Origin of the sequence: Mesorhizobium sp. LNHC229A00 (assembly GCF_000502415.1) — a bacterium.
Taxonomy (GTDB): domain Bacteria; phylum Pseudomonadota; class Alphaproteobacteria; order Rhizobiales; family Rhizobiaceae; genus Mesorhizobium.
Genome location: NZ_AYWQ01000009.1, coordinates 55,367 through 165,904 on the forward strand (window position 1 = coordinate 55,367; position 110,538 = coordinate 165,904).

The window sequence follows — 110,538 nt, forward strand, 5'->3', positions numbered from 1 at the left end:
AATGGATTTGGTTCGCGGGAATTCAAGCAGCCATGGAAAACGAACCCTTGATCGACGATGACCTGAAAACCGAGCTTTCGGTCCTCTACAAGGGCGGCGATCGCCACTATCACAACCTCGCCCATATCGAGGCGATGCTGGCACTGGCCCGCGATTATCGAACGCTTCTAGACGACCGCGAAGCCGTCGAAGCGGCGATCTGGTTCCACGACGCCGTTTACGACAGCAGGGCCAAGGACAATGAAGCGCAAAGTGCCGCCCTTGCCGAGCAAAAGCTCGCCGGCCGCATCGATGCCGGTCGCCTGAGCCGCGTCAGCGCAATGATCCTCGCCACCGCCACGCACCAGTTGCCGCTGTTCGACGACGTTGCGGCGACGCGCGACGCCAGCTTGTTCCTCGACATGGATCTTTCGATCCTGGGTGCCGCACCGGATGCATTCGACGCTTATGAACGCGCGGTTCGCCGCGAATATGGCTGGGTGGAAGAGCCGATGTGGCGTGCCGGCCGCGGCGCGGTGCTGAAAAGCTTCCTTGCCCGCCCGCATATTTTTCACACGCAGGAGTTCCGGCAGCGCTTCGAGCCGCAGGCAAGGCTGAACATGGCGCGATCGCTGCAGGCCTTGACCTGATGTATCGATTTCGCCACCCGAGACGCTTCGTCCCCGAACGCCGGAGCCTCAGAGCGGATTTTCGGCGTAGAACTCCAGCACGCGCTGCTTGAAGGTCTTGTCCCCGACGGCCAGCATATGGTCCCTGCCCTCGATGTGGAAGGCCTTGGCGTTCGGCATCAGCGCCGCAAGCTCGTCCGGCGATCCGCCGATGTCGTCGGTGGTACCGACGGCGATCAGCGTCGGCTGGGCGATGCGGGCAATATCCTGCTCGTCAAGCAGTTCCCGTGAGGTGACGATGCAGGCGGCAAGCGCCCGGCGGTCACTGCGGGTCTGGTCGGCGAAGGCACGAAAAGAGCGACCGCGCGGATGGGTGGTCGCGGCCGGATCCTCGGCCAGAAGGGCGGCAGCGATTGGATCCCAATCGCCTACCCCATCGATCATGCCGATGCCGAGGCCACCAAAGACCAGCGTCGCCACCTTGTCCGGGTCGGAAAGCGCCAGGAACGCCGCGATGCGCGCGCCCATCGAATAACCCATGACATGGGCGCGCTCGATGCCGAGATGACCGAGCAGGGCTGCCGCGTCCGAAGCCATTTTCGCCGGTGTATAATCGGCCTCCTCATAGCTCTTGGATGACGAGCCATGGCCGCGATTGTCGAAGGCGATGGCGCGGTAGCCGGCATCGTTGAGCGTCTTGAACCAGCCGGGCGACACCCAGTTGACGTAGTGGCTCGAGGCGAAGCCGTGGATCATGAGTACGGGATCACCCTCGCCCGATGCCGGCTGGCGGTCGAGGAAGGCTAGATCGAACCCGTCATGAGAGAAAAACTGCATCGGCTACACCACCATTGGCACTCAGCCGCCGCCATTTGGCGCATCACCGTTGTCCGCCGGCGGCGCGCTCGGACCGACGACCGTGCCGATGGCCGGATGGCTCAACAGATTGCCATATTCGATGCCGTTCCTGGCGGCCATGCCGGCCTTGAGTTCAAGTACGAAACGCACGGGCACGCCGGGTGAAATGACGGCCTCGGACTGCGGTACGCCCTGCTTCACCGCACGAATCTTGCCGTCCTGACCAATAAAGATCAGGTCAAGCGGCAGCGGCGTGTTCTTCATCCAGAAGCCGACCTGTTGCTGGATCGGAAAGACGAACAGCATGCCATGGTCGTCCGCCATATCCTGGCGATACATCAGTCCGGCCTCCCGCTCCGCGTCGGTGTCGGCGACTTCAATGGAAAACGAGCGATCTCCGTTTTTCGTCGCCACAACCAGCGGCGCGGGATCGACGGGAAGGATCATCGCCCGGCCATCGGCCGCGCTGGGTACCTGGAAATAGAAAAACGCGGCAGCGGCGACCATGACGGCAGCCACGGCGCACATCACGCCCGCCGTCAGCCCGTTCCTGTGTGTCATATGAAATCCTCGGCCGGATCGCCCTAGTGCGAGACCGGCAAGGTGCCCATATCGGGGTGAATTTCGGCGGCCATAAGGCCTTTGTCACCGCGGCCGAAACGGACAAGCACGACTTGCCCCGGCCGAAGCTCGGTGATGCCGTAGCGGCGCAAGGTCTCCATGTGGACAAAAATGTCCTCGGTGCCCTCGCCGCGCGTCAGGAAGCCAAACCCCTTCGTGCGGTTAAACCATTTGACCAAAGCCCGTTCGAGCCCGCTCTCCGGCGTCACGGAGACGTGGGTGCGCTGTTCCTGCATTTCAGCGGGATGGACGGCGGTGGTGAGATCCATGGAAAGCACACGGAAAGCCTGCAGCCCGCGCTCACCTTGCTTGACCAGGCAGACCACGCGCGCGCCTTCAAGGGCAGTCTGGAAGCCGTCCCGTCGAAGGCAAGTCACATGGAGGAGGATATCGCCTGAAACACCGTCATCGGGGAGGATGAAGCCATAGCCCTTGGCCACATCGAACCACTTGATGGCGCCGGCAATCTCGGCCAGGTCGGCATCGCTGCCTTCGTCGCGCGTCAAAGCGTCGCCAAGGGTATTGGCCCGCCCCGTCAAAGAGGCCTTTTCCCCCATAAGAATGCCCCCTTTATTCAAGAACACCGCAACTGATTCTTGATACCAGATTAACACCGCGGCTTCCGGTGTGTGCAAGAGCTGACGTGCCTTTTTTCACGGTTCATTGCGGGAATACCGGATTTGTTCTTTGCCGGCACCGCTTGCGCCTCACGATTGCCCTTTGACCGGGCCGACCCTATGTTGCGCCGCAACTCAACAGATCGAGGAAAACACATGCGCTATCTGCACACCATGGTCCGCATCGCCGATGTCGATGCCTCGCTCGATTTCTACTGCAACAAGCTCGGCCTGAAGGAAGTTCGCCGCTATGAAAACGAGCAGGGCCGCTTCACGCTGATCTTCTTGGCGGCTTCGGAAGACGAGCAGAGCGGCATCGACGAGAAGGCGCCGCTGGTCGAACTCACCTACAATTGGGATCCGGAAGATTACAAGGGCGGGCGCAATTTCGGTCACCTCGCCTATGAGGTCGACGATATCTACGCTACTTGCCAGCATCTGATGGACAATGGCGTCACCATCAACCGGCCGCCACGCGACGGCAACATGGCTTTTATCAAGTCGCCGGACGGCATCTCCATCGAGCTTCTGCAGAAAGGCCCGGCCAAGGCCAAGGCAGAGCCGTGGGCATCGATGGCGAATACCGGAAGCTGGTAATCGGTCACCCTTTTCGAGTGGCCGGCGGCCACTCGATGGTGTTTGGTGAGGTTGTGCCTATCTATGCAGCTATGGCGCCTGCCCTGAAGAGTGGCGCCGCCTCGTCATCAGATTGAGCTTCGGAGAACCCTTCATGCCGACCAGCCATGCCAATGTCGCCACGGCCCATGCAAGCCGCTATCTGCAACAGCTGTGCAAGCATTGGGCGCACAAGTTTCCCGTCGAGTTCGACCCCAACCACGGCATCATCGACCTTTCACTCGGCCGTACGGTCATGGACGCCGACGGGGCAGCGCTGCACATCACGGTATCGACCAACGAGCCCGCTTCGATCGAGCGCCTCGAAAGCGTCGTTGCCGACCACATCAAGCGCTTTGCGTTCCGCGAAGAACTGGCCTTCGACTGGAAACGCGCCGAGGTGGCGTAGTTCGTTCATGCGTGTCGCCGCCGCGCATTTCCGGCGAGACGCATGGATCAATCGCTGCCGGACTTGCCCGCCATCTCCAGCAGCGCCAGCACCGAACGCCAATTGCGTGCCGTGCCCGGCACTTTCAACGTGCGCGGAATGAGGTTGGCGAACACCGATTTGCCGAGCCCGTCCGGCGCGCTGAGGTAGAGCACATCGCCCTTGACCTCGAAACGCTCGGGACCGGTGCACTTTTCCGCCAACCGCGCCACCTCGTCGGCGGTCGGCTCACGCTCCAGCGCATAGGCGTGGAGCTTTGTGTGATCGGCGGCAGCTTCCGGATACGGATTTTCGCGCACGAGCCTTTCGAACCATTCGAAATCGCGCACCATGATGCGCGAATGGAAACCCCATTTTGTCTCGAAGGCTGCCTCGATCCGTTTGGTCAGCGCGGCCGCGTCACCCTTGTCGGCCCGGAACACGACATTGCCGCTCTGAACATAGGTGGCGACATCGGAAAAGCCGAGATCCTCGAAGAAGGCCCGCAACTCCGCCATCTTGACGATGCGATTGCCGCCGACATTGATGCCGGAAAACAGGGCGATGAAGATCTTTCCGCTCATATGATGAACCCGGCCAATGTCTCGTTTTCGGTGATGTCCTGATACTGGACGCCCCCGGCCTCGAAATTTGCCTCGAGGAGATCGAAATTGCGCCGATCCTTGGTTTCGATACCGATCAGCACCGAGCCGAAATTGCGCGCCGACTTCTTCAGATATTCGAAGCGGGCGATGTCGTCATCCGGACCCAGCATGTCGAGGAAGTCACGCAGCGCGCCCGGCCGCTGCGGAAAGCGGATGATGAAGTATTTCTTCAGGCCCTCGAAGCGCAGCGCCCGTTCCTTGACGTCCGGCAGCCGCTCGAAATCGAAATTGCCCCCGGACACCACGGCGACGATGGTCTTGCCCCTGATCTCCTTCCTGGAAAAATCCTTCAGCGCGTCGATCGCCAGCGCGCCGGCGGGTTCCAGGACCACGCCTTCGATGTTGAGCATCTCGATCATGGTCGCGCAGAGCCGGTTTTCCGGGATGAGCCGCACGCTGTCGGCGGCAAACTCCTTGAGATATCGCAAAGGTTCGCGGCCGATCTCGGCGACCGCCGCGCCGTCGACGAAGTTGTCGACCTTGGCGAGCTTCAGCCGTTTTCCCGCAGCTAGGCTCTCGCGCAGGCTCGGCGCGCCAGCCGGCTCGCAGAAGACGAAACGCGCCTCGCGGCCCTGATCGGCGAAATAGTGCGTCACCCCGGCTGCGAGCCCGCCGCCACCCACCGGCAGCATGACGATGTCGGGCACGCGCCCGCCCGGCATCTGGTCCACGATCTCATAGGCGACCGTCGCCTGGCCCTCGATGATATCCTTGTGATCGAAGGGCGGCACCACGTGGGCACCGGATCTTTCGGTGAATTCGAAGGCGGCGCGGTAGCAGTCGTCGAAGAAATCGCCGACCAGCCTGATCTCGACGAAATCGCCGCCAAACAGCCTGGTCTTGTCGATCTTCTGCTGGGGCGTCGTCACCGGCATGAACACCACGCCTTTCTTGCCGAAATGGCGGCAGACGAAGGCGAAGCCCTGCGCGTGGTTGCCGGCGGACGCACACACAAACAGCTCGGCCTGGTTGCCTTCGCCAAGCGCCTTGCGGAAGAAGTTGAAGGCGCCACGGATCTTGTAGGAGCGCACGGGGCTCAAATCCTCGCGCTTCAGCAGCACGCGCGCGCCGGTCTTTTTCGACAGATAGTCATTTTCCTGCAGCGGCGTTTCCGGGAAGATCTGGCGGATCGCGGAGGCGGCGACGGCGACGCGCGAGGAAAAGCTGGTCATGGCAAGATCATCCCGGGATCGCCCGCGGGCGAGTTAGACGACAACCCTATTACACATCCGGCCCGGCAAGACCATTGCCCCGTCAGGCCTGTAACCGCAACGGCGGCTTCCGGAAATACTAGCAAGCACTTGGGGATGTTTGTTCATGCTTCTCCGTCGCGCGGGGCCGCGCATTGATGGACGCCGAAGTTCGACACCCGGCCGAGTTGCAGGTGCCGGTCTTGCGCGACGTTGTGGCGTTGCTGCCCGCTTTGGCTTTCGGGCAACACTGCGCCTGCCGTCGCGCGGCGCCGACCGCATTTTGGCTGGACACGACTTACTTCCGCCGCACTTCGCCTGCTGGGGAGATATCGCGGAGGGTGGATGGCCCTTTTTGGGCTCGAGTGGAATTTTTGACGTGCATTTGAAGACGATTTGCATTCTTGCGCTGACGCTGCTGATGGCGGGCTGCGGCGGCCGCAAAACCGAGGAACTGCTCGGCAGCGCGGTCATGTCCGCGCCGGTGACGGAAATCGCGGGCAACCACTCGATCTTCATTGCCACGACCCGCAAGCCCTCCGACGATCCAAACAAGGTTTTCGACGGCGAACGCTCGGCGACGCTGAACTACGCCCGGGTCAACGTCACCGTTCCCGGTCTCCACCAGACGGGCCAGATCGAGCGGCGCTCGCGCGGCAAATCGAACGATCCGGCCAAGTATTTCATGGCTTCCGAAGTCGTCGGCTACGACACGCAGCCGAAATTCGCCAGCGCGATCAGCGCCGACATTGCGGCACGCGGCGGCCGCGTCATGGTCTTCGTCCACGGCTACAACACCGGCTTCGACGATGCCGTCTATCGCTTGACCCAGATCGTCCACGATTCCGGTTATCCGGGAACGCCGGTGCTGTTCTCGTGGGCCTCGGGAGCCAAGACCACCGACTATGTCTATGACAAGGAAAGTGCCAGTGCCGCCCGGGACCAGCTCGAAGTGACGTTGCGCATGCTGGCGCAGAGCGGCGCGCGGCGCATCGACATCGTCGCCCATTCGATGGGAACCTGGGTGACGATGGAGACACTGCGTCAGCTCGCCATCACCGGCGACCGCGACCTCGGCGGTAAGCTCGGCGATGTGGTGCTCGCCTCTCCCGACATCGACGTCGATGTGTTCAAGAGCCAGATGCGCCGCTATGGCAAGCCCGACAAGCCGTTCATCCTGCTGTTGTCGGATGACGATCGCGCGCTGAGACTGTCCGGCCTGATCGCCGGCTCGCGCCCACGCGTCGGCGACTACAAGGATGCCGCCGACCTTGCCTCCTATGGCGTGACGGTCGTCGATCTCTCCAAGGTCAAGGGCAGCGACAGCTTCAACCACACGAAATTCGCCGACAATCCGGCACTGGTGAAGATGATCGGCCAGCGGCTGCGCGAGGACGATGGTTTCGCCAGCGACCGGGACGTGACCGACCGCATCAGCCTGCTTGGACAGTAAATGCGGCGCAGCGGATTTCGCCGTGCCTGTTCAGCATCGCCGAACGATTGGCCCACTTTGAACTGGACCGCGCCCGCCTCTGGCCTTATCGGAGTATCGATCGACGTCATGCGTTTGACGTCCCCCTATGCGGGAGCCGACGCGTGGCCTTGCGCTTGAAGAGTTTAGGTGTCGTCGCGGTCGCGCTGCTGGTCGCTGGCTGCGCCGGAAACACGCATGATCTGCTCAACAAGACGACGGTCACCGTACCGGCATCCGACATTGCGGCCACCCATGAGATATTTGTCGCCACCACCCGCCAGAAAGCGGTGAAGGACCCGCGACAGGTCTTCGACGGTGACCGTTCCCTGACCACCAGTTTCGCGCGGGTCGATGTCACGGTTCCGAAGAGCCATCAGGTCGGTAACATCGAGCGCGCCAAGGGTTCCGCCAACAGCAATCCGACCAAGGATTTTGCGGCCACGGATGTCACCTTCTACGAAGGCGCGCCGCAATTCGCCAAGGCGGTCGGCGCCGACATCGCCATGCGCGGCGACCGGGCGCTGGTTTTCGTGCATGGCTTCAACAATGGTTTCGACGACGGCATCTACCGGCTGACGCAGATCGCCCACGACACCAAATATCCGGGCACGCCGGTGCTGTTCTCATGGGCGTCGAGCGCCAAGACGACGGGCTACATCTACGACAAGGACAGTTCCACCGCCGCCCGTGACGATCTCGAGGCAACACTCAGGATGCTCGCCAAGACGCGCGTCAAGAGCATCGACATCATCGCCCATTCGATGGGAACCTGGCTGACGATGGAGGCGCTGCGCCAACTTGCCATTACCGGCGACCGCGATCTCGGCGGCAAGCTGGGTTATGTCATCCTTGCCTCACCGGACATTGATGTCGACGTGTTCAAGAAGCAGATGATCCGTTATGGCAAACCCGACAAGCCGTTCGCCGTGCTGCTTTCGGGCGACGACCGGGCGCTCAAATTGTCCTCGTTCATCTCCGGCGACAAACCGCGCGTCGGCGACTATGGCGATGCGGCCGATCTCGCCTCCTATGGCGTGTCGGTGGTCGATCTGACCAAAACGAAAGGCGGTGACGGCGGCCTCAACCACGCGAAGTTCGCCGACAACCCGTTCCTAGTGCAATTGCTGGGCGACCGGCTGCGCACGCCGGCCGGGCTCGCCGCGGACGAGAATCCGGCACAGCTCGCCAATATCGGCCAGGGCCTGGGAAAGGTCGTCGGCTCCGCCGCAGAAGTCATCATCACGACGCCGTTCAAGGTGCTGACCATCGCCACCGGCGGCTGAGCAGCCACGAGCGGACGACTGGTCTCAGACGAACAGATCGACTTTCTGGAACGTCGTCACGTCGATCAGCCCGACGTCGGAAATCCTGAGCTCGGGAATGACGACCAGCGCCAGCAGCGAGTGCTGCATGTAGGCGTTGTTCAGAGAACAGCCCATCTCGCGCATCGCCTCGGTCAGTTTCTCAGCCTTGGCGGCGACGATCTCGGCCCGCTCGTCGGACATCAGCCCGGCGATCGGCATTTCGACCAGCGCCAGTTCCTTGCCCCTGGAGAACAGCACGACGCCGCCGCCGACTTCACCCAGCCGGTTCACGGCCAGCGCCATGTCCTGCTTGTTGGTGCCAACACAAATGATGTGATGGGCGTCATGGGCGACGCTGGAGGCCATGGCGCAGTCGGCCATGTAACCGAAACCGGAGACGAAGGCATTGGTGACGCCACCCGTGCCCCTGTGTCGCTCGACCAGCGCGATCTGGCAGACATCGTTGCGGCGATCCATCGCGACCAGCCCATCCTCGACCGGCAGATCGGCCTCCAGCGCCCGCGTGGGTGCCTGGTTCTCGATGACGCCGATCACCCGCACCCGCACTTCGTTGGCGCCCTTGGGTGCCGCGATATCGAAATCATCGGCCTTGAGTTTCTTGCCCAAATTGACGGTGTTCTTCGCCGTCTCCGGATAGTCGTAGGCCGGGATATCGATGTCGAGCTTGCCGCCCTTGGCTAGCCTGACGCCGCGCGCATAGACCTCGTCGATGCTCATTGCGGTGAGATCGGAAACGACCAGCAGGTCGGCCAACCGCCCCGGCGCGATCGAACCGATCTCGCGTTCCAGTTTGAAATGCTGAGCGGTGTTGAGCGTTGCCATCTGGATCGCGGTCACCGGCTTCAGCCCCTGTTGGATGGCGTGGCGCACCACTCGGTCCATGTGGCCTTCCTGGACAAGCGTGCCGGAGTGGCTGTCGTCGGTGCACAGGATGAAATTGCGCGGATCGATGCCGCTCTCCGTCACCGCCTTGATCTGGGAAGCAACGTCATACCAGGCCGAGCCCAGCCGCAGCATCGCCTTCATGCCCTGGCGCACGCGGGCGATGGCGTCCTCGGCACGNTCATACCAGGCCGAGCCCAGCCGCAGCATCGCCTTCATGCCCTGGCGCACGCGGGCGATGGCGTCCTCGGCACGTGTGCCTTCGTGATCGTCCTCGGGTCCGCCGGCGACATAGCCGTGGAACGGCAAGCCAAGGTCGCGCGAGGCATAGTGGCCGCCAACCGTCTTGCCTGCACGAACCGTCGCGGCGATCTCGCCCGACATGACAGGATCATTGGCGGCGACGCCTGGAAAATTCATCACCTCGCCAAGTCCGATGATGTTGTCCCAAGTCATTGCCTCGGCAACGTCGGCAACGGTCAGCTCGGCGCCGGCATGCTCCAGCCCCGGTGCCGACGGCACGCAGGACGGCATCTGAACATGCACGTTAATGGGCAGGGCCACAGCCTCGTCATGCATCAGCCGCACGCCTGGCAGGCCCAGCACATTGGCGATCTCGTGCGGATCGATGAACATCGAGGTGGTGCCGTGCGGGATGACGGCGCGGCAGAATTCGGTGACCGTCACCATGCCGCTCTCGACATGCATGTGCGCGTCGCATAGGCCGGGCACGAGGTAGCGCCCGCCGGCGTCGGCCACCTTGGTGCCCTGCCCGATCGTGTGGCTGGCATTCGGCCCGCAATAGGCGAAGCGGCCGCCTGATATGGCGATGTCGGTGCCGGCGATGATCTCGCCCGAATGGACGTTCACCCAGCGCCCATTGCGGATCACCAGATCGGCGGGTTTGCGGCCCATCGCGACGTCGACCAGATCGGTCGCCATTTCGGTCCACGGTTTGGGTTTTGTCGCGCGGACAAGCGGCTTCCTGATCATCAAAGGCTCCTGTTTGTCCGACTGTGCCAAGCCGACGGCGTTTTGGCCAGCGAGGAAGAATGGATTTGCCTGGAGATTGCCGGATTACTCGGATTTCACGTCGACTTCGACCTTGGCGTCGCCGGCTGAAATCCGCTCGGCGATACGCTCGACCTCGCCCGGCTTGAATGTGCCGCTGACCATGATCTCGCCGCCGCGTATCGGCTCCACGATGCGCGGCGACATCATCACGGCGCCGTCGATGCTGAGATCGACAATCTTGCCGACATTTGCCCCCGTAAACCTGGCAAAGGCTTTGCCGCTGTCGGGAGTGAGTTTCAGGCTAAGCATGGCCTGCCCCGAGACAGAATCGGGAACGGCCACGGCTCTGGCAATGATGAGCGTCAATGGTTCGGCCACCGCGGTCTGACCGACCAGCACCGTCGCGACGGCCGCGACCAAGCGGAACAAGATGCGCATGGAGGATCCTCTCACGATGGCGGTCTGTTTCGCACGAGGCGCGCGCCACCGCAATCGCGGCGGGACGCTACCCGCCAACGCCTCGAGACCCGCGAGGACGCTAAACACCTTTGCAGAAATCCGATTCCGTTTTGCCGCAAATCCGGTTAGGCTCCGAGCAAGATCTTTGACTCTTCTCGGTGAGTTCGATGCATCGCCTGATGGTCGCGAGTGCCGGTCTTCTTGCCCTGTCCGTGCCGGCATTTGCCGCCGACGCGACATTCGATGTGCCGATGACCGCGCCTGGGTTCGACTGGACCGGCTACTATGCGGGCCTGCAGGCAGGATATGGCTGGGGCCGCTCCGAGATCACCACGACGGAAGGCGCGCCATTTTCCATCACGCCGGACGTCGACGGCGGGTTCGTCGGCGGCCATGTCGCAGGCCTCTGGCAGTTCGATCAGGCAGTGCTGGGCGCCGAGGCGGACCTCAACTATTCCTCGGTCGACGGCACGGCGCAATCGGGCCTGGGAGATACATTCGGCGCCGACATCAAGTGGTTCGGGTCGGTCAACGCCAAGGCCGGCTTCGCCATGGACCGCCTGCTGGTCTATGGCATCGGCGGCATCGCCTTTGCCGGCATCGAGACGTCGCAGAGCTCGGGGCCAGGGTTTGACAACACCGGCACAAATGTCGGCTGGACCGTCGGCGCAGGAGTCGACTACGCGCTGACCGACAAGTTCGTCGTCGGCGCGCAATATCGCTACTATGACTTCGGCTCAGAGAACCACGAGGCGCCAGCCCCCTTCAACGATCGCGATCAGAGCGTGAAACTGAACACGGTCGGCATCAATCTCAGCTACAAATTCTGAACGTAGTTCCCGGATGACTTCTGAACGTAGTCCTTGGGTGACGTTTATGGCCCTGGCTTACAACGGCCGCGGTTATCTGCTGGAAGGGGACGGCCGGCGCCCCCAAGTGGGCGGGGGGATGGGTTGGCCTGAGAGGCGCCGGCCTTAGGCGGATCAGATCCGCCACGCAGATATTTACCGATGTCCGCGGCGCGGATAATTCCGCGATCGCGCCAGTATCGTTATGCCACCTCCTCTGGGTTGCGCGTTCGGCCACAGTAGGACACGACTTGACGGGCTGTGGCATCTGAAGACGGCTGGCCTGCGGACGTGGTGGAATTGGGAAGACGCAAGGGACTTAAAAATGTCCCACGCGTCCACTGCAACGTTTTGAGTTGTTTACCTTGGCAGCCTACCTTGCCTCTGCACTTCCTGAGTTGCGACGGTTTTCAACCTCAGTTTTTGCCGTGCCAACTCTAGACATCCTAGATTGCCGTCGTGCCGTGATGCGTTCGATCTCATGGGTAGCATGGTGCGGGCGGCGGGACTTGAACCCGCATGGCCGAGGCCTCCGGATTTTAAGTCCGGTGTGTATACCAATTTCACCACGCCCGCAGTGCCCGCACATGTACGCGTGGTACGGGATTTTGCAAAGAGCATGGGGGCGTGCTGGCGCACTTGATTGTCCGGGTCATTGAGCGGGAGGCCTCGCCGAAAAACAGACTTAAAGTCCCCGATCTCTGATCGTGCGGGTTCGGTTCCCGTTGTCCGCGCCAGAAAGGTCTTCAAATTTGTTTGGATTTTCTCTGTTGAACCGCAGCAACGTCATTTAGCCGGCGTGGCCACTGCGGATCACTGCTGTAACTCGGACAGCGCCCTCTCCATCGGGGCCATTGAAATCTGGATCGGGCCGGAAAAAGCCACGTCCATGTCGAAGATCAGGTAGATCGCCCCAGCAACCAAAGCCGCCGATGCCGCGTAGGTCGAAATGGTGATCGTATTGCGTGGCGCCCTGAAGCCGAAGCTGGCGAAGATCAGCACCAGCCAGGTAACCAGGAGCGTGATCAGAGGCACCGGGATCGTGCCCTCCGACTGCTCGATCAGCACCCAGCGCAACTCCAGCACTTTCTGCAAATGCTGGCGGGCGTCCTGCACAACGAAGCCATGCGCATCGTCGGCCGGCGCCAGCGCACTCAGCCGGGTGCCGACTTCCGCCAGCAACTGCTCAGAGAGTCGGTTGGCGGCGATCAGCGTCTCGCCGGTGGGCGAAGAATCGCCCGCCACGCGCTGCACATAGACGACCAGCGGCTGGCGTACCGTGTCGGTTTGCGGGCCATATTGGCGCAAGGTCCTGTCGAGAAGAATCAATTCGGTCGCATAGGCGTGCACGTTGCGGTCGATCGATTCGAAGGTGTTCCTGGCCGAGTTGATCATCAGGCCGAGCATCAGCGAGGTCATGACCCCGAACAGGTTCGCGGCGTGCCGAACCACGGTGTTCGTGTCGTCGTCACGATGTTTGGCCGGCAATTTTGGCCATATCGCCGTGCTGGCGAGCGCGGCCACCGTCAGGCATAGGAAGATTACCATTGCGATGAAAGCTTCGCGCATGCCGCTCATTCCGATTGGCAATGGAGGTCGTCAGTTGATGACCGCCATTACGATTCCGGCGCGTCCTTGCGCCCTGCCGAACGCCTGCCGCAGGCGCGGGTTGACGCGCACCGCATCGCGGCCGGCCGAGATGGTTCTGTCGACCTGTTCGGGCGTCAGCCTAAGCCGGGTCGGAATAGCGTTCAGCGCGGTCAGATCGGCCGGGGGCAGATCGCCAAACGAGACCAATTCCACCGCCATCCTCACGTCGCGGCAGTCCCAGCCGGCAAGGCTGCCGCGGTAGCGCGCCACCGTGACTGTCGGGAGGCCGCAGCGATACCTGACCAGCTTCTGGCGCCACAGCCGGAACGCCAACTTCAGGGCATCGAATTCATCACGCACCGAGGACGATATCGAGGTTCCCGTGGTAGCATCGATCATGTCGACCAGACCTGGGCCCTGCTTGACCTCGACCCACTTCGGTTCGGTCCGTCGCCCGGCGTCCGCCACGATCATGATCAGGGTGCGCATCCTGATCGCCGCTTGTGGCGACAGCGGACTGTGGGCGTCCTCTGCGGTGTCGATCGATTCGGCGAAGCCGACCACGGCGATATTGTCGGTCAGACCGCCATCTAGGAGCTTGATATAGTTGACGCGGTCGTTGTTCTGATAGGAGTCCATGGCCCGGGCCGCCGCTTTGACCCGCACCGGCGCTTCAGAATCCTGCAGCCCATGCTTGATCCAGGCCGGCTGCTTGTAGTTGCATTTGGTTTGCGGCGTGGTCGTCGAGATGACCATAGGGGCGAATACCAGCGGAAACGCGGCTGAGGCCGCCACTGCATCAGCGATGCGCAGCCTGTCGAGATCGCTGCAAATCGCCGCGAACCGGTCATATGTGAAGCCGAAGGCGGTTGCGTTGTAGATATCGGAAGCATGGATCCAGACAAGCGGCGCTCCGGGGCGCTTGAAGGCGCTATAGGTGGCGCCGTCGAAAAGGTTTCTATTCAGCCAGGCGGCAAAGGTGCCGCGGTCGTTGACGCCACCACGCCAAAGCCGCGCCAGATTGGCCGGCGCGAGCCTTGCCGTATGCAACGAACTCTCGGCATTCTGGATCAGGAAGCGCTCTCGCAGGTCACGGTAGCCGTGGCCCTTGTAGCCGAGATAAGCAGCCGTCACTGCCCCGCCCGAAACACCACCGACGACACGCACATCATCGATCAGCGTATGGGCACGCCGGCCACTGTCGATGGTCACGTCGTCGAGCGCCCTCAGCACGCCATAAGCGAAGGCGGCGGCGCGCGTCCCGCCACCGGAGAACGACAGAGCGACCACGGTCGAGCCGTCGTCGGCAGCATCCGGGATGAACGCCGGCGAGCCCGGCCCGACCTGTGTCAAATGGGTGTTGATCGGCTCGACATCGTTTGTCGCGCAACCGCTCAATAATGAGCCTGCCAAAGCCAGCCAAGCCAGACGCCGACGCATCGAGGCCCCCAGAGCCTTCGATCTCGACGACGGGTGTGTCATTCGACGTAAGTCACCGCACCCGTTGGTAAATCATAGATTGCCGCGACTATCTTCAGCTTCCCCGCCTTGATGAGGCCGGCCAGCACCTTGCTCGAGGCGGCCAGGCGCCTCGCGGTCCTCCGCGCGCTTTCCTTGGCGGTGTTGTCGACGAAATCACCCGCTTCGCTCCGCACTGCTATCGCCGCGGGCAGGATCGGTTCGATCATGGGGCCGATCGCACCAGGATAGGTCGCGTTCTTGGTCACCACGTCGCACGCCGCCTTGACGGCGCCGCAGTTTGTGTGCGCCAGAACGACGATCAAGGGCGAACCAAGCACCGCTGCCCCGTACTCGACCGTACCGAGCGTGGCAGTGTCGACGAGGTTGCCAGCATTCCGGGCGACGAACAGTTCTCCAACGCCGTGACCGCCGAAGATCAGTTCAGGCGGAACGCGACTGTCGGCGCAACTGATGATCGTGGCCCAGGGCGCCTGGTGTGCGGCGACAGCATTCCGCTGCGCGGCAAGGTCTATCGAGCAGAGTTCCGGGTGACTGACGTAGCTTTCGTTGCCGGATTTCAGTGCGGCGAGCGCTTCATCGGGGCTCAGCGAGGTCACGGCACCTTGGGCCGCGCGCGCCGACCATGTGGCGCCACCAACGCCGAACGCAACGAGCCCCGCGGCGACTTTGAGGAAATCTCTCCGGTCGACCGCTGTACCATCACAGGTGCTGCACATTCTTAATTCCCCGCCCTAGTCCCCAAGGCATAATATGCGCTTGCTCTAATATGTAGGCAAGCGATTGGTGACAAAGTCAGGATTTATGCGATGAGGCCGGGATGCGATACAACGAAAGCCACCCCAACGCAGTGCTGGGTGTGCGCTCATATCAATCGGCTTACCGCCTATTAGGTGACCTTAAGCGAGAAATTGCTGTGGATCTGGATGCCCAGTCGCTCGCCTTTTCTCCAGCGCACTTCCGCTCGATAATTCGCACCGTCCAAAGGCACGCGCAGCCGGAAGGTATTTGGCACTTCAACCCCCGCAGCGACACGCAGCTCGGCGCCGTGCTCATGCTGGTTTCTGACGGCGCAGCCTATTTCGCCATTCTGCGTGATTATGAACGCCTCCTTCAAAACCACCTCGCGTAAGTGCGTCCGACGCTCTACTAGAGGTTCAGAAGGTTTATCGGTCATGGCAAGCCGCCTCCGATGAGCGAAATGCTACCAGACCAAGGTCTGCAGCTCAGGACGCAAAGGTCTGATTTTTTCGCTTAATTCCTGTATCTGTCCCTTTGTACGCTCGGCACATTAGTAAATCGTGAAATATATACTCTATGGTCGTCGCCAAAATTGTCACCTGACGGTGAGACAGAAACGGCCGAAAATGGGATGGGGAAGCCAGGTATGTTCATCGATTTCTACGAAATGCTGGAAATCAGTCCGAATGCCAATTCGGAAACAATAGAACGCATTTTTCGTCATTTTGCCATGCGCTACCACCCCGACAACCAAGTCACCGGCAACGAGTCACGCTTCAGCGATATTCTTGAGGCTCACAACACGCTCAAGGATCCGGTCAAGCGTGCGCAGTACGACATTCAGTACAAGGCCCATTTGAACCACCGGGCCGAGCTGACCGATGAGGCGAGCAATACAAAGGGCTTCGATCGAGATTCCGTCATTCAAGCTAAAGTGCTGTCACTGCTGTATGTAAAACGCCGACAGGACGTCAACCATCCCGGTATTGGCGACGAAGAACTCGAACGAATGTCAGGCTGTCCGCAAGAGCACCTCGAGTTTCACCTCTGGTATCTGAAAGCGAAGGACTGGATAGCCAGGACGGAAAACGGCACGTTCGCCATCACCGTCGAAGGCGTCGATCGCGTTAATTCCGAACATCATCGTGACGCGGCCACCACCCGACTGTTGGGTCACGCGAGCTGAATTGAGATCGCTCGGTCTCTGATCAAGCCGTCACTGGGTTCAGCTTCAAATGCTGGATCAGGATGATGGTCTTGGCGTCGACAATGCGGCCATCGGCGATGCCGGCCAGCGCTTCGTCGAGCGGCATTTCCAGGACCTCGATGTCCTCGCCCTCCTCCGGAGCGCCGCCGCCGGCCGAGATGCGGTCGGCGGGCGAGTAGCGCGCGACGAAGAACCAGAGCCGCTCGGTGACGCTGCCTGGGCTCATATAGGGCGAGAACAGCCGCTCGATGTCCTTCAACCGGTAACCCAGTTCTTCCTCGGCTTCCTTGCGGATGGCGGTTTCCGGATCGTTTTCGTCCAGCAGGCCGGCGCAGGCCTCGATCAGCGGCTCGCGGTGGCCGGTGACGTAAGCGGGATAGCGGAATTGTCGCACCAGAAGCACGGTCGAGCGCTGCGGGTCATAGGGCAGGATCACCGCGCCGTCGCCGCGATCATAGGTCTGGCGGACCTGCGTCTCCCATTGGCCGTCGCGCCGGCGATAGTCGAGCACGGTCTTTTTCAGGACCGCCCAGTCGTCGGAGAGAACCTCTTCCGAGCGGATACGAACGCGGTCTTCCATATGACACCTCGATGCTGGCTGGCGGACGCAGGCGTAGCCGCGAACCGGAACAGGCGCAATCGGGCCAGCGATTGGTCCAGCGCGCTTCACCGTCTCGTGTGTGGTATGGACGGGTGCCGTCGCCTAGATAGCGCATTCCCCTTCTCGGAGTTTTCCATGACGACATCGCTTTTCCAGCCGATCACCCTTGATGGGCTCACCTTCCCCAACCGCATCGCCGTGGCGCCGATGTGCCAGTATTCCGCCGAGGACGGCTCGGCCAGCGACTGGCATCTCTACCACTGGATGAACCTTGCCATGTCCGGTGCCGGCATGGTCACGGTGGAGATGACCGATGTCGAGCGGCGCGGACGCATCAGCCATGGCTGTCTCGGCCTCTACTCCGAAGACAATGAAGCCGCCGCGCGACGCGCGCTGGATGCGGCCAAGCGCGTGGCCGCACCCGGCACCAAATTCGGCACGCAGCTGGCGCATGCCGGCCGCAAGGCCTCGAACCGCAAACCCTGGGAAGGCGGCGGCCCGTTGCAGCCAAACGAGGATCCCTGGCAGACCGTCTCGGCCTCGGCCATCGCCTACGACACCGGCTGGAACGTGCCGCGCGCCCTGGACGACGAGGAAATCCTGCAGCTCGTCGAGCGGTTCGCGGACGCCGCAAGGCGGGCCGACCGTGCCGGCTTCGACTTCATCGAACTGCATGCGGCGCATGGCTACCTCATCTTCCAGTTCCTGTCGCCGCTGTCCAACCAGCGCACGGATCGCTGGGGTGGCTCGCTGGAAAACCGGATGCGTCTCGTCGTCGAGATCGCCAGGGCGGTGAAGAAAGCCGCACCGAAACTGATGCTCGGCGCACGGCTGTCGGTGAAGGACTGGGTCGATGGCGGCTTTGACGTCGCGGACGCGGTCGAGGTGGCGAAAGCGCTGAAGGCCGAAGGCGTCGCCTATCTCTGCTGCTCGAGCGGCGGCAATTCGCCATTGCAGAAATTGCCCACCGGCCCCGGCTATCAGGTGCATCTGGCCGAAGCCGTGCGCAAGGGCGCGGGCATCCCGACCCGGGCGGTCGGCCTGATCGACGACCCGAAACAGGCCGAGGCTGTTATCGCGGAGGGTCGCGCCGACATGGTGGCCCTGGCGCGAGCCTTCCTCGCCGATCCGCGCTGGGGATGGCGTGCGGCCGCCACGTTCAGCGAAAAGATTCATCCGGCGCCGCAACTCGCCCGCTCGGTGACGACGATGGAACATTGGATGAAGGCCGCCGGCTGATCGCCCATTCTCCCGGTACCGGCGCGCTGCCCAAGGGCGTCGCGACCTTTGGGCGCAGGCCGAAGGCCACTTTTGCAACCAAATTGGCTGCTTTGCGTTGCGGCCATGATGATGGACAACAAACCCTTTGAAACGCCGGTCGTGGTCGAGCTTGGCCATGTCGGCAAATATCGCCATATCCGCTCGACCCAGGAGGCGGCCGAGTGCCTGATGACGGTGTGGCCGCTCAATCGCGGGCCTCGTCATCGTGATGCCCTCGACACTTGCCTCAAAGTGCTGGAAGGTTATCGTTCGACAGCGGAGGCGCGCCGGGCACTGATCGAGGCCGCCAGGGAATCGGAAGTGCTGGTGCCCGACGACAAGCTGCCCGACGACCGGCTGCCCGACGACCGGCTGCCCGACGACCGGCTGCCCGATGACCGGCTGCATTGAGCAGGCGGACCTTTAACTGGAGGTTTAGATGGCGAAGCTGACTTACAAGATCGTCGAGCATGACGGTGGCTGGGCCTACAAGGTCGGTGCGACCTTCTCGGAGACATTTCCCACCCATCAGGATGCATTGCGCGCCGCCGAGATCGCTTCGGCCGAACAACAGGTGGCGGGTTCCACAGATGGCATCCAGTACGAGGACGCCGAGGGCAAATGGCACGAGGAACTGGCCGACGGTCGCGATCGGCCTCAGACTGAAATCTCGGATTGATCCAGCCCTCCGCCAGCCGCGGACGCCAGGAGAGACGGCGTCCCGCGGCAGGCAATACGCGGCTGGCCTATTTATTTACCGCAATACTGATCGTTGACGTTGCCCTGCGCGTTCGCATCAGGGCCTGGCGTGCTTGAGGCACAAGGTCCGGCCGGGCCGGGATTGCCAAGAGTGCTCAATCGGGAGCCGTCGGCGTTGATGCTGCCAGTGGTGCTCTGGTCGACGGCAGAGGAATCCTCATTGCCGAACAGCCACCAATAGTGATGGTTGGAATAGGTAGCGTCCGACGATTGGGCCATCGCCGATGTGGCGAGACCGATGGTCAGGAAGGATGCTGCGAAAAGTTTCCTGTACATTGATTTTTCTCCGTATCTTGATCTTGGCCGCCTTGGGATGCGACACGGCGTAAACCTGACCGTCAGCCGCGTGGTTCCCTGAAATTCTCGTGAAGTGGCGGTGATGCCGGGTTGGCAAAGCGTGTGCCGCCATGCGCTCGAAGGATGTGACCTGTTCGGGCGCGATGGTTTGCGGCATGTGGCCAAGGCCGCCGACCACCTCGGCCTTCGTCGCTCTCCGGGACCGAGGATAATCTGGAAGGGCTTGTTCCCACCCTGCTCAAGCGCGCCGGGTACTGCAATGCAGGTGATATCGTTCGCCTTTGGACGGCCATTGCCGCCGCCCATCCGCCGCGCTATTTCAGGCGACCCGTCCTTCCGGAGCCTTCCATGCCTGAAATCGTCACTGCCGCCATGCTCGTCATCGGCGATGAGATTCTGTCCGGCCGCACCAAGGACAAGAACATCGGCCATCTCGCCGATATCATGACGGCAATTGGCATCGACCTGAAGGAGGTGCGCATTGTTCCCGACGAGGAAGACGAGATCGTCGCGGCGGTGAATGCCGTGCGCGCACGCTATACCTATGTCTTCACCACCGGCGGCATCGGCCCGACGCATGACGACATCACAGCCGATTCGATCGCCAAGGCATTCGGTGTGCCTTGCGAATACGATGCCAAGGCCTATGCCCTGCTGGAGGCGAGCTATGCCGCGCGCGGCATCGAATACACGGAGGCGCGCAAGCGCATGGCGCGGATGCCTCGCGGCGCCGACCATATCGACAACCCGGTGTCCGTGGCGCCCGGATTCCGCATTGGCAACGTCCATGTCATGGCCGGCGTGCCCTCCATCTTCCAGGCCATGCTCGACAAGGTCGTGCCGACCTTGAGAGCCGGCACCAAAATGCTGTCGGCCACGGTGCACTGTCCGTTCGGCGAGGGCCTTGTCGGCGGGCCATTGGGCGAGATCCAGAAAGCCCATCCGGATACGATCATCGGCTCCTATCCCAAATATGGCGACGGCAAGTTCTGGACCGAACTGGTCGTTCGTGCCCGCAGCGCGGAGGCGCTTGAAGCCGCGCGCGCCGATGTCGAGGCCTTGGTGGCAGGCTTCGCGGCTAAGGCGAGCTGATCCGCTGCAAACCGGAACCAAGAACGACGCTACAACGTTTCCCTGCCGCGGGCTCGCCACTCGCGGGATTGAGGGGTCATCATGCGTTTCAAGACCATCATTGCCATTCTGCAGAACGAGCAGGACGCCGAGCGGGTGCTCGACTGCGCCATTCCGCTTGCCAGCCGCTTCGAGAGCCATCTGATCGGCATCCATGCCGAGGCGCTCCCGGTGCCCTACACGTCGGCGACGGGCTTTCCCGATACGGAATTCCTGCAGGTGTCCGCCGACATGAACCGGGAGCGGGCCGACAAACTCGAGGCTGTCTTCGTGAAGCGGATCGAGGATTCCGGCCTTTCCTTCGAATGGCGCAGCCTGGAGAGCTTCTCCGGCGACAGCGCACTGACCGGCATTTCAAGCGTGCGCGCCGCCGATCTCATCATCGCCGCCCAACGCGAGACCGGCGGCGATCCGAGCGCGGACGTCGATACGCTTGTCTACGACGCTGGCCGGCCGGTGCTGGTGGTGCCGAGTGCGGGCCCGCTGGTCACCACCTTCAAACGGGTGCTGCTTGCCTGGAACGGCAGCAAGGAGGCCGCGCGCGCCGCCTTCGATGCCTTGCCTTTCATCATCGAGGCCGAGAAAACCGACATACTGGTCATCGATCCGCCCGATTCGCTCGACGAACGCCCGGAGGCCGCGGGCGCCGAAATCGCGTCGGCCCTGTCGCGCCACGGCGCCACCGTCAGCGTCTCGGTGCAGAAATCGGGCGGCACCTCGGTCGACGACATGATCCAGAACAGGATCACCGAGACCGGCGCCGATCTGCTGGTGCTTGGCGCCTACAGCCACTCCTGGCTGCGCCAGCTGCTGTTCGGCGGGGTAACACGCACGGTGCTGCGCTCGGCACAGGTCGCGGCCTTCCTGTCGCGATAAGTCCACAGCGATTGCTACGGGCCGCCCTTGCCAAGTCCGGGGGTTTCCAGTTAATTCCGCGCGCATTCCCTGTTTCTTGCACGCGGCCGCCGCGTGCCGTGGAGTGCGCGAGACATGTCCCTTCCCGAAAAAGCCTTCCCGGTCTCCTGGGATCAGTTCCATCGAGACGCGCGCGCACTTGCCTGGCGGCTTGCCGGCACCAGCAAAGGTCAGTGGAAGGCTATCGTCTGCATCACGCGTGGTGGCCTGGTCCCGGCGGCGATCATTTCGCGCGAACTCGGCATCCGCGTGATCGAGACGGTCTGTGTCGCCTCTTATCACGACTACACCAGCCAAGGGCAGTTGCAGGTGCTGAAGGAGATCACGCCGGCCTTGCTGGCCGACGATGGCGCCGGCGTGCTGATCGTCGACGACCTGACCGACACCGGCAAGACCGCCGGCATCGTGCGGGCAATGATGCCGAAGGCCCATTTCGCGACCGTCTACGCCAAACCGAAAGGCCGGCCGCTGGTCGATACGTTCGTCACCGAGGTCAGCCAGGACACCTGGATCTATTTTCCCTGGGACATGGGTTTCACCTATCAGAAGCCGATCGCCGACGATCACGCCGGCTGATTCGCGGCAAGCTGCTTTTTTCCAATCAAGCCGGTGCCGAACGGGCAATATTTGCTTGCGCGGAGGGCCCCGCCGCCAAGGTATCCTGTGAAATCGACCGTTGTTGGCGGCAATCAGCCAGCGTGACCGAAGTTTTTACTTTTATTGGTCACAATTAGCCGTAAGATTCATGAGACGGCAAACGATTCTGGAGGCTGGGGCTAGCTTCTCCGATGTTGACACGGCCAACGACGCACAATCACCTTGCTGAAAGGGTCAGGCGACTCTTCGGCACGGCGCCGTGCCGTCTGCAGGTTGCCGCCCTGCCCTGGCGCGATGTCGGGAATGGCGTCGAGGTCATGTTGATCACCAGCCGTGATACTGGCCGCTGGGTGCTCCCAAAAGGCTGGCCGGAAGCTAGGGAGCCGCTCTGCGAAGCGGCCGCCCGGGAGGCCGCCGAGGAAGCCGGCTTGCGCGGAAACATCTCTCATCTCGAAGCCGGTCGTTATTTCTATGCCAAGGTACTGGCTTCGGGCGATGAAGTGCCTTGCGAGGTTCTGGTGTTCCCACTGCACGTCGAAAAGGTCGCGGACCGCTGGAAGGAAAAGCACTCCCGCACCCGCAAATGGGTCAGTTCCAGCGAGGCCGTGCGCATGCTCAATGAACCCGACCTTTGCCAGATCATTGCCTATTTCTGTGCCGACCCACGCAGGTTCTCCTGATCGACGCCTTTCGCGTGTATCGCGGCGGACGCACAACCTTGTGCCGCAAGGGTTTGCTAATTTTTGTTGGTTAGGATCGATCAGTCTTGGCGTTTGATCGATGGCGAATCCCGCAGACCCACTTCAGCACGATCCCGGCGAGCCGCAGCGCGAGCATCGTCCGCGCGTGCTCAAAGGTGGAACAGTCATCACGGGGATCCAGAATTCCGAAATCGCCTGTACGGTGCGCAACCAGCATGCGGGCGGCGCCGAACTGAAATTACCCGCCGAAGCCCGGGTCCCCGATCATTTCCTTCTCTACATACCGCTCGACGGCGTGGCCTATCGCTGCGAGGTCCGCTGGCGCCGCAGCGAGCGGATCGGCGTACAGTTCAACGGCACCGAACCCAAGCCGAAGCTACACTACGGCTGAAGGCGAGGCGCACCGGCTTGGCGGGCCTTTTGCGGCGTCCAGCAAATGTTTCGCCGCGCCCATGTCGCTGATCGCACCGGGTTGCCGCCGGGCAGATGGCCGACGGCGGGTCAATTCTATCCCCGTTATCCACATGTGTGACACACAAGATGTTGGGGTCACAAAAGCTACGCAAACGAATCCTTGACGGCCCGAAACGAGTCGCCTTTTATAGGCCATGCGCTCCTGTTGAGAGCGCGACCGGAAAGTTCTGAGCCCGGTCTTTTTCCCGGATTATGTGCGTTTTGCCCGCATTTCCGCCTATTTACGAGGCCGGCGGAAGCGTTGGGATCGTGGGTTGGTGGGCGACGAAAGGGAGAATTGTCGGACTGGAATAAATTGTCTGTTAATACTATATTTAGTGTTTGCAGCTAAGTTCGACGCTAGATAGTGTGAATTTCCCTCGGGTGAGGGAATCGAAAAATTCAGTTTTGAGGGGGCCCGCGGGCCGATTGGCAGCCTCGGCAGATGCCTGGCAAGGCATTATTGTCGTGTGCGTGGCCGAGCCTGCGAAGGGAGATGTCGGCATTGTTCGCAATGCCGACAAACGGCGGACTGCGCGTTTCGTCTTTTGGGGGCAGAAATCCCCTGATGAAAGCGCTACATATAGACAAAAGGGACCGGACCAATGCGCATCGAGCGTCGTTTCACCAAGCCAGGACATGCAGGTCAAGAAGGGGCAGCGTATGCGGAGATCGAATTCCGCAAGGCGCTTTCCGAGATCAAGAATCCGGATGGCTCGGTTGTGTTCCGCCTGGACAACATTGATGTGCCTGCGCAGTTCTCCCAGGTCGCCGCCGACATCCTGGCCCAGAAATATTTCCGCAAGGCCGGCGTCCCCGCGCGCCTGAAGAAGGTCGAGGAGAACGACGTCCCCTCCTTCCTGTGGCGTTCCGTCGCCGATGAGGCCGAACTCGCCAAGCTTCCCGAGGCCGAGCGCTATGGCTCCGAGATCGACGCCCGCCAGGTCTTCGACCGGCTGGCCGGCACCTGGACCTATTGGGGCTGGAAGGGCGGCTACTTCAAGGCGTCGGAGGAGGACGCGCGCGCCTTCCGCGACGAGCTTGCCTATATGCTGGCGACCCAGCGCGTCGCGCCGAACTCGCCGCAATGGTTCAACACCGGCCTGCACTGGGCCTATGGCATAGACGGTCCGAGCCAGGGTCACTTCTATGTCGACCCGTTCACCGGCAAGCTGACCAAGTCGAAATCCTCCTACGAGCATCCGCAGCCGCATGCCTGCTTCATCCAGGGCGTGCAGGACGACCTCGTCAACGAGGGCGGCATCATGGATCTGTGGGTGCGCGAGGCGCGCCTGTTCAAATATGGCTCGGGCACCGGCTCGAACTTCTCGCTGCTGCGCGGCGAAGGCGAAAAGCTGTCCGGCGGCGGCCGCTCGTCCGGCCTGATGAGCTTCCTCAAGATCGGCGACCGCGCCGCGGGTGCCATCAAGTCGGGCGGCACGACGCGCCGTGCGGCGAAAATGGTCATCGTCGACGCCGATCACCCCGATATCGAGGAATTCATCGACTGGAAGGTCAATGAAGAGCAGAAGGTCGCCTCGCTGGTGACCGGCTCCAAGATCGTCAAGAAGCATCTTGAAGCGATCATGAAGGCCTGCGTGAACTGCGAAGGCCATGATGACGACTGTTTCGATCCTGCCATCAACACGGCGCTGAAGCGCGAAATCAAGTTGGCCAAGAAATCGGCCGTGCCGGAAAACTACATCTACCGCGTCATCCAGTTCGCCAAGCAGGGCTACACCTCGATGTCGTTCAAGACGTACGACACCGACTGGGATTCTGACGCCTACCTCACCGTTTCGGGCCAGAACTCCAACAATTCGGTGTCGCTGAAGGACAATTTCCTACGCGCCGTTGAAGAGGACGCGGACTGGCACCTGACCGCCCGCAAGGACGGCAAGGTCTTGAAGACGCTGAAGGCGCGGGACCTCTGGGAAAAGATCGGCTACGCCGCCTGGGCGTCGGCTGATCCCGGCCTGCATTTCAACACCACGATGAACGACTGGCACACCTGCGCTTCGGCCGGTGCGATCCGGGCCTCCAACCCGTGCTCGGAATACATGTTCCTCGACGACACGGCCTGCAATCTCGCCTCGATCAACCTGCTCCCCTACCGCAATGCCGACGGCACGATCGATATCGCAGCCTACGAGCACACCGTGCGGCTGTGGACCATGGTGCTGGAGATCTCGGTCATGATGGCGCAGTTCCCGTCGAAGGAGATCGCCAAGCTCTCCTACGACTACCGAACGCTGGGCCTCGGCTATGCCAATATCGGCGGCCTGCTGATGACCTCGGGAATTCCCTACGATTCGGACGAGGGCCGCGCCATCTGCGCAGCGCTGACCGCGATCATGACCGGCGTCGCCTACTCCACCTCGGCCGAGATGGCCTCCGAACTTGGCGCCTTCCCCGACTATGACCGCAACGCCCAGAACATGCTGCGCGTCATGCGCAATCATCGTCGCGCCGCCTATGGCGAGAAGGACGGCTACGAGAAGCTGGCCGTCAATCCTGTGCCTCTCGTCGCATCGGACCTGAAGCAGCAGGATCTGGCCACTCACGCCAAAGCGGCCTGGGACCGCGCCATCGAACTCGGCGAGGAGCATGGCTACCGCAACGCACAGGCAACCGTGATCGCGCCGACCGGCACGATCGGCCTGGTCATGGATTGCGACACCACCGGTATCGAGCCCGACTTCGCCCTGGTGAAGTTCAAGAAGCTCGCCGGCGGCGGTTATTTCAAGATCATCAACCGCGCCGTGCCGGAAGCGCTTCGCACACTGGGCTATTCGGAGAGCCAGATTGCCGAGATCGAGGCTTACGCCGTCGGTCACGGCAACCTCAACCAGGCGCCGGCCGTCAACCCTGGCTCGCTCAAGGCCAAGGGCTTCACCGACGACAAGATCGCGGCGCTCAACGCGGCGCTGAAGTCGGCCTTCGACATCAAGTTCGTCTTCAACCAGTGGACGCTCGGCGCCGACTGGGTGAAGGAGACGTTCGGTTTCACCGACGAGCAGCTCAACGACTTCTCGTTCGAGATGCTGCCGGCGCTGGGTTTCTCCCGAAAGGACATCGAGGCCGCCAACATCCACGTTTGCGGTGCGATGACGCTGGAAGGCGCGCCCTTCCTCAAGGCCGAACACCTGCCCGTGTTCGACTGCGCCAGCCCGTGCGGCAAGATCGGCAAGCGCTCGCTGTCGATCAACAGCCACATCCAGATGATGGCGGCGGCACAGCCCTTCATTTCCGGCGCCATCTCCAAGACCATCAACATGCCGAACGACGCGACGGTGGAGGACGCAAAGAGCGCCTACATGCTGTCGTGGAAGCTGGCGCTGAAGGCCAACGCACTCTACCGCGACGGCTCGAAGCTGTCGCAGCCGCTCAATGCCTCGCTGCTCGCCGATGGCGAGGAGGACGAGGACGATGCGGTCGAGCAGCTGATCCAGGCACCGGCGGCGGCGCGCGCGGCGCAGATCACCGAGCGCATCGTCGAACGCATCATCGAACGCGTGTCGCGCGAGCAGGAAAAGCTGCCCGGCCGCCGCAAGGGTTATACGCAGAAGGCCAAGATCGGCGGCAACACGATCTTCCTGCGCACCGGCGAATATGACGATGGGCGTCTCGGCGAGATCTTCATCGACATGAACAAGGAGGGTGCCACCCTGCGTGGCCTTCTCAACAACTTCGCCATCGCGATCTCGCTTGGCCTGCAGTATGGTGTGCCGCTCGACGAATATGTGCACGCCTTCACCTTCACCAAGTTCGAGCCGGCCGGCATGGTCATCGGCAACGATGCCATCAAGAGCGCGACGTCGATCCTCGACTATGTGTTCCGTGAGCTGGCCATCTCCTATCTCGGCCGCAACGATCTCGCCCATGTCGACCAGTCGGATTTCTCCAACACCGCACTGGGCCGCGGCATCAGCGAAGGCAAGACCGACGCCGTCTCCAAGGGCCTGACCCGCGGTTCGCCAGTGAAGCTGGTGTCGAGGGCAAGCGGCAGCGAGCCGAAGGGCTTTGCCGGCTCCGGCACCCCTGCCCGCTCGGCGCCGACAGCCTTCTCCGGCTCCAACGTGCTAGCGTTGAAGCCGGCCAGCGACGAGGCGGTCGCCTACAAGCGCGATTATGAGGAGCGGGCCAAGGAACTGGCGGAAGACATCGCCTTCGAGGAAGCGGCCTCCGATGCCTCGACCGATACCACCGCGGCGCTGTTCACAGATACGGCGGCCCATGAAGCGGCCGAAGCGAAGAAACTCGCCGCCGACCGCCGCGCCAAGTCGCTGCTGCAGGGCTACACCGGCAATTCCTGCTCCGAGTGCCAGAATTTCACCATGGTGCGGAACGGGACATGTGAAAAGTGCGATACGTGCGGCGCGACGAGCGGGTGCAGCTGAGGAAACATGCTACCTCGGCTTACGGTTCGCGAGGTCATTCGCTCGCTGGAGGCTGACGGCTGGTATCTAGTCTAGTTGCAACCAAGGGCAGCCATCGCCAATATAAGCACAAAATCAAAGCCGGCCGCGTCACCGTGGCCGGTAAATCGTCTGAAGAAGTTGCGCCAGGTACACTGAACAGCATCCTCAAGCAGTCCGGTTTGAAGGAGTGATTGTATGCATGCAGTAGTGATTGAAAACGCCGGCAATAATTTCTCTGCTTATGTGCCGGACTTGCCCGGCTGCATCGCGACGGGCGCGACCGTGCCTGAGGTGGAAGCAGAAATTCGTGATGCTATACGCTTTCATATCGAAGGCTTACGCGCCGATGGACTGGACGTGCCCAAAGGTGTCAGCTTAGCCGAGTATGTGGAGGCATAAAGCCGTTCGCCAGCTCGCGGCCATGCTCATGCGGCCGTCTAAGACTGTCACCGAACCGGACCACTCCTATTCTGCAAAGAGTTTCTACCATGTGCCGGAGAAGTCCGGCGTGTGTATGAGGAGGCGTGCGCAGTTCTTCATATCGGCCCTGCTGGTCAGGCAGTCTACTCGATTTTTTTACGAGCGACCTCTGCACTTGGAAATGCGAATGATGGGCCTTGAAGGGCCATTGGTTGTGCATCCAAGCAGGGTGGTTCGGGAACCTCATCATTGGCGAGCGCCTGCAACTCTTTGGCATAGGCGGCGCGGCCTGTCATCGCGCCAGGGGCAGTCCAGCCGGTCGCCTTCATACTTGCGGTAGTCTCGGCGAGCGAGCTGCGAACATTGCTTCGACTGAACCGTATGGCGCGCATCAAGCGTCTCGGTCCCCTTAGCGGCAACGGAGGAGGCCAAGGCATCGTCGCTCCCAGAGGCTGGGCCCCAAAAGAGAAGCACCGCATGCAAGCATCCCAGAAAGGCGTGCATATCAAGTCACTCTCTCATAAATTCCAGCAAATGGAGGCTCGGGCCAAACTAGACGCCATCCTTGAGAACTTGCCATGTGAGTAAGCCATTTCTCCTTCAAACAGGCAGATTCGCTGTAAGGGCTTCAAGACGGGAACTTCTTTGGCATGCCTTCCGCGACTTGATCATTCAACCAGCCCTAGAACCGCTGAAACTCAGGCCAACCGTCGAAATCCGCGATGCGTTCCCAAGGGCATGATCATTGCACTAGTCATAATGGATTTACTTTAGGCTTCCCTGCGGAGCGGCAAATCCGTCGTAAATCGTAGCTCCTTTGTGGAGTGAATTCTCCATCGCCTGAAAGGCCGTGGCTTCAGGTTACGGCTTAAAGCCGGATCGGTCCGCCCGTTGGCGGACAGGTCGCAGGCCCAGACGATCGATCTCATGGCGCTATTCATCGCGGCATCCCGTCAAGGTGAAGGCATCCCAGGCCGAGCCATCCGGATTGGCGTTGGCGAAATCGGCCCATTCGGTGAAAGCCGCACCGAAATCGGGCAGCAGCAGCCCCTCAGGCGCCGGGGTCGCTTCGCGCGAATTCAGCTGCTCGGCTCCGCCTCCGGTCAGGGCATAAATTTGCCCGTCCCATATCCGGCAAAGCCCGCTGTCGTCTTGCAGACCCGCTTCGCGGTCGTCGTTGGTGCAGGGGTGGCGGATGGTACCGAGCGGAAACGAATTCTTGCCATTGGTCCAGGTAATATCGGCCGGCAGGCGTATGCCGGTATGAGGCACCGTCAGCGAGAACACCTGCGTCGTCAGTGCCGCCGGTTCGTGTCAATGAAGCAAGGCCGGCGGCGTGCCGGGCCGCACAGTCGCATCATCCGTGCAAAACCATAAGCGAAATCCGGACCGCTGCGTTTATCTGGTCGATCGAAAACTTGCCCCACACAAGCCCGCAATCTGTATGATCGAACGCAGCGGCCCAGGGGACAAGAGATGCAGCGTTTGACACTGATCATAGCGATCTCCGCAACTACGATTGTGCCGGCCGTAGCGGCAGCGCCCTATGTAGGGACATGGTCCAGGGACAGGTTGAACTGCCATGCGACCGCCGACGTCCAGCGCCAGACTGTCTTCACTGTGGATCAGTCGGCCCTGTCGTTTCCCGACCTCGGTTGCGAGCATGCGATCTTTCGCAAAACCGCCACCGGTTGGGTGGTTAACGCCAGCCAGTGCTATGGCGCGGACCCATCGCTTGACGAGCCATTTTCTCGCACCATCCATATCAAAAGAGACGGTGGGACGGTGCGGTTGAGCTGGCGCGGATTCGACAGCGGACCTCTCGTGCGCTGCTGAAGCGGTGACACTCAGACCAATCCGACCAGCAAGGCCGCGCCGCCGAGAAAGCCTGCCGAGCAGACCCACAGCAGCCATAGCCCGCGCACCCGGCATTCGAGCACCGCCGAGGCGGGGTTGGCGGGGTCATAGCGCACGTCGACCTTGCTGCCTTCGACATAGCGCCGCGCCTGACCGCCGACGAGGCCGGGCAGCGAGGCCGTCACGCTGGCGCCGAAAGCGACGCGATCGGCGCTGTAGCGCTCTCCGGCGACACCATAGCTAGACGATGCGGGATTTGAACACCGTGCGCCAAGGCCGGTACCCACCGCCCTCAAACCGGTCGCGGGTCTTGATTGCCTGCAGGCCGGACGCATCGATACGGCCGGCGGCGGTCGGCCATGTTGCCGCCTGCCCGGCAATCGATCTTTGGGCAAAGCCCATGCGCAGCACAAAAAGCCCCATGAACAGCAGGAATGCCGCCGCACCGAGGTTCCCCGGCTTGGGCAGATGCGGTCCGACAGCCTCCAGCACGCCACCGACCGAAAACACCAACACCAGCGCGCAAACCACGAGCCCGGCCGAAAGCTGGACCATGAACTTGAAGGCGCCGTCCGGCATGGTGCGCTCGATCACGGCCTTGCCCGGGCTGGACGGGTCATAGAACACGGTTACCGCCGCGCCACGCGGAAACCGCTCAAGGGTTTCCGCGACTTCGAAATTTCCGAGGTTCTCCTGCACGCTGTAGTGCGAGCTTTGAAATGTCTTGCCGCCCACCTTGTATTCATAGGTGATGGCCGGAAAATTGCGGATTTCGGTCGAAGTGCTGCTCTCCGAGCCAATACCCGAGCTTGTCACCTCGCGCGCCTCGACGCGCGACGAGACGACCTTTCCAGGCGTCGGCAACCAGCGGCTGGCCGCCTTGACCTCGAGCCATTTCAGGAAGGTGACGATCGACAGCATGCCGGCGACCGCGCAGGCAAAGCCGACCAACAGAAACTTGAGCTCCAACTCGTCCCCCCGACGATTAGAGTGCGGCAGCACGCATAGTGACAGCATGGCGACGGCAATGTCTCGTCTATTCGCAAGATTANCCGACGATTAGAGTGCGGCAGCACGCATAGTGACAGCATGGCGACGGCAATGTCTCGTCTATTCGCAAGATTAGGAAATGACCGCCGGAAAGGTTCAATGGTGTAGCGTGGCTACGGGAGCGACGACCAGCCGCTATTCGGCTATTGCCATGACGCGAACATAGCCCTCCAGCTGAAGGGCGCGGGGACGTATCCGAAGCACGGTGGCAACCGCGCCAGGAACTGGGCCAATGTGGCGGGCCATCCGGACGATGACGTGATAAAAGACGATCGATCCGATCGGATGAAGATCCACAACAGCCGGGACGATGCGCATGAGCGAACAAACCGAAGATGACACCGATATACTGAACCAGCTCGCCTATGTCAGGGCCGATCCGACCCAGCACGACACGCTGACCCTTCTCGCCATGATCGATGCCGCGATCGCCGAGATAATGGGCTTGAGGGCGCGGCTGCGTTTGAGCGAGGAAAAAAACGGCGGGAGCAACCAGGTCCGATAGGTGGACAGGACGAGCGCCGACGCGAAAGCATCTGTTCTAATCCGCGTCGGCCATCACCGCCCGACCTCCGCCGCCGGCCCAGGCGCGCCATTGCCGCTCATCGCCATGGAAGACGTTGAGATCGATGCGGCCGGTTACGCCATGCGACAGGCCGGAGCCGGAATATTGCCAGAACAGCCATTTGCGATCGGGATAGACCTTCGACGGATGCCGGGCCACGGCGCGCAGCCAGAACGGGTAATCCGGGAATGCGCCCTGGAGATTGTCGCGATAGAAATCGGGCGCCGTGTAGATGATCGGCCGCTGGCCGTAGTGGCGCTCCAGCTTGTCCATGAACACCTGCATTTTCTCCAGCACCTTTTCGCGCGACGGACGCCGCTGGCAGCTGGAGTCGCCGTTCCACTCGACGTCGATCACCGGCGGCAGCGCGCCGTCGACCTTCGGCACGTTGCGGATGAACCAGTCGGCCTGCTCGCCGGCGGTGCGGCACCAGTAGAAGAAATGATAGGCACCGCGCTTCAGGCCGGCAGCGTCGGCGTCACGCCAGTTCTTCATAAACAGAGGATCGAGGTGGTCGCCGCCGTCGGTCGCCTTGATATAGGCGAAGTTGGCGCCCTGGGCGCGCAGCTTCTCCCAGTTGACGTTGCCTTGCCAGCGTGACACGTCCACCCCGTGCACGGCAAGGTGTCGGGGCGAGGAGCGGCCGAAATTGATCGGCTTGGCATCGCGGAAGCCGTAACGCGTGACCGGGCCCGCCAGCATGGGCGATGCCGCCCGCGACAACAGCTTCGGCGGCGACACCAGGGCTGCCTCCTCGATCGGCGGTTCGACGCTGTCGGGCAGTTCGGGTGCGGGAAACGCCACCGTCTCTTCCTCGGCAAGGCCAAAAGGCCGAGCGGTATCCTCGGGCGCAACCTCAACCAGCTTGCGCGCCGCGTTTGCCTTGGCCATCGGAACGGACGCGATCGGCGCGCGTGGCCGCACCACCGAATTGGTGATTTCATTGGACGGCTTCTGCATGTCGAGCGCGTCCATGCCCGATGTCGACGAACAGCCGGCAAGGCACAGCGATGCGATCACGAAACTGACGACGCCTGGTAACCGCATCTGGACCTGTACTCGAACACAACAGACCGAAGGCGACGGCCGACGGACAACCAGACGAGTTATGAACGAGAAATTACCAATAAAGTTTGAATCAAGTTTTTTACCCTGCATGTAGCCGCTTTCAGGCAGTCGTCGGCATCGGCCCGGCCAAGCCTTGACAGGGCCATGATGTGGCTGTTGAGAACGGGTGTGCGGCGCGGCGGCCCTTGCCCGTGCCAAGGCCGCAAGCTGCCGGTCGAGACCTATTACGGCTGGCTCGTCGACGGCAAGCTCGACGAACTCAGGAGCCTGACAGCGGCAGCCGAGGAACACTTTCAACAGGGAGCTTGCGTGCAGTCGTTCATCGACCAGAGCGTGTGTATCATCGAGAACCATCAGGCCTGGGCGGGTCTCGTGGTCGGATTGCTGGCCTTCGGCGAGTCGCTGGTGCTGGTCGGCATCCTGTTGCCCGGCACCACGGTGTTGATCATCGTCGGCGGCTTGGTGGGCGCCGGCATCGTCCAGCCCCTGCCCGTTCTCCTCGCCGCGATGCTCGGCGCGGCGCTAGGCGACACTATTTCCTATTTTCTCGGCAAATGGCTGGGGCGCGGCGTCGTCCACAAATGGCCGCTCAACCGCTATCGCCGCGAGATCGCCAGGGCGCGCCTGTTCTTCCATCGCTACGGTGTCGCCGCCGTTTTCGTCGGCCGCTTCTTCGGTCCGGTGCGTGCCACCGTGCCGCTGGTCGCCGGCATGATGGGCATGAACAGGCGGCGCTTCCAGATTGCCAACATCCTGTCGGCGATCATCTGGGCGCCGGTCGTGCTGTCGCCTGGATGGCTGGTGGCGAAAGGAGCCGCCAATCTGCCCGAACTCGACGCGACCAGCCTGGTCGGCCTGGCGGTGATCGCGGCCATGGTGGTGGCGATCATCGTCGCCGTGCTTGTCGTCAGAATGCGCGGCAGCCGCAATGCACGGATTTAGGCGGTGCCGCGATTGAGGGCGCCGTGCATCAGCCGCGCTTCCTGAAGACGCCGATCATCGGTCCCAGATTCCAGTAGTCGTCGTTGCGGCCGATGGCCGGAGCGAGCAGGCTCGATATCGTGCCGTCGAGAAAGAGCGCGTTGTCGCAGCCGAGCGCGTCGCGAAAAAGGCGAGCGAAGGCATGGAACGTCACCGTGCCGTTCGAGATGGCAAAGACGGCAACACCGTCCTTTCGCACTCCGACGCCGTCGCGGCTCTTGCGCGAGGTGCCGTCGGCCTGGAATTTCGGGTGAAGCTGGCCGTCGATCACCAGCATTGGCCCTGATTGTGTCGCATAGTCGGTGGCTGGCCGCTGCCTGACGAAGTCCTTGGTCGCCCGCACCACGGCCTTGCCGCGGCTGATATAGAAAATGCCATTCGGCTGCAGCGAAAAATTGCCGCTTCCCGATCCCGTTTTCACACCCGCCATTTCCTGGCCGCGTTCGACATAGAGGCCGACCGGCCTGAGATCGGGGTGGTACATGCCGGCATTGATAGCAAACAGCAGGGTCCGGCCGGCCATGCGCTGGGCGTTGTCAAGATTGTGCAGCGACTGAAAAGGCTTGCCTGCCGGGTCTTTCCAGAACAGTTCGATTGAATAGAGCTTCGGATCGACCTCGCAGACGAGGAAACTCGTAGCCTCGAAGGAGACATCGCGGCACGGCGGCACCGAAGCGAACCACTGGCCGAATGCCACTGTCGTGGCGACCGCGTACGGCAACGCGGCCTTGAACAAGCTCAGCAGCAAGGGCGCCGAATACAGGACGGTCAAAAAATCCATGCGCGTTCCGGATTGGCAGTTCCAACGAACTGTCGTGGATAGCACCGCTTGCCGACACGATGAAGGAAAGAAGTATGGATTATGGCCCGGAGGTCGGGCAGCGGCTATTTGACGGCGCTGACCAGTTCCTCTTCGCCGGCAAGAATGGAAACCCAGCGCCCGGTATTGTCGCTCGCCTGTCTTTTCAGATAGCGATACGGCGTCTGGTTCCAGAGGCGAACCTTGTCGACGAGATTGTCGAGAATGAAGTCGCCCTTGTCGGTGCGCACCGTCAGCACGGCATGGCCTTCGCCGTCCGGCTTGCGAACCACCGTCATCAGGAGGTTGGCTATGGCGACGCCCAGGCTGTTGAGCTCACGCCGCTTTTCCAGCGCGTAATCCTCGCAATCGCCGAAGCCATTGTCCGGATAGGCCCACCATTCCTCCTTGCGGTAATTGTCCATGTCGCTCATCGGCTTGACGCGCGCGTTAACCGAAAGGTTTACGGCGCCGATCTCCCGCAACAGCTTGCCAGTCATCTGTTCCGGCTCGCTGTCGGATGAACGGATCGAGCACTCGGCGGCATGGATCTTGCAAAAATCATAGTGGCCGATCGGCTGGGAGGTCGAGCCGCCGATAGCCATGGAAACGGGAGCCGTATAGGCGGAATTCGCCGCCGAACAGAAAGCAATCAGGGCAATCGCAAGCCCCAGCCCCTTCGCCTTCCGGCGCCAACCCATCGAGGATGCCATCCGGCCCCGCCCATCTGTTTTGTTAACAGAACGTTAAGGGCGGTTATATCCCGAAGTCAACCAAACCGACCGATTACATCTTTGAGGACGCCGCATGCCCCTTCGAGGGTTGCAGCAGCGCAACACCGAGGTTNGGGTTAGGGAGCTAGACGAGCCATCCCATGGCCACGCCCAGCAGCAGGACGACGCCGAGCAGGCCACGGTAGATGACAAAGGGCCAGGCGGAGAAGCGTTCCAGCACACGCATCAGGCCCCAGATGGCGAAGAAGGCCGAAATCGAGGCGACGAGCAGCCCCAGGCCGAGAACCGACCATCCATGGGCATCGAGATGCACCTTGTGCAGTTCCCACAATTCCTTGAGGCCGGCGAGTGCGATCGCCGGCAGCCCCAGCAGGAACGAGAAGCGTGCCGCCTCGGCCCGCTTGAAGCCGAGCCCCAGTGCGGCCGTCAGCGTCGAGCCGGAGCGAGAGACCCCCGGGATCAGCGCGCCAACCTGGGCGACACCGACAAGTAGCGCGTCGGCTAGCGACGCTTCGCCGATGGTGCGCTTGTGGCGGGCGAAAATCTCGGCCAGGGCCAGCAGGATCGCCATGGCTATGCAGGCCCAGCCAATCACGCTCAGGCTACGCAACGGCGAATTGCAGGCGTTGAGAACACCCGAAAGTACCACGCCGGCGATGAGGATGGGGATCGTCGCCAGCACGATCCAGGAAGCCAGTTGGAAATGCCGATCGGCGAAATCGCGCCGTGTGAGAGCGTCGATCGAACCGAACAGGAGATCCCTGACATCGCCCCAGAAATAGCTGACCACGGCGGCAAGGGCGGCAAGCTGCATGGCGGCGGAGAAGGCGGAACCCGGATCCTGCCAGCCAAGCACCGCCGGCACGATGCGCATATGGGCGGTCGAGGAAATCGGCAGCAGTTCGGTGATGCCTTGCACCAGGCCGAGGAATGCGACCTTGGCAAATCCAAGGCCGACAAAGCCCGTGTCGACGCCCTGCGTGCAGATATCAGCCATGTCGGGTTCCATGCGGGAGAAATCGGAGTCGCGAAGACACGATCGGAGGAGATCGGTGCCCGGCAAGGCATACCGTCATGCGGCGGATAATCAATTTACGGATTTGTAAGCTGGCACCGCCGCGTCGGACGCGCACGGCTTCAAAAGCACGTCGCGTCGATACGGATTCAGGCTACGCGCTTCAGATTTGTTTTTTTGCATGTCGTCTTCCCAAAGGGCGACATGCATTCACCGGCCCGAAGGGCCAGCGATGCTCGCATGAATGGAGGTTGGCAAGACGATTACGGGCAGAGCCAAAGTTTCTGGCAGGTCCTGGCAATCACATGCGCGGGCGGCACGACAGGCTCCTCCGCGGCTGGCCGGCGAGCCCGCTCGAGCAGCATGCGCACCTGTTCCGGGCGCACACGGTCACGTTCCATCACAAGCAGGACCATCGGATCGCTCAAAAGCTCGTCCAGGGTGCTGATGCTGTCGTTCATCCGTCGTCTCCTCGAATGCCGGGCCCGCGACGCTTAGATAGGGAGACAAAGATGGCCCGCCAATGACGTTTTGCCGGCTATCACGTGTCTCTTTGGATTAATTTTTGGTCATCCTGGGGCACGTCCTTTCCCTTCACGGGGAAGAAGGAACGCTAGGCCGGCGGAGTGCCTTCAAATTGCGGCAGGCCGTCATCCAGCATCACCCAGGGCTGTTTCGAGACGGTCCAGATGTGCATCTGCGGCCGGAACAGCGACGGGTCGTCAAGCGAACCGGTCGTCACGCCGATGATGCCGGCGGAATCGCGCCGCGAAAACAGCGTCGTGCCGCAGGCTGGACAAAACCCCCGCTTGAGGTCCGGCGAAGTGTTGACCGTGGCCAACGGGCCCTCGACCGTCACATCGTCGATGCGAAACAGAACACGCGCATTGAACGCCGCGCCGATCGCCTTCTGGCAAAGCCGGCAATGGCAGATGCGCTCGTTGATGGGGGTAGCATCGGTGCGATAGCGCACCGCCCTGCACAGGCATCCGCCCTCGTATTTTGCCATCGCCTGGATCCATTGGTGGAGTAAACAGGCGGCAAAAGTAACGGCGAGGCCGATTGGGTCAATTGAAAAGCTTTGATACAAGGTCATCGATTATGGTGATGCTGCAGGATTGTCATGACACCCGAGATCGAAACGATCGGCATCGCGGCCCTGTTCGGGCCGCCCTCGCCCGCGCGCGACCGCGCCGACGCTGAGATCATGGCGGGAGCGGCCGGCATCGGCTTTCTGGCGGTCCGGGATTTTCCCGGCGATGACTGGCTGACGCCCAACAAGCGCGCGCGATTGCTGCGCGTCTTCGCGCTTCCCGACGCCGAGAAGCAGGAGTTACTGCGCTGGAATTTCGATCACACCAAGAAGAATTTCTACCGCGGCTGGTTTCCGCTGCAGCCGCAAGCCGTTTCCTACAAGGAAGGCATCGACATGGGGCCGGACCTTGCCGATGCAGCGCGAGTAACGGCCAGCGACGATCCTTTGTGCGAGCCGACACCGTTACCCGCCGAGAATGCCCTGCCCGGCTGGCGCGCTGCCGCAGCCGACTACTATCGCGTGATGGAAACGGTCGGCACCATGCTGATGCGGTCGATCGCCCGCGGGCTTGGCCTGCCTGACATGATCTTCGATAGCTATTTCGACGGCGGCATCTCGACGCTGCGCCTGATCCGCTATCCCCTGCGCGACGCCAGTGCCGGCGTCGATACCAGCGGGCCGGAGTTTTCGGTGACCCACAAAGGCGAGACGCGCACCATCATCGGCCGGGAACACGCCGATTCAGGCTTCGTCACCCTGCTGGCGCAGGACGGCGTCGAGGGCTTGCAGGCGAAGAACCTCACCGGCGAATGGATCGACGTGCCCCCAGCCGATGGCACGCTGGCGGTCAATTTCGGCCAGTTGCTGCAACGCTGGACCGGCGGCCGCGTTCGGGCGACACGGCACCGGGTCATTGCGCCAAAAACCGTGCGGTTCTCGATCCCGTTCTTCTACGAGCCACGTGTCGACGCGGAAATCTCGCCTCTACCGTTGGACGGCTCCGAACCCTTCGCGCCGTTTCTTTACGGCGACTATCTCTGGGAGTCGGCGACGAACTTCGTTGAAATGAGCGGCATCAAGCATCTGAGGCAGCCGCGCCGGGCCAAGGCTTCCTGAACAGCACGCCGGCTGTCTCGCTGGAGACGGCCGGCGGAGATGGCAGGGGTCATTCGGCTTCGCCGACCACCTCGTCCCAGCTCTTCACCCTGGTCTCGCCATCGAGGAACGGCAGTGCGGCGGCCGTCAGTTCCGGAGCGAAGAAGACATCGTAGTGGGTGCGGTTGGGCAGGATGGCCAGCCGGTTCTGCGACAGGTTCTCGCGCATCCAGCCGGCATCCTTCAGGCCGCCGCCGAGCATCTGGTAGAACTTGATCTCGTGCTCGGGCTTGTACATGTCGCTGTCTCCATAAGCGAGCATGACTGGCATTTTCAGCTTGGGAACGTCGGCCGAGAAGTCGTAGTTCTGGCGCATGAAATTGCCGAGAGCGTCGAGCAGTTTCGGGAAGTCCTCCGGATGCGGGGCGACGGCGACGTAGGATTTGTACATCGGCGTGTCTTTCATGTACGCTGCGGCGGCGGCACTCACCTGTGCCTGCTGCGGACGCATCTCGTCGTAGAAGCCGTCGGCGGCATAGCCGGTCGACACAAGGACCAGCCGGCGCACAGCCTCGGGATGCTGGACCGCCATGCGGAAGGCAACCCCGCCGCCCAGCGAATAGCCCATGACGTCGACCGTGTCGTAGCCGAGTGCCTTGACGATACCAGCCATGTCGTCGCCGATCGCCTGCAGGCTGAATGGCCGGTCGCCAAGGGCGGTGCGGCCATGCCCCTGCAGGTCGACCCCGATGACGGTGCGGTTTTCGGCAAGCTTGGGCAGGATCGGCGCGAACATGTCGGTGGAGCCGAGACCGCCATGCAGCAGAAGCAGCGGCTCACCCTTGCCATAGACGGCGTAATAGTAATTTACGCCGTTGATCGGCAGCAGGCCGGACTTTTGTGGCTTCGGCAGTGTTTTCGTTTCGGTGGTCATGGCAGGCTTTGTCTCCTCTGCATTGATGGTGCCCGGGCAAGCGACAAACGCAGCGGCCAAGGCAAAAATGGCAAAAAACAGAACTTTGGATATATCGATCTCCTCCGGTGTGGCTCTGTCAGAGCGCCCTGGCGAGATCTTCGAGCTGATCGGTGCACTGGCCCCAACCGGTGTGAAAGCCCATCGCCTCGTGCTGCTCGCGGTCGGTGACGCTCCAGTGCCGGACGCGCGCGATGTAGCGGGTCTTGCCCTCGCCCTCGTCCTCGAAGGTCAGTACGACTGTCATGAACGGTTTTCCGATGGCACCCATGACTGGGTATAAGCATCGGTGAAGACGATCTTCTCGCCGGGAACGACCTCGAGGAAGACGCCGGGGTTGGGGAACTCGTTGCCGTCGGGCCCTGCCATGACGACCAGGCTGTTGCCACCGGTGCGCACATCCATCTCGGCACGCGGCGTCGTCCACGGCTTTGGCGCGAACCATTGCGTGATCAATTTCGGTTCGGTCCAGCAGCGATAGACGTCCCCGCGCGGTGCATCGATGATACGGGCGAGAACCAGTTCGCGGTTGTCGGCGGGGGCGATGTCGAGCTTGGTGGCCACGGTGGTCTCCTTGGTTTGATCTGGCTTCCGTCCCAAGGACGAGCGGACGCAAAGCAAACCGACATTGCCCGCGAGAAATTCTGGAACGGAGGCTGAAAACGGCGAGCGGAGCCCGTGTCAGTGGCGCTTGGCTTGCACCAGATAGGCGTCGATTACGGTCTCGCCCAGCCATTTGGCGGCTTCGAGCCGATGCAGACCTTCGACAAGGATGTGCCGCTTGCCATCGTGGCGGACCTGGATCGGCGTCTTCATGCCGTTCTCAAGTATGTCCTCGGCCAGATGCCGGACGGTCTCGGGGTGCAGCGTCTTCTTCCGCGCCGTGGGCACGTAGATGTCGTCGACCTTGACCTTTTGGACCCTGAGCATGCCTGTCCCCTTGGCGGAACTGCCGCCGTCGTCCTGAGATAGTCGGTTTGGCGAAGGCGGCCAAGGGTGCGGCTAACGAATGCTGGCATGATCGTTTCCATTTGACGCCTGGCGGGCGGATCGCCGAAATGGCGCCTCAGATGGGCTAGGGCTTCATGATCAATCTGCCGACCGAATTCCCCGATTTCGGGCTGACAGCCGAGCAGCGCCGCCACGCGGTGCGCGGTCACTATTACGAGTGGCCAGGCATGGACGGAGAGCGCGGCGAAATCTGGTGCTACGGCGACCGGTTTTCGTATCGCGCCGGTGAGACAGTTACCCTGTACGTCAGTTCGACCGCCCCGTACTTCGGCATGACAATCGTTCGGGACGGCGGTGCCGAGACGAGGGTGTTCGAGAAGTCTGATATCGCATCGCGCTGGCAGGACAGTCCGGAGCAGTGCTCGGTCGAAGGCTGCGGCTGGGAAGCCTCGTTCGAATTTCGCATCGGGGAGGATTGGCCCTCTGGGGCCTATCGCGTGACGCTGGCGGCGGAAGGCCGCGACGGCAGGCCGATCCAAAGTCACCACGTTTTCATCGTCTCTCCCCAGCCCGGCAAGAAAACTGGCCGTGTGCTGCAGGTGGCGGCGACGGGCACCTGGCTTGCCTACAACACCTGGGGCGGCTCCAACCATTATCAGGGCATCACCGGGCCCGACCGCGACCAGTACTCGCCCATCGTGTCGACGCAGCGCCCATGGTGCCGCGGCTTCGTCCTGCTGCCCCGGGATGCACCGCGCGTGCCTTTGGAGGTCGCGGTGCCGCCGAAGACCGTGCCGCGCTATCCGCACATGGAATGGGCGCTCGCCACCGGCCATTCGAAGAAATACGCGTCGTCGGGCTGGGCCAGCTACGATAGCCATTTTTTTCGCTTTGCCGAACGATCAGGCTACGGCGTCGACCTCGCCAGCCAGCATGACCTCCACTTCTCGCCCGAGATTCTCGACGGTTACGACTGCGCGGTCTTCGTCGGCCATGACGAATATTGGACTTGGGAGATGCGCGACGCGGTCGACTTCTATGTCGAACGCGGCGGCCATGTTGCGCGCTTTGCCGGCAATTTCATGTGGCAGACGCGGCTGGAAGATGAGGGCCGTCGGCAGGTCTGCTACAAATACCGCGCCCGCACCGAGGACCCGGCCTATCGCGGCGGCGACGTGACCCGCGCCACCAATTCCTGGGAAGCACCGGAAATCGGCCGGCCGGGTTCGGCGACCTTCGGGCTCAATGCGACACGGGGCGTCTATGACGGCTGGGGTGGCTGCGCGCCACGCGGCGTACGCGGCTTTCCGGTCTATCGGCCGGAGCACTGGGCCTTTGCCGGCACCGGCATCTACTATGGCGACCTGCTGGGCGCCGACAGCCACGTCTATGGCTATGAGGTCGACGGGCTCGATTTCGAGATTCGCGGCGGGCTGCCCTACCCCACGCCAGGCAGCGGCGCGCCTGATGGCCTGCAAGTGCTGGCCGTCGGCATGGCCAGCCAGGTCGAGGAAAGCGCCGACATTCCGGTCGAGGACCAGTTCCTCACCGACGAGGATGGCCGCTTCACCGCCGAGACCTTGTTTGGCGAGGCAACCGAGGCCAATCTTGAAAAGGTCAAACGCGGCAATGGCATGATCGTCAATTTTCCACGCGGCAAGGGCGAGGTGTTCCACGCCGGAAGCTGCGAATGGGTCGCCGGTCTGCTAAGACAAGACCCGATGGTCGAACGGGTCACCCAAAATGTCCTCGACCGCTATCTCGGAAAGTTCTGACATGTCGAAAGCCCAGACCGCCGTCCAAGACACTGATGTCCGGCGCCAATCGCATTTGTTCTACCTCTCCAGCCTGCGCCGGCCACTGATCGACCGCGCCGAAGGCATCTACATGTGGACGCAGGATGGCCGCCGTTTCATCGACGGATCGAGCGGCCCAATGGTCGCCAATATCGGCCATTCCAACCGCAATGTGCTCGATGCGATGAAGCGGCAAATGGACCGCGCCACCTTCGCCTACCGGCTGCATTTCGAGAACGAGCCGGCGGAAGAATTGGCACGCGAACTGGCTGGAAAATTGCCTGAAGGCATGGACCGCATCTTCTTCGTCTCCGGCGGCTCGGAAGCGACGGAATCCTGCATCAAGCTGGCGCGGCAATGGGCTGTGGCCACCGGCCAGGCCAGCCGCTGGAAGGTGATCACGCGCTTTCCTTCCTACCACGGCGGCACGCTCGGTTCGCTTTCGATCACCGGCGACGACGCGTTGGCCGAAACTTTTACGCCGATGATGCGGGTGATGCCGACCGTGCCGGCACCGACCGCCTGGCGCGATCGCGACAATCTCTCGATGGAGCAGCGGGGCGTCCGCTACGCCGACATGCTGGAGGAGAAGATCCTCGCCGAAGGTCCCGAAAGCGTCGTCGCCTTCATCATGGAGCCGATCGGCGGCGCGGCGACCGCCGCCCTGGTGGCACCCGACAGCTATTATGCGCGCATTCGCGAAATCTGCGATCGCTACGGCATCCTGCTCATCCACGACGAAGTGATGAGCGGTGCCGGCCGCACCGGCAAATTCCTCGGCGGCGACCACTGGAACTGCAAGCCTGACATCGTCGCGGTGTCGAAGGGCCTGGGGTCGGGCTATGCGCCGCTTGGCGCGCTGGCCGCACCGATGCGACTGGTCGAGCCGCTTCTCGCCACCGGCGGCTTCCAGCATGGCCACACCTATGCCGGCAATCCGCTCGCCTGCGCCGCCGGGCTTGCAGTGCTGGGCGAAATGGACCGGCTCGACCTGATTGCCAATGCGGCTGGCATGGGCGACGTGCTGATGGACGGATTGAAGGCACTTGCGAGGCGGTTCCCGTTCATTGCCGATGTGCGTGGCAAGGGGCTGCTTACCGGCGCCGAAATGGTCGCCGAGCCCGATACGCTGAAACCGATCGAGCAGAGCAAAAAAGCCACGCAGCGCCTGCTCGATCTCGCCTATGAGCGCGGGCTGATCATCTATGGCCGCAGGGTCAAGGGAGGCGTCGACGGCGACAATTTCATGGTCGCGCCGCCGATGATCGTCACCGGTGAGCAGGTCGGCGAGATCATCTCCATCATCGGCGACTCGCTTGAGGTTCTGGCCACCGAACTCGACCTGCCGGTCGAAAGCCGGGGTTAGCGGAATGGCACCGCGAAAAGTCATCATCACCTGCGCCGTTACAGGCTCGGTACACACGCCGTCGATGTCGCCCTATCTGCCGGTGACGCCGGACCAGATCGCCGCGGACGCCATCGCCGCGGCCGAGGCCGGCGCCTCGATCCTGCATCTACACGCCCGCGATCCCAAGGATGGCCGCCCGACCGCCGACCCCGAAGTGTTCATGCAGTTCCTGCCGCGCATCAAGCAGGCGACCGATGCGGTGATCAACATCACGACAGGCGGCTCCTCGCTGATGACGCTGGACCAGCGGCTGGCGGCGCCGCTTCGGGCTCAGCCCGAAATGTGCTCGCTCAATATGGGCTCGATGAATTTCGCGCTGTTCCCGATGCTCGACAAGCCAAGGGACTGGCAGCACGAATGGGAACCGAAGCTGCTCGAAGCCACCCGCGATACCATCTTCAAGAACACCTTCGCCGACATGGAAGGCGTGATCGAGCGGCTAGGCAAGGGCTGCGGCACCCGCTTCGAGTTCGAGTGCTACGATGTCGGCCATCTCTATTCGCTGGCGCATTTCCGCGATCGGGGGCTGGTTTCGGGGCCGCTGTTCATTCAGTTCGTGCTGGGCATCCTGGGCGGCATCGGCGCCGACCCGGACAATCTCATCCATATGAAGCGCATGGCCGACAAATTGTTCGGCGACAGCTACCAGTTTTCGGTGCTGGCCGCCGGCCGCAACCAGATGCCGCTGATCTCGATCGCCGCGGCCATGGGCGGCAATGTCCGGGTCGGACTGGAGGACAGCCTCTATGATGGCCGCCAGCTGGCGAAGTCCAACGCCGACCAGGTGCGCCGCATCCGTGGCATTCTCGATGGACTGTCGCTGGAGGTCGCGACGCCGGCCGAAGCGCGCGAGATGCTGGCGCTCAAGGGCGGCGACAGGGTGGCGTTTTGACGAGATGACAGCGCCCGGTCCTGCCCCTGTACCTGTCATGAGTGCGGTTATCCTTCGCCCCGGCACCATCGATGACGTCGAAACCATTCACGCGGCGATCCTGAAGCTTGGCACTCATATCGGTGCGCCCGAGGAAATCATCTCGACGGCGGACGATCTCAGAAGCTGGGGCTTTGGCGAAAAACCCGCGTTCACCACCCTGATTGCAGAAGTCGACGGCGAATTCGCCGGGCTGTGTCTGCATTTCCCGATCTTCTCGACCTGGATGGGGCGGCCCGGCGTCTATGTGCAGGACCTCTATGTCGAGGACCGGTTTCGCGGTCGCAAGATCGGCGAACGCCTGCTGCGACGCGTGGCTGCCGAGTGCCGCAAAGAGGGCGGCGTGTATCTGAGGCTGTCGGTCGACACCGACAATGAGGGCGCCAAGGCCTTTTACGAACGGCTAGGCATTGCCTGGTCGAGCTACGAGCAGACGCAGAAGATCATCGGCGAGGCCTTTTTCGCCTTCGCCGAAGCGCCGGAAAATGGGGAGCAGCAATGAAGGCCTTCTATGCGCAGGAGCAGAAGCGCCACGATCCCAAGGCCTTTCTTTCCAGCGGCGCGGCGCAGCCCAACCCTGAAAAACCGGAACGCGTCGAGAGGTTGTTAGGCGGCGCAAAATCCGCCGGTTGCACGATCGAGCGACCGCGCGATCACGGGCTCGGGCCGGTCTCGGCGGTGCACACACCCGAGTATCTCGATTTCCTCGAACATATTTTCGAACGCTGGCAGCGGATCGAAGGGGCGTCGGCCGAGGTCATTCCCAACATCCACCCGATCGCCCGCAACGGCTCCTATCCGGCCTCCGCCGTCGGCCAGGCCGGCTANCATATGGCCGACACCGCCTGCCCGATCTCAGGCGAAACATGGCAGAGCGCGCTGTGGAGCGCCTGGAGCGCGGTGGAGGCAGCCGAAACGGTGACGGCTGGCGCGCCGGCTGCCTATGCGCTGTGCCGCCCGCCTGGCCACCACGCCTTCGCCGATGTCGCCGGCGGCTTCTGCTTCATCAACAACTCGGCCGTGGCGGCGCAAGTGCTGCGCAGGCAGGCGGCCCGCGTGGCCATCCTCGATGTCGACCTGCATCACGGCAACGGGACGCAAGGTATCTTCTATGCGCGGCCCGATGTGCTCACCGTTTCGCTGCATGCCGATCCCGTGCGCTTTTACCCGTTTTTCTGGGGTCACGCCGACGAACGTGGCGAAGGCCCGGGCCTAGGCTACAATTTCAACCTGCCACTGCCGCGCAAATCCGCCGACGTGGCATTCCTCGAAGCGCTCGAGGTGGCGTTCCAGCGTATCCGGTCCTTCTCGCCCGACGCGTTGGTCGTGGCGCTGGGCCTCGACGCCTTCGAGGGCGATCCGTTCGGCGGGCTCTCGGTGACGACGCCAGGTTTTTCGCGTATTGGCGAGGCCATCGCCGGGCTCGGCTTGCCGGCGGTCATCGTCCAGGAAGGCGGCTATCTCTGCGACGAACTCGGCGACAATCTCACCGCATTCCTCACCGGCTTCGGCGGCAAGGCGCGGTGAGTTCAAACCCAAATCAGGAGCGTTGCTGCCTGAGCATGGCAATGACCCTGTGCACGCTCTCCAGCGTCTCGTCGATTTCGGACGCGGTATTGTAATGCGCGATGCCGATGCGCACGACACCTTGCTCAGCCGGAATGCCGAGCTGATGGACGAACTCCCAGGCATAGTTGTGGCCCGACCACACGAAGATGTTCTCGGCGTTCATCTGCCGCACAATCGTTTCGGGGACAATGCCATCGACGGTGAAGGAGACAGTCGGCACACGATCGCCGAGCCGTTTCGGGTCGGTGATGCCTCGGACCGTCAGCCCGGAAATGTCGGACAGGCCATCGATCAGCCTTTGCGCCAGCGGGTTTTCATGGCCGATGGAGACCTGGAACGCTCTGGCGATCTTCTGCCTTCTTGAACCACCCTCACCTGCCGCCGCGCCGAGCTCGGCAAAATAGTCGACCGCGGCGGTCAAACCGGCCATCAGTTCGATCTGGGGCGTGCCGAGTTCGAACCGCTCCGGCAGGCCGTTCGAGGAGCAACGGCATTTATAGGCTTGCAGACCTTCGATGACCTCGCGCCGGCCCCACAATATGCCCATATGCGGACCGAAGAATTTATAGGCCGAGCAGATCAGGAAATCGCAGCCGAGCTCCTGCACATCGATGAGCCCATGCGGCGCGAATTGCACGGCATCTACATAAACCAGCGCGCCGGCCTGTTTTGCAAGTTGGGTCAAGGACCTGACCCGGTTGATCGAGCCGGTGAGATTGCTGGCGTAGTTCAACGCCACCAGCCTTGTCTTCCCAGACAGCAAACCGGCGAGCGTCGTCTCCTCAACCTGCCAGGTCTTTTCGTCGAACGGCAACCAGCGCACGACGAGGCCGAGGTCCTCGGCCAGTTGCAGCCAGGGCGAGACATTGCCCTCATGATCCATGCGGGTGAGGATGATCTCGTCGCCTGATTTCATCGTGCGGCCGAGCGTGCGTGACATATGATAGGTCAACGTCGTCATGTTGGCGCCGATGACAATCTCCTGCGGGCTTGCCGCGCCGAGGAAGTCGGCCATGGCCAGATGCGCCTCGTCGACGACCTGCTGCGCCGCGATCGTGGTTTCGAAATAGCCGCCCAGATTGGCGTTGGTGGTAAGCAGGCAGCGCGACACCGCGTCGGCCACGGACCGCGGCACCTGCGTGCCGGCAGGATTGTCGAGATAGATGCGCCGCCGGCCCTTGTCGGTCAGCGCGAGGGCGGGGAATTTCCCACGCACGGCCTCGATCGAAAAGTCCACCATCGTCTCCATCCCTTTGCTGCTACGACAATTCGGCCCCGGGCTCGGTCACGGGCAGGGATTGCCGACCCTCTGGTGAACGGCATCCACCGCCTTCTGCATTTCTTCAGTCCAGACGACATCCACCGACGACAGCGCCATTTTCAGTTGGGAAATGGTTGTCGCGCCAATGATGTTGGAGGTCACGAAGGGCCGGCTCGATACATAGGCATTGGCAAACAGCGCCGGCTCCAGGCCGAAAGAGCGCGCCAGTTCATTGTATTCGAGCTGCGCTTCGGCGGCATTGGGCGTCTCGTAACGCTGGCCGCGATTGAACAGCTGCGAGCGCGAGCCCTGCGGGCGGGCGCCATGATCGTATTTGCCGGTCAGATAACCCTGGGCCAATGGCGAATAGGCAAGCAGCGACACCCCTTCGCGCTCGCAGACCTCGGCGAGGTTCACCTCAAAAGTGCGGTTGAGGAGGTTGTAGGCATTCTGGATCGAGGCGACGCGCGGACCAATCCCTTTGTCGGCCTCCGCAAGGAAGCGCATCAGGCCCCAGGAACTCTCGTTCGAAAGGCCGAAATGGCGGATCTTTCCTGCCTTCACCAGGTCATCGAACACCGCCAGCGTCTCGGCGATCGGGGTTTCACCGACCGGTGCGCCGACAGAATCGGCACGCCGCGCCACGGCGCCGACGCGCGTCGGGTTAGCGCCCCAGGGAATGTCCCGCTCCGGCCAGTGGATCTGATAAAGGTCGAGATAATCCGTGCCAAGCTTCGCCAGCGACTTGTCGATGGCATCGAAGATATCGGCCCGCACCAATTGCGAGGGCCGGTCGCCGCGAAACCAGCTGTTGGCCGTGCGGCCGACGACCTTGGAGGCCAGGATCACCTTGTCGCGGTTGCCCTTGGCCTTCAGCCAACTGCCGATGATCTTCTCGGTCCGTCCTTGCGTCTCCGCCTTGGGCGGGATCGGATAGAGTTCGGCGGTGTCGATGAAATTGACGCCGCGCGAGAAGGCCAGATCCATCTGGGCATGGCCCTCGGCCTCGGTGTTCTGCTGGCCCCAGGTCATTGAACCAAGGCAGATCTGGGTAACAAGAAGATCGGTCCGACCGAGACGACGTTTGTGCATGGAATTCTGCTCCGGAGGGCATGTATGCGCGGCTGCGCGGGGAGGAGTTCGCATCTTATAGGAAAAGCGGAGGCGCTCTCCAAGCCTTGCCAGGCCGACTTTAGCGTGAGCAGAGCGTGGTTAGCGTCGTGCGGCGGCCACGGCGCGGCGCTTGGCCTCGTCGATCAGCATGTTGGCCACCTGCATGCGGATCATGGCGCGCTGGCGCAAATGCGGGGCGACGCGATCGGGATGGTTGGCGAAAGCAAAGCTGCGGCGCATGCGGCCGAATTCGGCGGCGCTCTTGGACTGCTCCAGCCCCAGTTCGACCGCAATCGATTCGGGATCGATTGGCGGCAATGTTTCTTCCGGCTTCGGCTCTTCGCCAGCCAGCGCCAACCTTGCCTGTTCAAGCACGGCGGCAAATTCGCTGGCCAGATCAGCGCCGGCCTCGCGATATTCCGCAGCGGATACCTTGATGCGGCCGGAATGGAGTTCATCGGCGACCGAGAGATAGTCGAACGGGATGGATGGGAGCGCGCCGGTCTCTGCGCCCTCACTGCCGTTGCCCTTGTCGCTGGCAACGAAGAGGTCGTCGAGCAGTGACGCAAAATCCCGCTTGGCGCCGGTAGCGATGTCAGCCTCCCCTATGCCCGACAGTTCGAGTTCCACACCATAGAAGCGGCTCGTTAAAAATAAATAGCGCCGATCTTAACTCATTTCCGGTCAGGGAATCGTTGCCGGAAGCGCAGGCAAAAAGCCGGACTGCATATTCATGCAGTCCGGAATTTCGCCAGGAGTGGCGAGGAAAACTGGCCATGTACCAGCTTCAAAGCCTACGTTTGGCGCTGCGCAAGAGTTTCACCTTGCTGCAAAAATTTCATCGAAAACCATCCGGACATGGCAGGCATGCATATGCTGCACTGCACAATCTTCACGATTCACCTATATTGCCTGATGTGGAGGACCAATCAGGAGCCTGAATCATGGGTTTCTTCACGGAAATGTTCGCCCGGCCGCGCCCGCAGGAACATCTGCGATATCGCGCGGCGCTCGCGCTGCTTTATTCGATGAGCAATGCCGAGCGCGTCGACATCGGCATCAAGCCCGCCGATTTCCCACGCATCGCCCGCGAAATGTCCATCCGCTAAGCAGCTTGCGAGATGTCCCGGATCGACCCGGGACATCTCAAAGTCTGATTTCTCAACGCGATCCGAGGAATGTCGCCTTGCCCAGCGGCACGCCATTGTGCCGCAGGATGTCGTAGGCGGTGGTCAGGTGGAAATAGAAATTGGGCATGGCCACATGCAGCAGATATTGCATGCCGCTCAGCGTCGTTTCCCGCCCGCCCAGCTTCAGTTCGATCATCCTGTCATCCGACCCGTCGATATCGGCTGCGGAAAAAGTCGCCAAATAGGCGACCGTCTTGGCGAGCCTCGCTTCGAGATCGGCGAAGCTTGCTTCATTGTCCTCATATTTAGGCACTTCGCGGCCGGCCAGCCGTGAAGGCGCGCCCTTGGCATGGTCGGTTGCGATCTGCACTTGCCTGGCGAGTGCGAACATGTCGGGCGCCAGCCGCGCCGTCAAAAACACCTGCGGGTCGATCTTTCGGTCAAGCGCATTCTGTTCGGCTGCAGCCAGCACACTGGAAAGTGCTTTCAGCCTGGCCGAAAACACGGGCACGGATGCCTCATACATCGATATCGTCACGTCGGATCTCCTGTCCGGCAGGAACGCCGGCGGGAGGACGTAGCGCTCTCAGGCGCGATTCTTCAAGCGGCGGCCGCATGGCGTCACCACGTCGCCGCAATCGCTGTGGTAGAATCTTCGTTATCGAGCGGAGATTCCCGATGAGACGCGCCCTTTTCGCAGCGACTGCCCTTCTCTCCCTTGCCACGACAGGCCACGCGGCATTGGCCGCAGCCAACACACCCGAAGCGCCTTACGTCGACGATCGGTCGAGCGCGGATGCGGTCGTGCATTCACTCTACAGCGCCATCAACCGGCATGAATTCGCCCGCGCTTGGGGCTACTACGGCGATACAAAGCCGGCAAAGGATTTCGATACATTCGTCAAAGGCTATGACGGCACGGACAAGGTGGAGGTCAAGACCGGTCCGATTTCGGACGAGGGCGCGGCGGGCAGCATCTATTACAACGTCCCGGTCGCTATCCAGGCAATCGACAAGAAGGGCGAGGCGAAGGTTTTTGCCGGCTGCTATACGCTGCGCCAGGTCAACGCCCAAATCCAGGCGCCGCCGTTCCAGCCTATTTTCATCGACAAAGGGGTGCTGAAGCTCTCCACCGCCGACTTCGACGAGGCGTTGCCGCCAAGCTGCGGCGACGGCCCGCCGCCGCCCAAAAAGGACACCGCACTGGAACAGGCCAAGAAGGCCTTTCTGGCGACCTATGGCGACCAATGCGACAAGGACCGTCTGGCCAATGAGCCGGAGGTCTTTTCGATCAAATACAAGGACAGGAATGCTCAGCCGAACGATCCTGACAAGGAGACCCGGCTGTTCCACTTTTCCTGCTCGGCCGCCGCCTACAATGAAAGCTCGGTCTATTACATGACCGACGAGGTGGACGGTGTCAGGCAATTGCAGTTCGCCGAGCCGGAGACCGATATACGCTACGAGAACAACGACAGCGACGGCAAGCTGTTGAGTGTAACGGTGATCGGCTTCCGGACCACTGGGTGGGCTGTCAATTCCGATTATGACCAGGACGCTCACACCATCACCACGTTCAACAAATGGCGCGGCGTCGGCGATGCTTCGGATGCCGGGACCTATCTGTTCCGCAACGGCGATTTCTCGCTGGTCCAGTATGACGTCGACGCGTCCTATGACGGCGAGGAGAACCCGCAGACGATCGTCGACTACAACACCGCGCCTTAGATCCTCTAGCGCATCAGGCTTAGGGTGCCTTCGACAGCATCCAGTTGAGCGTGCCGCGCCAGTCTACCATGCGGATCGGCGTGCCGTGCGTTCCGGTCTCGAAGCGGACGAAGCGGGTCGGATAGTTTTTGGATTTCGCAAGGATAGAGCGGAAAAACGCTTCCTGGTTGGCCACGGGAAAGACCACGTCATGGCTGCCCTGGCCGAAGAACACCGGCACGCGACGCTTGAAGGCGGGACTTGCAAGAAAGCCCTCGTCCCACAACGATCCGAGCAGCAACAGTCCATTCACGCGGCCACCAGTATCCTCGCGTGCTGCAAGTTTCCAGCACAGCGCGCCGCCCATCGAGCCGCAGGCGACGAAGATTTTCGCGTCCGGAGACTGTTCGGCATAATGGTCGATCAGGGCCGCGACCAGTGCCGCGCCCTTGTCGCCGAAATCAGGAAAATCCGGAGAAATATAGAGCCCGCCATTGCCGGCCATCAGGTTCTTGAGCCGGTTGAAATTGCCACCGAAGGTGAAATCGTCCATGCCTTGCTTGCGGCTGCCGCCCTGCCCATGCAGGTAAAGCACGATGACGGTGGCTCCTTGCGTCCTGCCGACGGCGACATGCCTGACATCGCCGGCGTCGGTCTTCAGCATCAGATCCTGCTGCACCTTGCGTACGCCGGTGTCGGTGTACGGGGTATGCACGCGCTTTTCCGGCACCTCGTCGCGCTGGTTGATGTCGCGCATCTCACGGTAGTCGAGGACCGTGTAGGCGCCGTTGCTGTCGGACGAGAGCGTCGCCGGATAGGCGAAGAGATCGTCCTTGAAGGGTTTCAGGGACAACGTGTCGGCGCTGGCGGCCGAGCCAAACAAGAAAAGCATTGACGTGAGGAAAGCGCGGCACGCGACGGTACGAATAGCCATACCGCAGGCATGCTAATGCCGCCTCTGTTTGTCAATCCTGCAGCACGCCGCCAGCGCCTTCCAGTGCCTCTCGGGTGTCGACATCGACGGACGCGCCCTCGCCGATCTCGACATCGATGACATCGAGCCCTTCGGCCTCGACCAGATGGCGAGCGCCGGTGTCGCCTTCGAGATCGGCGATTGCCGCGAATAACGAGCGCGGCAAAAGCACCGGGTTGCCGCGTTTGCCTTGGTGCGTGGCACGGATCACGGAGTTGCCGCCGGCCCTGCGGAAGGCATCGATAAGCCTGTCGAGGTCGTCGGATGCGACACCCGGCATGTCTCCCAGAACGATCATCGCACCAGCGGCGTCTTCGGTCAGATAGGCAGTGCCGGCCTTAAGCGAGGTCGACAGACCATCGGCAAAATCGGGATTGTCGGCGAAGGTGACGTCCAGACCTGACAATGCCGCGCGCACCCGCTCGCGCTGATGACCGGTGACGACGATCGTGCCCGAAGCCTTCGAGGCGAGCGCGCGTTCGGCGGTGCGGCGCACCAGCGGCTGGCCGTCGAACAGCGCCATCAGCTTGTTCGGCCCGCCCATGCGGCTCGACCGGCCCGCCGCCAGAAGCACGATCCCGACCTTGAGCCGACTTTTGGGCGGCAGCGGCTCGCGCGGCTGCGGCCGCGTCGGTATCTCCATCAGCAGGCCGCCGACGCCCATGCCGGCAATGTCGCGCGCGGTAACGTCCAGACCGGCAATCAATCGATCGAGCACCCAGTCGAAGCCGTTCTCCTTGGGGCTGCGGGCGCAGCCAGGGGCGCCGATGATGCGCTTGCCGCCGAGTGTGCCGAGCACCAGCAGATTGCCGGGATCGACCGGCATGCCCGCGCGGATGACGGTACCGCCCGCCCTCTCGATCGCCGCCGGAACGACGTCGGCGAAATCGCTCATGGCGGAAGCCCCGAAGATCACCACCATATCGTTGTCGCGCGCAAGCGCGATGGCGGCCTCCGCGACAGGGGCAATCTCATGCGGCGTACGGCGCTCCGCCGTCAGCCAGCCGCCGGAGCGCGCCAGCCGGGCTTCGGTGACACGCAACGTCTTGTCGAGCACGGTCGGTTTGGTGCCCGGCAGCACCGTCTGGATGACGCCGACACGCATCGACCGATAGGCGTTGACGGCAAAAACTTCGCCGCTGGCGCAGATCTCCGCCACGGCGGCCACCAACGAGGAAGAGACCGCGAAGGGGATGATCTTCACCGTCGCGACCATCTGGCCCTTTTCGACCGGCGCGTGCTGGGCCAGCGTCGCGATGGTGATGGCAGGATCGACGGCATTGATGGCATCGATGACAGCTTCACTGACGGTGAAGATGCCAGCCGCCTTGGCGTGGAGATTGACCCGGCCGGTGGCGGCGGGCTTCGCCTCGATGCCCCCTAAGGTCATGCTTTCGGCAATTTTTTGCGCCGCGGCGTCCTCGCCGAGATCGTCCGGCGCCAGCACAGCCGCAACGACCTGCGAAACACCTGCCCCCTTGAGCATGGAGATATCTTCGGCGCTCAGCCTGTGCGCCTTGCGAAATCGCTTTTCGCCGGCCGCAGTGGCATGCGCCAGCACCGCCCCTTCGGCCGCGTCGATCGGGATCGGACCGAATTTCACGCCGCCGCGCCCTTCGCATCGAGGCCCCGTGAGCGGAAGGCAAGAATGGTCTGCGCGAGAATGGCGACGGCGATCTCGGCGGGGCTTGCCGCCCCGATGTCGAGCCCGATCGGCGCGTGGATACGCGCGATCTGGTCTGCACTCGCGCCCAGCGACAGCAGGCGCTCGACGCGCTTGGCATGCGTCTTTCGGCTGCCGAGCGCTCCGACATAGAAACAGTTGGCGTCGAGTGCCGCCTTCAGCGCGAAATCGTCGATCTTCGGGTCATGGGTAACGGCGGCCAGCGCGGTGTAAGCGTCGAGCGGCTGGCGTTCCAGCACATCCTGTGGCCAGTCGGCATGCAAGGCGACATCGGGAAAGCGGTCCGATGTGGCGAACGCGGTGCGCGGATCGATGATCTCCAAGGGATAGCCGGCGATCCGGGCCATAGGCGCGAGCGCCTGACTGATATGCACGGCGCCGATCACCACCAGACGCGGCCGCGGCAGATGCGCATTGAGGAAGAAGGTCCGCCCTTCCGCCTCGACGGACCCCGAATTGCCGGATCGAAACGCCTTGGTGATCGCCGCTCCGAGATCGCCGGCGACCTGATCGCCCTCCCGCACGATACGGTCGCGACCATCGCCTAGATCGGTGACGAGGATCGCCGCGCGGCGGGCGCGCCGCTCGGCATTGAGCCTCTTCAGCGCATAAGGATCCATCGCAGGTCAGCCCAATCGCTCAACATAAACCTTGATGCGGCCGCCGCAGGACAGGCCGACTTGCCAGGCGGTCTCATCGGCAACACCGAACTCCAGCATCCTGGCCTTGCCGGAGCCGATCACGTCGACCGCCTCGGTCACGACAGCGCCCTCGACGCAACCGCCCGAAACAGAGCCGTGGAAATTGCCATCGGCATCGATGACAAGGTGGCTGCCGACCGGGCGCGGCGCTGAACCCCAGGTCTCGACCACCGTCGCGACAGCGACATCCTTGCCGTCCTTCATCCAGGCTTCCGCGATGATCAGCGGGTCGCGGGCCTCATCGAGATAAAGACTGTCACTCATCGTTGCTTCTCTCAGGGTCTGTTTTTCAAAAAGCCGGAAAATATATGGCTATGCGGCGCGCCTTGCGCCAGCATCCATCCACTGCCGTGGATCGACGGAACGAACCGATTTCTTGTCCAGCGAGGCGCAGAGATCGGCGAGCGCGTCGAGATTATGGACCGAGCGGAATTCGTCGACATGCGGCAGCATCGCCTTGACGCCGCGGGCGCGCGCCTGAAAACCATCGAAGCGCAACAACGGATTGAGCCAGATCAGCCGTCGGCAGGATTTGTGCAGCCGCTCCATTTCTTCCGCCAAGCCCCCTATATCGTCGCGCTCCAGCCCATCGGTGATCAGAAGCACCACCGCGCCCTGTCCCAGCACACGTCGCGACCATACAAGGTTGAACTCGGCTAGCGTATCGCCGATGCGCGTGCCACCCGACCAGTCCTTGACCGCCGCCGAGCAATCGGCAAGGGCGGCATCGGGATCGCGGTGGCGCATCTGCCGGGTCAGGTTGGTCAGCCGTGTTCCGAAAACGAAAGTGTGCACGCGCCGGCGCTTTTCCGTCAGCGCATGCAGGAAATGCAGGAAGATGCGCGTGTATTGGCTCATCGAACCGGAAATATCGGCCAGTACCACCAGGGGCGAATGAACTTCGCGGACCGAGCGGAATTTCGGCAGGATCAATTCACCGCCGGTGCGTGCCGCCGAGCGCATCATGGCGCGTGGATCGATGCGGCGGCCATGCGCATCGGCGTTGAAGCGTCTGGTCCGCACCATGTCGACAGGCAGCCGCAACGCCGCGATCGCCTTCCTGGCGTCAGCCATTTCGACTGCGTTCATCTGCGCGAAATCCTTGCCCCGCAACAGCTCGTTGCCGGAAAAGGTGAAGCGGGCGTCGACCTCGATCTCAGGGACTTCCTGAGGCGTCTGGTTTTTCTGATGACCCTCGAACATCGCCTGACTGACGCGATTTTCAGCCGCGCGCGGCTTCTGCTTCTGCCTGACATCCGGCGCCACCGGCGAAAACATCGCCAGCAGCTTCTCGATCAATTCGCGCGATTTCCAGAACAGCCGGAAAGCTTCGTCGAAGGTGGCATGATCCTCATGCCGCGAGACCAGAACGGCGTGCAAGGTCCAGTAAAAGTCATCACGCGAGCCGATGCCGGCGACGAGCACCGCCTCGATCGCGTCCTTGACCGAAGCGGGCCCGACGCGCATGCCGGCCTTGCGCAAGGTGCGGGCGAAATAGACGATGTTGTCGGCGATCCGGCCGTCCGCCGTCGCCTCTCCAGGGTCGGGTCGGGACGCCTTCACCACCCTACTCCGCCGCCGCGAGCTCGGTCTTGACCTCGTCGAGGATGCGCCGGCCCTCGCCCGCGCCGATGCGGGCAATGTCGTCCTGGTATTTCAGCAGCACCCCGATCGTGTCGGACACGGTCTCCGGATCGAGCGCCACCTTGTCGAGTTCGGTCAGCGCGCCGGCCCAGTCGATGGTTTCGGCGACGCCCGGCACCTTGAACAGCTCGATCTGGCGCAGCTTCTGGATGAATAACACCACTTCGGCCGAAAGCCGCTGGTTGGCCCGAGGCACCTTGCGGCGCACGATCTCCAGTTCGCGCTCGGCATTGGGGTAGTCGACCCAGTGATAAAGGCAGCGCCGCTTCAGCGCATCGTGGATTTCGCGGGTGCGGTTGGTGGTGATGATGACGATCGGCGGCTCTTCCGCCTTGATCGTGCCGAGTTCAGGCACAGTCACCTGGAAGTCGGAGAGGATTTCGAGCAGGAAGGCTTCGAAGGCTTCGTCGGTGCGGTCGAGTTCGTCGATCAGGAAAACCGGGGCTGCGCCCGCCTTGCCGGTCAGCGCATCGAGCACCGGCCGGCGGATCAGGTACTTTTCGGAGAAAACGTTACGCTCCATTGCGGAGCGGTCGACCTTGCCGGCGGCCTCCTCCATGCGGATTTCGATCATCTGCGCGGCGTAATTCCACTCATAAACGGCGGAGGAGACGTCAAGCCCTTCATAACACTGCAGACGGATCAGCCGGCGGCCAAGCGCCTCGGCCAACACCTTGGCGATCTCGGTCTTGCCGACGCCGGCCTCGCCTTCGAGGAAAAGCGGCCGTCTCATACGCAGAGACAGGAAAAGCACCGTTGCCAGGGACCGGTCCGCGATGTAGTCCGCGCCGGTCAGGAGATCGAGCGTTTCGTCGATCGTCCGCGGCACGGGGCGCGGGTTCAAGTCGCTCATTCCTTCTCCGTGGGTGCGGCGGCCCCACTTTCCAGGATGTGGTAGCCGCGGGCGTGATAGATCAGCGGCCGCAAATTATCGCCCATACGCAGACCTGTCACCTTGCCAAAAAGCACACGATGGGTGGCCAGGTCCTTGGTGTCGATCAGTTCACAGTCGAACACGGCGAGCGCGCCCTTCAGCGTCGGCGCGCCGGTGGAAATCGCATCCCATTCGCCGAGCGCGAAGCGCTCTTCGACCGGCAGTCCAGTCATGCCGGAAAATCCAATAGACAGCGGCTCCTGGTGCGAAGCTAGCGTGTTCAGGGCAAATTTGCCGTTCTTCACGAACAGCTCATTCTTGGCATTTTCACGATTGAGGCAGACCAGGATGGTCGGCGGCGTATCCGACACAGAACATGCCGCGATCACCGTCGTCCCGCGCTTTCCGGCGGGTCCGTCGGTGGTCACCACATGGACATGACCGGCAAAATGGCTCATCGCGTCGCGATAGGCTTGCGGTCCAATATCGTTCTTCTTCAGCACTTGAAGATTCCATGGCCATTGTTCACCTGACATATATGGCCAGACATCACATGCCACAAGCGAAGTGCTTGGCCCATATCCCGAATTCGCGTGTTGCACCAAAGCCGGGCAGCCTTTAGGTCTTGGCGGGAATTTGACGCCTGCGCGACGTCGCCGGCTTGGAGGATTCTTCGGCAGCATGCGATCCGGGGCAACTATTACCGCAGCGCTGGCCTGGCTGTTAATGGCCGGCGCCGCCAGCGCACAGACGCTCACGATCGGTGTCGCAGCACCCCTGTCGGGACCATCGGCCATACTCGGCAAGCAGATCGAGGCTGGCGCCGGGGTCGCGGCAGAGGTGGACGGCATCCAACTCAACACCGTTGATGACGCTTGCACCGGAGACGGCGGCGCCGCGGCGGCCAGGGAATTCGTGGCAGCCAAGGTCAATGTCGTGATCGGCTTCCTCTGCACGGAGGCGATCGAGGCGGCGATGCCTGTCCTTAAGGACGCCAATATTCCTGTCATCACCGTTGGTGTGCGAACCGAAAGCCTGACCGACCGACGCGCCAAGACCGGCTGGCCGGTTTATCGCCTCGGCCCGCGCGGCGACGACGAGCGCAACGCCGTCGCCTCTACCCTCACCCGGCTATGGGAGAACGAGCTGTTCGCGATCATCGACGACGGCACCATCTATGGCCGTGAGATGGCGGAGACATTTCGTGCCGCTGCCGAGCAGGCGGCACTGAAACCGGTCTTCGTCGACACGTTCCGGCCGCAGCTCGACAACCAGATCGGCCTGGTGGGACGGTTGAAAAAGGCCGGCGCCACGCATGTCTTTGCCGGCGGCGACGGTGACGACATCGCCATTATGGGGCGCGATGCCGCCCAGCTCCAGACGGGCATCATCCTTGCCGGCGGCGAAAACCTGCGCACGCCACCCGGCGACGTGCCTTACGCGACCGGCACCCTGATGATCGCGCCACCCGAATGGGCCGATGTCGCGGATCCCAAAGTGCTGGAAAGCTTCTCCGCGCACAAGATCGTGCCGGACGGCTACACCCTGCCGGCCTATGCGGCGGTCGAGATCGCCAAGGCGGCATCCTCGGACGCAGCAGGCTCCGGCGGGCCGCTGGCCGAGGCACTCACCGGGCATGATTTCACGACGGCGATCGGACCGGTCCGCTTCGACGACAAGGGCGATCTCAGCCAGAGTCTCTACCGTGTCTTCCGCTTCGACGGCACCCGCTTCGTGCCCTTGGAAAACAACTGATGTTCCGCACCGGTCCACGCAATCTCATCACCGATGTCATGGGCCTGCGCGTTGGCAATGCTTCCGACGCCAGGGTGAAGTCCGGCGTGACGACGGTCCTTTGCGACGAGCCAGCGGTCGCGGGAGTCCAGATTCTTGGCGGCGCGCCTGGCACCCGCGAGACCGATCTGCTGGAACCGCACAATTTGGTGGAGACGATCCATGCCGTGGTGCTGTCAGGCGGTTCGGCTTTCGGCCTCGATGCTGCCTCCGGCGTGCAGGCCGCATTGCGCGAACGCGGCATCGGCCTCGAGGTTGGCGGCTTCCGCGTACCGATCGTACCGGCGGCGATCCTCTTCGACCTGCGCAACGGCGGCGACAAGGACTGGGGCCGCTATCCCCCCTATCGCGACCTCGGCTACGAGTCGGTGCAGGCTGCCGCTGTCGATTTCCAATTTGGCACGGCGGGCGCCGGGACCGGTGCACTGACGTCAGGGCTGAAGGGTGGCCTGGGTTCGGCCTCGACACTGCTGGACAATGGGATCACCATCGGCGCGCTGGCCGCCGTCAACCCGACCGGCTCGGTAACCGTCGGCCGCACCCGTCATTTCTGGGCGGCACCCTTCGAAATCGGCGATGAATTCGGCGGGCTTGGTTATCCCTCGCCGATGCCCGCGGACGCGAAGCGGATTTTGCTGAAATACCGCGACAAGGATCACGGTCGGAAGATGGACAGCGGCGGCAACACGACGATCGCGGTCATTGCCACGGACGCGGTTCTCACCAAGGCCGCCGCCAAACGCCTGGCGATTTCGGCGCATGACGGCTTCGTGCGCGCCATCTGGCCGACCCATACGCCGGCCGACGGGGATCTGGTGTTCGCGCTGGCCACCGGCAAGAGCGGGCTCGAGCTGACGGCCGACGCGGCAATCGACCTCTACGCCGCCGCCGGCGCCACTATGGCGCGCGCCATCAGCCGTGGCGTGTTTGCAGCGACGCCAGCCGACAACGACCTGTTTCCCGTCTGGTCGTCACGTCACTAGGCTGGCTAGAGCTTTGATCAAACCGGATCGGATTTTTCTTCCTCGAACGTCACCGCGACATCGGAATTCGCGGACAGCCACACCTTCTTGCCATCGACCTCGGCAACCAGGGCCAGGGAAATATAATGGTGATGGCCCTTGTGAGCCCCCTCGCCGCTGTCGGCCTTGGTCAGCTTGATGCGCTGGCCATCGACCTTGTCGACGGTGCCGATATGCACGCCATCGGCGCCGACGACTTCCATGTGCTCACGAATTTTGCTGGTGTCGGTCATGTTAGCTTCTCCGTTGGGGTGGGTCTCCATGGGACTGCCGACAATAACAAATGACGAGCGGTTTGGATGCATCGGCCTTGGTCCGCACGACGTTTTGATCTCGTCGTGCTACGGATTGAAGCGATCAGGCCGAAGGAGCGATGACAATGCGGACGCTTTTCCTGTTTGCCGTTTGCCTAGCCACGCAGTTCGCGGCGTCGATCGCCCAGGCCGGCGATGTCGCGGAGCTCGAAATCCTGGGCTTCACCCGAGATGGCGGCGTGTTCGCCTTCGAGGAGTACGGCATCCAGGACGGGTCGGGCTTTCCCTATGCCAACCGCTATTACATCGACACGAGCAACGACAGCTTTGTCAAGGGCACGCCGGTCAGGATCCGGCTCGACGACGAGAACGCAACGCTCGACGCTGCCCGCCTTCAGGCCCGGCAAAAGGGCGAGGCCATTGTCAGCCAGGCCGAGCTGAGTGCCAACCGCGGCATCACCGCCGGCTCCAACCCGGTGACCGAGCTTTCGGCCGATCCGCATCGCATAGTGGTCAATCCGCGGCCGATCTTCTCCCCTGTCGACCAGCCGCTCGAGTTCCGGCTCGACGAGATCGGCATGAATGACACCGAAGGTTGCGCCAGTCAGGGCGAGATCAATGGCTTCCGGCTGCTGCGTATCGAGGCGCGGGATGGCGGCACCACCAAATTGCTGCACGAGGACAAAGCGATCCCCAAGAGCCGGGGCTGCCCGAACGGCTACCGCATCGGCGCGGTGCAGACGTTCTCGATGGACAGCCTCAGCGCTTACGCGGTGCTGATCGCGGTGCGCCAGTATGGCTTCGAAGGGCCGGACTTTCGCTGGATCGCCGTGACCGGCCGCCTGTGACAGAGCTTGTCCAACCCGTCAGGCGCAATCGCGCCCTGCACCACCTTCGCGATGCCGTGCCGACACTGCGTGCAGCGCTTCTCGGCGCCCTGCTGTGGGCCGCCACCACGGGCGCCAGCTCACTCGTCAACCTGGTGCTGGACAATTGGGTGACGCCGGGCAAGATCGGCACCGTGTTCCTGCTGTTTGCCGTCGGCGGCGCCCTGGCCTTTCCGGTTGGCCTGTTTGCCGCACGACTGGTTTCGCTCGGAAGGAGCCGGGAGGTCGCCTTCGCGGCGACATTCGTAGGGCTTGCTGCCGCAACGATCGGCCTCACCGCCCTGCTGTATGCCCTGCAATACCGCTCCTATTATGCCGAATGGCATGCGCCCGTATTCACCCTCACCTGGGGCTTTCAGCTCGCCTTCACGATGGCGGTGGCGTCCTACCAGTTCGTTGTGCTGGGCATCCGGCTCTATTTCCCGCTTGGTTTCATCGCCTTGTTCGCCGTCAGCTTCTGGTTTGCACGGCAGCAGCGTTGAGCATTTGGTCCGCCTCTGTTAGGACGCGGACAGATCCCTCCGATACATCAGGAATGACCGATGATCCCTCGCTATTCCCGGCCGGAAATGGTCGCCATCTGGTCGCCCGAAACCCGGTTTCGCATCTGGTTCGAAATCGAGGCCCATGCCTGCGACGCGCTGGCCGAACTGGGTGTCATCCCCAAGGAAGCGGCCAAAACGATCTGGGAAAAGGGAAGCGCGGCCGAATTCGATGTCGAGAAGATCGACGCGATCGAGCGCGTCACCAAGCATGACGTTATCGCCTTCCTCACCCATCTTGCCGAATTCGTCGGGCCCGACGCGCGCTTCATCCATCAGGGCATGACGTCTTCGGACGTGCTCGACACCTGCTTTGCTGTGCAACTCACCCGCGCCAGCGACATTTTGCTGGCCGACATCGATACGTTGCTTGCAGCGCTCAAGCGCCGCGCCTTCGAGCACAAGGACACCGTCACCATCGGCCGCAGCCACGGCATTCATGCCGAGCCGACGACCTTCGGCATCAAGCTGGCGCAGGCCTATGCCGAATTCTCGCGCTGCCGCGAGCGGCTGGTGCACGCGCGCGAAGACATTGCCACCTGTGCGATTTCGGGCGCGGTCGGCACCTTCGCCAACATCGAGCCCTATGTCGAAGAACATGTGGCGGCAAAGCTCGGACTGAAGCCGGAACCGGTGTCGACGCAGGTGATTCCGCGCGACCGCCACGCCATGTTCTTCGCGACCCTCGGCGTCGTCGCCTCCTCGATCGAGCGGCTGGCGACCGAGGTCCGGCATCTGCAGCGCACCGAAGTGCTGGAAGCGGAAGAGTATTTTTCGCCGGGCCAGAAAGGCTCGTCGGCGATGCCGCACAAACGCAACCCGGTGCTGACCGAAAACCTCACCGGCCTTGCCCGCATGGTGCGCTCCATGGCGCTGCCGGCGATGGAGAACGTGGCGCTCTGGCACGAGCGCGACATCTCGCACTCCTCGGTCGAGCGCATGATTGGCCCGGACGCCACCGTGACGCTCGATTTCGCGCTGTCACGCCTGACCAGCGTGGTCGACAAGCTGGTCGTCTATCCCGAGAACATGCTGAACAACATGAACAAGTTTCGCGGTCTTGTGCATTCGCAACGCGTCATGCTGGCGCTGACGCAGGCCGGCCTGTCACGCGAGGACTCCTACCGGCTGGTGCAGCGCAACGCCATGAAGGTGTGGGAACAAGGCGCTGATTTTCTTGAGGAACTTCTGGCCGACAAGGAAGTGACAGCCGCGCTGCCGGAGGCGCAAATCCGCGAGAAATTCGACCTAGGCTACCACACCAAGCACGTCGACACGATCTTCAAGCGGGTGTTCGGAGGGGTGAGTTAGCTTCTTCTCCCGTCACCATACGGGGAGAAAAACGCTCCCGCAGACGCCTCCGCCAATCAAGCCTTACCCGGCACGGTCCTGATCACCGTGCCCCAAGGATCCTCACGGGTCGTTTCGCTGCTCACATTGTCCGAACGCATCTCGACCCAGGCAAGGCCCGAGCGGGAGGGGTCGCGGCGGCCGGCGCCGGCGCTTTGCCAGGCATTGGCGCCGATGTGGTGGTGATAATGCCCCGACGACAGGAACACCGCCTGGCCGCGATATTTGGCGACTGTGTCGAAGCCGAATTCCTGGTTCCACCAGGCTTCTGCCTCTTCCGGCCTGCCGACGCGCAGGTGGACATGGCCGACAATGCTGTTTTCCGGCGCGCCTTGCCATCCCGCATCGCCGGCCGGCACTTCGGCAACGACAGACGGAATGTTCATCCGCTCGGTCGCCATGGCGATCTTGTCGCCGTTCCATTTCCAATCCTGCGGGCGGCGGTCGGCATAGATTTCGATGCCGTTGCCCTCGGGGTCGGTCAGGTAGAGCGCTTCGCTGACCAGATGGTCCGAAGCGCCCTCGATAGTGATCTTGTCTGAGATGGCGTGGTTGATCCAGCGTCCGAGATCGGCACGGCTGGGCAGCAGGAAAGCCGTATGGAACAGGCCGGCGCTGCGCGGATCGTCCGGTTTGGCAGAACTGTCCGGCTCAAGCACCATCAGCGGACGGCTGCCGGCGCCGAGCGTGATCGCGCCGTCGGCGCGGCTCAATTCCCGCAGTCCGACGACTTTACGATAATAGGCGGCAAGACTTTCGGCATCGCGCGCCTTCAGTCCGACGCGGGCGACGCTCACCGGCGTGGTGGCGGCAAATGGCAGTTCGCTCATCATTGTCTCCGTTGCGGCGACGTTTCGCGAAGCTCCCAAAGCCAGGAGCCCGGCGGCGCCGATCATTTTACGTCGTGTCAGCCCCAAAGTCCCGGTGCTCCACGGCTGTTTCTCTGCCGACAGAGATCGTCGATCTTCATCGTTCACACAAGACAGCGAAAGGCGAACATGTTGTTCACCGTTACGACCGGAAGCCTGCCCATCGAAGGTTGCATGAGGCAATCGCGCTCGCTATCTGAGCGCCATGAAAGTCAAGGACGCAGATATTCTGATCATTCCCGGATACACCAATTCGGGGCCTGAGCATTGGCAGACCCGCTGGCAATCGAAACTGTCGACGGCGCGTCGCGTGGAGCAGGCCGAGTGGTCGAAGCCGCTGCGCGAGGACTGGACGGCGAGCGTCGCCAAGGCAGTCAACGAGGCCGAAAGACCTGTCGTTCTCGTCGCTCACTCACTGGGAGTGGCCGCGGCCGTGCAAGCCATTCCGCAGTTCCGGAAGCCGGTCGCCGGCGCCTTCTTCGTGGCACCGCCGGACGTCGCGAATCCCAAGATCAAGCCGAGACATCTGATGACCTTCGGCCCCTATCCTCGCGAACCGCTGCCGTTTCCCTCCATCGTGATCGCCAGCCGCAACGACCCCTTCTGCCCCTTCGATGTCGCCGAGGACATCGCCGGTGCCTGGGGCTCGCTGTTCATCGATGCCGGAGAAACCGGCCATCTCAGCGAGGATTCAGGCTTTGGCCCCTGGCCCGAGGGATCCATGACCTTCGCCAAATTCCTGACGGACCTGTGAGGCGCGCCAAAATCAACGCACGATGGCATTCGATCAAACTGCGGGACTCGAATAAATGATAATTTAAGAGGGCTAGCATTAATTATTCAGAGGCAGCGGAAAGTGCTTCCGAATGATGATCTGTGCTTGAACCGGGCTGCCAATTCTTCGCTCTTGAAACAGAGGCCAATGCTTGCGCAAGGACGCTTCACTCGAATTTCTGAGAGGTGTCGCGGCGCTCGTCGTTCTGAACGGCCATCTTTTGAGAGCTTTTGCGCCGTTAGCGGAAGGTGACGGAGACCAGGCTGCGCAATCCCTGAAGAGGGGTCTTGCTTTCGTTGCTTTCAATGGCGGCTCTGCCGTCTATTTGTTCTTCGTCCTGTCCTCGTACGTGCTTGTGAAGCGCTATTTTCAATCCCGCAAAGCAGAAGATTTGTTGCTAGGAGCGATAAAGCGCCTACCTCGTCTGGCCGGCCCCGTGCTGGTTGCGGTTCTGTCATCCTGTATCCTCTTCAAGCTCGATCTGTATTTTTTCAGCGATGCCGCCGCCGTTACCCAATCCACGTGGCTGAGCAGATTCGGCAATGCTCCAAAGCTGCTTTCACCGGAGACCGCGAGCTTCGCCGACGCGTTCATGGAAGGGGCGTGGCGGACATTCATCTATGGCGACAAATCCTATGACAGTAGCCTGTGGACCATGACGGTCGAGTTCTGGGGGAGCATGATGACCTTCGCCCTCGCCCCGATCATCTTCTCCCTCCAGGGCCGCTGGATGCTGCTGTCATGGTTCGGCGTGGCCGCAGGCACATTCCTGGCATTGCAATTCAGCTTCCTGGTTTGCGCCTTTCCGGCCAGTCTCCTGCTCTATTCTCTTCTCGCCATGGAGTTTCGTCCCAATCGATGGGTGAGAGGTGCGATGATCACGGTTTCCGTGGCGCTGCTGGGCTATGCAGGAGACGCTGTCGGAATATACCGGCCCTTCGCCGTGCTCGATTTTGCAGCTTCCGATATCGGTTTGCGGCAAGCTTGCGTGGCCATCCCGGCAAGCATCATGCTGGTTTACGCCATGCTGAGCATGGATGACCCACCGTCATGGCTCTCCGGCAAGGCCGCACGTTTCCTGGGCGACCTGTCTTTCCCGCTCTACCTCGTGCATGTACCCGTTATCTGCTCGTTGGGATCATGGGTCCTGTTGGCAAGCGACTCCGCCGCACTCGGCGCTGCCGCCGCGATATCTGGGTCGATCCTCGCGGCATTGCCGCTGATGGCTTTCAACAACTGGTGGGTCCAGGCGCTCGGCGCTCTGTTCGACAAAAATCAGACGCGGCGGATCGGCCGCCACGGCGCTCGCCGTGGCAAGGGCCTGAGCAAACACGCTGGCGACAGCAGTCCGCTGCTTCAGGATCCGATCGAGTCCCGCATGTCCTTGAGCAGGGTCTTTGCTCCCAATGAAATCAGCGCGTGCTCGGAGCCCGTGGCGAGCAGGCGGTAGCCCATCGACACGACGCGGCCGGCGATAGCCGGTTCGACGACGTAGATCGCCGCATGCTTGCCGGCCTTGCGGGTGCGCTCGGCAACCGAGGCCACCGTCTCCATCATGCTTTCCAGCGTGGAATTGACCGTGGCACCGTTGGTCCAAGCGATTGAGAAGTCGGACGGCCCGAGGAAAATGCCGTCGATGCCGGGCGTGTCGAGGATGCCGCCAAGCGCGTCGAGCGCAGCGCGCGTCTCGACCATCGCAAAAGCCATGGTGCGCTGATTGGTGTCCCGCAGCCATTCGGCATAGTCGCCCTTGCCATGGCGGGGAAAGGCATAGGTCGGACCCCACGAGCGCTCGCCGAGTGGGGGATATTTCATGGCCGCTGCGAACAGCTTTGCATCTGCCACGGAGTTGACCATCGGCGCAATGACCGCCTCGGCGCCGAAATCGAGAGCACGGCTGGCCATGTCGAAACGGCCAACGGGAATGCGCACCAGCGCCGGCTTGCCCAGGGCTAGTACCGGTGCCAGGCCGCGCAGGACGCTGTCCTCGTGATGGCCGCCATGCTGCATGTCGAGGGTGACGGCATCGAAGTCCTGCCTGGCAAGGATCTCCACGGTCAAGGCGTCCGGCACGCCCGACCAGGCGGTTACCAGCGTTTCATCCGCGGCAAGACGGGACTTTAGGGACATCTGATCTCTTTCCTCGTTAACGTCGGCAGTTTCAGCCGGAAACCGCCGCAAAGGCAAAGAAAAACCGCCCGGATCGGCCGGGCGGTTCATTGGTCCAGATAAGGGCCGGATCAGGTGTTCTTGATCTGCTCGATCGCCTGCGCCATCATTTCGTCCATGGTGCGGCGGATCTGGTGATCGGACTGCTCGACGCCGGCGGCATCGAAATCCTTGCGGATCTTGCGGAACACGTCGTGGTCGCCGGCTTCCTCGATGTCGGAAACAACGACTTCCTTGGCGTAGGCGTCGGCATCGGCGCCGGATTTTCCGAGCTTTTCGGCGGCCCACAGACCAAGCGCCTTGTTCCGCCGCGCCGAAGCCTTGAACCGAAGCTCCTCGTCGAATGCGAATTTGCGTTCGAAGCCCTCTTCGCGGTCTTTCATGCTGCTCATGGCGTCCCTCCGGGTCAAATCCGATTCGTTGGCAATGGATATGTGTGTTGCCGAAGCACAAACCAAAAGGTCGCGGGCCGGTCAATATGCTTCGTCATATGCTGCGCTGCGGCATTTCAGTCCCGAAAGCGGTTGATTGGAAGGAATTGCCGATTGAGCAAACGGTGTGATTGGGATAGACCCGGCATTGAACGTCACCGTCGCCGCATTAGTTCAGGCGGACGGACAGGAAGTGGTCGCTTGCCGCCTGCCCGCAAATCCAGAGAAAAATTCAAATGAAAAATCGCCGCCGCATTTATGAAGGCAAGGCCAAGATCCTCTATGAAGGTCCCGAGCCGGGCACGCTGATCCAATTCTTCAAGGATGACGCAACCGCGTTCAACAAGAAGAAGCACGAGGTCATCGACGGCAAGGGTGTGCTCAACAACCGCATTTCCGAATACATCTTCAACCATTTGAACCGCATGGGCATCCCGACCCACTTCATCCGCCGGCTCAACATGCGCGAGCAGCTGATCAAGGAAGTCGAGATCATCCCGCTCGAGGTGGTGGTGCGCAATGTCGCCGCCGGTTCGCTGTCCAAGCGCCTCGGCATCGAGGAAGGCACCGTCCTGCCGCGTTCGATCATCGAATTCTACTACAAGGCCGACGCGCTCGACGATCCGATGGTTTCGGAAGAACACATCACGGCGTTCGGCTGGGCAAGCCCGCAGGAGATCGACGATGTCATGGCGCTGGCCATCCGCGTCAACGATTTCCTCTCCGGCCTGTTCATGGGGGTCGGCATCCAGCTCGTCGACTTCAAGATCGAGTGCGGTCGCCTGTTCGAGGGCGACATGATGCGCATCGTCGTGGCCGACGAGATTTCGCCGGATTCCTGCCGCCTGTGGGACGTGGCGACGCAGGACAAGCTCGATAAGGACCGTTTCCGCCGCGACATGGGCGGTCTCGTCGAGGCCTATCAGGAAGTCGCCCGTCGCCTCGGTATCATGAACGAGAACGAGCCGCCGCGTCCCACCGGTCCGGTGCTTGTCGCCTCGACCGACGGCCTCAAAGGCAAGCCGCACTGACAGCGGCTTGCGCCTCAACTTCAGAACAGGAGCATGTCCAGCGTGATCAAGGCCCGCATTACCGTCACCCTCAAGAATGGTGTGCTCGACCCGCAAGGCAAGGCGATCGAACACGCGCTGTCGGGGCTGGGCTTCGATGGCGTCGGCGCGGTACGGCAGGGCAAGGTGTTTGACGTCGAACTGGCGGAAAGCGACAAGGCCAAGGCCGAAGCCGATCTGAATGCCATGTGCGACAAGCTGCTGGCCAACACGGTGATCGAGAATTATAGTGTGACACTTACCTGAGGTTGTCTCGGAGGCAGTATGCCTGAAGTCACCAGTGAGTTGATGTTCGAGCTGCTGGAGCCCGTGCGTCACGACATTGGTGAGCTTCGTCAGGACGTTTCCGAGACAAAACGGGAATTGAATGTGATGCGGGCCACATGGTGGCAACGCAAAGTGACATCCATAACATCCATGGCATTCTCACCCGCCAGGACGATCGACTTGAACGCATAGAACGCCGTCTCGGCCCGCGCGAGCTTGCCGAAGCACAAAGGCCATACGAACCAAAATGAAATCAGCTGTCGTCCTTCTCCCTGGCCTCAACCGCGACCGCGACATGATCGCGGCGCTGACCAAGATTTCCGGACAGGCGCCGGCAACCGTCTGGCAGACCGACACCGAAATTCCCGATGTCGACCTGATCGCCATCCCCGGCGGCTTTTCCTTCGGCGACTATCTGCGCTGCGGCGCGATCGCGGCACGCATGCCGGTCATGCGGGCGGTCGCCGAAAAGGCTGCGAAGGGCGTCATGGTCATCGGCGTCTGCAACGGTTTCCAGATCCTCGTCGAAGCCGGTCTGCTGCCAGGTGCGCTGATGCGCAACACCTCGCTGAAATTCGTCTGCCGGCAGGTCAAGCTCGAGATCGCCAACGCCAACACCATGTTCACGCGTCGCTACCAGCCGGGCCAGATCATCCGCTCACCGGTGGCGCATCACGACGGGAATTACTTTGCCGACGCCGACACACTTGCCCGTCTCGAAGGCGAAGGCCAGGTGGTGTTCCGTTATGCCGAAGGCACCAACCCGAACGGCTCGATCAACGACATTGCCGGCATCGTCAACGAACAAGGCAATGTGCTCGGCCTGATGCCGCATCCCGAGAATCTGATAGAAGCAGCACACGGCGGCAATGACGGCAGAGCGCTGTTCGAAGGCGCCTTGGGCATTGCCGCTTGAAGTTTGCAACCGCAACCTTAAGAATTGCGGCAATTCAAGATCATAGCGTGAGGGAGAGACGGTCATGAAACTCTATTCGCGGCCGTTGTCGCCCTACTCTTCGATCGTGCGGGCGCTGGCCTATGTCAAGGACGTGCCAATCAAGATCATCGCGCCGCCGCCCGGTTTTCCGATCCCCGAGGCGTTTCGCGCCATCTCGCCAATGAACCGGATTCCGGTTCTGATCACCGGCTCGGGCGAAACGATCGTCGAATCGGTGGTCATCGCCGAATACCTCGAGGAACGGTTTCCCGAACCGGCGCTGTTGCCGTCCGATTCGAAGGACCGCGCGCTGGTGCGCATGTTTGCCCGCATCGTCGATCTCGACGTGCTCACACCGACGATGAAGCTTTTCGAACTGCATTTCGTGCCGAAGGGCAACACTGCCGAGATCGACGCCCAATTCGTCCGTCTACACCATGGGCTGGCCGCCATCGAGGCACGCATGGCGCAAGGGCCCTTCGCGCTCGGCAGCGACATCAGTTTCGCCGATGCCTGGCTGACGCCGACGCGGTTCATCTTCAACAATTTCCGAGCCATGACCGGCCGCCACGACCTGCTCGACGTCTATCCCAGATTCGATGCCTATGAGCAGATCGCCTCGCAGCATCCGGCATTGTCCAGGGTGTGGGGCGAGATGACCGACGGCCTGAAGATCTTTCTGTCCGAACTCGAAATGGGTGCCGCTTGATCAAGAACAGGACGATCGCCCTGATCGCCGTGTCAGGCTTTGCCTTGGCATCTTGTCAATCGAGCCCCAAGATTACCCCCGTGCCGTCGGGCAAGAGCGCCGCGCTGCTGTCCATGGAACAGGTGGCGATATCGGCCCACAAATGCTGGATCGCCAGCAAGGATCCGGCCTTCAAGCAATATCAGATGGCCAATGAGCTGAACTCGTTCAGCGGCACGCCGCGCTTCCTTCTGGTGCCGGCCAAGCACTATGGCGGCAAACCGTTGCTGGTCGTGCAGGCACAGGGCAATTCAAGCCGTGTCGACGTCTTCGGACCGTTGATGAACGACCCGCTTGGCGCACGCATCAGCTCTGATATCGCGCGCTGGCAGGCGGGCAATCCGGCCTGCGCGGCCACCGCCTGAGCCAGCCATGGGCCGGTTCCTGCAGATCGCGGGATTGGCTGTTGGCCTGATAGCGCTCGCTTTGCAGTTCTCGATCACCGTTCCGGCTTCGATGTAAGCGGGCCGCGGCGTGCTCGGCTCAATCGTGTTCTATTTCAGCTTCTTCGCCATTCTGACCAACATTGGCGCCGTGCTGGTGCACGCCTCGCTGTTGTCGTCCAGCTTCCATGCATGGCTGCCGGCCTTTGCCGGACCGCGGATGCGCGCGGGCGTCGCGGCTTCGATCACCCTGGTCTTCATTGTCTATGCCACGGTTCTGGCGCGGCTCTGGCAGCCGCAAGGCCTGTTCCTGCTCTGCGACGTCCTGCTGCACTACGTGACGCCGGTGGTGTTCGTGCTGTGGTGGCTGATATCGGGCGTCGATGGCAGGACGCGATGGAGCGACATCTCCTGGTGGGTGCTCTATCCCATCGCCTATCTGGCCCATCGCCTATCTGGCCCATCGCCTATCTGGCCCATCGCCTATCTGGCCTATGCGCTGATGCGCGCGTCGCTGGCGGGCGAAATGCCCTACCCCTTCCTCGATGTCACCAGGAACGGCGTTGAGAGCGTCGCCGTGGCCGCGCTCGCCATAACCATACTTTTCCTGGTGATATGCGTCGTCGCCGTTTTCGTCGACCATGCTATCGGGCGCCTCGGGAGCAAAGACGCCCGATAGATTGGCCACTATTCCCAGAGCGGCTTGATGCCTTCGCGGTGAGCGTCGCAGCGTGAGATGCCGATGTCCTTGAGTTGATCGTCGGTCATCTCCAGCAGCGCCAGCCGGCCGCGCCGGCGCTCAAGCAGATGGTCGATCCATTTCGCCAGCGTGCTGACCACTTGTACAACCCGGCCGGCGAAGCCGCGCTGCCCGGAGGGGCGAGCAGGCTGGCCGAGCAATTGGGTTCCGGAGCGGCGAAATGTTTCGATTGTATTCATTTTCTTTCTGCCCAAATGTCAATTGCACCCTTGGTTTGGTGCGCTACTGATATGTATTGACTCCCAATACGGTGCAATATAGAAAATTGTCACCATGACAAATTGGATTCCAGATCTCACCGGTTCAGGACCGCTGTATCAGCGTCTCGCGGATTCCATCGAGACCGATATCGACCGAGGAGTGATCGGCGCGGGGGCGAAGCTGCCGCCGCAGCGCGACCTTGCCTACGACATCGGCGCCACGGTCGGCACTGTCGGGCGGGCCTATCAATTGCTGCGCGAGCGCGGTCTCGTCAGCGGCGAAGTCGGACGCGGTACCTATGTGCTCAGTCAAAACATCGGGGTTACGAAGCCGGAGGCGCCCGACACAAGCGTGGAGGGCACGCGCTATGTCGATGCCCCCAAGGGCAAGTTGCGGTTCGACAGCACGGCCGCCCCAGATATTGGCCAGGGCGCCGTTGTAGCCGACGTCCTGTCGCGCACCGCACAGGACCATCCGCATGAGATTTCAAGTTACACACGCGACTTCCCGGATCGCTGGTACGAAGCCGGCGCCCGGTGGCTGTCCCGGAATGCCTTCCGGCCAACGATCGATACAATCGTCCCCACCCTTGGTACCCATGCCGCGGTGATGGCGGCGATCGCGGCCCTGACCACGCCCGGCGACTACGTCGCCTTCGAGCACCTCACCTACTCCCAGATTTCCCGCAGCGCCGGCCTGATCGGCCGGCGCACCGCGCTGGTGGCATCGGACGATGAAGGCCTCGACCCGGCGGATTTCGAACGCGTCTGCGCGCAAAAGCACCCCAAGATGATCTTCCTGATACCGACGGCGCAGAATCCGACCTTGGTGACCTTGTCGTCGGCGCGACGCGAGGCGATTGCGCGTGTCGCCCGTGATTACAACGTCATCCTGATCGAGGATGACCTCTACGGCCATTTGACCGACGACCCGACACCGCTGCTTGCCGAATTCGCGCCCGAACGCACCATCATCGCCGGCGGCCTGTCGAAATCGGTCGCCGCCGGACTGCGTGGCGGCTGGCTCTCCTGCCCACCCGCCTATCGCCATCGCATCCGGGTCGCCCATAAAATGATGACAGGCGGCATGCCATTCCTGCTGGCGGAGGTGAATGCCCGGCTGGTGCTTTCCGGTCAGGCCAGCGAAATCCGCAAGCGCAGCATCGCGGAGATCAGCGCCCGCATGTCCATAGTGCGCGAAAGTTTGGCGGGCTTCTCATTCAAATCGCACGACAAAGTGCCGTTCGTCTGGCTCACCCTGCCCGACCCATGGCTTTCCGGTACGTTCAAGAATGCCTGCCTGGAGCATGGCGTGCTGATCGACGATGAGGATGAGTTCAAGGCGGGGCGCTCGGAGCGGGTTTTCCATGGGGTTCGCTTCGGCGTCTCGCAGCCGAACCGGCGCGAGGATATTGCCGGCGGCGTCGGCGTGATCAGGCGGCTGCTGGATGAGGGCCGCGCGGGCTACGACAGTTTTTCCTGAACCGTTCGCGGCCACGCTTCCCTGCTTGCCTCGAGACGCCGCCGTGTGAAACCGGGACTTGTCGGAACCGGACCCGGATCAGCCTTCGGCCTTGAAGTTCTTGGCTTCCTTCTCGGCTTTTTCCTTGCCGTGCTTCTCAGCCAATTCCTTGGCCTGCCGCGGCGAAACGTCGGTGGTCTCCGCGATATGGAGAGCTTCCTTGTCCGAGAGGCGATTGTCGTTCTTGCCTTGCTTGGTAGCCATGGTCTGTCTCCTCGGGTGATAGCGACCTAACGACCGGGGCATCAGAGCGTTCCCAATTTTGGTTTTGCGGGCAATTGAAAGCTGGGGGACGCCTTTCGCTGTTCACCAAAGGGCCCGCCGCGGTCTGTCGCGGTCGTCACCCCTGTTGCTTTCTGCCTTTTTCCTCAGCCGACGGGTGTATCGGCCGCAAGGCTTGCGATAAGAGGAGACTCAAAATCCCCGCTCCATGGACATAAATCGCCGCCCATGACCATTTCCAATTCCGTCCCGATCACACCAGACCTTATCGCCTCGCACGGCCTGAAGCCGGACGAGTATCAGCGCATCCTCGACCTGGTCGGGCGCGAGCCGAGCTTCACCGAACTCGGCATCTTCTCGGCGATGTGGAACGAGCACTGCTCCTACAAATCCTCGAAGAAATGGCTGCGCACCTTGCCGACGACCGGACCGCAGGTCATCCAGGGCCCAGGCGAGAATGCCGGCGTGGTCGACATCGGTGACGGCGACTGCGTCGTCTTCAAGATGGAAAGCCACAACCACCCCTCCTTCATCGAACCCTATCAGGGTGCGGCGACCGGCGTCGGCGGCATCTTGCGCGACGTCTTCACCATGGGCGCGCGGCCGATCGCGGCGATGAACGCGCTGCGCTTTGGCGCGCCCGACCATCCCAAGACGAGGCATCTGGTCGCGGGCGTGGTTTCCGGCGTCGGCGGCTACGGCAATGCCTTCGGCGTGCCGACGGTCGGCGGCGAGGTCAATTTCGACGCCCGCTACAATGGCAACATCCTGGTCAACGCCTTTGCCGCGGGCCTTGCCAAGACCGATGCCATCTTCCTGTCCGAGGCAAAGGGCGTCGGCCTGCCGGTCGTCTATCTCGGCGCCAAGACCGGCCGCGATGGCGTCGGCGGCGCCACCATGGCCTCGGCCGAATTCGACGACAAGATCGACGAGAAGCGCCCGACCGTGCAGGTCGGCGATCCCTTCACCGAAAAATGCCTGCTGGAGGCCTCTCTCGAACTGATGGCTTCGGGCGCCGTTATCGCCATCCAGGACATGGGTGCTGCCGGCCTCACCTGTTCGGCGGTCGAAATGGGCGCCAAGGGCGACCTCGGCATCGAACTCGACCTCGACAAGGTGCCGGTGCGCGAGGAGCGCATGAGCGCCTACGAGATGATGCTGTCGGAAAGCCAGGAGCGCATGCTGATGGTGCTGCGCCCCGAAAAAGAGAAGGAAGCCCAGGCGATCTTCCACAAATGGGGCCTCGACTTCGCCATCGTCGGCAAGACCACCGACGATCTGCGCTTCCGCGTGCGGCACCAGGGGAACGAGGTCGCCAACCTGCCGATCAAGGATCTCGGTGACAAGGCTCCCGAATACGACCGCCCTTGGGTCGAGCCGAAGAAGCCGGCGCCGCTTGCCGCCAACGATATCCCGCGGGCCGACCTCGCCGATGCGCTGCTGAAGCTGCTTGGCGGACCAGACCTGTCTTCGCGCCGCTGGGTGTGGGAACAGTACGACACGCTGATCCAGGGCAATTCGCTGCAGCTTCCGGGCGGTGATGCCGGCGTGGTGCGGGTCGAGGGCCATCCGACCAAGGCGCTGGCCTTCTCCTCCGACGTGACGCCGCGCTATTGCGAGGCCGACCCCTATGAGGGCGGCAAGCAGGCGGTGGCCGAATGCTGGCGCAACCTGACCGCCACCGGCGCGCTGCCGCTCGCCGCCACCGACAATCTCAATTTCGGCAATCCCGAACGGCCTGAGATCATGGGCCAACTGGTCGGCGCGGTGAAAGGCATCGGCGACGCCTGCCGGGCGCTTGGTTTCCCGATCGTGTCGGGCAATGTCTCGCTCTACAACGAGACCAACGGCCAGGGCATCCTACCGACACCGACCATCGGCGGCGTCGGCCTGATATCAGACTGGTCGAAGATGGCGCGGATCGGTTTCGCCGCGGAGGGCCAGATGATCCTGCTGGTCGGCGCACCGGCTTCCTGGGGAACGCATCTTGGCCAGTCCGTCTATTTCAGGGATGTCCACGGCCGAACCGACGGCCCGCCGCCGCCGGTCGACCTCGAACACGAGAAGCGCGTCGGCGACCATGTACGCTCGTTGATCGCATCCGGCATCGTCACTGCCGCGCATGACGTCTCCGATGGCGGCATTGCGGTGGCGCTAGCCGAAATGGCGATGGCGTCGGGCATCGGCGCGACCGTTCCCGGGCTTGTCGGTACCGATCCGATCCCGGTCTGGTTCGGCGAAGACCAGGGCCGCTATCTGCTGACGCTATCGATCGATCCGCATGGCGATGAATGGGACGCCATCCGCAAGCAGCAGGGCGAACTCGGCATTTTCGCGCCGTGGATCGGCTCGACCGGGGGCGCCGCGCTGAAGCTGGGCGATGCCAGGGCAATCCCTGTCAGCGACTTGACCGCCGCCCATGAAGGCTGGTTCCCGCGCTTCATGGATCAGGCCAATTGACCAGAGCATGATCCCGAAAAGTGGAACCCCGTTTTCTCGGACAAACGGAAAACCGTTTTGTCCAGAGATCCCGCTCAATCACAAGAAACTGGCCCTCCGGGCGCTGCTTGCAGTCGTATTCTGGCCGTCGCTGTTCTTCTTCTGGTGCCTCGGGCCATTCGTCTTCTTCCTGCTCTCGACGACATCGAGCGAGGTTTGTCCCAGGCTGGAAACGCGCGGAGAATTCCTCGCCGCGGCCAACGGCACGCTTCCGATGCTTGTCCTGCAGAACCTCATCTATGCGGTTCCGATCGTCTGCCTGGTGCTCTGGAATCGGCTTCTGCCGGACCAGGCGCGGACAAGACACGTCGTCACCTGCATCAAGCTTTTCGCCGTCTCGGCCGTCTTGGGGGCCTTGTGGGAGTACGGCTCTTCGCTTGTCTGCGATGGTTATGGCCAGCCGTTCTTCTCGCCTGCCTGGCGAATGACCAGCTATCTGCCGATCGCCAACATGGCGGTCAACATCCCGCTCTACGTGCTGGTCTTCAGCCTTGGCCGCGCCTTCTCGATGCGCGAGGATGAGCCGGCGCAGGGGCCGGGTGAAAGCATCGCCTGAACACCAGCAGAACGGACACTGGACAGAACCGCTTCAATCCGGATTGGAAAGGCTCTAGGCTTGCCCGACTCTCATCGCAGGGGCCGCCGCGCCGCCGCCCTCCCGAAACAGGAATTTCCGCAATGGCAATGGATGCCCACGACATCGAGAAACTGATCAAGGACGGCATACCGGATGCCCGTGTGACGATTCGCGACCTCGCCGGTGACGGCGACCACTACGCCGCTGAGGTCGTGGCCGAGAGCTTTCGCGGAAAAAGCCGCGTCCAGCAGCATCAGATGGTCTATGACGCATTGAAGGGCAATATGGGCGGCGTGCTGCACGCGCTGGCGCTGCAGACCAGCGTTCCCGACTGAGGCATTTCCACCCGACACGCTTGGCCCAAAACCGGCCATTCTTTGCGCCATTCGGGTGACGGCACGGCTAAAGTCTTGTTTCGGGCAACCTATGGGTTTATTTGAGGGACATGTTTCGAGCCTGACTCCCACAGGCGTGAAAGGATATTCCATGAGCGGCATCAACGACTACATCGATAATGAAGTGAAGGGCAACGACGTCGTCCTTTTCATGAAGGGCACGCCGGGCTTCCCCCAATGCGGATTTTCCGGCCAGGTGGTCCAGATCCTCGACTATATCGGCGCCGACTACAAAGGCGTGAACGTTCTGGACTCCGCCGAACTGCGCCAGGGCATCAAGGACTATTCCAACTGGCCGACAATCCCGCAACTCTACGTCAAGGGCGAATTCGTCGGCGGCTGCGATATCATTCGCGAAATGTTCCAGGCCGGCGAGTTGCAGACCTTCCTGGTCGAGAAGGGCGTGAGCGTCAAAGGCGCCGCCTGACTTCCGTTCAGGCATGTCGATTTCGACATGCCCAGGCCACCGAGGCGGCCCCACCTCGGCAACTTTACAAGCCCGGATCCCGGGACCAGGACGAGCCAAATGCGCCGGCCCGCCGGCGCGTTTTCGTTTGAGAGATCGGACTTGCCGTGGACCAGCAGAAATCAGCGCCGCAAGGGGCAAGCACCTTGCCCCGGGCAGGCCAATTGCCGATTCCGCGCTGGGAGTTCATTGCGCTCTGCGCCGCGCTGATGGCGCTCAATTCGCTAGCCATCGACATCATGCTGCCGGCGCTGCAGCAGATCGGCGCTTCGCTCGGGGTCGAGAACGAAAATCATCGGCAATATGTTGTCACCGCCTACATACTGGGTTTCGGCGGCGGACAACTGTTCTTCGGGCCGATCTCGGACCGGTTCGGGCGCCGCTCGCCGCTTGTCGCCGGCCTGATTATCTATGTGGCGGCGGCCGCCGCGGCCGCCATCGCGCCGAGCTTTGAAACGCTCTTGATATGCCGCGCCGTGCAAGGCCTTGGCGCGGCAGCCACGCGCGTCATAGCGGTTTCGATCGTGCGTGATACATTCGACGGCCGGCGTATGGCCGAGGTCATGTCGCTGATCTTCATGGTGTTCATGGCGATCCCGGTCGTGGCTCCAGGCATCGGCCAGTTCATCATGCTATTCGCGACCTGGCATTGGATATTCGTCACCATGGCCGTCGGAGCTATGATTGTCTCGACATGGTCGCTGCTGCGCCTGCCCGAGACGCTGCATCCCGAATATCGCCGGCCACTGACGGTTTCATCCATCCTCGGCGGTTTCCGCATCGTTCTCACCAACCGCATCGCGCTCTGCTATGCCTTCGCCAGCACCTTCATCTTCGGCGCCATGTTCGGCTTCATTGCCTCGGCGCAGCAGATTTACGTCAACATCTTCGACGTCGGCGAGATGTTTCCCGTCATCTTCGCCGGTGTCGCGGGCGTACTCGCCTTCTCCAACTATCTGAACTCGCGCCTCGTCGGCCGCGTCGGCATGCGCCGCCTGTCGCAAAGCGCGCTACTGCTGTTTCTGGTGATCAGCCTGGCCTGGCTGGTGGTTTCACTGGAAACGAAGATGCCGCTCTGGCTGTTCATCACCTTCTTTGCCAGTGCCATGCTGCCGTTTGGCTGTCTTGGAGCCAATTTCAATGCGTTGGCCATGGAGCCGCTTGGCCAGTTGGCCGGCACGGCGTCGTCCATCCTGGGTTTCATGCAGACTTTTCTCGGCGGCATTCTCGGCACGCTGATCGGCCAGGCTTTCAACGGCACGGTGACGCCGCTGGCCGCCGGTTTCTGCAGCGTCTCGGTCGCCGCGCTGCTGATGATCCTGTTTGCCGAGCGCGGCAAGATGTTCCAGCCGCAGAACGCCCCCGTTTCAGGCCACGTCACCGACCTGCACTGATTTTCGTTTGCTGGTGGTGTCAGGATGCGCCTTCAAGCGCCGCGGTGAAGCGAGGAGAGAGCATTCGCCCCGCGATCGCTCTGCCCATGCCATCCGAAAAGGGCAATGGCAGAGCGTCGTCGAGCGCCTTGAGGATGGACGCCACGAAGGCTCGGCTGAGCCGCGGATCGGCCCCCAGATCGGAATAGGTGGCGCGAGGCGTCCCGATCAGGGTGCCATCGCGACGAAGCGAGAACCGCATCGTCAAGGACATGCCCGCGGTTCCGGGTGGCGGCTTCCAACAGGCATGGATAGCGTCCGACATCTCCTTGATGGTGTCGATGGGATCGTGACTGTGACAGGGGCGTTCTTGCGCGATTGCCGCGCTGGAGTTCGCAAACAGCACTCCGGCAAGAGCCGCCGCAAAAATTGCGAACCGAGGTTTCATCCGGGAGCCTCCGCCAAAACGCCCGGCTCGATCATACAAGGGTTCAAGCCACAGGAATTGTCCTATTCCGCCCACAGCTCGCGGCGCAGTTCCTGCCAGCTGTCCTGGTCCGGCGCGACAAGGAGACCGCCATCGACATGCGAAGGCAGATAAGCGCTGCCGTCGATCCGAGCGGCATGGCCGCCGGCCTCCTGATGGATCAGCACGCCGGGCAGATGATCCCAGGGCATCAGCTTGTTGTAGACGACAAAATGCGCATGCCCGCTCGCCAGCAGGCGATATTCGTGAGCAGCGCAGCGGTAGGCGAACTGCGACAGTGCCTTGGTCTGGTTGCGCGCCAGGCGCGAGCGCTCCGGTTCGTCGAGATATTGCCAGGAGACCGCGCCGGTCATCCGCGAGATCGGCACGGGCGGCGCCACATGCACTTTCTCCAGGCTGCCATTGGAATGGCTGATATGGCTTCCGGCGCCCCTGGCGGCGATAAGCCAGTCCTTGCCCACCGGATCATGGATGATGCCCGCGACCGTCTCCCCCCTGACCACGACCGCCAGCATGACCCCAAACAGCGGCACGCCGGACGCGAAATTGAAGGTCCCGTCGACCGGGTCGACGGTGAACGCCAGTTCGGCCTCGCCCAAGCCGTCGAGCAGCGCCGGATCTTCGGAGCAGGCCTCCTCGCCCACCACCATGGCAGAGGGATAACGCTCGCGCAGCCTGGCGGTGATCAGCCGCTCGGCGTTGACATCGGCCTCCGTCACCAGGTCGGCGGCGGAAGTCTTCTGCCTGACGTCGCCGTCGCCCAGTCGGCGAAAGCGCGGCATGATTTCTGCTTGGGCTGCCTCGGCCAGAATGCCGGCCAGCCAGTCGATCGCGGTGTCGTCAAATGTCATCGGAAATGTCTTGCCTGATCGCGAGGGTTTCATTGAGGGCGGCGAAATCGAACAGCTTTCGGTCGAGCAAATGCGACGGCCTGGTGTTGGACAGAGCGCGAATCATGGTGTCCTTGCGGCCGGGCATGCGCTTTTCGATGTCCTCGAGCATCGCCTTCATGGCGTTGCGCTGCAGCCCTTCCTGGCTGCCGCAGAGATCGCAAGGGATGATCGGGAACCGCATCGCGGCAGCGAATTTCTCCAGATCGATTTCGGCACAGTAGCTCAGCGGCCGCAACACCATGACGTCGCCTTCGTCGTTGAGCAGTTTTGGCGGCATGGCGGCAAGCCGGCCGCCATGGAACAGGTTCATGAAGAAGGTTTCGAGGATGTCCTCGCGATGATGGCCGAGGACCAGGGCCGAGCAGCCTTCCTCGCGAGCGATCCTATAGAGATGGCCGCGCCGCAGCCGCGAGCAGAGCGAGCAATAGGTGCTGCCTTCAGGGAGCTTGTCGGTGACGACCGAATAGGTGTCCCGGTATTCGATGCGGTGCGCTATGCCGTTGGTGTGGAGATATTCGGGCAGGATATGCTTGGGGAAATTCGGCTGGCCCTGGTCGAGATTGCAGGCCAGCAACTCGACTGGCAGCATCCCGCGCCAATTGAGATCAAGCAACATGGCCAGCAGACCGTAGGAATCCTTGCCGCCCGATAGCGCGACCAGCCAGCGCTCGCCCGGCTTCACCATCGAAAAATCCTCGATCGCCTGGCGGGTNCTTGCCGCCCGATAGCGCGACCAGCCAGCGCTCGCCCGGCTTCACCATCGAAAAATCCTCGATCGCCTGGCGGGTCAGCCGCAGCAGTCGCTTGCGCAGCTTGTTGAACTCGACCGAGGACGGTACATCGGCGAACAGCGGGTGAGAGCCGCCTTCGGCGGCCGGTTCAAGTGTTTCGATGTCAGGCTGCATGTTCATGGCGCGACGCCCCGGATGTGACTTGCGCCCGGCTTAGCGCATTGTCCGGAAAATCGAAATTGATTTTAGCGACACACCGCAAAGCGGGTGCCCAAAACAAAAGGCCGCCTACGAGGGCGGCCTTCCGGTATCGCAAAAAAGCGTTCGCTTAGCGCGAGTAGAATTCGACGACCAGGTTCGGTTCCATCTGCACGGCGAACGGAACGTCCGCCAGGCCCGGGATGCGCGAGAAGGTCGCGACCATCTTGTTGTGATCGGCTTCGATGTAGTCCGGCACGTCGCGCTCGGCGAGGCCGACCGATTCAAGGACGATCACCAGCTGCTTCGACTTTTCGCGCACTTCGACGACATCGCCCGGCTTGCAGCGATACGAGCCGATGTTGACGCGCTTGCCGTTGACGTTGACGTGGCCGTGGTTGACGAACTGACGGGCGGCGAAAATGGTCGGCACGAACTTGGAGCGGTAGACGACCGCGTCGAGACGCGATTCGAGCAGGCCGATCAGGTTCTCCGAAGTGTCGCCCTTGCGGCGATCGGCCTCTTCATAGACCTTGCGGAACTGCTTTTCCGACACGTCGCCGTAGTGGCCCTTCAGCTTCTGCTTGGCACGGAGCTGCAGGCCGAAGTCGGAAAGCTTGCCCTTGCGGCGCTGGCCATGCTGGCCGGGGCCGTATTCACGCTTGTTGACCGGGGACTTAGGGCGGCCCCAGATATTTTCGCCGAGACGGCGGTCGATCTTGTATTTCGCGGATTCGCGCTTGCTCATCGCATTCCCTTTCAAAAACAACACACCCGGCACCTCATGGTCCGGGTGAAGGAAACGCGCCCTCCTCTGGCCTCCGTTTTCGAGACCTGACAGGGTTTTCCCACGCAACGCGGCGGAAAACCCACGGGACACGTCAGTTCAAACAGGATCGGAAACGATTGTCGTGACAGATCTTGCGTATACAAAACAAACACCGGACATCGCTGCCCGGCGTTGGCGGCTGGTTAAACCGAGATTTAACCGATGTCAAGCTTGTGAGTGGCGCGGCACAACGCAACCCTATAGCGTCCAAGGCGTTGATGCGATGCCGATGCGGCGGGAGGTTTTGCGCCAGCGGCACCAGGAAGGGACTGGAGCTAGAGGAGCTTAATTGCATGAAGAAGTTTTTCCTTACCCTGGCAGGCGCCGCGGTGCTTGCTGGGTCGATGGCGGTGGCGCCTGAGCCGGCCATGGCGCGTCATTGGCACGGCCACAAGCAGGTTTGCCGCGTCATCGTGAAGAAGCGCGTGGTGTGGCGGCATGGCCATCGCAGAGTGATCGTCGAGAGAGTACGGCGCTGCCGCTGGTAGGGATGTTCAACGCGACAATCCCGGGCCAGCGAACGTCGCTGGCCCTTTTTCATTCCAGGATAGTCTGGCTCGAAGCGCTCAATCCTAGGATTTTTTCTCCGGTAGTCCCTTGCGCTTCGTCTCGGCGAATTCCTCGAGCTGTTTTTCATTCATCGATTCATACATGCCCTTGGAGGCGCCCTTGAGTTCGCTTTTCTTGGTCTCGCCGCGTTTGGCGGAGAGTGCGGCGCCGGCGGCTTTCTGCTGGGCTTTCGAAGTGGCTGGCATGGCGGGTCTCCTTTGCTGTCAGGAGAAACGCCATGCTTCGGCAGCGGTTCCAGCGCCAGCGGCGCGGCTCCCGGTCCGCTTGGTGCCAGTCCGAGGCCACGCTCGGCGATTTTCGTCAGCAGCCTTCCCGTGTCCGGAGCCCCAGTGTAGGACGGCTAAATGAAATCCCTGACCGATCCCTCACAGGTTCTCGCCACTGGACTGACGAAAATACGCGCCGAATTCCACGTGCCGGACGGATTTCCGGCTGATGTGCTTGCGGCGGCGGAGGCGGCGGCCAAACGTGTGCCCAACCAGCATGCCGATCGGACTGATATCCTGTTCGTCACGCTCGATCCGGCTGCTTCCACCGATCTTGACCAGGCGTTCTCGATCGAGGCGAGCGGTGGCGATCTTCTGCTGCATTACGCCATCGCCGACGTGGCCTGGTTCGTCGAGGACGGCGACGCGATTGATCGCGAAGCCTGGACGCGGGGCGAGACGCTTTACTTGCCGGACGGCAAGGCCGGGCTCTACCCGCCGGTGATTGCCGAGGGCGCGGCAAGCCTGTTGCCGGATGGACCCCGTCCGGCTGTCATCTTCACGGTTCGGGTTGCGCAGGACGGCGCGACGAAGCTGGACGGCGCGGAGCGGGCAATCATTCAAAGCCGCGCGAAGCTCGCCTATGACAGGGTGAAGGCCTCGGATGTCCCGGCCGACTTCGCCGAAATGGCGCGGCGCATGGCCGCGAACGAACAGCGCCGTGGGGCTTCCCGCGTCGACCCACCCGAGCAGGAGGTGGAAAGGCTCGCCGACGGCACATTCCGGCTTTCGTTCAGACCACTGCTGCAATCCGAGCAGGACAACGCCGCGCTTTCGCTGGCCGCCAACATGGCGATTGCCGATGCCATGCTTGCGCATCATACCGGCCTGTTTCGGGTGATGTCGGGGCCGGATGCCTTCAAGGTTCAAAGGCTGCGCAACGCCGCACAGGCTCTCGGATTGTCCTGGCCGGCTTCCGCCAATTTGAGGGACTATCAGCGAACCCTCGATCCGACCGATCCGCATCAGGCGGCGCTGATGCTGGAAATCCGCCATGCGAGCCCCGGCGCATCTTATCAACCGTATCAGGACGGCGTTGTCCCCTGGCATGAGGCGATGGCCGCGACCTATGCCCACGCAACGGCGCCTCTAAGGCGCCTTGGCGACCGCTATGTCGTTCGCTGCGCGCTGGCTATCGCCAACGGCCAGCCCGTGCCCCAGCCTGTCACCGAGGCGTTCGCCAGATTGCCGAAGGCGATGGGACGTGCGGATAGTCGCGCTTCGCAGATCAACCACGCGGCCATCGACCTTGCCGAGGCGGTAATGCTGGAGGGGCGCGAGGGCGAGACGTTCAAAGCCGTCGTCACCGACTTCGTCGACCATGGCATGCGCATTCAGCTTGCCGACATGGCTGTCGTTGCCACCGTGAAGGCCTCGGGGCTCAGACAGGGCGATGGTCTGACGCTAAGGCTGGTCCTGGCCGATCCGGATCAACGCAGCATCGTCTTCGAACCTGTTTGAGTGGTGGGCGGTTTTGCCACTGTCCAAGTGCACGGTCAGCCCGAACCCCTGCATCAGGCGGCTGACTGCAAAGTCCGCCTTGCCCGAGGTGAAAACCGCGATGTCAGGCTCGGTTTGCGGCAGCGCGCCATCGATGGGCGGCAGCAGCGAAAGGGCGCGCCGTGCGATCGCCTCGGCCGGATCGATCCAGTCGACCGGCCAGGGGGCGGTCTTGCGCATGCGATTGACCAGAAAGGGATAGTGCGTGCAGGCCAGCACGACGATGTCGGTGCGCCTGCCGTCCCGCTCGATGAAGCATGGCGCGATCTCGGCGCGCACGACCTCCTCGTCGACGAAGCCCTCGCGCATATAGGCTTCGGACAGGCCAGCCAGCCTGTCGCTGCCGACCAGGCGGACATGGCATTTCTGCGCCCATTTGCTGATCAGGTCGCGCGTGTACTGGCGCTTCACCGTGCCCGGCGTCGCCAGCACCGAGACCAGCCCGGAGCGCGTGCGCTCGGCCGCCGGCTTGACCGCTGGCACCGTGCCGACGAAGGGATGGCCGGGAAATCTTTCGCGCAGCGCGTCGATCACCAGTGTCGAGGCGGTGTTGCAGGCGATAACGGAGATAGCGGGCGCAAACCGGTCGAGCAGTTTGGCGAATAGGCCGAGTATATGCTCCTTTAGGGCCGGCTCCTCCCAGGCGCCAAAAGGAAAAGCGGCATCGTCGGCGACATAGATGAAGCGCCGGTCGGGCATCAGGACGCGTGCCTCGCGCAACACGGTCAGACCGCCGACGCCGGAATCGAACATCAGGATCGGCTGGTCAGTCATTGTCGGTTCCCTTGCCGCCCAGCGGCGGCGTGTCCGTGTCGTCGCCGCCAGCGTGCGGTGCCCGGCCAGCCGCCTCCGCCTTGCGGGCGCGCGCGGCGGCCGCTGGCAAACGCCTCGGGTCATCGCCAGGTGACCCATCGCCGCGCGGCATCGCCGGTGAGAACCGGTCGAGCGAAGAGATTATGCCGCGCAGCACCTTGAGCTCCGGTTCCGCAAAGCCTGCCCGCGTCAGCACGGCGCGCAGATTGTCGACCATTTTCGGCTTCTTCGGCGCCGGCCTGAAATAGCCGCGCGCCTCGAGCGCGCCTTCGAGATAGGCGAACAGGCCGTGCAATTCTTCCTTGCTGGCCGGCTTCATGTCAGGGCCGGTAAAGTTCGTCCTGGTCTCGTCCTCCAGGCCCGACTTCATCCACTCGTAGGACATCAGCAAGGCCGCCTGGGCGATGTTGAGCGAGGAGAAATCAGGATCGACCGGGAAAGTGACGATCTCGTCGGCGAGGCCAACCTCGTCATTGTAGAGGCCGAAGCGCTCGCGACCGAACAGGATGCCGGTGCGCTGCCCCATTCCGTGACGGGCGCGCAGCATCCTGCCCGCTTCCACTGGGCCGCGCACGGATTTGAAGCCGTCGCGTTGCCTGGCGGTGGTGGCGAAGACGAAGTTCAGGTCGGCAAGTGCCGAGGCCAGATCGTCGAAAACCTTGACGGCATCGATGACGTGGTCGGCACGGCTGGCGGCGGCACGCGCCTTCTCGCTCGGCCAGCCATCGCGCGGATTGACCAGACGCAGTTCCGACAGTCCGAAATTGGCCATGGCGCGGGCGACCATGCCGATATTCTCGCCGAGCTGCGGCTCGACAAGGATGATCGCCGGGCCGGCGGCTGCGGTGCTATCGGGGTCTTTGGTGATGGGCATGGTTGTCAATGAACTGCTGTTTGCGGCATTTCAGCGTCCCCTGCCATATTCGGCCGCGAAAATGAAGCAGTCGCAAATGACGGCGCCGTGGCCTCACATTCGTGACCGTCGCCGTTTGCGTGGCCAAAAGCGCTTTGATATACGGGCGGCATCCCCGGCCGACGCCACGCGGGCAAGGCCGTCCCATTCCCAGCAACGAGGCATTCTTTCCATGGCGAAGATCAAGGTGGCGAACCCGGTCGTCGAACTCGACGGCGACGAGATGACCCGCATCATCTGGCAGTTCATCAAGGACAAGCTGATCCACCCTTATCTCGACCTCAAGCTCGAATATTACGACCTGGGCGTCGAGCATCGCGACGCCACCAACGACCAGGTGACCATCGATTCGGCCAACGCCATCAAGAAATACGGTGTCGGCGTGAAATGCGCGACCATCACCCCCGACGAGCAGCGCGTCGAGGAATTCAAGCTGAAGAAGATGTGGAAATCGCCGAACGGCACCATCCGCAACATTTTGGGCGGCACCATCTTTCGCGAGCCGATCATCATGAAGAACGTGCCGCGCCTGGTGCCCGGCTGGACCAAGCCGATCATCGTCGGCCGCCACGCCTTCGGCGACCAGTATCGCGCCACTGATTTCCGCTTTCCCGGCAAGGGCAAGCTGACGATCAAGTTCGTCGGCGAGGACGGCCAGGTCATAGAGCACGACGTGTTCGACGCGCCCGGCGCCGGTGTCGCCATGGCCATGTACAATCTCGACGAGTCCATCCGCGAATTCGCCCGGGCGTCGCTGAACTACGGCCTGCTGCGCAACTATCCGGTCTACCTGTCGACCAAGAACACCATCCTCAAGGCCTATGACGGCCGCTTCAAGGATATTTTCCAGGACGTTTACGAGGCTGAATTCGAGGCCGAGTTCAAGTCGAAGAAGCTTTGGTACGAGCACCGCCTGATCGACGACATGGTGGCCTCGAGCCTGAAATGGTCGGGCGGCTATGTCTGGGCCTGCAAGAACTATGACGGCGACGTCCAGTCCGACACGGTGGCGCAAGGGTTCGGTTCGCTCGGCCTGATGACCTCGGTGCTGATGACGCCCGATGGCAAGACCGTGGAAGCGGAAGCCGCGCACGGCACCGTGACGCGCCACTATCGCCAGCATCAGAAGGGCGAGGAAACCTCGACCAATTCGATCGCGTCGATCTTCGCCTGGACGCGAGGCCTCGCGCACCGCGCCAAGCTCGACGACAACGTCGAACTGAAGCGTTTTTCCGAGACGCTGGAAAAGGTCTGCATCCAGACTGTCGAGAGCGGCTTCATGACCAAGGACCTGTCGCTCTTGATCGGCCCCGATCAGCCTTGGCTCTCGACCACCGGCTTCCTCGACAAGATCGACGAGAATTTGCAGAAAGCGATGGCCTAACCCACCTCGAGGACAAATGGGCAAGCCGGTCGTCTACGGCGCGGACTACAGCGTCTATGTACGCATCGTCCGGCTTGCGCTCGAGGAGAAAGGCATTGCCTACGACATAGTGCCGGTCGACATCTTTGCAGAAGGTGGCGTGCCGGAATGGTACGGCAAACACCATCCCTTCGGCCGCATCCCGGCCTTCGAGCATGATACTTTCCGCCTGTTCGAGGCGAGCGCGATCGCTCGCTACGTCGACGAGGGTTTTGCGGGCCCTGCTCTCCAGCCGACCGATCCGCTCGCCCGCGCAACCATGAACCAGATCATCGGCATACTCGACGCCTATGCTTACAGGGCGATGGTATGGGACGTCGCCGTCGAGCGGCTGCAGAAGACGGAGCCGGACGTGGCTTTGATCGCCAATGGCCTTCGGCAAGCCGAGACGGTGCTCAAGGTGTTGACGTCACTGAAGGCACAAGGCCCATGGTTGCTCGGCAACCAGCTGACGCTTGCCGATCTGCACGCGGCGCCGATCATCGCCTACTTCGTCAAGGTTCCAGAAGGGCACAACTTGCTGACGCAGTTTGCAGGCATCTGGGATTTGTATTTGCGAATGGCTGGCCGCCCGAGCTTCGTGCGTACCGAAAAAGCGTAATTCGAGGTGAGCTTCCTCGACGTCAGCGCCGCCCCTCATTGCCCTGCCGGGCCTTTCTCTCCGTGAACGGGGAGAAAGAGGCTGGTCGCGTTGCCGGCGCTCTCCTGCAACGAGGGCGATTGGCGAAGGCCGCGACGAAAGCGCCCTTCTCCCCGTTCAACAGGGAGAAGATGGCGGCAGCCAGATGAGGGGCGGCGCTGCCCTAAGAGAAAGGATTTCGCCTAGCCCCACGCGTGGGTAGCTACGCTGCTTCCAGCGCCGCCCTCACTGCCGCGATCGCATCATCGGCCTTCGACGCATCCGGGCCGCCGGCCTGGGCCATGTCGGGGCGGCCGCCGCCGCCCTGCCCGCCCAATGCGGCGGAGGCCACGCGAACAAGGTCGACGGCGCTGAAGCGGCTGACGAGATCAGCGGTGACTGCGACCACGACGCTCGCCTTGTTGTCCTCGCCGGCGCCAACGAACACGACGACGCCAGAGCCCAACGAAGTCTTGCCCGCGTCGGCCAACGGTTTCAGGTCCTTCGGCGAGACACCTGACACCGCCTTGCCGAGGAAGCCGACNCCGCCGCAGAGCTCGACCGAATAAGGCCGGTTGGCCTTGGCGCCATGCAAGCCCGTGCCCATCGACACGACGCGCACCTCATCGCCATACTTCTCGCCGAACAGCGCCATCGCGCCCTCTGCAATGGCGTCGTCGACTGACATCAGGCGCGTGGTCACCGGGCCATTCTGCACGACGATCTCGTTGGCCATGCGCTCGACCTCTTCCAGCTCCTGCGCGGAGATCGGCTTGTTGTGCGAGATGTCGAAGCGCAGACGCTCGGGTGCGACCAACGAGCCCTTCTGCGCGACATGGGTGCCCAGCACCTCGCGCAACGCCTCGTGGATCAGGTGCGTCGCGGAGTGGTTGGCGCGCAGCCTGGAGCGCCTGGCATGATCGACCTTCAGTTCGACCGCGGCACCCGCCCTGACCATGCCTGCGACCACCTTGCCGAGATGCACGAAAAGGCCATCGGCTTTCTTCTGCGTGTCGGAGATCTCGATCGAGAAGCCCTCGCCCGAGATCATGCCGGTGTCACCCATCTGGCCGCCGGACTCGCCGTAGAACGGCGTCTGGTTGACGACCACGGCGACCGCATCGCCCTTGCCGGCGCTGTCGACGGTCTTGCCATCCTTGACCAGCGCCTCGATGAGGCCTTCCGCCTGCTCGGTTTCGTAGCCGAGGAATTCGGTGGCGCCGGTCTTTTCACGCACGGAAAACCAAACCGTCTCGGTGGCGGCCTCGCCGGACCCGGCCCAGTGCTTGCGCGCCTCCGCCTTCTGCTGCTCCATCGCATTGGTGAAACCGGCAAGGTCGACCGAGATGCCGCGCTGCCGCAGCGCATCCTGCGTCAGGTCGAGCGGGAAACCATAGGTGTCGTAGAGCTTGAACGCCGTTTCGCCATCGAGCATGTCGCCGGCGCCGAGCTTCTCCGTCGCCTCGGAGAGCAGCCCGAGGCCACGCACCAGCGTCTTGCGGAAGCGGGTCTCCTCGAGTTTCAGGGTCTCGGCAATCATCGTTTCGCCGCGTGCCAGTTCGGGATAGGCCTGGCCCATCTCGCGCACCAGCGCCGGCACCAGCTTGCACATCAGCGGCTCGTTCGCCCCCAGCAACTGCGCATGGCGCATGGCGCGGCGCATGATGCGGCGCAGCACATAGCCGCGGCCTTCGTTCGACGGCAGCACGCCGTCGGCGACCAGGAAGGAGGACGAGCGCAGATGGTCGGCAATGACGCGGTAGGACGCGACCGTTTCGGCGTCGGGCGCGCGCCCAAGTGCCGAGGACGCCGCATCGATCAAATGACGAAACAGGTCGGTCTCGAAGACGCTCTCCACCCCTTGCAGGATGGATGCCATGCGCTCCAGGCCCATCCCTGTGTCGATCGACGGGCGCGGCAGGTCGACCCGCTCCTCTTTCGTCACCTGCTCGTACTGCATGAACACCAGGTTCCAGAATTCAAGGAAGCGATCGCCGTCTTCCTCGGGACTGCCGGGAGGCCCACCCCAGATGTGCTCGCCACGATCGATGAAGATTTCCGAGCATGGTCCGCAAGGACCGGTGTCGCCCATCGCCCAGAAATTGTCGGAGGTCGGGATGCGGATGATGCGATCGTCGGAGAAACCAGCGATCTTCTTCCAGAAGCCGGCCGCCTCGTCGTCCGTGTGATAGACGGTGACCAGCAGCTTGTCCTTCTTCAGCCCGAACTCCCTGGTGATGAGGTTCCAGGCAAGCTCGATGGCACGCTCCTTGAAGTAATCGCCGAAAGAGAAATTGCCCAGCATCTCGAAGAAGGTCAGGTGGCGCGCGGTATAGCCGACATTGTCGAGATCGTTGTGCTTGCCGCCGGCGCGAACGCTTTTCTGAGCTGTGGTGGCACGCGAATAGGGTCGCTTCTCCAAACCGGTGAAGACGTTCTTGAACTGCACCATGCCGGCATTGGTGAACATCAATGTCGGATCGTTGCGCGGCACGAGCGGGCTCGAGGCCACGACCTCGTGGCCCTCCTTGCGGAAATAGTCGAGAAAGGTCGACCGGATCTCGTTGACGCCACTCATGGATACTGCCTTTTCAAGAGAGCCGCCGGCCGGACCGGCGGGAGATGGCTCTGTATTTTCTAGAAGATGCAGTTGGCCTTTTAGCCGTAGCTCTTGACCCTGTCCAGAAACACGGAATTAAGCCAATTCGCGCTTTGCACCGGCACTTGCGGGGCCGCCCAAACGAAAACCGCCAGCGCGATGGCCGGCGGTTTGGAACGCGGTACTACAGAACTCTGTTACTTAAGCATCGGGTAATAGGCTGGATTTCTGGCCAAACTCCGGCCGTTGCCTACATCGCGCCGGCTTCGTCCTCAAAACCGTCGTCCCCATTGCCCTCGGAGCCACCATTTTCGAGGAACTTTTCGGCGATCAATCCGGCATTCTGCCTGAGCGCCAGCTCGATCTCGCGCGCGGTATCGGGATTGTCGCGCAGGAACAGTTTCGCATTCTCGCGGCCCTGGCCGAGACGTTGCGAATTGTAGGAGAACCAGGCGCCCGATTTCTCGACCACGCCGGCCTTGACACCAAGGTCGACCAGCTCGCCGGTCTTGGAGACGCCCTCGCCATACATGATGTCGAACTCGACCACCTTGAAGGGCGGCGCCAGCTTGTTCTTGACCACCTTGACGCGGGTCTGGTTGCCGACGACCTCGTCGCGATCCTTGACCGAGCCGATACGGCGGATGTCGAGGCGAACCGAAGCGTAGAATTTCAGTGCGTTGCCGCCGGTCGTGGTTTCGGGCGAACCGAACATGACGCCGATCTTCATGCGAATCTGGTTGATGAAGATGACCATGGTGTTGGAGCGCGAGATCGAGGCGGTCAGCTTGCGCAACGCCTGGCTCATCAGGCGGGCCTGCAGGCCCGGCAGCGAATCGCCCATCTCGCCCTCGATCTCGGCACGCGGCGTCAGCGCCGCCACCGAATCGACCACCAGCACGTCGATGGCGCCGGAACGCACCAGCGTGTCGCAAATCTCCAGCGCCTGCTCGCCGGTGTCGGGCTGCGAGATCAGCAGGTTTTCAAGATCGACGCCGAGCTTGCGGGCGTAGACCGGATCGAGCGCGTGTTCGGCATCGACGAAGGCGCAGATGCCGCCCTTCTTCTGGGCTTCAGCCACGGTGTGCAGGGCCAGGGTCGTCTTACCGGAGCTTTCCGGCCCATAGATCTCGATGATACGGCCGCGCGGCAAGCCACCGACGCCGAGCGCGATGTCGAGACCGAGCGAGCCGGTCGGCACCGTTTCGATCTCGACGACCTGCTCGTTGGCGCCGAGCCGCATGATCGAGCCCTTGCCGAAAGCCCGCTCGATTTGCGACAGCGCCGCATCCAGAGCCTTTGATTTGTCCACTGCCTTATCCTCTACCAGCCGCAAAGAATTCTGAGCCATGATACATCACCCCTTGGTCGTCAATGAAGGCCGGACAATCCGTAATCCCTGCCATTTTGTACCTTTTTTGTTCTCATTTGGCAAGGGGTGACAACCAACTGAAAAACAAGCGATATTGCGATTTGTTCTTTTTTTGTCTCGCAATCCCGGGCACGAACGGGCTCCGCATTGGGCCAGACGGCTCGATCGTATCGCCCGGCCGAATCGCCGACCTGCATGCGAAGCTCTGTCGCGCACTCTAGCGCTTGTGCGGCTGCAACAACAAAGGTCATATCGCCGCCATGGTGGAATCCCCGAAGATACTGGCCTTGGGCGGCGCCCATATCGACCGGCGTGGCCAGGTGTACGGTCCCTACGTGCCGGCAGCCTCCAATCCCGGCACGATGCGCGAGGATGTCGGCGGGGGCGTCTTCAATGCGTTGCGCAGCATGGTGCGGCGCGGCGTGTCGGCCTCCCTGTTGTCGATGCGGGGCGGCGATGCGTCGGCCGATACGGTTTCACGGGCCATCGCCGAGGCAGGCATCGCTGATCTTTCGGCGGTGTTCCTCGACCGTGCCACGCCGAGCTACACGGCATTGATCGATCGCGAGGGCGAATTGATCGTCGGCTTTGCCGACATGGCGCTGTATGACTTGGCTTTTCCCAAGCAGATCAGGCGTTCCAAGATACGCCAGGAGGTGGCCGCCGCCGATGCCATCCTGTGCGACGCCAATTTGCCGTCGGCCGCCCTGGAGCGGCTGCTGTCGCTCGCCGCCGGCAAACCGGTTTTCGCCATCGCGATTTCGCCGGCGAAGGTAACGCGGCTGATACCGGTTCTCGGCGGGCTGGCCCAGCTTTTCATGAACCGGCGAGAGGCCGTCGTGCTGGCTGGCGTCAATGCAGGGGCCGCCGAGCGGGAAATGGTCGATGGGTTGCGGTGCAGCGGCCTTGCCCGCGGCGTGGTCACGGCCGGTAACGGCCCTGTGCTGGGTTTCGACGAGGCAGGCGCCTTTTCGATCCTGCCGCCTGTCCCCAGAAAAGTCGCCGATGTCACCGGCGCCGGCGACGCGCTGGCAGGTGCGACGGTCGCAGCACTGCTGCGCGGCCTGCCACTGCGCCAGGCCGTGCGCGAGGGCGTCGCCGCGGCAACGCTGGCCATCGAAAGCGCCAATGCAGTGCCCGAATTCACCGCGGCGAGCTTCGCGGAAGCGCTGGCCCTTGTGCCGGATGCCAGGGAAGTGGCATGAGACCGGCAAATTCATAACGCGCATCGAAGCCACGCTTTCCTGATGGATGCGCCGCACTCCGGATTGGAGATCAGAGAATGACGCCAGAGACCGCTCGCCCCTTCATCGATATCCACGCACCGGTGGCGCAGGCCCTGGCCGCCGGGCGCCCGGTGGTGGCGCTCGAAAGTACCATCATCACCCATGGCATGCCCTATCCCGACAATGGCGCCATGGCGGCCAATGTCGAAAAGATCATCGCTGACGGCGGCGCGGTGCCGGCAACCATCGCGGTGGTCAACGGCCGCATCAAGATCGGGCTTTCGGACGGCGAACGCGAATCGCTGGCGATGACCGGTGACGCCATGAAGCTGTCGCGCGCCGATCTCGGCTTCGCCGTCGCGCAAGGCCGCACCGGTGGCACCACCGTCGCCGCTACCATGATCGCGGCTGATATGGTCGGGATAAAGGTGTTCGCCACCGGCGGCATTGGCGGCGTGCACAAGGGGGCGGAAAAGAGCTTCGACATCTCGGCCGACCTCGATGAATTGGCGCGTACACCGGTCATCGTCGTCTCGGCCGGCGCCAAGGCGATCCTCGACATCGAAAAGACGCTGGAAGTGTTGGAGACCCGCGGCGTGCCCGTGGTCGGCCATGGCTGCGAGACGATGCCGGCCTTCTGGTCGCGGCAGTCACCGTTCCGGGCGCCATTGACCTTGCACAGACCGGAAGATATCGCGCATTTCTACCGGACACGCCTCGCTCTGGGCTCGGGCGGCGGCATGCTGATTGCCAATCCCGTGCCGGAATCCCACGAAATCCCCGCTGAAGAAATGGCGGGCTACATCGAAGCCGCCCAAAAGGCGGCCGAAGCCCTCAACGTCACCGGCAAGGCCGTGACGCCGTTCCTGCTGGGAAAAATCCTCGAACTCACCGGCGGCCGCAGCCTGAAGACCAACATCGCGCTGGTCGAGAACAATGCAAGGCTGGCGGCTGAGATCGCCAAGGCGCTGTAGGGTCTGCCAAGAAAGTCCCCCCTCGTCCGGTTTGCCAAGGTCGAATTACCGGGAGCAATTCGGGGCAATCCGACCTCTTCCCGAGGGGAGAGGAGCTTGCAGCTTCAACGCAAACCTCTTCTCCCGGCGGGGAGAAGGTGGCCGCGAAGCGGCCGGATGAGGGGGTGGCTTCGCGCTGGCGGGAGCCTACTTCCCCGCCCGCCGCCCAGCCTCATAGGCGCGTCGCGCCCACACCGTCATTTCGTCGGGATCGTCGAATGCGCTGTCGGGAATGCTCCAATAGGGCATGGCGACAAGCTTGCCGTGGCGAGAGCCGGTGTAGGTCCATTGCTGGCAGCCCGCGGCTTGGAACTCCGATGCGCTCTGCTCGTCGGCTTTCAGCAGCAATTCGCCGCGCAGCACGATGGCGACGATGACGCCGTCGAAATAGATGCCCTTGCCGCCGAATAGTTTTCGGATGCTGACCGGACCGAGGCCGTCGAACAGTTCTGCTATGCGCTCATTGTCCATGCCGCGATCATGTCACCGGCATTTGGCCTTGTCATCGCCGCAACCAAAATCATGCTGACAGGTTGTGACTATCCTGTCGGAGTTTTTGCCATGCCTGTGCTGCTCAAGGGGTCCTGTCGCTGCGGCGCCGTGCGTTTCGAGGTGGAAAGCCACACACCCGTGCCATTCATGCTGTGCTACTGCTCGATCTGTCGCAAGCAGCAGGGCGGCGGCGGCTTCGCCATCAATCTCGGCGCCGTCAACGACACGCTGAACATCAGAGGCAAGAGCAATCTCGGCGTCTATCGCGCCGAGATCGAGGATGACGAGCATCCCCACTGCGAGATCTCGACCGGGGAGCGCAATTTTTGCCGCAAATGCGGGTCGGCGCTCTGGCTCTACGACCCAACCTGGCCAGAGCTGGTGCATCCCTTCGCGTCGGCGATCGACATCGACCTGCCCAAGCCGCCGGAGAAGGTGCATCTGATGCTGAAATACAAGGCGAACTGGGTCGAGCCTGATGTCGGACCGAGCGACAAGGTGTTCGAGGTCTATCCCGAGGAATCGATCGCCGACTGGCACAAGCGGACCGGCATGTGGGTTGAGTAGCGATTTCCACTACAAGAAGAATCATGTTCCTAGAGCGCTTTGATCATCCTGTAGAGCCCGCCAAAAGCGGCTATCAAACCAAAAATGGTTGAAATTCCAAGCAGTACAGCCATATCGATTCTATCTGCCTTGAACGCGTAAATTCCAAACAAACCGGTAACGGCTGGAATACACAACTCGAACGCAACGTACATGAGCATAATATTTACTGGTATAGGTTTACACAATATATGTAAATCAAGAGACATCCGTATCTCTCTGTTACTCAAATTCATGTCCAAAAATAGATTACGCTTAGCGTATCGGTAAACANTCGGCGCTCTGGCTCTACGACCCAACCTGGCCAGAGCTGGTGCATCCCTTCGCGTCGGCGATCGACATCGACTTGTTACTCAAATTCATGTCCAAAAATAGATTACGCTTAGCGTATCGGTAAACACCGTGGTATGCGAAATAGGCAAACGCCATTATTAATAGCGATGCGAAAACCAGTGGTACGATTTGGCTGTCCATGGAAATTCGCTTCAAAAGCCATCAAATTCTGACACCGGCAAATTATACAATGGTGCGCTGGCCGCGCTTCAGGCCGTGGCGCGCGCCTCGGCCAGCGCTTTGAGATCGGCCGGCTTCAGTTCGACGGATTCGCCGCAGCCGCAGGCCGAACTCTGGTTCGGGTTGTGGAAGGTGAAGCCGGTGCGCAACGTCGTCTGCTCGAAATCCATCTCGGTGCCGAACAGGAAAAGGGCGGCTTCCGGCGCCACATAGACATGGGCGCCATCGCGCTCGATATGGTCGTCCTTGGTGTTGGGGTCGGTCACCAGGTCGACCGTATATTCCATGCCGGCGCAGCCGCCCTTCTTGATGCCAAGGCGGATGCCATGCGCGTTTTCGCGCGTGGCGACGATCTCGCGCACCCGGTCGGCGGCCTTATCGGTCATCGTGATGACGGCAAAGCGTCCCATGTTTTCCTTCTCCATTCCATGCAGGTTCAAGGCCTGCCGAATGATTCCTCACCTAAAATGGTGAAGTTTTACCACTGGCGCAAGTGTGCCAGGTTCGGCGCTAGTACCAGCCCACCGCCACCTGCGCCTCTTCCGACATACGGTCGGGCGTCCAGGGCGGGTCGAAGGTCATATTGACCTCGACGCCGGAGACGCCCTCGACGGCGCCGACGGCATTTTCCACCCAGCCAGGCATTTCGCCGGCCACAGGGCAGCCGGGGGCGGTCAGCGTCATGTCGATCTTGACCGAGCGGTCGTCCTCGACGTCGATCTTGTAGACGAGGCCAAGCTCGTAGATATCGGCCGGGATTTCCGGGTCGTAGACCGTCTTCAGCGCCGAGACGATGTCGTCGGTCAGCCGTGCCAGCTCATCGGCGGGGATGGCCGAGGCGGAAACGACGCTGTTGCCGGCGGCTTCCGGCGTAGCTTCGGTGGTGGTGCTCACATCATCCATGTTCGTCATCCGAAGAATTTGCGCGCTTTTTCAAGCGCCTCGGCCAAAGCGTCGACTTCGGCCCTGGTATTATACATGCCGAACGATGCCCTGCATGTGGAGGTTACGCCAAAGCGTTTCAACAGCGGCTGGGCGCAATGGGTGCCGGCACGGACCGCCACCCCTTGCCTGTCTATCACCATCGAGACGTCATGAGCATGAATACCCCTTAGTTCGAAGGAGATGATGGCGCCCTTGCCGGGCGCGTCGCCAAAGATGCGCAGCGAGTTGATGGCGCGCAGGCGTTCGTGGGCGTAGGTCTTGAGGTCTTCCTCATGCGCGGCGATGCGCTCACGACCGACAGAGTCCATGTAGTCGAGCGCGGCGCCCAACCCGATCGCCTGGACGATCGGCGGCGTGCCGGCCTCGAAGCGATGCGGCGGGTCGTTGTAGGTGACGATGTCTTCCGTCACCTCCTCGATCATCTCGCCGCCGCCCATGAAGGGCCGCATGCCGGCGAGACTATCCTTCTTGCCGTAGAGCACACCGATGCCCGAGGGACCATAGACCTTGTGGCCGGTGAAGACGAAGAAATCGCAATCGAGATCCTGGACGTCCACGGCCATGTGCACCGCGCTCTGGCTGCCGTCGACAAGCACCGGAATTCCACGCGCATGCGCGATGCGCACGATCTCCTTGATCGGTGTCACCGTGCCCAGCGCGTTCGACATTTGCGTGATGGCGACGAGCTTGGTGCGGCTGGTCAGCCGTTTCTCGAATTCCTCGATATGGAAGACGCCGAGATCGTCAACCGGCACCCAGACCAGCTTGGCGCCCTGCCGCTCGCGGATGAAGTGCCAGGGCACGATGTTGGAATGGTGCTCCATGATCGACAGCACGATCTCATCGCCCTCGCCGATATTGGGCATGCCATAGCCATAGGCGACGGTGTTGATGGCCGACGTCGTGTTGGAGGTGAAGACGATGTTGTCGGTGCTTGGCGCGTTGAGAAAACGGCGCACCGTTTCCCGCGCCTTTTCGTACGCGTCGGTGGCGGCATTGGACAGGAAATGCAGGCCGCGGTGGACGTTGGCGTATTCCTGGCTGTAGGCGTGCTGGATCGTGTCGAGCACTACCCGCGGCTTTTGTGCGGAGGCCCCGTTGTCGAGATAGACGAGCGGCTTGCCATAGACTTCCCGCGACAGGATCGGGAAGTCGCGGCGGATCGCCTCGACGTCGTAGAAATCTCCAATCTTGCCCGGTGCGTTCATCAGCTTCATCCGTGCGTCACAAACCACTCATCGAGCTTCGCTTCCAGCGCCTCGACAATCGTCTCGTCGTCCAGTTCCTCGATCACCTCGGCGACGAAGGCTTTGACCAGCAGACCGCGCGCGCTCTTTTCGTCGACACCGCGCGCCATCAGGTAGAACAGATGGTCGTGGTCGATCTCGGTCACCGTCGCGCCGTGGCCGCAGACGACGTCGTCGGCGAAAATCTCGAGTTCGGGCTTGGTCGAGAACTCGCCGTCGTCCGACAGCAACAGCGTGTTGCAGGCCATCTTAGCGTTGGTCTTCTGCGCATATTGATGGACGTTGATGCGGCCCTGGAAGACGCCACGCGCCTTGCCGGTCACCACATTGCGGACGATCTCCGTCGAGGTCGTGTGCGGCACGGCGTGGTCGAGCACCATGGTCACGTCAGTGTGGGTGTCGCCGGCGAGCAGGTTGATGCCGCGCAATTGGAAGTCGGCGCCTTCGCCTGTCGTCCTGACCATGATCTCCTGGCGCACAAGCTTGCCGCCGGCGTTCATGACGAACAGCGTCAGTTTCGCGTTCTTGCCGATATGGGCCTTGAACTGTGCCAGATGCGTCGCCGTCTCCGGCTGCTCCTGCACGATCAGCCACGTTACCTCGGCGCCTTCGCCGAGCACGAGTTGGCTGACAGAACTGACCAGCGCCGCGCCATCACCTGCCTGACGCTCGACGATGACGGCCTTGGCGCCGGCGCCGGCGCGAACGGCCAAGCGCACATGGGTCTGGCCGCCGGCCTGCAAATTCTGCAGCTCGAACGGCTTTTCCAGTTCGGCGCCATCGGCGATGTCGATGAAGTAACCGTCGGCGACGAAAGCCGTGTTCAGCGCACCGATGGCATCGTCATTGCCATAGGGATCCAGGCCCGGCGCGATGCTGCCGTCAATCAGCTTTTCCGACAGGCGCTGGACGCTGACGCCCTCGACAACCGGCGCCTTGGCGCTCGATACGCCGTTCAACAGGCTCAGAACCGTCGAACCTTCAACGATTGGCGCAATCGCTTTCGCCGCCGCGGCCGGGTCGAACTCCGGCACCGCGCTCAAAAGGCGGCGCAGGTCGGTATAATGCCAGGATTCGATGCGTCTCGTCGGCAAGCCGTGCTTGATCGTTTCGATGGCGTCGTCGCGCTTCAGCATTACCGCGCCGTCGCCCGGCAACAGCGACAGCCTGTCGCCGAACGCGTCGATCAACGCGGTCTCGGCCGGTGTGCGCTGCGGTTGTGAATGCATATTCATCAGCTTTGCCCCGTCTTTTGGCACAAAATGACCTGGCATCTCACGCGGCTTCGCCGATCACGCCGGCATAGCCATTGGCTTCGAGGTCGAGCGCCAGGGACTTGTCGCCCGACTTGATGACCTGGCCCTTGTAGAGCACGTGCACGCTGTCGGGCACGATGTGCTCGAGCAGGCGCTGGTAGTGGGTGATGACCAGGAACGCCCGGTCCGGCGCGCGCAGCGCGTTGACGCCGTCGGAGACGATCTTCAGCGCATCGATGTCGAGGCCGGAATCGGTCTCGTCGAGCACGCAGAGTTTCGGCTCCAGAAGCTTCATCTGCAGGATCTCGGCACGCTTCTTCTCCCCGCCGGAAAAACCGACATTGAGCGGCCGCTTCAGCATCGCCATGTCCATGTTGAGCGAGGCGGCGGCTTCCTTCACGCGCTTGAGGAATTCCGGGATTTTCAGCGGCTCTTCACCACGCGCCTTGCGCTGCTCGTTCATGGCCACCTTGAGAAATTCCATGGTCGCGACGCCCGGTATCTCCATCGGATACTGGAAGGCGAGGAAAATTCCCGATGTAGCGCGCTCGGCCGGATCCATTTCGAGGATCGACTGGCCGTTGTAGAGGATGTCGCCTTCGGTCACCTCATAGTCCTCGCGGCCGGCGAGGATGTACGACAGCGTCGACTTGCCGGAGCCGTTCGGGCCCATGATCGCGGCGACCTCGCCGGCTTTCACCGTCAGGTTCAGGCCGCGGATGATCTCGGTGCCGTCATCGACGATGCGGGCGTGCAGGTTCTTGATCTCAAGCATTCTTTGTTTCCTGAATATTTATCTGGGCGTCAGCCCACGGAACCTTCCAGCGAGATGCCGATCAGCTTCTGCGCCTCGACGGCGAACTCCATCGGCAGCTGCTGGATGACGTCCTTGACGAAGCCGTTGACGATCAGCGCAATGGCTTCCTCCTCGGGAATGCCGCGCTGCATGACGTAGAATTTCTGGTCCTCGGAAATCTTCGACGTCGTCGCTTCGTGCTCGAACTGCGCCGTCGAGTTCTTGGCTTCCATGTAGGGCACGGTGTGGGCGCCGCACTGGTCGCCGATCAGCAATGAATCGCAGTTGGTGAAGTTGCGGGCATTGGTCGCCTTGCGGTGCGCCGAGACCTGGCCGCGATAGGTGTTCTGCGAGAAGCCGGCGGCGATGCCCTTGGAGATGATGCGGCTCGACGTGTTCTTGCCGAGATGGATCATCTTGGTGCCGCTGTCGACCTGCTGGTAGCCGTTCGACACGGCGATCGAATAGAATTCGCCTGAGGAATCGTCGCCGCGCAGGATACAGCTCGGATACTTCCAGGTGATTGCCGAGCCGGTCTCGACCTGCGTCCACGAAATCTTCGAACGGTCGCCACGGCAGTCACCGCGCTTGGTGACGAAATTGTAGATGCCGCCCTTGCCCTCGGCGTCGCCGGGGTACCAGTTCTGCACCGTCGAATATTTGATTTCGGCATCGTCGAGCGCGACCAGTTCGACCACCGCCGCATGAAGCTGGTTCTCGTCGCGTTGCGGCGCCGTGCAGCCCTCGAGATAGGAGACGTAAGCCCCCTCCTCGGCGATGATCAGCGTGCGCTCGAATTGTCCGGTGTTCTTCTCGTTCATGCGGAAATAGGTCGATAGCTCCATCGGGCAGCGCACCCCCTTCGGCACGAAGACGAAGGACCCATCCGTGAACACGGCCGAATTCAGTGTGGCGTAGTAATTGTCGGAGGTCGGCACGACCGAGCCGAGATATTTCCGCACCAGTTCAGGATGCTCGCGGACGGCTTCGGAGATCGAGCAGAAGATGACTCCGGCCTGTGCCAGTTCCTTTTTGAAGGTGGTGACGACGGACACGGAATCGAACACAGCGTCGACGGCAACCCGGCCCGACTTGTAGACATTGTCGCTGGCTTCCTCGAACTCCGAGGCGTCGGTCTTCTGGACGCCTGCGAGGATCTCCTGCTCCTTCAATGGAATGCCGAGTTTCTCGTACACCTTCAAGATCTCAGGATCGACGTCGCTGAGCGAAGTCGGTCCGGGCGTGCTCTTGGGCGCCGCGTAATAGTAGATGTCCTGGAAATCGATCTTGGGATAGTTGACGCGCGCCCAGGTCGGCTCTTCCAGCGTCAGCCAGCGCCGATAGGCTTCGAGGCGCCATTCCAGCATCCAGGACGGTTCGTCCTTCTTGGCCGAAATGAAACGGATGATGTCTTCGCTCAGGCCCTTGGGAGCCTTGTCGACGGCGATCTCGGTCTGGAATCCGTATTTGTATTGGTCGACGTCGATCTTTCGGACCCGATCGATCGTGTCCTGCACAGCAGGCATATGCGTTCTCCATCCACGCCGGGGTCAAGGCCCGACAGTTTTCAAACTATGGCACCGCCAAAAGGACGCCCGAGCAGCATCCGCGGCAGCGTAAGTTCAATATAGTGCGCCTCGACCGGAAATTCACCCGGCCAGCATGAAACGCACGGCTCGACCGGGCCAAAGGGCCCAAATCCTTTTTTCTCAAGCATCGGATTTTCCGGTCCGATGCCCCGCTAGGCGGCCTTCTCTCTACCCGCCCGACGCGCGGCAATGCTTGCCAGCGCGGTGCGGAACAGTTCGATGTCCTCGGCGCCGGTCGCGGCACCGACCGAGACGCGCATGGCGCCAAGGCTGTCGCCGTGCCCCATGGCTTTCAACACATGGCTCGGCCCGACCTTGCCCGACGAGCAGGCGGAGCCGGCGGAAACCGCTACGCCTGCCAGATCGAAGGCGATCTGGGCGGTTTCGGCTTTGATGCCGGGAATAGCGAAGAATGTCGTGTTGGCAAGCCTTGGCGCGCCCGTTCCGAAGATTTCCACGTCCGGCACCAGCGTCTTGAGGATGGCTTCGGCCTCGTCGCGACGCTGACGCATAGCACCGATGGCCTTCAGTCCGGCCAGGGCTTCTCGTGCAGCGGCGCCAAACCCGGCAATGCCAAGCAGGTTCTCGGTGCCGCCACGGTGGCCTTTTTCCTGGCCGCCGCCATTGATCAGGGGCGTCGGCATCATCAGGTCGGCCGCGGCAACTATGGCGCCGGCGCCCTTGGGGCCGCCGATCTTGTGTGAGGACACAATCGCATAGTCGGCATATCCAGCCGCCATGTCGACCGAAACGCGGCCAGCGGCCTGCACGGCATCGACGACAAGAATGCCGCCCGCCGACTTGACGATTTCGGCAATGCGATCGATCGGCTGAATAACGCCGGTTTCGTTGTTGGCGGCGTGGATCGCGACCAACGGCAAGCCATCGGCCTTGTCGTGACCGGCGAGCGCCGACGTCAAGGCGTCGAGGTTGAGGATGCCATCGGCGTCGACACCGATCCGCGTTACCTGGCTTGGCGGGAAACGTCCGCCATTCAGCAGGCACGGATGGTCGGCCTCGCACACGTAGAGCCGGCTCATGCGAATGGCGCCGCGCCCCATCCGCCAGTCCGGCGTCAGAAGCGTCGAGGCGGCCTCGGTCGCACCTGAAGTGAAGACGACATGTTCGGCCTTGCCGTTGACCAGTGCCGCCACGTCGCGCCTGGCATTGTCGACAAGCCTGCGTGCGGCGCGCCCCTCGGCATGCACCGAAGAAGGGTTGGCCGCATCAAACGCCGCGACCATGGCCTCGCGCGCCGCTGAAAGCAGCGGCGCACTGGCATTATAGTCGAGATAGGCGCGTGTCGCGGCCATTTTTGTCCAGTTCTTCCCGTCAGAAGCCATTCCGCCGACGTATGGCGTTATTTCCTTGAAATTCCAAGGCAAGCCGTCCTATTTACGCGGCTTGCGGCGAGCGCGACCGGGCGATTGCGTTTCGGCCAGCCAGTTTTGAACAGTTCTAAACTAGCTTCTATGAAGACGCTCGCCCTGCGTCAAGGTCTGTGCAAGCGGGGCCAGAGGAAGAGTTTCCCGGCACCGCGCACTTGTATGTCACGTGGAGTATTTCATGCCTGAGGTCATTTTCACCGGTCCGGCCGGCCGCCTGGAGGGACGCTACCAGCCCTCGCGGGAAAAGAGCGCGCCGATTGCCATCGTGTTGCATCCGCACCCGCAGTTCGGCGGCACGATGAACAACAAGATCGTCTACGACCTCTTCTACATGTTCCAGAAGCGTGATTTCACCACGCTGCGCTTCAATTTCCGTGGCATCGGCCGCAGCCAGGGCGAGTTCGACCATGGTACCGGAGAGTTGTCGGACGCGGCGGCGGCGCTCGACTGGGTGCAGTCGCTGCATCCGGATTCCAAGAGCTGCTGGGTCGCCGGCTATTCCTTCGGTTCGTGGATCGGCATGCAGCTCCTGATGCGCCGGCCCGAGATCGAGGGCTTCATCTCGATCGCGCCGCAGCCCAACACCTATGATTTTTCCTTCCTGGCGCCCTGCCCGTCTTCGGGCCTGATCATTCATGGCGACGCCGACAAGGTGGCGCCGCCGAAGGATGTGCAAGGACTGGTCGACAAGCTGCATACGCAGAAGGGCATCACCATCACGCAGAAGACCCTGCCCGGCGCCAACCACTTTTTCGCCAACGACGCCGATCTCTTGATCGAGGAATGCTCCGATTATCTCGATCGACGGCTGGCGGGAGAATTGTCCGATCCGAGGCCGAAGCGGCTGCGTTAAGACGTCAGGCCGGGCGTATTCGCGGGGGTATGGGCGGGCGGTCAATATCCGCCTCCTCGCCACATGGCGTGCCGCGGTCCGGCAGCGACTTATTTTTCTGGAGCAATAAGCCGGAACGATGATTTGCGGACCGGCAAACCTGAAGTTGTCGGCCGGAAGATGAAACCGAGCCTGGCAAAGACCAGTCCGCACGCCAGCGCGAAGGCACAGCCGAGGCCGAAGCCGGCGACGGTGTCGCTCGGATAGTGCGCGCCGACGAAGATCCTGGTCGAGGCGATGCAGCCGGTGACCACCAGGGCGATGTACCAACGCCGCGGAAACAAAAGCAGCAGGATACCGAAGACGGCGCCCATCGTCGTGGCATGGCCGGACGGAAAGCCAGCAAAGCGCGCATCGAAGGCAAAGGGGTGCAGTGCAAGGACGCCAAAATCCTGGAAGTAGAGCGGGCGCGCCCTGCCAATGGCATATTTCAGGACATTGACGGTCAGGCCCGACAGGCCAACGGCGCTCAGCACCAGAAAAGCCAGACAAGTCCAGCTGTAGACCAGCATCTGCGCGCGCCGCGGAAGGCTTCGCCAATCCGTCAGATTGGCCGCGACAAGCAGAAGCGCGGACGGGATGAGATACCAGCCGCCCAGCCCGAACTGCGTGAAGAATTCGGCAAGCCTGGCGGCACCCGCCGACCATTGGCCATGAGCCACCCCCGCCGGCGTATCGAGACGAACAAAGGCCGCTGCCGTCAGAAAGACCCAGACCAGTCCCCACGCCCACCATGAGATGTTTGGATAGCGAGCGGGCCGAACGGCGAGGCGCCGCCTTGCGATCCGTAGGGTGTCGCGAAAATTGCCGAGGGACCGGCGTCCTATCCCGAGGGGGGAGTTGGTAACTGGTGGGCGTGATTTCACGAGCATTGGAAACTGGACTCTGTCATCGACCCAGCCGTCATTGGGCTACACGATAAAGGCCGAGCGACAGTTTGTCTCCCGACGAATAGTTGAGGCCATCGATTTCAGCGACGCGGTTCACCGATTTGCCTCGCACCGACAGCATGCCATTGAGCTTCTGCTCATCCCTGATGGGGGCCAGCCCCAAGGCACAGGCAGGATCGGCGAGCAGGTGCTCCGCCACGCCTCCGACATCGGTCAGCACCGTTTTCGTGCCGACCAGAAACACCAGGCTCGGCTCCTGATATCGCGCCGAGGCCAGCACCGTTGTGTCGCATGCCTGGTTGGCAAGCACGGCTTGCCTGATCGCCGGGCTCAGCCACATCGGTTTCAGCGACGGCGCGATGACCCCGAACAGCAAGGCATAGGTGATGCCCGCGCAGGCGGCGGTGGCTCCGATGCGAGGCAGCGGCACCTGTAACTGCCTGGAGAATGCGAGATAGCCGGCGCCGAGTGCTGACGCTGCCGCAGGAATGCTCCACCACGAGAAGCTGTGCGTAATGTAGATCGGTGCCCCGACACAAACCGCCGCCAGCCCGAGGCTGACCACCACCAGACCGAACGCGGTCGACCACCACAACCACTGCTGCCAGCGCTTGAGCGGCGCATTGGCGTCCTGCGGCGACAACGTCAGCACCCAGCCGATCAGCAGCGCCATGCCGGGATAGGCCGGCAGGACGTAATGCGGCAGTTTGGTCGGGATGAGTTCGAACACCAGCCAGAACGGAATGTACCATGCCAGGCAAAAGCGCAGCCTGAAATCGTCGCGCACTCGGTTGAGGGCCTGCAGGCCAGCGCCGACCGCGATCAGGCCGAACGGCCACATGAACAGCGAATAGGTCAGCATGTAGAAGCCAGGCGGCAGGCCGTGCGATTCCTCGCCCGACGCGACCTTGTTCAGCATATCCTTGCCGACGGCTTCCTGAAAAAAGGCGCCGCCGCTCTTCCAGCCGATAAAAGCGACCCAGGGCAGCACGATGAGCAAAACGAGCGCGACGCCGCGCACCAGCTTCAGCTTCAAAAGCCAGCGCCAGTCGCGTTCGAAAGCAAACAGCGCGGCCGCCGTCAGCAGTGACAGAAGCGGGGCCACGGGCCCCTTGATGAGGATCCCGACGCCTTGCGCGAACCAGAATATCCACGGCAGATGGCCGGCCACCGGCTCGTTGCGGCGCGACGCAAGGTAGACTTGTGCCATCGCGCCCTGCGCGGCCACGCAACAGGCCAGAAGCATGGCATCGGTTTTGGCGTCGCGTCCCTCGAACGCGGTTGCGAAGATCGCCGCCATCATCAGGCCGGCGGCAAGGCCGGCATTGGCGCCGAACAATTTTGTGCCCGTCCAGCCGATGCCCAGGACAGCGAGCGCGATTCCGAGCATCGAGACAAGGCGGTACACCCAGATCGGCGCGGCCGCGCCCTCGCCGCTCAATGCGACAGCAGCCGATTGCAGCCAGTAGATGCCGATCGGCTTCTTGTAGCGCGAGACATCCTGGAAGCGGATGTCGATATAGTCGCCGGTTTCGGCCATCTGCTTGGTCGCCTGGACAAAACGGGATTCATCGCGGTCGATCGGCGGAAGGCTCGCCAAGCCGCTGATACTCATGACCAAGCTGAACAGGAAGAGGAAGAGGTAGTTTCTGTTCATCGCGGGAGCTTTCCGGATCTGATCTGCGGGATGACCCCGTCGCGGCGTGCAGGCGCTGCCCTTGCGCGGCGCCTCATTACGCCAGCGGCATGGATGAGGCAAGGATTGGCAAATTCCCTCCGCGCCGGCCGCAAAACAGGATTCCACTTTTGCTGATCGCGGGCTCCTTGTTGGCGCGCGATCCGACGCAAAACAGGATTCCACTTTTGCTGATCGCGGGCTCCTTGTTGGCGCGCGATCCGACGCAAAACCGGATTCCACTTTTGCTGATCGCGCTTGGGTGCTAAACGCGCGCGTTCACATATGCCCGGCTGGACCGGGCATACGCTTTCGGGAAAAAACCATGCCTGCCTTCAAATCCGATTTCCTGCGCACCATGAGCGAGCGCGGTTTCATCCACCAGACCTCGGATGATGCCGGTCTCGACCAACTCTTCGCCAAGGAAACGGTGACGGCCTATATCGGCTTCGACGCCACCGCCAGAAGCCTGCATGCCGGCTCGCTGATCCAGATCATGATGCTGCATTGGCTGCAGCAGACCGGCCATCGGCCGATCGCCCTGATGGGCGGCGGCACGTCGATGATCGGCGATCCCTCCTTCAAGGACGAGGCGCGCAAGCTGCTCACGCCGCAAGACATCGACGACAATCTTGCCGGCATCCGCCGCAACTTCATGCCCTACCTCAAATTCGGCAGTGGTCCGAACGATGCGGTCATGGTCAACAATGCCGACTGGCTGATGGAGATCAACTACGTCAATTTCCTGCGCGATGTCGGCCGGCACTTTTCCGTCAACCGCATGCTTGCGTTCGATTCCGTCAAGTTGCGGCTCGATCGCGAGCAATCGCTGTCGTTCCTCGAATTCAACTACATGATCCTGCAGGCCTATGATTTCGTCGAACTCTACAAGCGCCTCGGCTGCCGCCTGCAGATGGGCGGCTCCGACCAATGGGGCAACATCATCAACGGGATCGATCTCGGTCGCCGTATGGAAGATGCGCAACTCTATGCGCTGACCACGCCGCTGCTCACCACCTCGTCCGGCGCCAAGATGGGCAAGTCGGCGTCGGGTGCGGTCTGGCTCGATCCGCAGATGCTGAGCCCTTACGAGTTCTGGCAGTACTGGCGCAACACCGAGGATGCCGACGTTGCCCGGTTCCTGAAACTCTACACCACATTGCCGCTGGACGAGGTCGCAGGGCTCGAGCGACTGGGCGGCTCCGAGATCAACGAGGCAAAGAAGATCCTCGCGACCGAGATCACCGCCCATCTGCATGGCCGCGCGGCCGCCGAACAGGCCAGCGAGACGGCGCGAAAGACTTTCGAGGAAGGCGCTCTGGCCGACACTTTGCCGACCGTCGAGGCGGACAAGGCCGCGCTCGAAGCCGGTGTCGGCATCCTGTCGCTACTGGTCAGCGCCGGGCTGGCATCATCCAATGGCGAGGCACGGCGGCATATCCAAGGCGGCGCCGTGCGCCTGAACGACCAGCCGGTCAGCGACGATCGCCGCATGGTGACGCTTCAGGATCTGAGTCCGGAAAACGTCATAAAGCTTTCATTGGGCAGGAAAAAACACATCCTGGTCAGGCCGGCATGAGGCCCTTGGAGCCGTTTCCTGGAAACGGCTCCCACTATTTGTCTTGGCGCAGTTCCGGACGGAAAACCGGTTCACACTTTTCCTGGAATTACTCTAGCGGTACTCGAAGATCGACCTGAATATCCCCGGCGCGATCACCGACAGCGGATTGACGTCGAGCACCGGCTTGTTCGCATTTCCCCTGAGGCGGTAGGTGACGCCGATTAGGCCGCGGTCGCGGCCGTTGCCCAGAAGCGCGCCGACGATGGGCAGCTCGCCAAAGATGCGGTTGAGGCCGTAGACCGGCATGAAAGTGCCGGTCATATCCATATTGTTGTTCTGGTCGTAGAGGATGCCTTGGAAGGTCGTGCCGATGCGCGGGCCGCGCAGCACGCCATTGGTCAGCCGGAGATAGCCGCTGCCCTTGTCGATTTCGGCGTAGCCGCGCTCGAACTTCACCCGCGACGTGTCGAGCTTGCCCTTTACCGCCTGGTTGAGGCTGCGGCTGTCGCCGGCCGGCGTGGTCGAGACGATGGAGGCGAGCTTGGGTTCGTTGACGACAAAGAAGTTGGTGGTGTCGACCTTGCCCTTCATCGGCCCGTCGCTGGCCCCGGTCAGCGCCAGCGTGATCGATCCGCCTTCCATGTGCTCATAGATGTTGAGGAACCGCAGGATGGCGCCGGCGTCCGCCGACTGCACATTGAGCGAACGCCTGCCGTCGCCGGTGGTGTTGCTGATGGCGATGGCGGCGCCCGAACTCGCCGTCGCGCTGACCTTCAGTCCGTTCACCCGCGAACCGGCCGCACTGTAGTCGAGCTTCAGGTTGGAGAGTTGCTCGTCGTGGAAACCGGTGAGCTGATTGACGTCCGCACTGACCGAAATGTTGTCAGTTCCTGTCGTTTTGGTCGCGGTGTCCACATCGGATGTGAACTGCTTGATCAGCGAACGAGCATCAAGCGCATTGCCATTGATGCCGACCGCATAGCCCTTGCCCGATCGCTTCACCGACACGGAAACATCATCGCCCCGGTTCAGGGTGACCCTGCTGAACTTGGCCGACGACAGCGCGCCGTTGACCAGCACGATGCCGCCATCGATGGAGAATGTCTTGCCACCGAGGTCGAAGTCGGACAGCGTCGTGGTGTCGCCGGACTTGGTCATGACGAAGTTGGCGCTGGCGGGAACCCCCGCCCCCTTGCTCCAGCCAGCCCAGGGAATGTCCAGCCTGGCATTGGTCAGGTCGACCGAAACGTTCTGGTTGCCGTTGCCGCTCTTGTCGATCGCGACCTTCACCGTTCCGCCAAGCAGCGGCGTCAGGCCGGGCATGGCGGCGGCGCGGATCTTGTCGTCGAGCACAAGGGCGACTTTGCGGCTGCGCGCCGGTCCATCATCCGCCAACGGCTCGACGAGATCGAGTTCGGCCGGAATGCCGTTCAGCGATGCCTTGGCCGAAATGACGGCCTTTTGCGGGTCGACCGTGATCGAGCCGTCCGCGTCCGTCACGGCCTGCCCCTCGAACGGCTTGGCCAGGGACAGGCCGGTGTAGTCGAGCGACACCAGCCAATCGAGCTTCGCGGTATCAACGCCCGACTGCAGCGGAATGTCCGCCTTGACGTGGCCGGTGACGCTGCCGGAAAGATCCTCAGGCAGGATGCCGACATGGCGCATGGCGTTGATCGGTTCGTAGGAGGCAAGCTCGGCGACGGCCGGCGCCTCCCCCTCGACATCGATGTCAAGTGCGCCGATGACCGGCGGACGGTTGGCGGCCTTGACCGTCAGCGTGCCGTTGCTGGCCGCCACCGTGCGGCCACTCGGCATGAAGACGGTGCCCGAAGACAAGGATACGTCGACATCGTTGCCGTGGAATCCGACCAGGCCCACCGCGTCGCGGATCGGCGGAATGCGGCCGGCAGTGTCGAAACGCGCGCCTTCGATCTGGAAGCGGCCGAAGACCTCGTCGGCGGAAAGCGGCACGCCATTGCCGAGGCGATCCGGCACCACCTGGAACTGCAGGCTGCCGTCGACCACGCGGCCGCCGAACAGATTGTTCAGCACCCAGAGCCGCGCATTGCGCGCCGAAAACCACGGCCACAGCTGTTTGACGTGCGAGACCGGCATGTCATGGATGTTGAGCGCCAGATTGATCCCGGGAGCCTTGCCCTCCGCGAATTCCACGGCCGCGGTGCCAAGCACCTCGCCGGACCCGGCGGACCGAACCGCGATCTGCTCGGCCACCAGTTTATGGCTTTGCGGCTGGTAGATGCCGGCGATGCGCGCCAGGAACATCAGCGCGGGCTCAGGAGATTCCGATGGAGCCAGGGTCGAACCGTCGCTGGTCAGATCGTAACGGTAGGAGGGTTCCTCACCAGCCACCCCGGTTGCTGGTTTTGGCCCGATCGAGCCGCCGAAATCGAATGAAGACCTGCCGGTTTTCAAGAGCAGCCTGTCCACCTGGATCTTGTTGGAGCCATGGACAAGCGTCGCATTGACATCGGCATCCGCCGGCAGCAGCCCGCGTGTGCCGAGATCCAGCACGGACCCGGTGGACGAAAGGGCGGCCGTCAAGCGTGATGCGGTGGCACCTGACCCTTCCGATCCTGTCAACTTCAGCGCGACGGCACCAAGCTTGCCGGAGCC

General features: G+C 62.3%; 118 protein-coding genes, 1 tRNA gene and 5 pseudogenes (1 of these 124 running past the window's edge). 60 read left to right on the plus strand and 64 right to left on the minus strand.

What is annotated here, in order from left to right:
- Positions 1-32 precede the first annotated feature (32 nt).
- Positions 33-629, plus strand: a complete 597-nt coding sequence (locus X742_RS151295; protein ID WP_023773104.1) for a hypothetical protein — start codon at positions 33-35, stop codon at positions 627-629.
- A 48-nt stretch (positions 630-677) separates the two neighbouring features.
- On the opposite strand, the gene X742_RS151290 is transcribed toward X742_RS151295, so the two are convergent.
- The 3 genes from X742_RS151290 to X742_RS0137300 are packed head-to-tail and all read right to left on the minus strand — an operon-like array spanning position 678 to position 2,644.
- Positions 678-1,445: an alpha/beta hydrolase gene (locus tag X742_RS151290; RefSeq protein WP_023773105.1), complete on the minus strand. Its 768-nt coding sequence runs from the start codon at positions 1,443-1,445 to the stop codon at positions 678-680.
- A 21-nt stretch (positions 1,446-1,466) separates the two neighbouring features.
- The gene (locus tag X742_RS151285) at positions 1,467-2,027 is read right to left on the minus strand and encodes a DUF192 domain-containing protein (protein WP_023773106.1); all 561 of its coding nucleotides are present in this window, start codon (positions 2,025-2,027) and stop codon (positions 1,467-1,469) included.
- Positions 2,028-2,050: 23 nt separating this feature from the next.
- Positions 2,051-2,644, minus strand: coding sequence for a cold-shock protein (locus X742_RS0137300; RefSeq protein ID WP_032922500.1), 594 nt, complete (start codon positions 2,642-2,644; stop codon positions 2,051-2,053).
- A 216-nt stretch (positions 2,645-2,860) separates the two neighbouring features.
- Here X742_RS0137300 and gloA point away from each other — a divergent pair, with 216 nt between their 5' ends.
- Positions 2,861-3,301: a lactoylglutathione lyase gene (gene gloA, locus X742_RS151280; protein WP_023773107.1), complete on the plus strand. Its 441-nt coding sequence runs from the start codon at positions 2,861-2,863 to the stop codon at positions 3,299-3,301.
- A 133-nt stretch (positions 3,302-3,434) separates the two neighbouring features.
- Positions 3,435-3,728, plus strand: coding sequence for a DUF2218 domain-containing protein (locus X742_RS151275; RefSeq protein WP_023773108.1), 294 nt, complete (start codon positions 3,435-3,437; stop codon positions 3,726-3,728).
- 47 nt (positions 3,729-3,775) lie between these two features.
- Here the strand turns inward: X742_RS151275 and X742_RS151270 are convergent, their stop codons facing one another.
- Together X742_RS151270 and ilvA are read right to left on the minus strand one after the other, a co-directional pair.
- Positions 3,776-4,330 carry a DUF1697 domain-containing protein gene (locus tag X742_RS151270; protein ID WP_023773109.1) on the minus strand — a complete coding sequence of 185 codons (555 nt, stop codon included), beginning with the start codon at positions 4,328-4,330 and terminating at the stop codon, positions 3,776-3,778.
- The gene (ilvA, locus tag X742_RS151265; RefSeq protein WP_023773110.1) at positions 4,327-5,583 is read right to left on the minus strand and encodes a threonine ammonia-lyase IlvA; all 1,257 of its coding nucleotides are present in this window, start codon (positions 5,581-5,583) and stop codon (positions 4,327-4,329) included. Before ilvA ends, X742_RS151270 begins: the two co-directional genes overlap by 4 nt.
- A gap of 439 nt (positions 5,584-6,022) precedes the next feature.
- On the opposite strand from ilvA, the gene X742_RS151260 reads away from it, so the two are divergent.
- On the plus strand, positions 6,023-7,054 hold the full coding sequence (locus X742_RS151260; protein ID WP_156939408.1) for an alpha/beta hydrolase: 1,032 nt from the start codon (positions 6,023-6,025) through the stop codon (positions 7,052-7,054).
- 143 nt (positions 7,055-7,197) lie between these two features.
- Positions 7,198-8,358, plus strand: coding sequence for an alpha/beta hydrolase (locus X742_RS151255; protein ID WP_023773112.1), 1,161 nt, complete (start codon positions 7,198-7,200; stop codon positions 8,356-8,358).
- A 24-nt stretch (positions 8,359-8,382) separates the two neighbouring features.
- Here the strand turns inward: X742_RS151255 and X742_RS151250 are convergent, their stop codons facing one another.
- A complete protein-coding gene (locus X742_RS151250; protein WP_023773113.1) occupies positions 8,383-10,275 on the minus strand; it encodes an adenine deaminase in 1,893 nt (630 codons plus the stop codon).
- Between the two features lie 84 nt (positions 10,276-10,359).
- Positions 10,360-10,734 carry a hypothetical protein gene (locus X742_RS151245; RefSeq protein WP_023773114.1) on the minus strand — a complete coding sequence of 125 codons (375 nt, stop codon included), beginning with the start codon at positions 10,732-10,734 and terminating at the stop codon, positions 10,360-10,362.
- Positions 10,735-10,922: 188 nt separating this feature from the next.
- Here X742_RS151245 and X742_RS151240 point away from each other — a divergent pair, with 188 nt between their 5' ends.
- Positions 10,923-11,585, plus strand: a complete 663-nt coding sequence (locus tag X742_RS151240) for an outer membrane protein (RefSeq protein ID WP_023773115.1) — start codon at positions 10,923-10,925, stop codon at positions 11,583-11,585.
- 509 nt (positions 11,586-12,094) lie between these two features.
- On the opposite strand, the gene X742_RS151235 is transcribed toward X742_RS151240, so the two are convergent.
- The 4 genes from X742_RS151235 to X742_RS151220 all read right to left on the minus strand — a co-directional run bounded on the left by X742_RS151235 (position 12,095) and on the right by X742_RS151220 (position 15,391).
- Positions 12,095-12,179, minus strand: a tRNA-Leu gene (locus tag X742_RS151235).
- 237 nt (positions 12,180-12,416) lie between these two features.
- Positions 12,417-13,172, minus strand: a complete 756-nt coding sequence (locus X742_RS151230) for a DUF4239 domain-containing protein (RefSeq protein ID WP_023773116.1) — start codon at positions 13,170-13,172, stop codon at positions 12,417-12,419.
- A gap of 30 nt (positions 13,173-13,202) precedes the next feature.
- The gene (locus X742_RS151225) at positions 13,203-14,633 is read right to left on the minus strand and encodes a patatin-like phospholipase family protein (protein WP_023773117.1); all 1,431 of its coding nucleotides are present in this window, start codon (positions 14,631-14,633) and stop codon (positions 13,203-13,205) included.
- 38 nt (positions 14,634-14,671) lie between these two features.
- Positions 14,672-15,391, minus strand: coding sequence for a carbonic anhydrase (locus X742_RS151220; RefSeq protein WP_023773118.1), 720 nt, complete (start codon positions 15,389-15,391; stop codon positions 14,672-14,674).
- A gap of 101 nt (positions 15,392-15,492) precedes the next feature.
- Here X742_RS151220 and X742_RS1000000176740 point away from each other — a divergent pair, with 101 nt between their 5' ends.
- Both X742_RS1000000176740 and X742_RS151215 read left to right on the plus strand, forming a co-directional pair.
- The gene (locus tag X742_RS1000000176740; RefSeq protein ID WP_023773119.1) at positions 15,493-15,804 is read left to right on the plus strand and encodes a hypothetical protein; all 312 of its coding nucleotides are present in this window, start codon (positions 15,493-15,495) and stop codon (positions 15,802-15,804) included.
- Positions 15,805-16,059: 255 nt separating this feature from the next.
- On the plus strand, positions 16,060-16,599 hold the full coding sequence (locus X742_RS151215) for a J domain-containing protein (protein WP_023773120.1): 540 nt from the start codon (positions 16,060-16,062) through the stop codon (positions 16,597-16,599).
- 22 nt (positions 16,600-16,621) lie between these two features.
- Here the strand turns inward: X742_RS151215 and X742_RS151210 are convergent, their stop codons facing one another.
- The gene (locus X742_RS151210; protein WP_023773121.1) at positions 16,622-17,200 is read right to left on the minus strand and encodes an NUDIX domain-containing protein; all 579 of its coding nucleotides are present in this window, start codon (positions 17,198-17,200) and stop codon (positions 16,622-16,624) included.
- Positions 17,201-17,356: 156 nt separating this feature from the next.
- On the opposite strand from X742_RS151210, the gene X742_RS151205 reads away from it, so the two are divergent.
- The 3 genes from X742_RS151205 to X742_RS151200 all read left to right on the plus strand — a co-directional run bounded on the left by X742_RS151205 (position 17,357) and on the right by X742_RS151200 (position 19,160).
- Positions 17,357-18,460, plus strand: a complete 1,104-nt coding sequence (locus X742_RS151205; protein WP_023773122.1) for an NADH:flavin oxidoreductase/NADH oxidase — start codon at positions 17,357-17,359, stop codon at positions 18,458-18,460.
- 108 nt (positions 18,461-18,568) lie between these two features.
- Positions 18,569-18,892 carry a DUF982 domain-containing protein gene (locus tag X742_RS0137310; RefSeq protein WP_051407654.1) on the plus strand — a complete coding sequence of 108 codons (324 nt, stop codon included), beginning with the start codon at positions 18,569-18,571 and terminating at the stop codon, positions 18,890-18,892.
- 28 nt (positions 18,893-18,920) lie between these two features.
- A complete protein-coding gene (locus tag X742_RS151200) occupies positions 18,921-19,160 on the plus strand; it encodes a DUF2188 domain-containing protein (protein WP_015318080.1) in 240 nt (79 codons plus the stop codon).
- Between the two features lie 71 nt (positions 19,161-19,231).
- Here X742_RS151200 and X742_RS151195 read toward each other — a convergent pair whose 3' ends face one another.
- On the minus strand, positions 19,232-19,516 hold the full coding sequence (locus X742_RS151195) for a hypothetical protein (RefSeq protein WP_023773124.1): 285 nt from the start codon (positions 19,514-19,516) through the stop codon (positions 19,232-19,234).
- A gap of 369 nt (positions 19,517-19,885) precedes the next feature.
- Here X742_RS151195 and X742_RS151190 point away from each other — a divergent pair, with 369 nt between their 5' ends.
- The 8 genes and pseudogenes from X742_RS151190 (at position 19,886) to X742_RS151160 (ending at position 28,154) form a co-directional block, all read left to right on the plus strand.
- On the plus strand, positions 19,886-20,629 hold the full coding sequence (locus tag X742_RS151190; RefSeq protein WP_023773125.1) for a competence/damage-inducible protein A: 744 nt from the start codon (positions 19,886-19,888) through the stop codon (positions 20,627-20,629).
- Positions 20,630-20,710: 81 nt separating this feature from the next.
- Positions 20,711-21,544, plus strand: coding sequence for a universal stress protein (locus X742_RS151185; RefSeq protein ID WP_023773126.1), 834 nt, complete (start codon positions 20,711-20,713; stop codon positions 21,542-21,544).
- Positions 21,545-21,658: 114 nt separating this feature from the next.
- Positions 21,659-22,159 carry a xanthine phosphoribosyltransferase gene (gene gpt, locus X742_RS151180; protein ID WP_015318084.1) on the plus strand — a complete coding sequence of 167 codons (501 nt, stop codon included), beginning with the start codon at positions 21,659-21,661 and terminating at the stop codon, positions 22,157-22,159.
- Between the two features lie 212 nt (positions 22,160-22,371).
- Positions 22,372-22,860 carry an NUDIX hydrolase gene (locus X742_RS151175; RefSeq protein ID WP_023773127.1) on the plus strand — a complete coding sequence of 163 codons (489 nt, stop codon included), beginning with the start codon at positions 22,372-22,374 and terminating at the stop codon, positions 22,858-22,860.
- Positions 22,861-22,960: 100 nt separating this feature from the next.
- Positions 22,961-23,272, plus strand: coding sequence for a PilZ domain-containing protein (locus X742_RS151170; protein ID WP_023773128.1), 312 nt, complete (start codon positions 22,961-22,963; stop codon positions 23,270-23,272).
- A gap of 667 nt (positions 23,273-23,939) precedes the next feature.
- On the plus strand, positions 23,940-27,734 hold the full coding sequence (locus tag X742_RS151165; protein WP_023773129.1) for a vitamin B12-dependent ribonucleotide reductase: 3,795 nt from the start codon (positions 23,940-23,942) through the stop codon (positions 27,732-27,734).
- A 6-nt stretch (positions 27,735-27,740) separates the two neighbouring features.
- Positions 27,741-27,946 (plus strand): annotated as a pseudogene (locus X742_RS1000000172610) (type II toxin-antitoxin system HicA family toxin).
- 4 nt (positions 27,947-27,950) lie between these two features.
- Complete coding sequence (locus X742_RS151160; RefSeq protein ID WP_023773130.1) at positions 27,951-28,154, plus strand: type II toxin-antitoxin system HicB family antitoxin; 204 nt, start codon at positions 27,951-27,953, stop codon at positions 28,152-28,154.
- Between the two features lie 164 nt (positions 28,155-28,318).
- Here the strand turns inward: X742_RS151160 and X742_RS1000000174825 are convergent, their stop codons facing one another.
- The 4 genes from X742_RS1000000174825 to X742_RS01000000170255 form a co-directional block, all read right to left on the minus strand.
- The gene (locus tag X742_RS1000000174825; protein ID WP_156939883.1) at positions 28,319-28,504 is read right to left on the minus strand and encodes a hypothetical protein; all 186 of its coding nucleotides are present in this window, start codon (positions 28,502-28,504) and stop codon (positions 28,319-28,321) included.
- Between the two features lie 604 nt (positions 28,505-29,108).
- Entirely contained in the window at positions 29,109-29,462 is a 354-nt protein-coding gene (locus X742_RS151150) for a hypothetical protein (RefSeq protein WP_023773132.1), read from the minus strand.
- Positions 29,463-30,022: 560 nt separating this feature from the next.
- Positions 30,023-30,319 (minus strand): DUF3592 domain-containing protein, encoded by a 297-nt coding sequence (locus tag X742_RS1000000175825; protein WP_245275564.1) that lies wholly within the window; start codon positions 30,317-30,319, stop codon positions 30,023-30,025.
- Positions 30,273-31,001 carry a DUF3592 domain-containing protein gene (locus tag X742_RS01000000170255; protein ID WP_245275565.1) on the minus strand — a complete coding sequence of 243 codons (729 nt, stop codon included), beginning with the start codon at positions 30,999-31,001 and terminating at the stop codon, positions 30,273-30,275. Before X742_RS01000000170255 ends, X742_RS1000000175825 begins: the two co-directional genes overlap by 47 nt.
- 397 nt (positions 31,002-31,398) lie before the next feature.
- Here X742_RS01000000170255 and X742_RS151140 point away from each other — a divergent pair, with 397 nt between their 5' ends.
- Positions 31,399-31,587, plus strand: a complete 189-nt coding sequence (locus X742_RS151140) for a hypothetical protein (protein ID WP_023773135.1) — start codon at positions 31,399-31,401, stop codon at positions 31,585-31,587.
- Between the two features lie 36 nt (positions 31,588-31,623).
- Here X742_RS151140 and X742_RS151135 read toward each other — a convergent pair whose 3' ends face one another.
- A complete protein-coding gene (locus X742_RS151135; protein WP_023773136.1) occupies positions 31,624-32,694 on the minus strand; it encodes a GH25 family lysozyme in 1,071 nt (356 codons plus the stop codon).
- A gap of 165 nt (positions 32,695-32,859) precedes the next feature.
- On the opposite strand from X742_RS151135, the gene X742_RS151130 reads away from it, so the two are divergent.
- Positions 32,860-33,657 (plus strand): DedA family protein, encoded by a 798-nt coding sequence (locus tag X742_RS151130; protein ID WP_245275566.1) that lies wholly within the window; start codon positions 32,860-32,862, stop codon positions 33,655-33,657.
- Between the two features lie 28 nt (positions 33,658-33,685).
- On the opposite strand, the gene X742_RS151125 is transcribed toward X742_RS151130, so the two are convergent.
- The 5 genes from X742_RS151125 to X742_RS151105 form a co-directional block, all read right to left on the minus strand.
- A complete protein-coding gene (locus X742_RS151125; protein WP_023773138.1) occupies positions 33,686-34,477 on the minus strand; it encodes a phosphodiester glycosidase family protein in 792 nt (263 codons plus the stop codon).
- Positions 34,478-34,581: 104 nt separating this feature from the next.
- Positions 34,582-35,208, minus strand: a complete 627-nt coding sequence (locus tag X742_RS151120) for a transglutaminase-like cysteine peptidase (RefSeq protein ID WP_023773139.1) — start codon at positions 35,206-35,208, stop codon at positions 34,582-34,584.
- A gap of 145 nt (positions 35,209-35,353) precedes the next feature.
- Complete coding sequence (locus X742_RS151115) at positions 35,354-36,226, minus strand: undecaprenyl-diphosphate phosphatase (RefSeq protein WP_023773140.1); 873 nt, start codon at positions 36,224-36,226, stop codon at positions 35,354-35,356.
- A gap of 281 nt (positions 36,227-36,507) precedes the next feature.
- Positions 36,508-36,705 carry a hypothetical protein gene (locus X742_RS151110; RefSeq protein WP_023773141.1) on the minus strand — a complete coding sequence of 66 codons (198 nt, stop codon included), beginning with the start codon at positions 36,703-36,705 and terminating at the stop codon, positions 36,508-36,510.
- Positions 36,706-36,857: 152 nt separating this feature from the next.
- Complete coding sequence (locus X742_RS151105) at positions 36,858-37,253, minus strand: GFA family protein (RefSeq protein WP_023773142.1); 396 nt, start codon at positions 37,251-37,253, stop codon at positions 36,858-36,860.
- 114 nt (positions 37,254-37,367) lie between these two features.
- On the opposite strand from X742_RS151105, the gene X742_RS151100 reads away from it, so the two are divergent.
- Positions 37,368-38,396, plus strand: a complete 1,029-nt coding sequence (locus X742_RS151100; protein ID WP_023773143.1) for a 2OG-Fe(II) oxygenase family protein — start codon at positions 37,368-37,370, stop codon at positions 38,394-38,396.
- 49 nt (positions 38,397-38,445) lie between these two features.
- On the opposite strand, the gene X742_RS151095 is transcribed toward X742_RS151100, so the two are convergent.
- From X742_RS151095 to X742_RS151090, 3 genes and pseudogenes are all read right to left on the minus strand, one after another.
- Positions 38,446-39,402 (minus strand): alpha/beta hydrolase, encoded by a 957-nt coding sequence (locus X742_RS151095; protein ID WP_023773144.1) that lies wholly within the window; start codon positions 39,400-39,402, stop codon positions 38,446-38,448.
- Between the two features lie 25 nt (positions 39,403-39,427).
- Positions 39,428-39,912 (minus strand): annotated as a pseudogene (locus tag X742_RS01000000170260) (SRPBCC family protein).
- A 117-nt stretch (positions 39,913-40,029) separates the two neighbouring features.
- Positions 40,030-40,278, minus strand: a complete 249-nt coding sequence (locus X742_RS151090) for a ParB N-terminal domain-containing protein (RefSeq protein ID WP_023773145.1) — start codon at positions 40,276-40,278, stop codon at positions 40,030-40,032.
- Positions 40,279-40,433: 155 nt separating this feature from the next.
- Here X742_RS151090 and X742_RS151085 point away from each other — a divergent pair, with 155 nt between their 5' ends.
- Genes X742_RS151085 through X742_RS151065 form a run of 5 tightly spaced genes read left to right on the plus strand, consistent with a single transcriptional unit; the run spans position 40,434 to position 45,961 of the window.
- Positions 40,434-42,074, plus strand: a complete 1,641-nt coding sequence (locus X742_RS151085; protein WP_031248092.1) for a N,N-dimethylformamidase beta subunit family domain-containing protein — start codon at positions 40,434-40,436, stop codon at positions 42,072-42,074.
- Position 42,075: 1 nt separating this feature from the next.
- Positions 42,076-43,461, plus strand: coding sequence for an aspartate aminotransferase family protein (locus X742_RS151080; protein WP_023773147.1), 1,386 nt, complete (start codon positions 42,076-42,078; stop codon positions 43,459-43,461).
- Positions 43,462-43,465: 4 nt separating this feature from the next.
- Positions 43,466-44,395 (plus strand): 3-keto-5-aminohexanoate cleavage protein, encoded by a 930-nt coding sequence (locus X742_RS151075; protein ID WP_023773148.1) that lies wholly within the window; start codon positions 43,466-43,468, stop codon positions 44,393-44,395.
- A 37-nt stretch (positions 44,396-44,432) separates the two neighbouring features.
- On the plus strand, positions 44,433-44,936 hold the full coding sequence (locus X742_RS151070; protein ID WP_032922494.1) for a GNAT family N-acetyltransferase: 504 nt from the start codon (positions 44,433-44,435) through the stop codon (positions 44,934-44,936).
- The gene (locus X742_RS151065) at positions 44,933-45,961 is read left to right on the plus strand and encodes a histone deacetylase family protein (RefSeq protein WP_023773150.1); all 1,029 of its coding nucleotides are present in this window, start codon (positions 44,933-44,935) and stop codon (positions 45,959-45,961) included. The genes X742_RS151070 and X742_RS151065 overlap by 4 nt, the downstream gene beginning before the upstream one ends.
- A 13-nt stretch (positions 45,962-45,974) precedes the next feature.
- On the opposite strand, the gene X742_RS151060 is transcribed toward X742_RS151065, so the two are convergent.
- The 3 genes from X742_RS151060 to X742_RS151050 all read right to left on the minus strand — a co-directional run bounded on the left by X742_RS151060 (position 45,975) and on the right by X742_RS151050 (position 48,938).
- Entirely contained in the window at positions 45,975-47,243 is a 1,269-nt protein-coding gene (locus X742_RS151060) for a cysteine desulfurase-like protein (protein WP_031248093.1), read from the minus strand.
- Between the two features lie 45 nt (positions 47,244-47,288).
- Positions 47,289-48,356 carry an aldo/keto reductase gene (locus X742_RS151055; RefSeq protein ID WP_023773152.1) on the minus strand — a complete coding sequence of 356 codons (1,068 nt, stop codon included), beginning with the start codon at positions 48,354-48,356 and terminating at the stop codon, positions 47,289-47,291.
- A 120-nt stretch (positions 48,357-48,476) separates the two neighbouring features.
- Positions 48,477-48,938 (minus strand): hypothetical protein, encoded by a 462-nt coding sequence (locus X742_RS151050; protein WP_023773153.1) that lies wholly within the window; start codon positions 48,936-48,938, stop codon positions 48,477-48,479.
- Positions 48,939-49,153: 215 nt separating this feature from the next.
- Between X742_RS151050 and X742_RS1000000174050 the strand changes: the two genes are divergently transcribed.
- Entirely contained in the window at positions 49,154-49,318 is a 165-nt protein-coding gene (locus X742_RS1000000174050; RefSeq protein ID WP_156939400.1) for a hypothetical protein, read from the plus strand.
- Between the two features lie 3 nt (positions 49,319-49,321).
- Positions 49,322-49,486, plus strand: coding sequence for a hypothetical protein (locus tag X742_RS1000000172615; RefSeq protein ID WP_023773154.1), 165 nt, complete (start codon positions 49,322-49,324; stop codon positions 49,484-49,486).
- A 52-nt stretch (positions 49,487-49,538) separates the two neighbouring features.
- Here X742_RS1000000172615 and X742_RS151045 read toward each other — a convergent pair whose 3' ends face one another.
- On the minus strand, positions 49,539-50,045 hold the full coding sequence (locus tag X742_RS151045) for a DUF1993 family protein (protein ID WP_015318115.1): 507 nt from the start codon (positions 50,043-50,045) through the stop codon (positions 49,539-49,541).
- 140 nt (positions 50,046-50,185) lie between these two features.
- Between X742_RS151045 and X742_RS151040 the strand changes: the two genes are divergently transcribed.
- Positions 50,186-51,235: a DUF1176 domain-containing protein gene (locus tag X742_RS151040; protein WP_023773155.1), complete on the plus strand. Its 1,050-nt coding sequence runs from the start codon at positions 50,186-50,188 to the stop codon at positions 51,233-51,235.
- A 19-nt stretch (positions 51,236-51,254) separates the two neighbouring features.
- Here the strand turns inward: X742_RS151040 and X742_RS151035 are convergent, their stop codons facing one another.
- Genes X742_RS151035 through X742_RS151005 form a run of 7 tightly spaced genes read right to left on the minus strand, consistent with a single transcriptional unit; the run spans position 51,255 to position 57,593 of the window.
- Positions 51,255-52,148, minus strand: coding sequence for an alpha/beta fold hydrolase (locus X742_RS151035; protein WP_023773156.1), 894 nt, complete (start codon positions 52,146-52,148; stop codon positions 51,255-51,257).
- A 31-nt stretch (positions 52,149-52,179) separates the two neighbouring features.
- Positions 52,180-53,790, minus strand: a complete 1,611-nt coding sequence (locus X742_RS151030) for a molybdopterin-binding/glycosyltransferase family 2 protein (protein WP_023773157.1) — start codon at positions 53,788-53,790, stop codon at positions 52,180-52,182.
- Complete coding sequence (locus tag X742_RS151025) at positions 53,787-54,491, minus strand: XdhC family protein (RefSeq protein ID WP_023773158.1); 705 nt, start codon at positions 54,489-54,491, stop codon at positions 53,787-53,789. The genes X742_RS151030 and X742_RS151025 overlap by 4 nt, the downstream gene beginning before the upstream one ends.
- A gap of 6 nt (positions 54,492-54,497) precedes the next feature.
- Positions 54,498-54,836: an XdhC family protein gene (locus tag X742_RS151020; RefSeq protein ID WP_015318120.1), complete on the minus strand. Its 339-nt coding sequence runs from the start codon at positions 54,834-54,836 to the stop codon at positions 54,498-54,500.
- A 48-nt stretch (positions 54,837-54,884) separates the two neighbouring features.
- Positions 54,885-56,135: a VWA domain-containing protein gene (locus tag X742_RS151015; RefSeq protein WP_023773159.1), complete on the minus strand. Its 1,251-nt coding sequence runs from the start codon at positions 56,133-56,135 to the stop codon at positions 54,885-54,887.
- 4 nt (positions 56,136-56,139) lie between these two features.
- Positions 56,140-57,069, minus strand: coding sequence for a MoxR family ATPase (locus tag X742_RS151010; protein WP_023773160.1), 930 nt, complete (start codon positions 57,067-57,069; stop codon positions 56,140-56,142).
- Entirely contained in the window at positions 57,066-57,593 is a 528-nt protein-coding gene (locus X742_RS151005) for a flavin reductase (RefSeq protein ID WP_023773161.1), read from the minus strand. Before X742_RS151005 ends, X742_RS151010 begins: the two co-directional genes overlap by 4 nt.
- A gap of 178 nt (positions 57,594-57,771) precedes the next feature.
- Between X742_RS151005 and X742_RS151000 the strand changes: the two genes are divergently transcribed.
- Together X742_RS151000 and X742_RS150995 are read left to right on the plus strand one after the other, a co-directional pair.
- The gene (locus X742_RS151000) at positions 57,772-58,845 is read left to right on the plus strand and encodes an ABC transporter substrate-binding protein (RefSeq protein ID WP_023773162.1); all 1,074 of its coding nucleotides are present in this window, start codon (positions 57,772-57,774) and stop codon (positions 58,843-58,845) included.
- On the plus strand, positions 58,845-59,867 hold the full coding sequence (locus tag X742_RS150995) for a P1 family peptidase (protein WP_023773163.1): 1,023 nt from the start codon (positions 58,845-58,847) through the stop codon (positions 59,865-59,867). The genes X742_RS151000 and X742_RS150995 overlap by 1 nt, the downstream gene beginning before the upstream one ends.
- A 17-nt stretch (positions 59,868-59,884) precedes the next feature.
- Here X742_RS150995 and X742_RS150990 read toward each other — a convergent pair whose 3' ends face one another.
- A complete protein-coding gene (locus X742_RS150990) occupies positions 59,885-60,139 on the minus strand; it encodes a DUF2171 domain-containing protein (protein ID WP_023773164.1) in 255 nt (84 codons plus the stop codon).
- A 146-nt stretch (positions 60,140-60,285) separates the two neighbouring features.
- Here X742_RS150990 and X742_RS150985 point away from each other — a divergent pair, with 146 nt between their 5' ends.
- The 3 genes from X742_RS150985 to purB are packed head-to-tail and all read left to right on the plus strand — an operon-like array spanning position 60,286 to position 62,900.
- Positions 60,286-61,008, plus strand: a complete 723-nt coding sequence (locus tag X742_RS150985) for a DUF2259 domain-containing protein (RefSeq protein WP_023773165.1) — start codon at positions 60,286-60,288, stop codon at positions 61,006-61,008.
- The gene (locus tag X742_RS150980) at positions 61,005-61,529 is read left to right on the plus strand and encodes a hypothetical protein (protein WP_245275567.1); all 525 of its coding nucleotides are present in this window, start codon (positions 61,005-61,007) and stop codon (positions 61,527-61,529) included. The genes X742_RS150985 and X742_RS150980 overlap by 4 nt, the downstream gene beginning before the upstream one ends.
- Positions 61,530-61,589: 60 nt before the next feature.
- Positions 61,590-62,900, plus strand: coding sequence for an adenylosuccinate lyase (purB, locus tag X742_RS150975; RefSeq protein WP_023773167.1), 1,311 nt, complete (start codon positions 61,590-61,592; stop codon positions 62,898-62,900).
- A gap of 56 nt (positions 62,901-62,956) precedes the next feature.
- Here purB and X742_RS150970 read toward each other — a convergent pair whose 3' ends face one another.
- Positions 62,957-63,769, minus strand: a complete 813-nt coding sequence (locus X742_RS150970; protein ID WP_023773168.1) for a VOC family protein — start codon at positions 63,767-63,769, stop codon at positions 62,957-62,959.
- 244 nt (positions 63,770-64,013) lie between these two features.
- On the opposite strand from X742_RS150970, the gene X742_RS150965 reads away from it, so the two are divergent.
- Both X742_RS150965 and X742_RS01000000170265 read left to right on the plus strand, forming a co-directional pair.
- Positions 64,014-64,562: an alpha/beta hydrolase gene (locus X742_RS150965; protein ID WP_023773169.1), complete on the plus strand. Its 549-nt coding sequence runs from the start codon at positions 64,014-64,016 to the stop codon at positions 64,560-64,562.
- A 172-nt stretch (positions 64,563-64,734) separates the two neighbouring features.
- Positions 64,735-66,033 carry an acyltransferase gene (locus X742_RS01000000170265; RefSeq protein WP_245275568.1) on the plus strand — a complete coding sequence of 433 codons (1,299 nt, stop codon included), beginning with the start codon at positions 64,735-64,737 and terminating at the stop codon, positions 66,031-66,033.
- On the opposite strand, the gene X742_RS150960 is transcribed toward X742_RS01000000170265, so the two are convergent.
- Together X742_RS150960 and X742_RS150955 are read right to left on the minus strand one after the other, a co-directional pair.
- Positions 65,940-66,713 (minus strand): HpcH/HpaI aldolase/citrate lyase family protein, encoded by a 774-nt coding sequence (locus X742_RS150960; protein ID WP_023773170.1) that lies wholly within the window; start codon positions 66,711-66,713, stop codon positions 65,940-65,942. The genes X742_RS01000000170265 and X742_RS150960 overlap by 94 nt on opposite strands.
- A 110-nt stretch (positions 66,714-66,823) precedes the next feature.
- Entirely contained in the window at positions 66,824-67,144 is a 321-nt protein-coding gene (locus X742_RS150955; RefSeq protein ID WP_015318134.1) for a DUF1476 domain-containing protein, read from the minus strand.
- A 275-nt stretch (positions 67,145-67,419) separates the two neighbouring features.
- Between X742_RS150955 and purC the strand changes: the two genes are divergently transcribed.
- The 7 genes and pseudogenes from purC to X742_RS01000000170270 all read left to right on the plus strand — a co-directional run bounded on the left by purC (position 67,420) and on the right by X742_RS01000000170270 (position 71,267).
- Complete coding sequence (gene purC / locus X742_RS150950) at positions 67,420-68,214, plus strand: phosphoribosylaminoimidazolesuccinocarboxamide synthase (protein ID WP_013532127.1); 795 nt, start codon at positions 67,420-67,422, stop codon at positions 68,212-68,214.
- Between the two features lie 42 nt (positions 68,215-68,256).
- The gene (gene purS, locus X742_RS150945; RefSeq protein ID WP_023773171.1) at positions 68,257-68,499 is read left to right on the plus strand and encodes a phosphoribosylformylglycinamidine synthase subunit PurS; all 243 of its coding nucleotides are present in this window, start codon (positions 68,257-68,259) and stop codon (positions 68,497-68,499) included.
- A gap of 18 nt (positions 68,500-68,517) precedes the next feature.
- A complete protein-coding gene (locus X742_RS1000000172620) occupies positions 68,518-68,712 on the plus strand; it encodes a hypothetical protein (RefSeq protein ID WP_348524178.1) in 195 nt (64 codons plus the stop codon).
- Positions 68,713-68,767: 55 nt separating this feature from the next.
- A complete protein-coding gene (gene purQ, locus X742_RS150940; RefSeq protein WP_015318137.1) occupies positions 68,768-69,436 on the plus strand; it encodes a phosphoribosylformylglycinamidine synthase subunit PurQ in 669 nt (222 codons plus the stop codon).
- A 64-nt stretch (positions 69,437-69,500) separates the two neighbouring features.
- Entirely contained in the window at positions 69,501-70,166 is a 666-nt protein-coding gene (locus X742_RS150935; RefSeq protein ID WP_023773173.1) for a glutathione S-transferase family protein, read from the plus strand.
- Positions 70,163-70,570 (plus strand): hypothetical protein, encoded by a 408-nt coding sequence (locus X742_RS150930; protein ID WP_023773174.1) that lies wholly within the window; start codon positions 70,163-70,165, stop codon positions 70,568-70,570. The genes X742_RS150935 and X742_RS150930 overlap by 4 nt, the downstream gene beginning before the upstream one ends.
- Positions 70,571-70,577: 7 nt before the next feature.
- Positions 70,578-71,267 (plus strand): annotated as a pseudogene (locus X742_RS01000000170270) (Pr6Pr family membrane protein).
- A gap of 8 nt (positions 71,268-71,275) precedes the next feature.
- Here the strand turns inward: X742_RS01000000170270 and X742_RS150925 are convergent.
- Positions 71,276-71,527 carry a DUF1127 domain-containing protein gene (locus X742_RS150925; protein ID WP_023773175.1) on the minus strand — a complete coding sequence of 84 codons (252 nt, stop codon included), beginning with the start codon at positions 71,525-71,527 and terminating at the stop codon, positions 71,276-71,278.
- 94 nt (positions 71,528-71,621) lie between these two features.
- On the opposite strand from X742_RS150925, the gene X742_RS150920 reads away from it, so the two are divergent.
- The gene (locus X742_RS150920; protein WP_023773176.1) at positions 71,622-73,031 is read left to right on the plus strand and encodes a PLP-dependent aminotransferase family protein; all 1,410 of its coding nucleotides are present in this window, start codon (positions 71,622-71,624) and stop codon (positions 73,029-73,031) included.
- Between the two features lie 78 nt (positions 73,032-73,109).
- On the opposite strand, the gene X742_RS1000000174830 is transcribed toward X742_RS150920, so the two are convergent.
- Positions 73,110-73,274, minus strand: a complete 165-nt coding sequence (locus X742_RS1000000174830; RefSeq protein ID WP_015318143.1) for a hypothetical protein — start codon at positions 73,272-73,274, stop codon at positions 73,110-73,112.
- Between the two features lie 246 nt (positions 73,275-73,520).
- Between X742_RS1000000174830 and purL the strand changes: the two genes are divergently transcribed.
- From purL to X742_RS150895, 5 genes are all read left to right on the plus strand, one after another.
- Positions 73,521-75,752 carry a phosphoribosylformylglycinamidine synthase subunit PurL gene (purL, locus tag X742_RS150915; protein ID WP_023773177.1) on the plus strand — a complete coding sequence of 744 codons (2,232 nt, stop codon included), beginning with the start codon at positions 73,521-73,523 and terminating at the stop codon, positions 75,750-75,752.
- Positions 75,753-75,759: 7 nt separating this feature from the next.
- The gene (locus X742_RS150910; protein ID WP_031241209.1) at positions 75,760-76,347 is read left to right on the plus strand and encodes a hypothetical protein; all 588 of its coding nucleotides are present in this window, start codon (positions 75,760-75,762) and stop codon (positions 76,345-76,347) included.
- Positions 76,348-76,469: 122 nt separating this feature from the next.
- Entirely contained in the window at positions 76,470-76,703 is a 234-nt protein-coding gene (locus tag X742_RS150905) for a BolA family transcriptional regulator (RefSeq protein ID WP_015318146.1), read from the plus strand.
- A 151-nt stretch (positions 76,704-76,854) separates the two neighbouring features.
- The gene (gene grxD, locus X742_RS150900) at positions 76,855-77,190 is read left to right on the plus strand and encodes a Grx4 family monothiol glutaredoxin (RefSeq protein WP_013895877.1); all 336 of its coding nucleotides are present in this window, start codon (positions 76,855-76,857) and stop codon (positions 77,188-77,190) included.
- A gap of 209 nt (positions 77,191-77,399) precedes the next feature.
- Positions 77,400-78,623 carry a multidrug effflux MFS transporter gene (locus X742_RS150895; protein WP_198019220.1) on the plus strand — a complete coding sequence of 408 codons (1,224 nt, stop codon included), beginning with the start codon at positions 77,400-77,402 and terminating at the stop codon, positions 78,621-78,623.
- A gap of 19 nt (positions 78,624-78,642) precedes the next feature.
- On the opposite strand, the gene X742_RS150890 is transcribed toward X742_RS150895, so the two are convergent.
- From X742_RS150890 to rpsD, 4 genes and pseudogenes are all read right to left on the minus strand, one after another.
- Positions 78,643-79,050, minus strand: a complete 408-nt coding sequence (locus tag X742_RS150890; RefSeq protein WP_023773180.1) for a cell envelope integrity protein TolA — start codon at positions 79,048-79,050, stop codon at positions 78,643-78,645.
- 62 nt (positions 79,051-79,112) lie between these two features.
- Positions 79,113-79,940 (minus strand): inositol monophosphatase family protein, encoded by an 828-nt coding sequence (locus X742_RS150885; RefSeq protein ID WP_023773181.1) that lies wholly within the window; start codon positions 79,938-79,940, stop codon positions 79,113-79,115.
- Positions 79,930-80,893 (minus strand): annotated as a pseudogene (ttcA, locus tag X742_RS01000000170275) (tRNA 2-thiocytidine(32) synthetase TtcA). Before ttcA ends, X742_RS150885 begins: the two are co-directional and overlap by 11 nt.
- Before the next feature lie 148 nt (positions 80,894-81,041).
- Positions 81,042-81,659 (minus strand): 30S ribosomal protein S4, encoded by a 618-nt coding sequence (gene rpsD / locus X742_RS150880; RefSeq protein ID WP_023773182.1) that lies wholly within the window; start codon positions 81,657-81,659, stop codon positions 81,042-81,044.
- A 374-nt stretch (positions 81,660-82,033) separates the two neighbouring features.
- Here rpsD and X742_RS150875 point away from each other — a divergent pair, with 374 nt between their 5' ends.
- Positions 82,034-82,228 carry a hypothetical protein gene (locus tag X742_RS150875; protein ID WP_023773183.1) on the plus strand — a complete coding sequence of 65 codons (195 nt, stop codon included), beginning with the start codon at positions 82,034-82,036 and terminating at the stop codon, positions 82,226-82,228.
- 84 nt (positions 82,229-82,312) lie between these two features.
- Here the strand turns inward: X742_RS150875 and X742_RS0137340 are convergent, their stop codons facing one another.
- The gene (locus tag X742_RS0137340) at positions 82,313-82,495 is read right to left on the minus strand and encodes a DUF3008 family protein (protein ID WP_015318153.1); all 183 of its coding nucleotides are present in this window, start codon (positions 82,493-82,495) and stop codon (positions 82,313-82,315) included.
- Positions 82,496-82,654: 159 nt separating this feature from the next.
- On the opposite strand from X742_RS0137340, the gene X742_RS150870 reads away from it, so the two are divergent.
- Positions 82,655-84,037 (plus strand): RNB domain-containing ribonuclease, encoded by a 1,383-nt coding sequence (locus X742_RS150870; protein WP_023773184.1) that lies wholly within the window; start codon positions 82,655-82,657, stop codon positions 84,035-84,037.
- On the opposite strand, the gene murI is transcribed toward X742_RS150870, so the two are convergent.
- A complete protein-coding gene (murI, locus tag X742_RS150865) occupies positions 83,981-84,850 on the minus strand; it encodes a glutamate racemase (RefSeq protein WP_023773185.1) in 870 nt (289 codons plus the stop codon). The two genes, X742_RS150870 and murI, sit on opposite strands and share 57 nt — an antisense overlap.
- Positions 84,843-85,763: an RNA methyltransferase gene (locus X742_RS150860; protein ID WP_023773186.1), complete on the minus strand. Its 921-nt coding sequence runs from the start codon at positions 85,761-85,763 to the stop codon at positions 84,843-84,845. Before X742_RS150860 ends, murI begins: the two co-directional genes overlap by 8 nt.
- 211 nt (positions 85,764-85,974) lie before the next feature.
- On the opposite strand from X742_RS150860, the gene X742_RS150855 reads away from it, so the two are divergent.
- Together X742_RS150855 and X742_RS150850 are read left to right on the plus strand one after the other, a co-directional pair.
- On the plus strand, positions 85,975-87,186 hold the full coding sequence (locus X742_RS150855) for an NADP-dependent isocitrate dehydrogenase (RefSeq protein WP_023773187.1): 1,212 nt from the start codon (positions 85,975-85,977) through the stop codon (positions 87,184-87,186).
- A gap of 16 nt (positions 87,187-87,202) precedes the next feature.
- Positions 87,203-87,826 (plus strand): glutathione S-transferase family protein, encoded by a 624-nt coding sequence (locus X742_RS150850; RefSeq protein WP_023773188.1) that lies wholly within the window; start codon positions 87,203-87,205, stop codon positions 87,824-87,826.
- A gap of 241 nt (positions 87,827-88,067) precedes the next feature.
- On the opposite strand, the gene alaS is transcribed toward X742_RS150850, so the two are convergent.
- Complete coding sequence (gene alaS / locus X742_RS150845) at positions 88,068-90,422, minus strand: alanine--tRNA ligase (RefSeq protein WP_023773189.1); 2,355 nt, start codon at positions 90,420-90,422, stop codon at positions 88,068-88,070.
- A 271-nt stretch (positions 90,423-90,693) separates the two neighbouring features.
- Entirely contained in the window at positions 90,694-91,794 is a 1,101-nt protein-coding gene (gene recA / locus X742_RS150840; protein WP_013895892.1) for a recombinase RecA, read from the minus strand.
- Positions 91,795-92,075: 281 nt separating this feature from the next.
- On the opposite strand from recA, the gene X742_RS150835 reads away from it, so the two are divergent.
- Complete coding sequence (locus tag X742_RS150835) at positions 92,076-93,020, plus strand: carbohydrate kinase family protein (RefSeq protein ID WP_023773190.1); 945 nt, start codon at positions 92,076-92,078, stop codon at positions 93,018-93,020.
- A 77-nt stretch (positions 93,021-93,097) separates the two neighbouring features.
- On the plus strand, positions 93,098-94,015 hold the full coding sequence (locus tag X742_RS150830; RefSeq protein ID WP_023773191.1) for a pseudouridine-5'-phosphate glycosidase: 918 nt from the start codon (positions 93,098-93,100) through the stop codon (positions 94,013-94,015).
- A 186-nt stretch (positions 94,016-94,201) separates the two neighbouring features.
- Here X742_RS150830 and X742_RS150825 read toward each other — a convergent pair whose 3' ends face one another.
- A complete protein-coding gene (locus X742_RS150825; RefSeq protein ID WP_023773192.1) occupies positions 94,202-94,525 on the minus strand; it encodes a TfoX/Sxy family protein in 324 nt (107 codons plus the stop codon).
- 90 nt (positions 94,526-94,615) lie between these two features.
- Between X742_RS150825 and X742_RS150820 the strand changes: the two genes are divergently transcribed.
- Both X742_RS150820 and X742_RS1000000175830 read left to right on the plus strand, forming a co-directional pair.
- Positions 94,616-95,113 carry a GFA family protein gene (locus tag X742_RS150820; protein ID WP_023773193.1) on the plus strand — a complete coding sequence of 166 codons (498 nt, stop codon included), beginning with the start codon at positions 94,616-94,618 and terminating at the stop codon, positions 95,111-95,113.
- 313 nt (positions 95,114-95,426) lie between these two features.
- A pseudogene (locus X742_RS1000000175830) lies at positions 95,427-95,498 on the plus strand (GFA family protein); the annotation flags it as partial.
- Between the two features lie 196 nt (positions 95,499-95,694).
- Here the strand turns inward: X742_RS1000000175830 and sufA are convergent.
- The 8 genes from sufA to X742_RS150780 all read right to left on the minus strand — a co-directional run bounded on the left by sufA (position 95,695) and on the right by X742_RS150780 (position 102,811).
- Positions 95,695-96,075 (minus strand): Fe-S cluster assembly scaffold SufA, encoded by a 381-nt coding sequence (gene sufA / locus X742_RS150810; RefSeq protein ID WP_023773196.1) that lies wholly within the window; start codon positions 96,073-96,075, stop codon positions 95,695-95,697.
- Between the two features lie 100 nt (positions 96,076-96,175).
- Positions 96,176-96,568, minus strand: a complete 393-nt coding sequence (locus X742_RS150805) for an SUF system Fe-S cluster assembly protein (protein WP_023773197.1) — start codon at positions 96,566-96,568, stop codon at positions 96,176-96,178.
- A gap of 5 nt (positions 96,569-96,573) precedes the next feature.
- Entirely contained in the window at positions 96,574-97,818 is a 1,245-nt protein-coding gene (locus X742_RS150800; RefSeq protein ID WP_023773198.1) for a cysteine desulfurase, read from the minus strand.
- A gap of 5 nt (positions 97,819-97,823) precedes the next feature.
- Complete coding sequence (gene sufD, locus X742_RS150795; protein ID WP_023773199.1) at positions 97,824-99,092, minus strand: Fe-S cluster assembly protein SufD; 1,269 nt, start codon at positions 99,090-99,092, stop codon at positions 97,824-97,826.
- Between the two features lie 40 nt (positions 99,093-99,132).
- Entirely contained in the window at positions 99,133-99,888 is a 756-nt protein-coding gene (sufC, locus tag X742_RS150790) for a Fe-S cluster assembly ATPase SufC (RefSeq protein ID WP_023773200.1), read from the minus strand.
- 29 nt (positions 99,889-99,917) lie between these two features.
- Positions 99,918-101,435: a Fe-S cluster assembly protein SufB gene (sufB, locus tag X742_RS150785; protein ID WP_023773201.1), complete on the minus strand. Its 1,518-nt coding sequence runs from the start codon at positions 101,433-101,435 to the stop codon at positions 99,918-99,920.
- Between the two features lie 41 nt (positions 101,436-101,476).
- Positions 101,477-101,626 (minus strand): hypothetical protein, encoded by a 150-nt coding sequence (locus X742_RS1000000174060; protein WP_023783858.1) that lies wholly within the window; start codon positions 101,624-101,626, stop codon positions 101,477-101,479.
- Positions 101,627-101,650: 24 nt separating this feature from the next.
- On the minus strand, positions 101,651-102,811 hold the full coding sequence (locus tag X742_RS150780; RefSeq protein ID WP_023773202.1) for a cysteine desulfurase family protein: 1,161 nt from the start codon (positions 102,809-102,811) through the stop codon (positions 101,651-101,653).
- A 253-nt stretch (positions 102,812-103,064) separates the two neighbouring features.
- Between X742_RS150780 and X742_RS150775 the strand changes: the two genes are divergently transcribed.
- Positions 103,065-103,739, plus strand: a complete 675-nt coding sequence (locus tag X742_RS150775; RefSeq protein WP_015318172.1) for an alpha/beta hydrolase — start codon at positions 103,065-103,067, stop codon at positions 103,737-103,739.
- Positions 103,740-103,828: 89 nt separating this feature from the next.
- Here X742_RS150775 and X742_RS150770 read toward each other — a convergent pair whose 3' ends face one another.
- On the minus strand, positions 103,829-104,440 hold the full coding sequence (locus X742_RS150770) for a phosphatase PAP2 family protein (RefSeq protein ID WP_245273892.1): 612 nt from the start codon (positions 104,438-104,440) through the stop codon (positions 103,829-103,831).
- A gap of 241 nt (positions 104,441-104,681) precedes the next feature.
- Positions 104,682-106,325: a glycosyltransferase family 39 protein gene (locus X742_RS150765; RefSeq protein ID WP_023773204.1), complete on the minus strand. Its 1,644-nt coding sequence runs from the start codon at positions 106,323-106,325 to the stop codon at positions 104,682-104,684.
- Between the two features lie 343 nt (positions 106,326-106,668).
- Here X742_RS150765 and tyrS point away from each other — a divergent pair, with 343 nt between their 5' ends.
- Positions 106,669-107,922, plus strand: a complete 1,254-nt coding sequence (tyrS, locus tag X742_RS150760) for a tyrosine--tRNA ligase (protein WP_023773206.1) — start codon at positions 106,669-106,671, stop codon at positions 107,920-107,922.
- 93 nt (positions 107,923-108,015) lie between these two features.
- On the opposite strand, the gene X742_RS150755 is transcribed toward tyrS, so the two are convergent.
- Positions 108,016-110,538, minus strand: partial view of a DUF3971 domain-containing protein gene (locus tag X742_RS150755; RefSeq protein WP_023773207.1) — the 3' portion only. It continues 858 nt past the right edge of the window; the window shows 2,523 of its 3,381 coding nt (coding positions 859-3,381); its start codon lies off the right edge, out of view; the stop codon is at positions 108,016-108,018.

Bases quoted from the DNA above. Each gene is read 5' to 3' on its own strand.
- X742_RS151205 (WP_023773122.1), top strand. From the start codon at position 17,357: ATGACGACATCGCTTTTCCAGCCGATCACCCTTGATGGGCTCACCTTC.
- purC (WP_013532127.1), top strand. From the start codon at position 67,420: ATGAAAAATCGCCGCCGCATTTATGAAGGCAAGGCCAAGATCCTCTAT.
- X742_RS151275 (WP_023773108.1), top strand. From the start codon at position 3,435: ATGCCGACCAGCCATGCCAATGTCGCCACGGCCCATGCAAGCCGCTAT.
- X742_RS151055 (WP_023773152.1), bottom strand. From the start codon at position 48,356: ATGCACAAACGTCGTCTCGGTCGGACCGATCTTCTTGTTACCCAGATC.
- X742_RS151125 (WP_023773138.1), bottom strand. From the start codon at position 34,477: ATGGATTTTTTGACCGTCCTGTATTCGGCGCCCTTGCTGCTGAGCTTG.
- X742_RS150765 (WP_023773204.1), bottom strand. From the start codon at position 106,325: ATGAACAGAAACTACCTCTTCCTCTTCCTGTTCAGCTTGGTCATGAGT.
- X742_RS150885 (WP_023773181.1), bottom strand. From the start codon at position 79,940: ATGACATTTGACGACACCGCGATCGACTGGCTGGCCGGCATTCTGGCC.
- X742_RS150870 (WP_023773184.1), top strand. From the start codon at position 82,655: ATGAAATCCCTGACCGATCCCTCACAGGTTCTCGCCACTGGACTGACG.
- tyrS (WP_023773206.1), top strand. From the start codon at position 106,669: ATGCCTGCCTTCAAATCCGATTTCCTGCGCACCATGAGCGAGCGCGGT.
- grxD (WP_013895877.1), top strand. From the start codon at position 76,855: ATGAGCGGCATCAACGACTACATCGATAATGAAGTGAAGGGCAACGAC.
- recA (WP_013895892.1), bottom strand. From the start codon at position 91,794: ATGGCTCAGAATTCTTTGCGGCTGGTAGAGGATAAGGCAGTGGACAAA.
- X742_RS151140 (WP_023773135.1), top strand. From the start codon at position 31,399: ATGAGCGAACAAACCGAAGATGACACCGATATACTGAACCAGCTCGCC.
- X742_RS150985 (WP_023773165.1), top strand. From the start codon at position 60,286: ATGCGGACGCTTTTCCTGTTTGCCGTTTGCCTAGCCACGCAGTTCGCG.
- X742_RS151105 (WP_023773142.1), bottom strand. From the start codon at position 37,253: ATGGCAAAATACGAGGGCGGATGCCTGTGCAGGGCGGTGCGCTATCGC.
- X742_RS151240 (WP_023773115.1), top strand. From the start codon at position 10,923: ATGCATCGCCTGATGGTCGCGAGTGCCGGTCTTCTTGCCCTGTCCGTG.
- X742_RS150830 (WP_023773191.1), top strand. From the start codon at position 93,098: ATGACGCCAGAGACCGCTCGCCCCTTCATCGATATCCACGCACCGGTG.
- X742_RS151130 (WP_245275566.1), top strand. From the start codon at position 32,860: ATGATGTGGCTGTTGAGAACGGGTGTGCGGCGCGGCGGCCCTTGCCCG.
- X742_RS151040 (WP_023773155.1), top strand. From the start codon at position 50,186: ATGAGACGCGCCCTTTTCGCAGCGACTGCCCTTCTCTCCCTTGCCACG.
- X742_RS1000000174825 (WP_156939883.1), bottom strand. From the start codon at position 28,504: ATGAAGGCGACCGGCTGGACTGCCCCTGGCGCGATGACAGGCCGCGCC.
- X742_RS151085 (WP_031248092.1), top strand. From the start codon at position 40,434: ATGATCAATCTGCCGACCGAATTCCCCGATTTCGGGCTGACAGCCGAG.
- X742_RS151135 (WP_023773136.1), bottom strand. From the start codon at position 32,694: ATGCGGTTACCAGGCGTCGTCAGTTTCGTGATCGCATCGCTGTGCCTT.
- X742_RS151270 (WP_023773109.1), bottom strand. From the start codon at position 4,330: ATGAGCGGAAAGATCTTCATCGCCCTGTTTTCCGGCATCAATGTCGGC.
- X742_RS151090 (WP_023773145.1), bottom strand. From the start codon at position 40,278: ATGCTCAGGGTCCAAAAGGTCAAGGTCGACGACATCTACGTGCCCACG.
- X742_RS150955 (WP_015318134.1), bottom strand. From the start codon at position 67,144: ATGAGCAGCATGAAAGACCGCGAAGAGGGCTTCGAACGCAAATTCGCA.
- X742_RS0137340 (WP_015318153.1), bottom strand. From the start codon at position 82,495: ATGCCAGCCACTTCGAAAGCCCAGCAGAAAGCCGCCGGCGCCGCACTC.
- X742_RS151210 (WP_023773121.1), bottom strand. From the start codon at position 17,200: ATGGAAGACCGCGTTCGTATCCGCTCGGAAGAGGTTCTCTCCGACGAC.
- X742_RS151020 (WP_015318120.1), bottom strand. From the start codon at position 54,836: ATGAGTGACAGTCTTTATCTCGATGAGGCCCGCGACCCGCTGATCATC.
- X742_RS151070 (WP_032922494.1), top strand. From the start codon at position 44,433: ATGAGTGCGGTTATCCTTCGCCCCGGCACCATCGATGACGTCGAAACC.
- X742_RS151260 (WP_156939408.1), top strand. From the start codon at position 6,023: ATGGCGGGCTGCGGCGGCCGCAAAACCGAGGAACTGCTCGGCAGCGCG.
- X742_RS151285 (WP_023773106.1), bottom strand. From the start codon at position 2,027: ATGACACACAGGAACGGGCTGACGGCGGGCGTGATGTGCGCCGTGGCT.
- X742_RS151290 (WP_023773105.1), bottom strand. From the start codon at position 1,445: ATGCAGTTTTTCTCTCATGACGGGTTCGATCTAGCCTTCCTCGACCGC.
- X742_RS150860 (WP_023773186.1), bottom strand. From the start codon at position 85,763: ATGCCCATCACCAAAGACCCCGATAGCACCGCAGCCGCCGGCCCGGCG.
- X742_RS151025 (WP_023773158.1), bottom strand. From the start codon at position 54,491: ATGGATCCTTATGCGCTGAAGAGGCTCAATGCCGAGCGGCGCGCCCGC.
- X742_RS150805 (WP_023773197.1), bottom strand. From the start codon at position 96,568: ATGGATGATGTGAGCACCACCACCGAAGCTACGCCGGAAGCCGCCGGC.
- X742_RS151220 (WP_023773118.1), bottom strand. From the start codon at position 15,391: ATGTGCAGCACCTGTGATGGTACAGCGGTCGACCGGAGAGATTTCCTC.
- X742_RS150910 (WP_031241209.1), top strand. From the start codon at position 75,760: ATGATCCCGAAAAGTGGAACCCCGTTTTCTCGGACAAACGGAAAACCG.
- X742_RS151010 (WP_023773160.1), bottom strand. From the start codon at position 57,069: ATGAGCGACTTGAACCCGCGCCCCGTGCCGCGGACGATCGACGAAACG.
- murI (WP_023773185.1), bottom strand. From the start codon at position 84,850: ATGACTGACCAGCCGATCCTGATGTTCGATTCCGGCGTCGGCGGTCTG.
- gloA (WP_023773107.1), top strand. From the start codon at position 2,861: ATGCGCTATCTGCACACCATGGTCCGCATCGCCGATGTCGATGCCTCG.
- X742_RS150990 (WP_023773164.1), bottom strand. From the start codon at position 60,139: ATGACCGACACCAGCAAAATTCGTGAGCACATGGAAGTCGTCGGCGCC.
- X742_RS150825 (WP_023773192.1), bottom strand. From the start codon at position 94,525: ATGGACAATGAGCGCATAGCAGAACTGTTCGACGGCCTCGGTCCGGTC.
- X742_RS150775 (WP_015318172.1), top strand. From the start codon at position 103,065: ATGCCTGAGGTCATTTTCACCGGTCCGGCCGGCCGCCTGGAGGGACGC.
- sufB (WP_023773201.1), bottom strand. From the start codon at position 101,435: ATGCCTGCTGTGCAGGACACGATCGATCGGGTCCGAAAGATCGACGTC.
- X742_RS150905 (WP_015318146.1), top strand. From the start codon at position 76,470: ATGGCAATGGATGCCCACGACATCGAGAAACTGATCAAGGACGGCATA.
- X742_RS151000 (WP_023773162.1), top strand. From the start codon at position 57,772: ATGCGATCCGGGGCAACTATTACCGCAGCGCTGGCCTGGCTGTTAATG.
- X742_RS150925 (WP_023773175.1), bottom strand. From the start codon at position 71,527: ATGAATACAATCGAAACATTTCGCCGCTCCGGAACCCAATTGCTCGGC.
- X742_RS150890 (WP_023773180.1), bottom strand. From the start codon at position 79,050: ATGAAACCTCGGTTCGCAATTTTTGCGGCGGCTCTTGCCGGAGTGCTG.
- X742_RS151230 (WP_023773116.1), bottom strand. From the start codon at position 13,172: ATGCGCGAAGCTTTCATCGCAATGGTAATCTTCCTATGCCTGACGGTG.
- X742_RS151215 (WP_023773120.1), top strand. From the start codon at position 16,060: ATGTTCATCGATTTCTACGAAATGCTGGAAATCAGTCCGAATGCCAAT.
- X742_RS1000000172620 (WP_348524178.1), top strand. From the start codon at position 68,518: ATGCCTGAAGTCACCAGTGAGTTGATGTTCGAGCTGCTGGAGCCCGTG.
- rpsD (WP_023773182.1), bottom strand. From the start codon at position 81,659: ATGAGCAAGCGCGAATCCGCGAAATACAAGATCGACCGCCGTCTCGGC.
- X742_RS1000000174050 (WP_156939400.1), top strand. From the start codon at position 49,154: ATGTACCAGCTTCAAAGCCTACGTTTGGCGCTGCGCAAGAGTTTCACC.
- X742_RS151160 (WP_023773130.1), top strand. From the start codon at position 27,951: ATGCATGCAGTAGTGATTGAAAACGCCGGCAATAATTTCTCTGCTTAT.
- X742_RS0137310 (WP_051407654.1), top strand. From the start codon at position 18,569: ATGATGGACAACAAACCCTTTGAAACGCCGGTCGTGGTCGAGCTTGGC.
- X742_RS151120 (WP_023773139.1), bottom strand. From the start codon at position 35,208: ATGGCATCCTCGATGGGTTGGCGCCGGAAGGCGAAGGGGCTGGGGCTT.
- X742_RS150995 (WP_023773163.1), top strand. From the start codon at position 58,845: ATGTTCCGCACCGGTCCACGCAATCTCATCACCGATGTCATGGGCCTG.
- X742_RS150965 (WP_023773169.1), top strand. From the start codon at position 64,014: ATGAAAGTCAAGGACGCAGATATTCTGATCATTCCCGGATACACCAAT.
- X742_RS150920 (WP_023773176.1), top strand. From the start codon at position 71,622: ATGACAAATTGGATTCCAGATCTCACCGGTTCAGGACCGCTGTATCAG.
- X742_RS150835 (WP_023773190.1), top strand. From the start codon at position 92,076: ATGGTGGAATCCCCGAAGATACTGGCCTTGGGCGGCGCCCATATCGAC.
- X742_RS151035 (WP_023773156.1), bottom strand. From the start codon at position 52,148: ATGGCTATTCGTACCGTCGCGTGCCGCGCTTTCCTCACGTCAATGCTT.
- sufA (WP_023773196.1), bottom strand. From the start codon at position 96,075: ATGGGACGCTTTGCCGTCATCACGATGACCGATAAGGCCGCCGACCGG.
- X742_RS151185 (WP_023773126.1), top strand. From the start codon at position 20,711: ATGCGTTTCAAGACCATCATTGCCATTCTGCAGAACGAGCAGGACGCC.
- X742_RS151060 (WP_031248093.1), bottom strand. From the start codon at position 47,243: ATGGTGGACTTTTCGATCGAGGCCGTGCGTGGGAAATTCCCCGCCCTC.
- X742_RS151295 (WP_023773104.1), top strand. From the start codon at position 33: ATGGAAAACGAACCCTTGATCGACGATGACCTGAAAACCGAGCTTTCG.
- X742_RS151245 (WP_023773114.1), bottom strand. From the start codon at position 10,734: ATGCGCATCTTGTTCCGCTTGGTCGCGGCCGTCGCGACGGTGCTGGTC.
- X742_RS1000000172615 (WP_023773154.1), top strand. From the start codon at position 49,322: ATGGGTTTCTTCACGGAAATGTTCGCCCGGCCGCGCCCGCAGGAACAT.
- sufD (WP_023773199.1), bottom strand. From the start codon at position 99,092: ATGAATATGCATTCACAACCGCAGCGCACACCGGCCGAGACCGCGTTG.
- X742_RS1000000176740 (WP_023773119.1), top strand. From the start codon at position 15,493: ATGCGATACAACGAAAGCCACCCCAACGCAGTGCTGGGTGTGCGCTCA.
- X742_RS151225 (WP_023773117.1), bottom strand. From the start codon at position 14,633: ATGCGTCGGCGTCTGGCTTGGCTGGCTTTGGCAGGCTCATTATTGAGC.
- X742_RS150875 (WP_023773183.1), top strand. From the start codon at position 82,034: ATGAAGAAGTTTTTCCTTACCCTGGCAGGCGCCGCGGTGCTTGCTGGG.
- X742_RS150820 (WP_023773193.1), top strand. From the start codon at position 94,616: ATGCCTGTGCTGCTCAAGGGGTCCTGTCGCTGCGGCGCCGTGCGTTTC.
- gpt (WP_015318084.1), top strand. From the start codon at position 21,659: ATGTCCCTTCCCGAAAAAGCCTTCCCGGTCTCCTGGGATCAGTTCCAT.
- X742_RS150960 (WP_023773170.1), bottom strand. From the start codon at position 66,713: ATGTCCCTAAAGTCCCGTCTTGCCGCGGATGAAACGCTGGTAACCGCC.
- X742_RS151195 (WP_023773124.1), bottom strand. From the start codon at position 19,516: ATGTACAGGAAACTTTTCGCAGCATCCTTCCTGACCATCGGTCTCGCC.
- sufC (WP_023773200.1), bottom strand. From the start codon at position 99,888: ATGCTTGAGATCAAGAACCTGCACGCCCGCATCGTCGATGACGGCACC.
- X742_RS151200 (WP_015318080.1), top strand. From the start codon at position 18,921: ATGGCGAAGCTGACTTACAAGATCGTCGAGCATGACGGTGGCTGGGCC.
- X742_RS151170 (WP_023773128.1), top strand. From the start codon at position 22,961: ATGGCGAATCCCGCAGACCCACTTCAGCACGATCCCGGCGAGCCGCAG.
- purB (WP_023773167.1), top strand. From the start codon at position 61,590: ATGATCCCTCGCTATTCCCGGCCGGAAATGGTCGCCATCTGGTCGCCC.
- X742_RS150800 (WP_023773198.1), bottom strand. From the start codon at position 97,818: ATGAACGCACCGGGCAAGATTGGAGATTTCTACGACGTCGAGGCGATC.
- X742_RS151175 (WP_023773127.1), top strand. From the start codon at position 22,372: ATGTTGACACGGCCAACGACGCACAATCACCTTGCTGAAAGGGTCAGG.
- purQ (WP_015318137.1), top strand. From the start codon at position 68,768: ATGAAATCAGCTGTCGTCCTTCTCCCTGGCCTCAACCGCGACCGCGAC.
- X742_RS1000000174060 (WP_023783858.1), bottom strand. From the start codon at position 101,626: ATGCTTGAGAAAAAAGGATTTGGGCCCTTTGGCCCGGTCGAGCCGTGC.
- purL (WP_023773177.1), top strand. From the start codon at position 73,521: ATGACCATTTCCAATTCCGTCCCGATCACACCAGACCTTATCGCCTCG.
- X742_RS151115 (WP_023773140.1), bottom strand. From the start codon at position 36,226: ATGGCTGATATCTGCACGCAGGGCGTCGACACGGGCTTTGTCGGCCTT.
- ilvA (WP_023773110.1), bottom strand. From the start codon at position 5,583: ATGACCAGCTTTTCCTCGCGCGTCGCCGTCGCCGCCTCCGCGATCCGC.
- X742_RS151075 (WP_023773148.1), top strand. From the start codon at position 43,466: ATGGCACCGCGAAAAGTCATCATCACCTGCGCCGTTACAGGCTCGGTA.
- X742_RS150935 (WP_023773173.1), top strand. From the start codon at position 69,501: ATGAAACTCTATTCGCGGCCGTTGTCGCCCTACTCTTCGATCGTGCGG.
- X742_RS151080 (WP_023773147.1), top strand. From the start codon at position 42,076: ATGTCGAAAGCCCAGACCGCCGTCCAAGACACTGATGTCCGGCGCCAA.
- X742_RS150855 (WP_023773187.1), top strand. From the start codon at position 85,975: ATGGCGAAGATCAAGGTGGCGAACCCGGTCGTCGAACTCGACGGCGAC.
- X742_RS150850 (WP_023773188.1), top strand. From the start codon at position 87,203: ATGGGCAAGCCGGTCGTCTACGGCGCGGACTACAGCGTCTATGTACGC.
- X742_RS0137300 (WP_032922500.1), bottom strand. From the start codon at position 2,644: ATGGGGGAAAAGGCCTCTTTGACGGGGCGGGCCAATACCCTTGGCGAC.
- X742_RS150780 (WP_023773202.1), bottom strand. From the start codon at position 102,811: ATGGCCGCGACACGCGCCTATCTCGACTATAATGCCAGTGCGCCGCTG.
- X742_RS151110 (WP_023773141.1), bottom strand. From the start codon at position 36,705: ATGAACGACAGCATCAGCACCCTGGACGAGCTTTTGAGCGATCCGATG.
- X742_RS150970 (WP_023773168.1), bottom strand. From the start codon at position 63,769: ATGAGCGAACTGCCATTTGCCGCCACCACGCCGGTGAGCGTCGCCCGC.
- X742_RS151100 (WP_023773143.1), top strand. From the start codon at position 37,368: ATGACACCCGAGATCGAAACGATCGGCATCGCGGCCCTGTTCGGGCCG.
- X742_RS151165 (WP_023773129.1), top strand. From the start codon at position 23,940: ATGCGCATCGAGCGTCGTTTCACCAAGCCAGGACATGCAGGTCAAGAA.
- X742_RS1000000174830 (WP_015318143.1), bottom strand. From the start codon at position 73,274: ATGGCTACCAAGCAAGGCAAGAACGACAATCGCCTCTCGGACAAGGAA.
- X742_RS151190 (WP_023773125.1), top strand. From the start codon at position 19,886: ATGCCTGAAATCGTCACTGCCGCCATGCTCGTCATCGGCGATGAGATT.